Annotated in this window: 94 protein-coding genes and 6 pseudogenes (2 of these 100 only partly in view); 48 read left to right on the top strand and 52 right to left on the bottom strand. The window is 64.9% G+C overall.

The annotated features are described in order from the left end of the window. The 5 genes from ACSQ9I_RS34470 to ACSQ9I_RS34450 all read right to left on the bottom strand — a co-directional run. Positions 1-2,448, bottom strand: the 5' end (the start) of a protein-coding gene (locus tag ACSQ9I_RS34470) for a malectin domain-containing carbohydrate-binding protein (RefSeq protein WP_436316479.1). Its footprint begins 4,440 nt before the window's first position; 2,448 of the gene's 6,888 nt are visible here — the first part of the coding sequence; it begins with the start codon at positions 2,446-2,448; its stop codon lies beyond the left edge, outside the window. Between the two features lie 888 nt (positions 2,449-3,336). After that, positions 3,337-4,701: an IS1380 family transposase gene (locus ACSQ9I_RS34465; protein WP_436298218.1), complete on the bottom strand. Its 1,365-nt coding sequence runs from the start codon at positions 4,699-4,701 to the stop codon at positions 3,337-3,339. A gap of 188 nt (positions 4,702-4,889) precedes the next feature. Further along, positions 4,890-6,284 (bottom strand): FAD-containing oxidoreductase, encoded by a 1,395-nt coding sequence (locus tag ACSQ9I_RS34460; RefSeq protein ID WP_436316478.1) that lies wholly within the window; start codon positions 6,282-6,284, stop codon positions 4,890-4,892. A 34-nt stretch (positions 6,285-6,318) separates the two neighbouring features. Beyond that, positions 6,319-6,804 (bottom strand): DUF302 domain-containing protein, encoded by a 486-nt coding sequence (locus ACSQ9I_RS34455; RefSeq protein WP_436316477.1) that lies wholly within the window; start codon positions 6,802-6,804, stop codon positions 6,319-6,321. A gap of 15 nt (positions 6,805-6,819) precedes the next feature. Continuing rightward, positions 6,820-7,329 carry a cupin domain-containing protein gene (locus tag ACSQ9I_RS34450; RefSeq protein ID WP_436316476.1) on the bottom strand — a complete coding sequence of 170 codons (510 nt, stop codon included), beginning with the start codon at positions 7,327-7,329 and terminating at the stop codon, positions 6,820-6,822. 185 nt (positions 7,330-7,514) lie between these two features. Between ACSQ9I_RS34450 and ACSQ9I_RS34445 the strand changes: the two genes are divergently transcribed. Beyond that, entirely contained in the window at positions 7,515-12,605 is a 5,091-nt protein-coding gene (locus ACSQ9I_RS34445) for an AAA family ATPase (RefSeq protein ID WP_436316475.1), read from the top strand. Here ACSQ9I_RS34445 and ACSQ9I_RS34440 read toward each other — a convergent pair. The 12 genes from ACSQ9I_RS34440 to ACSQ9I_RS34385 are packed head-to-tail and all read right to left on the bottom strand — an operon-like array spanning position 12,548 to position 22,813. Beyond that, positions 12,548-13,654: a PAS domain-containing protein gene (locus ACSQ9I_RS34440; protein WP_436308129.1), complete on the bottom strand. Its 1,107-nt coding sequence runs from the start codon at positions 13,652-13,654 to the stop codon at positions 12,548-12,550. The genes ACSQ9I_RS34445 and ACSQ9I_RS34440 overlap by 58 nt on opposite strands. Then, entirely contained in the window at positions 13,651-14,640 is a 990-nt protein-coding gene (locus ACSQ9I_RS34435; RefSeq protein ID WP_436316474.1) for a sensor histidine kinase, read from the bottom strand. The genes ACSQ9I_RS34440 and ACSQ9I_RS34435 overlap by 4 nt, the downstream gene beginning before the upstream one ends. Positions 14,641-14,655: 15 nt before the next feature. After that, entirely contained in the window at positions 14,656-15,369 is a 714-nt protein-coding gene (locus ACSQ9I_RS34430) for a response regulator transcription factor (protein WP_436308127.1), read from the bottom strand. Continuing rightward, positions 15,366-16,142 (bottom strand): HvfC/BufC N-terminal domain-containing protein, encoded by a 777-nt coding sequence (locus ACSQ9I_RS34425; protein WP_436308126.1) that lies wholly within the window; start codon positions 16,140-16,142, stop codon positions 15,366-15,368. The genes ACSQ9I_RS34430 and ACSQ9I_RS34425 overlap by 4 nt, the downstream gene beginning before the upstream one ends. Continuing rightward, positions 16,126-17,064 carry an MNIO family bufferin maturase gene (gene bufB, locus ACSQ9I_RS34420; protein WP_436316473.1) on the bottom strand — a complete coding sequence of 313 codons (939 nt, stop codon included), beginning with the start codon at positions 17,062-17,064 and terminating at the stop codon, positions 16,126-16,128. The genes ACSQ9I_RS34425 and bufB overlap by 17 nt, the downstream gene beginning before the upstream one ends. Before the next feature lie 7 nt (positions 17,065-17,071). Further along, the gene (locus ACSQ9I_RS34415) at positions 17,072-18,034 is read right to left on the bottom strand and encodes a YeeE/YedE thiosulfate transporter family protein (RefSeq protein ID WP_436308124.1); all 963 of its coding nucleotides are present in this window, start codon (positions 18,032-18,034) and stop codon (positions 17,072-17,074) included. Beyond that, positions 18,034-18,681, bottom strand: a complete 648-nt coding sequence (locus ACSQ9I_RS34410) for a carbonic anhydrase (RefSeq protein ID WP_436308123.1) — start codon at positions 18,679-18,681, stop codon at positions 18,034-18,036. Before ACSQ9I_RS34410 ends, ACSQ9I_RS34415 begins: the two co-directional genes overlap by 1 nt. 23 nt (positions 18,682-18,704) lie before the next feature. Then, positions 18,705-19,841, bottom strand: a complete 1,137-nt coding sequence (locus ACSQ9I_RS34405; RefSeq protein ID WP_436316471.1) for a patatin-like phospholipase family protein — start codon at positions 19,839-19,841, stop codon at positions 18,705-18,707. Positions 19,842-19,857: 16 nt separating this feature from the next. Then, positions 19,858-20,640: a 3-hydroxybutyrate dehydrogenase gene (locus ACSQ9I_RS34400; RefSeq protein ID WP_436308121.1), complete on the bottom strand. Its 783-nt coding sequence runs from the start codon at positions 20,638-20,640 to the stop codon at positions 19,858-19,860. Between the two features lie 9 nt (positions 20,641-20,649). Then, on the bottom strand, positions 20,650-21,987 hold the full coding sequence (locus ACSQ9I_RS34395) for an NAD(P)/FAD-dependent oxidoreductase (RefSeq protein WP_436316470.1): 1,338 nt from the start codon (positions 21,985-21,987) through the stop codon (positions 20,650-20,652). Positions 21,988-22,002: 15 nt separating this feature from the next. Beyond that, complete coding sequence (locus tag ACSQ9I_RS34390; protein ID WP_436316469.1) at positions 22,003-22,479, bottom strand: DoxX family protein; 477 nt, start codon at positions 22,477-22,479, stop codon at positions 22,003-22,005. Between the two features lie 28 nt (positions 22,480-22,507). Next, a complete protein-coding gene (locus ACSQ9I_RS34385; RefSeq protein WP_436316467.1) occupies positions 22,508-22,813 on the bottom strand; it encodes a BufA1 family periplasmic bufferin-type metallophore in 306 nt (101 codons plus the stop codon). A 160-nt stretch (positions 22,814-22,973) separates the two neighbouring features. On the opposite strand from ACSQ9I_RS34385, the gene ACSQ9I_RS34380 reads away from it, so the two are divergent. From ACSQ9I_RS34380 to ACSQ9I_RS34370, 3 genes are all read left to right on the top strand, one after another. Continuing rightward, positions 22,974-23,354 (top strand): Sir2 family NAD-dependent protein deacetylase, encoded by a 381-nt coding sequence (locus tag ACSQ9I_RS34380; RefSeq protein ID WP_436316466.1) that lies wholly within the window; start codon positions 22,974-22,976, stop codon positions 23,352-23,354. Between the two features lie 205 nt (positions 23,355-23,559). Further along, positions 23,560-24,021, top strand: coding sequence for a helix-turn-helix domain-containing protein (locus ACSQ9I_RS34375; protein ID WP_436316465.1), 462 nt, complete (start codon positions 23,560-23,562; stop codon positions 24,019-24,021). A gap of 134 nt (positions 24,022-24,155) precedes the next feature. Beyond that, entirely contained in the window at positions 24,156-25,424 is a 1,269-nt protein-coding gene (locus tag ACSQ9I_RS34370; RefSeq protein ID WP_436316464.1) for a type II toxin-antitoxin system HipA family toxin, read from the top strand. A 445-nt stretch (positions 25,425-25,869) separates the two neighbouring features. Here ACSQ9I_RS34370 and ACSQ9I_RS34365 read toward each other — a convergent pair whose 3' ends face one another. Further along, positions 25,870-27,096 carry an MFS transporter gene (locus ACSQ9I_RS34365; protein ID WP_436316463.1) on the bottom strand — a complete coding sequence of 409 codons (1,227 nt, stop codon included), beginning with the start codon at positions 27,094-27,096 and terminating at the stop codon, positions 25,870-25,872. A gap of 402 nt (positions 27,097-27,498) precedes the next feature. Between ACSQ9I_RS34365 and ACSQ9I_RS34360 the strand changes: the two are divergent. After that, positions 27,499-28,215 (top strand): annotated as a pseudogene (locus ACSQ9I_RS34360) (tyrosine-type recombinase/integrase); the annotation flags it as partial. Positions 28,216-28,450: 235 nt separating this feature from the next. Beyond that, the gene (locus ACSQ9I_RS34355; protein WP_436316462.1) at positions 28,451-29,179 is read left to right on the top strand and encodes a site-specific integrase; all 729 of its coding nucleotides are present in this window, start codon (positions 28,451-28,453) and stop codon (positions 29,177-29,179) included. Positions 29,180-29,208: 29 nt separating this feature from the next. Here ACSQ9I_RS34355 and ACSQ9I_RS34350 read toward each other — a convergent pair. Continuing rightward, positions 29,209-29,325 (bottom strand): annotated as a pseudogene (locus ACSQ9I_RS34350) (DUF4372 domain-containing protein); the annotation flags it as partial. Between the two features lie 332 nt (positions 29,326-29,657). Continuing rightward, positions 29,658-30,146 carry a winged helix-turn-helix transcriptional regulator gene (locus ACSQ9I_RS34345; RefSeq protein WP_436316461.1) on the bottom strand — a complete coding sequence of 163 codons (489 nt, stop codon included), beginning with the start codon at positions 30,144-30,146 and terminating at the stop codon, positions 29,658-29,660. A 165-nt stretch (positions 30,147-30,311) separates the two neighbouring features. Between ACSQ9I_RS34345 and ACSQ9I_RS34340 the strand changes: the two genes are divergently transcribed. The 4 genes from ACSQ9I_RS34340 (at position 30,312) to ACSQ9I_RS34325 (ending at position 32,092) form a co-directional block, all read left to right on the top strand. Then, on the top strand, positions 30,312-30,710 hold the full coding sequence (locus ACSQ9I_RS34340) for a nuclear transport factor 2 family protein (RefSeq protein WP_436316459.1): 399 nt from the start codon (positions 30,312-30,314) through the stop codon (positions 30,708-30,710). A gap of 10 nt (positions 30,711-30,720) precedes the next feature. Further along, a complete protein-coding gene (locus tag ACSQ9I_RS34335) occupies positions 30,721-31,236 on the top strand; it encodes a DUF3237 domain-containing protein (RefSeq protein ID WP_436316458.1) in 516 nt (171 codons plus the stop codon). An 84-nt stretch (positions 31,237-31,320) separates the two neighbouring features. Continuing rightward, the gene (locus ACSQ9I_RS34330; RefSeq protein WP_436316457.1) at positions 31,321-31,449 is read left to right on the top strand and encodes a hypothetical protein; all 129 of its coding nucleotides are present in this window, start codon (positions 31,321-31,323) and stop codon (positions 31,447-31,449) included. Next, positions 31,442-32,092 carry a LysE family translocator gene (locus tag ACSQ9I_RS34325; RefSeq protein WP_436316456.1) on the top strand — a complete coding sequence of 217 codons (651 nt, stop codon included), beginning with the start codon at positions 31,442-31,444 and terminating at the stop codon, positions 32,090-32,092. Before ACSQ9I_RS34330 ends, ACSQ9I_RS34325 begins: the two co-directional genes overlap by 8 nt. Positions 32,093-32,556: 464 nt before the next feature. Here ACSQ9I_RS34325 and ACSQ9I_RS34320 read toward each other — a convergent pair whose 3' ends face one another. The 5 genes from ACSQ9I_RS34320 to dinG all read right to left on the bottom strand — a co-directional run bounded on the left by ACSQ9I_RS34320 (position 32,557) and on the right by dinG (position 38,576). Continuing rightward, positions 32,557-33,006 (bottom strand): hypothetical protein, encoded by a 450-nt coding sequence (locus ACSQ9I_RS34320; protein ID WP_436316455.1) that lies wholly within the window; start codon positions 33,004-33,006, stop codon positions 32,557-32,559. Positions 33,007-33,011: 5 nt separating this feature from the next. Then, a complete protein-coding gene (locus tag ACSQ9I_RS34315) occupies positions 33,012-33,233 on the bottom strand; it encodes a hypothetical protein (protein WP_436316454.1) in 222 nt (73 codons plus the stop codon). 161 nt (positions 33,234-33,394) lie between these two features. Then, positions 33,395-34,276, bottom strand: coding sequence for a hypothetical protein (locus ACSQ9I_RS34310; protein ID WP_436316453.1), 882 nt, complete (start codon positions 34,274-34,276; stop codon positions 33,395-33,397). Positions 34,277-35,028: 752 nt separating this feature from the next. Continuing rightward, positions 35,029-36,282, bottom strand: coding sequence for a hypothetical protein (locus tag ACSQ9I_RS34305; RefSeq protein WP_436316452.1), 1,254 nt, complete (start codon positions 36,280-36,282; stop codon positions 35,029-35,031). Beyond that, entirely contained in the window at positions 36,279-38,576 is a 2,298-nt protein-coding gene (gene dinG / locus ACSQ9I_RS34300; protein WP_436316450.1) for an ATP-dependent DNA helicase DinG, read from the bottom strand. Before dinG ends, ACSQ9I_RS34305 begins: the two co-directional genes overlap by 4 nt. Positions 38,577-39,164: 588 nt before the next feature. Here dinG and ACSQ9I_RS34295 point away from each other — a divergent pair. Continuing rightward, complete coding sequence (locus ACSQ9I_RS34295) at positions 39,165-39,893, top strand: PDDEXK nuclease domain-containing protein (RefSeq protein ID WP_436316449.1); 729 nt, start codon at positions 39,165-39,167, stop codon at positions 39,891-39,893. A gap of 858 nt (positions 39,894-40,751) precedes the next feature. On the opposite strand, the gene tnpC is transcribed toward ACSQ9I_RS34295, so the two are convergent. Continuing rightward, positions 40,752-42,383 (bottom strand): IS66 family transposase, encoded by a 1,632-nt coding sequence (gene tnpC / locus ACSQ9I_RS34290; RefSeq protein WP_436316448.1) that lies wholly within the window; start codon positions 42,381-42,383, stop codon positions 40,752-40,754. Positions 42,384-42,569: 186 nt separating this feature from the next. Between tnpC and ACSQ9I_RS34285 the strand changes: the two genes are divergently transcribed. Beyond that, the gene (locus ACSQ9I_RS34285; protein ID WP_436315953.1) at positions 42,570-42,857 is read left to right on the top strand and encodes a helix-turn-helix domain-containing protein; all 288 of its coding nucleotides are present in this window, start codon (positions 42,570-42,572) and stop codon (positions 42,855-42,857) included. Positions 42,858-42,868: 11 nt separating this feature from the next. On the opposite strand, the gene tnpB is transcribed toward ACSQ9I_RS34285, so the two are convergent. The 4 genes from tnpB to ACSQ9I_RS34265 form a co-directional block, all read right to left on the bottom strand. Continuing rightward, complete coding sequence (gene tnpB, locus ACSQ9I_RS34280) at positions 42,869-43,210, bottom strand: IS66 family insertion sequence element accessory protein TnpB (RefSeq protein WP_436316447.1); 342 nt, start codon at positions 43,208-43,210, stop codon at positions 42,869-42,871. Continuing rightward, positions 43,207-43,596, bottom strand: a complete 390-nt coding sequence (gene tnpA / locus ACSQ9I_RS34275; protein WP_436316446.1) for an IS66-like element accessory protein TnpA — start codon at positions 43,594-43,596, stop codon at positions 43,207-43,209. Before tnpA ends, tnpB begins: the two co-directional genes overlap by 4 nt. A 190-nt stretch (positions 43,597-43,786) precedes the next feature. Then, entirely contained in the window at positions 43,787-45,112 is a 1,326-nt protein-coding gene (locus ACSQ9I_RS34270) for a hypothetical protein (protein WP_436316445.1), read from the bottom strand. Further along, a complete protein-coding gene (locus tag ACSQ9I_RS34265) occupies positions 45,097-47,685 on the bottom strand; it encodes an nSTAND1 domain-containing NTPase (RefSeq protein WP_436316444.1) in 2,589 nt (862 codons plus the stop codon). Before ACSQ9I_RS34265 ends, ACSQ9I_RS34270 begins: the two co-directional genes overlap by 16 nt. A gap of 733 nt (positions 47,686-48,418) precedes the next feature. Here ACSQ9I_RS34265 and ACSQ9I_RS34260 point away from each other — a divergent pair. Next, positions 48,419-48,586: a hypothetical protein gene (locus tag ACSQ9I_RS34260; protein WP_436316443.1), complete on the top strand. Its 168-nt coding sequence runs from the start codon at positions 48,419-48,421 to the stop codon at positions 48,584-48,586. Here the strand turns inward: ACSQ9I_RS34260 and ACSQ9I_RS34255 are convergent. After that, on the bottom strand, positions 48,547-49,800 hold the full coding sequence (locus ACSQ9I_RS34255; RefSeq protein WP_436316442.1) for a hypothetical protein: 1,254 nt from the start codon (positions 49,798-49,800) through the stop codon (positions 48,547-48,549). The two genes, ACSQ9I_RS34260 and ACSQ9I_RS34255, sit on opposite strands and share 40 nt — an antisense overlap. Positions 49,801-50,262: 462 nt before the next feature. Here ACSQ9I_RS34255 and ACSQ9I_RS34250 point away from each other — a divergent pair, with 462 nt between their 5' ends. From ACSQ9I_RS34250 to ACSQ9I_RS34240, 3 genes are read left to right on the top strand one after another with little or no spacing between them, the layout of a single operon-like run. Continuing rightward, positions 50,263-50,802: a DUF5675 family protein gene (locus ACSQ9I_RS34250; RefSeq protein ID WP_436316441.1), complete on the top strand. Its 540-nt coding sequence runs from the start codon at positions 50,263-50,265 to the stop codon at positions 50,800-50,802. Beyond that, a complete protein-coding gene (locus ACSQ9I_RS34245; protein WP_436316440.1) occupies positions 50,799-54,515 on the top strand; it encodes a DUF7379 domain-containing protein in 3,717 nt (1,238 codons plus the stop codon). Before ACSQ9I_RS34250 ends, ACSQ9I_RS34245 begins: the two co-directional genes overlap by 4 nt. A 6-nt stretch (positions 54,516-54,521) precedes the next feature. Then, positions 54,522-57,422, top strand: a complete 2,901-nt coding sequence (locus ACSQ9I_RS34240) for a peptidoglycan-binding protein (RefSeq protein ID WP_436316439.1) — start codon at positions 54,522-54,524, stop codon at positions 57,420-57,422. A gap of 200 nt (positions 57,423-57,622) precedes the next feature. Here the strand turns inward: ACSQ9I_RS34240 and ACSQ9I_RS34235 are convergent. Further along, positions 57,623-57,940: pseudogene (locus tag ACSQ9I_RS34235) on the bottom strand (Tn3 family transposase); the annotation flags it as partial. 188 nt (positions 57,941-58,128) lie between these two features. Continuing rightward, positions 58,129-61,041 carry a Tn3 family transposase gene (locus ACSQ9I_RS34230; protein WP_436316438.1) on the bottom strand — a complete coding sequence of 971 codons (2,913 nt, stop codon included), beginning with the start codon at positions 61,039-61,041 and terminating at the stop codon, positions 58,129-58,131. 102 nt (positions 61,042-61,143) lie between these two features. Here ACSQ9I_RS34230 and relB (ACSQ9I_RS34225) point away from each other — a divergent pair, with 102 nt between their 5' ends. Then, positions 61,144-61,347, top strand: a complete 204-nt coding sequence (relB, locus tag ACSQ9I_RS34225) for a type II toxin-antitoxin system RelB family antitoxin (RefSeq protein WP_436316437.1) — start codon at positions 61,144-61,146, stop codon at positions 61,345-61,347. A 51-nt stretch (positions 61,348-61,398) separates the two neighbouring features. On the opposite strand, the gene ACSQ9I_RS34220 is transcribed toward relB (ACSQ9I_RS34225), so the two are convergent. Continuing rightward, positions 61,399-61,740, bottom strand: coding sequence for an ATP-binding protein (locus tag ACSQ9I_RS34220; RefSeq protein ID WP_436316436.1), 342 nt, complete (start codon positions 61,738-61,740; stop codon positions 61,399-61,401). A gap of 53 nt (positions 61,741-61,793) precedes the next feature. Continuing rightward, on the bottom strand, positions 61,794-62,294 hold the full coding sequence (locus ACSQ9I_RS34215; protein ID WP_436316435.1) for a hypothetical protein: 501 nt from the start codon (positions 62,292-62,294) through the stop codon (positions 61,794-61,796). 206 nt (positions 62,295-62,500) lie between these two features. Between ACSQ9I_RS34215 and ACSQ9I_RS34210 the strand changes: the two genes are divergently transcribed. The 5 genes from ACSQ9I_RS34210 (at position 62,501) to ACSQ9I_RS34190 (ending at position 77,201) form a co-directional block, all read left to right on the top strand. Beyond that, positions 62,501-62,962 (top strand): hypothetical protein, encoded by a 462-nt coding sequence (locus ACSQ9I_RS34210; protein ID WP_436316434.1) that lies wholly within the window; start codon positions 62,501-62,503, stop codon positions 62,960-62,962. A gap of 212 nt (positions 62,963-63,174) precedes the next feature. Further along, positions 63,175-64,875, top strand: a complete 1,701-nt coding sequence (locus ACSQ9I_RS34205) for a ShlB/FhaC/HecB family hemolysin secretion/activation protein (RefSeq protein WP_436312305.1) — start codon at positions 63,175-63,177, stop codon at positions 64,873-64,875. Positions 64,876-64,893: 18 nt separating this feature from the next. Beyond that, positions 64,894-75,141, top strand: coding sequence for a hemagglutinin repeat-containing protein (locus ACSQ9I_RS34200; protein ID WP_436316432.1), 10,248 nt, complete (start codon positions 64,894-64,896; stop codon positions 75,139-75,141). Between the two features lie 2 nt (positions 75,142-75,143). Continuing rightward, positions 75,144-75,488 (top strand): hypothetical protein, encoded by a 345-nt coding sequence (locus ACSQ9I_RS34195; RefSeq protein ID WP_436316430.1) that lies wholly within the window; start codon positions 75,144-75,146, stop codon positions 75,486-75,488. 312 nt (positions 75,489-75,800) lie between these two features. Continuing rightward, complete coding sequence (locus tag ACSQ9I_RS34190; RefSeq protein ID WP_436316429.1) at positions 75,801-77,201, top strand: ISKra4 family transposase; 1,401 nt, start codon at positions 75,801-75,803, stop codon at positions 77,199-77,201. Here ACSQ9I_RS34190 and ACSQ9I_RS34185 read toward each other — a convergent pair. The 6 genes and pseudogenes from ACSQ9I_RS34185 to ACSQ9I_RS34160 form a co-directional block, all read right to left on the bottom strand. Then, on the bottom strand, positions 77,188-77,895 hold the full coding sequence (locus ACSQ9I_RS34185; protein ID WP_436316428.1) for a DUF4158 domain-containing protein: 708 nt from the start codon (positions 77,893-77,895) through the stop codon (positions 77,188-77,190). The genes ACSQ9I_RS34190 and ACSQ9I_RS34185 overlap by 14 nt on opposite strands. A 407-nt stretch (positions 77,896-78,302) precedes the next feature. Then, on the bottom strand, positions 78,303-79,037 hold the full coding sequence (gene msrA, locus ACSQ9I_RS34180) for a peptide-methionine (S)-S-oxide reductase MsrA (protein WP_436316427.1): 735 nt from the start codon (positions 79,035-79,037) through the stop codon (positions 78,303-78,305). A 20-nt stretch (positions 79,038-79,057) separates the two neighbouring features. After that, positions 79,058-79,483: pseudogene (locus tag ACSQ9I_RS34175) on the bottom strand (thioredoxin family protein); the annotation flags it as partial. Positions 79,484-79,761: 278 nt separating this feature from the next. Then, positions 79,762-80,013, bottom strand: a complete 252-nt coding sequence (locus tag ACSQ9I_RS34170) for a pentapeptide MXKDX repeat protein (protein ID WP_436297118.1) — start codon at positions 80,011-80,013, stop codon at positions 79,762-79,764. Between the two features lie 87 nt (positions 80,014-80,100). Further along, positions 80,101-80,892 (bottom strand): molybdopterin-binding protein, encoded by a 792-nt coding sequence (locus ACSQ9I_RS34165; RefSeq protein WP_436316426.1) that lies wholly within the window; start codon positions 80,890-80,892, stop codon positions 80,101-80,103. Then, positions 80,889-81,515, bottom strand: coding sequence for a cytochrome b/b6 domain-containing protein (locus tag ACSQ9I_RS34160; protein ID WP_436317106.1), 627 nt, complete (start codon positions 81,513-81,515; stop codon positions 80,889-80,891). Before ACSQ9I_RS34160 ends, ACSQ9I_RS34165 begins: the two co-directional genes overlap by 4 nt. Positions 81,516-81,612: 97 nt before the next feature. Between ACSQ9I_RS34160 and ACSQ9I_RS34155 the strand changes: the two genes are divergently transcribed. Both ACSQ9I_RS34155 and ACSQ9I_RS34150 read left to right on the top strand, forming a co-directional pair. Next, positions 81,613-82,338: a response regulator transcription factor gene (locus ACSQ9I_RS34155; protein WP_436316425.1), complete on the top strand. Its 726-nt coding sequence runs from the start codon at positions 81,613-81,615 to the stop codon at positions 82,336-82,338. Beyond that, a complete protein-coding gene (locus ACSQ9I_RS34150; protein ID WP_436316424.1) occupies positions 82,335-83,798 on the top strand; it encodes a HAMP domain-containing sensor histidine kinase in 1,464 nt (487 codons plus the stop codon). Before ACSQ9I_RS34155 ends, ACSQ9I_RS34150 begins: the two co-directional genes overlap by 4 nt. Positions 83,799-83,905: 107 nt before the next feature. On the opposite strand, the gene ACSQ9I_RS34145 is transcribed toward ACSQ9I_RS34150, so the two are convergent. Together ACSQ9I_RS34145 and ACSQ9I_RS34140 are read right to left on the bottom strand one after the other, a co-directional pair. Beyond that, on the bottom strand, positions 83,906-85,291 hold the full coding sequence (locus tag ACSQ9I_RS34145; protein WP_436316423.1) for a chloride channel protein: 1,386 nt from the start codon (positions 85,289-85,291) through the stop codon (positions 83,906-83,908). A 129-nt stretch (positions 85,292-85,420) separates the two neighbouring features. Next, positions 85,421-86,077 (bottom strand): hypothetical protein, encoded by a 657-nt coding sequence (locus tag ACSQ9I_RS34140; RefSeq protein WP_436316422.1) that lies wholly within the window; start codon positions 86,075-86,077, stop codon positions 85,421-85,423. Between ACSQ9I_RS34140 and ACSQ9I_RS34135 the strand changes: the two genes are divergently transcribed. From ACSQ9I_RS34135 to ACSQ9I_RS34120, 4 genes are all read left to right on the top strand, one after another. Further along, entirely contained in the window at positions 86,076-86,762 is a 687-nt protein-coding gene (locus tag ACSQ9I_RS34135; protein ID WP_436316421.1) for a PoNe immunity protein domain-containing protein, read from the top strand. The two genes, ACSQ9I_RS34140 and ACSQ9I_RS34135, sit on opposite strands and share 2 nt — an antisense overlap. Then, positions 86,743-87,108, top strand: a complete 366-nt coding sequence (locus tag ACSQ9I_RS34130) for a hypothetical protein (RefSeq protein ID WP_436316420.1) — start codon at positions 86,743-86,745, stop codon at positions 87,106-87,108. Before ACSQ9I_RS34135 ends, ACSQ9I_RS34130 begins: the two co-directional genes overlap by 20 nt. 384 nt (positions 87,109-87,492) lie before the next feature. Continuing rightward, a complete protein-coding gene (locus tag ACSQ9I_RS34125; RefSeq protein WP_436316419.1) occupies positions 87,493-87,813 on the top strand; it encodes a type II toxin-antitoxin system RelE/ParE family toxin in 321 nt (106 codons plus the stop codon). After that, positions 87,785-88,078 carry an addiction module antidote protein gene (locus tag ACSQ9I_RS34120; RefSeq protein ID WP_436316418.1) on the top strand — a complete coding sequence of 98 codons (294 nt, stop codon included), beginning with the start codon at positions 87,785-87,787 and terminating at the stop codon, positions 88,076-88,078. Before ACSQ9I_RS34125 ends, ACSQ9I_RS34120 begins: the two co-directional genes overlap by 29 nt. Before the next feature lie 699 nt (positions 88,079-88,777). Here ACSQ9I_RS34120 and ACSQ9I_RS34115 read toward each other — a convergent pair. Next, the gene (locus ACSQ9I_RS34115) at positions 88,778-91,603 is read right to left on the bottom strand and encodes an AMP-binding protein (protein WP_436316417.1); all 2,826 of its coding nucleotides are present in this window, start codon (positions 91,601-91,603) and stop codon (positions 88,778-88,780) included. A 119-nt stretch (positions 91,604-91,722) separates the two neighbouring features. On the opposite strand from ACSQ9I_RS34115, the gene ACSQ9I_RS34110 reads away from it, so the two are divergent. Beyond that, positions 91,723-91,932 (top strand): hypothetical protein, encoded by a 210-nt coding sequence (locus ACSQ9I_RS34110; RefSeq protein ID WP_093103658.1) that lies wholly within the window; start codon positions 91,723-91,725, stop codon positions 91,930-91,932. 268 nt (positions 91,933-92,200) lie between these two features. Here the strand turns inward: ACSQ9I_RS34110 and ACSQ9I_RS34105 are convergent, their stop codons facing one another. Beyond that, positions 92,201-92,380 (bottom strand): hypothetical protein, encoded by a 180-nt coding sequence (locus ACSQ9I_RS34105; RefSeq protein ID WP_436316416.1) that lies wholly within the window; start codon positions 92,378-92,380, stop codon positions 92,201-92,203. 96 nt (positions 92,381-92,476) lie between these two features. Here ACSQ9I_RS34105 and ACSQ9I_RS34100 point away from each other — a divergent pair, with 96 nt between their 5' ends. The 5 genes from ACSQ9I_RS34100 to ACSQ9I_RS34080 all read left to right on the top strand — a co-directional run bounded on the left by ACSQ9I_RS34100 (position 92,477) and on the right by ACSQ9I_RS34080 (position 95,852). Beyond that, entirely contained in the window at positions 92,477-92,665 is a 189-nt protein-coding gene (locus ACSQ9I_RS34100) for a hypothetical protein (RefSeq protein ID WP_139191639.1), read from the top strand. A gap of 342 nt (positions 92,666-93,007) precedes the next feature. Then, positions 93,008-93,316, top strand: a complete 309-nt coding sequence (gene relB, locus ACSQ9I_RS34095) for a type II toxin-antitoxin system RelB family antitoxin (protein WP_436316415.1) — start codon at positions 93,008-93,010, stop codon at positions 93,314-93,316. Between the two features lie 311 nt (positions 93,317-93,627). Continuing rightward, positions 93,628-94,209 (top strand): MbcA/ParS/Xre antitoxin family protein, encoded by a 582-nt coding sequence (locus ACSQ9I_RS34090; RefSeq protein ID WP_244503771.1) that lies wholly within the window; start codon positions 93,628-93,630, stop codon positions 94,207-94,209. Then, complete coding sequence (locus tag ACSQ9I_RS34085; protein ID WP_436316414.1) at positions 94,206-94,673, top strand: RES family NAD+ phosphorylase; 468 nt, start codon at positions 94,206-94,208, stop codon at positions 94,671-94,673. The genes ACSQ9I_RS34090 and ACSQ9I_RS34085 overlap by 4 nt, the downstream gene beginning before the upstream one ends. Positions 94,674-94,715: 42 nt before the next feature. Further along, the gene (locus ACSQ9I_RS34080) at positions 94,716-95,852 is read left to right on the top strand and encodes a hemagglutinin repeat-containing protein (RefSeq protein ID WP_436316413.1); all 1,137 of its coding nucleotides are present in this window, start codon (positions 94,716-94,718) and stop codon (positions 95,850-95,852) included. Positions 95,853-96,163: 311 nt separating this feature from the next. Here the strand turns inward: ACSQ9I_RS34080 and ACSQ9I_RS34075 are convergent, their stop codons facing one another. After that, positions 96,164-97,180 (bottom strand): IS110 family transposase, encoded by a 1,017-nt coding sequence (locus ACSQ9I_RS34075; protein ID WP_436316412.1) that lies wholly within the window; start codon positions 97,178-97,180, stop codon positions 96,164-96,166. 114 nt (positions 97,181-97,294) lie between these two features. Next, positions 97,295-97,441, bottom strand: a complete 147-nt coding sequence (locus ACSQ9I_RS34070; RefSeq protein ID WP_436316411.1) for a hypothetical protein — start codon at positions 97,439-97,441, stop codon at positions 97,295-97,297. Positions 97,442-98,896: 1,455 nt separating this feature from the next. Between ACSQ9I_RS34070 and ACSQ9I_RS34065 the strand changes: the two genes are divergently transcribed. From ACSQ9I_RS34065 to ACSQ9I_RS34040, 6 genes and pseudogenes are all read left to right on the top strand, one after another. Beyond that, positions 98,897-99,316 (top strand): hypothetical protein, encoded by a 420-nt coding sequence (locus ACSQ9I_RS34065; RefSeq protein ID WP_436316410.1) that lies wholly within the window; start codon positions 98,897-98,899, stop codon positions 99,314-99,316. Between the two features lie 114 nt (positions 99,317-99,430). Further along, positions 99,431-100,579 (top strand): annotated as a pseudogene (locus tag ACSQ9I_RS34060) (IS3 family transposase). 334 nt (positions 100,580-100,913) lie between these two features. Continuing rightward, positions 100,914-101,192, top strand: coding sequence for a hypothetical protein (locus ACSQ9I_RS34055; RefSeq protein ID WP_436316409.1), 279 nt, complete (start codon positions 100,914-100,916; stop codon positions 101,190-101,192). A 23-nt stretch (positions 101,193-101,215) separates the two neighbouring features. Further along, positions 101,216-103,630 carry a proprotein convertase P-domain-containing protein gene (locus ACSQ9I_RS34050; RefSeq protein ID WP_436316408.1) on the top strand — a complete coding sequence of 805 codons (2,415 nt, stop codon included), beginning with the start codon at positions 101,216-101,218 and terminating at the stop codon, positions 103,628-103,630. Positions 103,631-103,878: 248 nt separating this feature from the next. Beyond that, positions 103,879-104,274, top strand: a complete 396-nt coding sequence (locus ACSQ9I_RS34045) for a hypothetical protein (RefSeq protein ID WP_436316407.1) — start codon at positions 103,879-103,881, stop codon at positions 104,272-104,274. A 31-nt stretch (positions 104,275-104,305) separates the two neighbouring features. After that, entirely contained in the window at positions 104,306-104,791 is a 486-nt protein-coding gene (locus ACSQ9I_RS34040; RefSeq protein ID WP_436316406.1) for a hypothetical protein, read from the top strand. Positions 104,792-104,967: 176 nt separating this feature from the next. On the opposite strand, the gene ACSQ9I_RS34035 is transcribed toward ACSQ9I_RS34040, so the two are convergent. Continuing rightward, entirely contained in the window at positions 104,968-106,062 is a 1,095-nt protein-coding gene (locus tag ACSQ9I_RS34035) for a DNA-binding protein (RefSeq protein ID WP_436316405.1), read from the bottom strand. Positions 106,063-106,189: 127 nt separating this feature from the next. Here ACSQ9I_RS34035 and ACSQ9I_RS34030 point away from each other — a divergent pair, with 127 nt between their 5' ends. Then, on the top strand, positions 106,190-107,326 hold the full coding sequence (locus ACSQ9I_RS34030; protein WP_436316404.1) for a site-specific integrase: 1,137 nt from the start codon (positions 106,190-106,192) through the stop codon (positions 107,324-107,326). Between the two features lie 135 nt (positions 107,327-107,461). Here the strand turns inward: ACSQ9I_RS34030 and ACSQ9I_RS34025 are convergent, their stop codons facing one another. Beyond that, positions 107,462-107,860, bottom strand: coding sequence for a PIN domain-containing protein (locus tag ACSQ9I_RS34025; protein WP_436316402.1), 399 nt, complete (start codon positions 107,858-107,860; stop codon positions 107,462-107,464). A gap of 409 nt (positions 107,861-108,269) precedes the next feature. Here ACSQ9I_RS34025 and ACSQ9I_RS34020 point away from each other — a divergent pair. The 5 genes and pseudogenes from ACSQ9I_RS34020 to ACSQ9I_RS34000 form a co-directional block, all read left to right on the top strand. Further along, positions 108,270-108,450, top strand: a pseudogene (locus ACSQ9I_RS34020) (sigma 54-interacting transcriptional regulator); the annotation flags it as partial. A gap of 153 nt (positions 108,451-108,603) precedes the next feature. Then, positions 108,604-108,765, top strand: coding sequence for a hypothetical protein (locus ACSQ9I_RS34015; protein WP_436317125.1), 162 nt, complete (start codon positions 108,604-108,606; stop codon positions 108,763-108,765). 291 nt (positions 108,766-109,056) lie between these two features. Beyond that, complete coding sequence (locus ACSQ9I_RS34010; protein WP_436316401.1) at positions 109,057-109,212, top strand: FAD-dependent oxidoreductase; 156 nt, start codon at positions 109,057-109,059, stop codon at positions 109,210-109,212. Positions 109,213-109,259: 47 nt separating this feature from the next. Next, positions 109,260-109,535, top strand: coding sequence for a hypothetical protein (locus tag ACSQ9I_RS34005; protein WP_436316400.1), 276 nt, complete (start codon positions 109,260-109,262; stop codon positions 109,533-109,535). After that, on the top strand, positions 109,532-109,927 hold the full coding sequence (locus tag ACSQ9I_RS34000) for an avidin/streptavidin family protein (RefSeq protein ID WP_436316399.1): 396 nt from the start codon (positions 109,532-109,534) through the stop codon (positions 109,925-109,927). Before ACSQ9I_RS34005 ends, ACSQ9I_RS34000 begins: the two co-directional genes overlap by 4 nt. 4 nt (positions 109,928-109,931) lie before the next feature. Here ACSQ9I_RS34000 and ACSQ9I_RS33995 read toward each other — a convergent pair whose 3' ends face one another. Together ACSQ9I_RS33995 and ACSQ9I_RS33990 are read right to left on the bottom strand one after the other, a co-directional pair. Further along, positions 109,932-110,735, bottom strand: coding sequence for a BPL-N domain-containing protein (locus ACSQ9I_RS33995; protein WP_436317105.1), 804 nt, complete (start codon positions 110,733-110,735; stop codon positions 109,932-109,934). A 97-nt stretch (positions 110,736-110,832) separates the two neighbouring features. Then, a complete protein-coding gene (locus ACSQ9I_RS33990) occupies positions 110,833-112,464 on the bottom strand; it encodes a long-chain fatty acid--CoA ligase (RefSeq protein ID WP_436316398.1) in 1,632 nt (543 codons plus the stop codon). 155 nt (positions 112,465-112,619) lie between these two features. On the opposite strand from ACSQ9I_RS33990, the gene ACSQ9I_RS33985 reads away from it, so the two are divergent. Next, positions 112,620-113,444, top strand: a complete 825-nt coding sequence (locus ACSQ9I_RS33985; protein WP_436316397.1) for an SDR family oxidoreductase — start codon at positions 112,620-112,622, stop codon at positions 113,442-113,444. After that, entirely contained in the window at positions 113,444-114,958 is a 1,515-nt protein-coding gene (locus ACSQ9I_RS33980) for an AMP-binding protein (RefSeq protein WP_436316396.1), read from the top strand. The genes ACSQ9I_RS33985 and ACSQ9I_RS33980 overlap by 1 nt, the downstream gene beginning before the upstream one ends. A gap of 44 nt (positions 114,959-115,002) precedes the next feature. Here the strand turns inward: ACSQ9I_RS33980 and ACSQ9I_RS33975 are convergent, their stop codons facing one another. Continuing rightward, positions 115,003-115,026, bottom strand: partial view of an enoyl-CoA hydratase/isomerase family protein gene (locus tag ACSQ9I_RS33975; protein ID WP_436316395.1) — the 3' portion only. Its footprint extends 756 nt past the window's final position; the window shows 24 of its 780 coding nt (coding positions 757-780); its start codon lies beyond the right edge, outside the window; the stop codon is at positions 115,003-115,005.

The following is a 115,026-nucleotide window of genomic DNA, read 5'->3' as shown; positions in this document are numbered from 1 at the left end:
ATCGTCGGTGGTGCCCGCGATGCCGGCGGCCGTGGAGAACACCTGGCTTGCACCGGTGGTCGGGCCAGCATCGGCCTGGAATACCACGCCGTCGCTCGCCGTCACCTGGCCGCCGCCGACATTCACCGCCTTGACGAGCTGGCTGGTCGGCCCTGTCGAGGTGATGAGGATGTCGTCGAACGATGCCTGGAAGGTGTTCTGGCTGCCCTCACCGGTGTTGCTCGACCACAGGCCGACGGCGAGGCCGCTGTCCTTGCCCTGCACCGCGTAATCGCCGTTGATCGCGGTCAGGATCGAGGTGCCGGCGAGGTTGATGGCGTTGCCGGTCACCTTCACCGGCCCGCTGCTGCCGGTATAGGTCACCGACGGCGTGGCCTGCGACGTCGCGCGATTGACCAGGAGCTCAAAGACCAGGTTGCTGCTGGCAGGCGCTGTCGCGACGCCCGGCGCGTTCAGGGTCTGCGAGGCGATGACGGCGCCGTTGCTCTCGAGTTGGAACAGCATGCCGTTGGGCCCAGCCACCACCTTGAGGAAATTGGACTGGTCGCCGGTGCCAATGAAACCGCCGATCTCGCGCACCGTGGGCGCTGTGGGCAGCCCGGGGAACGGATTGACCGCCGTCCACTTCACATTGAAGGTCTGTACGTCCGGCGCCAGCACCACGCCGGTCTGGAACACGAACTCGCCGGTGTTGCCGCTGCCACTCGCCGTCCCCGTCGATACTTCCTCGACCACGACGAGACCACCGCCGGCGGCGGTGCCGATCTTCACGTTGGTGAGATCGAGGCCCCCCTCGGCGACAGGCGCCACGAAATCGCGTGTGCCGTTGGCCATGTGGCCGGTGAGGCCGAGGAACAGCCCGTCGGGGCCGGGTGCGCTGTCGCCGGCGCCGAACTGGAAGTTCCAGTTCAGGCTGGCGTTGCTCGCCAGGAACGTGCCGAAGCCATTGGCGGCGTCGGCCTGGAACGGGTCGACGGTATTGAGCAGGCCGTCATCGTCCATGTCCGGATCGCTCCCAGACGCCTGGTCGCTCGGTGTCAGGGCCACGATCTGGTCGGCGCCGATCAGGGCGACCCAGATGGAGCCACCCGGCCCCTGGACCAGGTCGAGCGGCGTGCCGCCGAGTGTCGCGAGTGTTGTGACGCCCTGCACGGTGACGCCGTCCGGCGCGAGCTGGATCAGCTTCAGCGTGCCGTCGAACGAGGCGGTGATCAGGTCGCCCTTGATCTCGCCGTTGAAGCTGGTCGCGGTGTACTCCATCAGGCCATTGGTCGAGGCACCGAACTGCGCCAGCGATTGCTGCCCGGCGGTGAACTGGCCCTCCTGGGCAAGCCGCGCGGCGGAGGAGGTGAACTTGGAAGGGTCGATCACGAAGCCCGGCGCGATCTGCACCCCGGACGGCACAGCCGCTGCGGCATTGGGGATCGTGGCAATGACCTGCGGCTGGGATCCGTCGGCATAGGACAGGACGGAGCCGGTCTGGTTGCCACGCGTCGGATCCGGATGGCCGTAGTAGCTGCCGTCGGCCAGCAGGTAGAGAGAGTCGAGACTGCCGGGGCCGTCGTTGTTGAACTGGTTGGTCGGCTTGCCGTTGGCATCGAGGATGGGCACGCCGCCGAGACCCCCGTTGCTGCCGTTGTCGATGGTGAAGAGCTCGCCCGACTGGGTCAGAACCGCGTCGAAGGCGTTGCGCAGGCCGGTGGCAAAGATGCGCAGCGGCGCATCGGCCGGCAGGATCGCCTGATTGAGGCCGTCATTGCCGCCGAACGGTCCGCCCACATCCAGGCCGCCCGCAGTCTCGTTACCAGTCGTGCCATTGTTGGATACCGTCGGGTCGTCGAGTGTGGGCAGGTCATATTTGTAGGTGCTGGTAACGCCGGGAGCGTAGGTGAAGACCTTGTTGGGAATGGCCTCGAGTGCCACGAGGTCGATCTCGAGCACGGCAGCGCTCAGCGCATATTCCGGCGTGTTGGAGAAGAAACTCGAAGGCGCGCCGTTGTTGGTGTTGCCGCCCTGCACCAGGTAGAGCTTGGTGCCGTCGGCGCTCAGCGCCATGCCGTTGGGCGAGTGGTTCTCCTCCGAGCGCGGCAGGCCGCGAATCAGGTCGACTTTGGTCCAGCTGGCGCCGTTCCAGGTTAGCTTGGAAAGAATTCCGGAGTTGGTGTCAAGATTGAGATCGCCGAACTCGGCGATGCGCGGATCGCTCGAGGTGACGTAGATCACGGGATTGGCGGCGGTTCCCGCCACCAGGATGCCGGTGACCTGCCGATCGGTAATCGAGGTGTTGAGCGACCCGTCGTCGTTGTGATTGGGGATGCTCTGGATGAGGCCGAGCGTCTGCGCCTGGACCGCCGACCACTGGCCGGGCGCCGGCTGGGTGACATCGTAGATTCTGAGGAGGCCGTCCTGCTGGGCGATATAGAGCCGGCCGTCGGGGCCGAACTGCAAGCTGGTCGGATTGGAAAGTCCGTCGGTTATTCCGAATATTACAGCTTGAGTAGCGAAAGAGACTGCCATTTGGGCCTCCTTGACACGCAACAGACAAACAGGCGGGCCGGCGGGGAGGCTCGATTTGGACAAAGTGATAGCGTTGCTGGAAACACGCGGCCGGCAGCCGCCGCCTCCAGGGCACAGTTCACCAGTCAACGCTACGCCCCGTCAGCGGCGAGCGGCGAATCCTTCAAGTTGAGCCAAAAGTCCACACATCCCAAGTTGATCGTAGCAGAGCATCTATCGATTCTTGCTGTTTTTTACAGGCGACGAGTCGCGATCCATGACCATTCGCCGGTCCACAAATGTCTCGGAGGGAGCGGCTAAAAACGGAGGCGAAGCTTTGAGGTGACACGGTGCGACGATCGCCATCTTCGAAACTGTCACGCGGAGCTGCGCATGCGAATCACAATCCAGGCGGTGGTCGACCGTGAAGAACCAAACAACGATCCCTGCGCCGACTCGCCCGCGAACTCGGTCAGCAGCTCGTGCCAATGTCCACCCAAGCGCGAACCACGAACCCATCTGCAAACAACGCCAACTCATGAACTGTGACGTCGTCATTCAGGTTCATGGAAAGGACTACCCGAGTCACCCCCGTTTATTTAGTTACCTGAATCCGTGAGCTCAGTGACGAGCTGAGCGAGTCTGCTCGACTGTGATGCCCACTGCCACGAGATCGCGACCGATGATGCCCGCGCACACGGACGACGCCGGCAAGTTGGCTCCACGGGGCAAGTGGTTTGTGCCTTCGAACTTGGTTGGCGGCACATCACCGACGCCGCAACGTGCGTTGGACGCACGATTTTGGAATCCGTGGGGAGTAACAGGCGTCTTTGCGTCGCGCTATCCGCACGCGGCAAACAACTCGCCGTGTACGCGCGCGAAGGCCCTTGCTGCACGGTCATTGGCCCCCAGCCCGAGGATCAATTGCCGACCATGTTCGATGAGTCGCCCGGCGCGGTAAACGAGTTCCTGCATCACGGTCTTGATGCGCCGGCGCTTGGCCGCATGGCGCACCGGCGCATCCGGCCCATGCAGGCCGGCCTGGCCCATCAAGCGCAGGATGTTCATCGCCAACGCAGCCAGCTCGCACACGACGTAATTGGTGTCGAACTTGCCCGAGGGCAGCCGCTCCAGATCGAGGTCGGTCTTGAATTCGGAGTGGAACTGCTCATGCGTGCCGTGGTCGGCGTACAGCGCGATGACGGCTTTCGCATCGAACTGTTTGGCGCTCAGGCTCGTGCTCCAGCCCTCCAGCGTGAGCTTGGGCTCGATCAACAACTGGCCCTGCGCATCGATGGTGCGCTCGGTCAGGCGCAGCACGCGGCGCAGGGGCCGCTCGATGCCTTCGATCTCCAGCGCCTGTTCCCACAGCGTCACGCGTTTGCCCGCGCGGGGATGCTCCCAGAGCGTGGTGGCGTCGGCCTCAAGCCGCTCGGCCAGCGCCGCCACGTCGCTCGTGCGCGGGTTCCACTTGATCAGCCAGTTCAGCTGCGGCACGCCTGCGCGGTTGTACGACTCGATCTCGCGCATCAGCGCTGTGGAGTCGAAGCCCGCGTCCAGCCGCGCCAGGATCGGCGCCTTCGGACCGGCCGCACTCAGGCGCTGCGCCATCGGGATCACACGCTCGAAGTTGAATTGCGTCTCCGACGCCGAGTGCTGCACGCCCGGGCGCAGCGCCAGCTCCAGGCAGAACCCGTGCGAGCCGAGGTACGCCGCCAGCGGACAGTAGCCATCGACGCCTGCATAGGTACGGCCCACGCCGTCCTTGACAGTGCCGCCGTTGTCCATCGCGAAGGTGTCCACGTCCAGCGCCAGCCAGCCGCAAGGCAAGACGCCATAGTCGAGCCGCACGTCGGACAGCAGCGTCTCGATCAGCACTGGCAGGAAGTCAAACAGCTCGACAGCGCGGGCGTCCATGCGCTGGCGCAGCGTCGGGCTGGAGGGCAGCAGCTTGATGCCCAGCGCCTGCTTGAAGAAGGCATCGCCGCGGAAGTTCTCGATCGCATCGAAGTCCGACTTGCCTTGCACCAGCAGGCCCAGGTAGCTGCGCAGGATGTCGCTGTTGGCAACGCCACTTCTCACGGGCAATGCGGCATCGAGTTGCTTGAACACCGGTGCGAGTCGATTCAGATAATGACCCACCAGCGCCAGGCCGGCCACCGGCGTAAGGTCGTAGTCGAGTTGCTTGACGATGAAGGGGCGCATTCGAAAGATTCAGGGACTGCGTTTGCAACAGCAGCATGAACGCGCCGCACCTGTCTCGCGTTTACCAAACTACCTCGAATCACCCGCACCCGCAGGGTGAACCACTTTCGCTCGTGAGCTCACGGATCCAGGTAGTTAGAACGGGATTTCCAACCTCTGGGCACCACTTCCACAAGCCGCTTGACCTTTTAGTGCGCGCCGGCCAGTGGTGCCAAGTTGCCTAGCAGCGTGGGAATCAGCTCGCTAACTGTCGGATGGATGTGCACGCAGCGCCGGATGACGTGATAGGGCGCATCGGCCGCCATCACGTCCAGCAGGGAGTGCACGATCTCGTCGCCCTCGATGCACAGCAAGGCGGCGCCGAGGATGCGCTCGGTCTGCGCATCGACCAGCACCTTCATGAAGCCCTGCGTCTCGCCGCGCTCTTTGGCGCGGCCCACACGGCTCATCGGCATCACCCCGACCAGAGCTGGGCGGCCCGATGCACGCACCTGCGCCTCTGTCATGCCGATACGGCCGAGCGGCGGATCAGTGAAGAGCGCGTAGGCCGGGATGCGCTCGCTGATGCGGCGTTCCTCGCCGTCGAGCAGGTTGGTCGCGACGATCTCGTGGTCGTTGTACGAGGTGTGAGTGAAGGCGCCTTGCCCGTTGACGTCACCCAGCGCCCACACGCCGGGGACGTTGGTGCGCAGCTGGTCGTCGACGGTGATGAAGCCGCGCGCATCAGTAGCGATGCCGGCGCGGCCCAGATCGAGCCCGTCGCTGTTCGGCCGGCGCCCGACCGCGGCCAGCAGGTGGCTGCCCTGGATCTTGTGCGCCATGCCACCGGCATTCAATGCGATGCGAACGTCCTTGCCGTCCGCCCCTTTCGACACGCGCGCGTCGCGCACGCCGAGCACGAAGCGCACCCCTTCGCGCTCGAGGATCGCCCGTACCTCCTGCGAGACCTCCGCATCCTCGCGCGCGATGAGGCGATCGGCATATTCGAGCACCGTCACCTGCGCGCCGAAGCGGCGATAGACCTGGGCGAATTCGAGTCCGATGTAGCTGCCGCCGACCACGACCAGGTGATCCGGCAGCTCGTCGAGCGCCATCATCGAGGTGTTGGTCAGGACGGGCACTTGATCGACTCCCGGCCAGTCAGGCAGCACCGGCCGGCCGCCGACGTTGATGAAAATCCTCGGCGCTTCCAGCGTCTCGCCGTTGACCTCCACCGCATGCGGCGCGACGAAGCGCGCATGGCCGCGCAGCACACGCAGGCCCTGCATGCCGCCCAGCCACTGCGTGAGGCCCTTGATCGCGTCGTCGACGACCGCGTCCATACGCGCCTTCACCGCCTTCATGTCGACGCTGACCGCGCCGCCCAGGGTCACGCCATAGTCGCTCGCGCGGCGCGCCAGGTGGGCGACGCGCGCGCTGGCGACCAGCGTCTTGGTCGGCATGCAGCCGTCGTTGACGCAGGTACCGCCGAGGTGCTCGCGCTCGACCAATGCGACCTGCATGCCGGCGGCTACCAGGCGGGCCGCAAGAAAGGGCCCCGCCTGGCCGCTGCCGATGATCAGCGCGTCATAGTGCGTGCTCATGGGGCTGCCCTTTCCTGAGTCGTTGCGTGCCGTCCTAGTCCGCGCGCACGGTCGAGGTGATCGACGCCACCACGCCCGAGGCCGTCGCGAACTGCTGCTGCCGGTCGGTAATTCCGTGCCGGCGCGCGATCCAGGCGAAGTCGGTGTAGGCCGCCCAGACGGCACCCGTCTCGTCCTGCAGGACCAGCAGGCGCACCGGCCAGTCGAGCCCCGAGAAGGGATTCGAAGTGAGAAACTGCGCGCCCAGCGGCGGATTGCCGAACACCAGCAGCGTAGAGGGTCGCACGCGGATGCCGGCGTCGGCCGCGAGCTTCGACTGGTCGACTGCCATGAAGAACACGATGCCCTTGTCGGCGATGTCCTTCTTGATGCGCTCGACCGTCTCTTCCACCGAGTAGGCGCTCCTGACCTTTATCAGGCCGTCGGCACCCGGCGCCCCACTTTGCGCCGGCGACTGCGTCGCAACCAGCGCAAGGCCCAGGCAGGCAGCCGACAGGAGTTTGGAAACGCGAATGAACATGGTGTGCTCCTCATGTCACATCTCGTGCGGGTCCATCTTCATTTCGGTGGGGAACAGGTCGACCGAAATCAGGATGGCGGGCTTGCTACCCGTGTTCTTCCACCAGTGCGAGGTGCCGTTCTTCTCCGGCGCCACGTCGCCCGCCTTGTGCGTGATGGGCACCGCGCAGCTGCTCGCGTACTCGACCACCTCGCCCGAGACGATGTAGATCATGGCGGGACGCTCGTTGTGGCTGTGCCAAGGCACGATGCCGCCGGGCTTCATCTCGAGCTGGCGCAAGCGGAACAGGCGCCCCTGCAGTGCCAGCGGCTCCTTGGACAGATCGGTGCTGTAGCGCACGACGTCGGTCACGTCCTTCGGCATGGTGGGGCCCGGCTTCTGGCCCTGGCCGTCGGCCACGACCTTGTCGGCGGGGCATTCGCCCGCATGGACGGCCGGTGCGAGCGCGGCGAAGGCGCCGACGATGAGCGCGGCGGCCGCCGCATGGCGCCGGATCGAGCGGCGTTGGGGATTGGCATTGTGCATGGCGTGAAACTCCTGAAAGTGGGGTTGAGGTGGGACGGATCGCCCAGCGGCGCTCCGGAATCCACTTTGGTCCCCGCGTTTCACGGCCCGGTCAACGAATCTTCACGCTTTGATCACGCATTGCCATCGACCGCGAAACGGGCGCACAGTGCGGCCTGCACGCAGTCAATCTGGAGAGGAGGGCTATGACCCCCGACGTCGAATCCTTCGACCTGCCCGCGGCCGGCGGCGAGCCGCTGTCCGCGCCGGCGGCGGCGGGCCGCATGCCCTTGCCCCTGGTGCTGGCGTTCGGCATCGAACTCGCGTCGAAGCTGGCGGAGCTGCATCGCGACGGCATGGTCCACAACGGCGTGCGCCCCGACGCGGTGCGCTGCGACGCCGCCACCGGGCGCGCCTGGCTGGTCGACTTCGGCGACGTGAGCGGTGGCGTGTCGCTGCGCGCTGCGCCGCCGGGGGCCTCGATGTCTGCCGCGCGCCTGGTCTACGCCTCGCCCGAACAGACTGGCCGCATGGAGCGCGTGCCGGACCATCGCAGCGACTTGTACGCATTGGGCGTCGTTCTCTACGAGCTTCTCGCCGGCGCGCCGCCGTTCCGCTCCGGGGATGCGCTCGAGCTGATCCACGCGCACATCGCGCGCACGCCGGTCGCCCCGATCGACATCGATGCCGGCCTGCCACTGCCGGTGTCGCAGATCGTGATGAAGCTCCTGGCCAAAACGCCCAAGGAGCGCTACCAGAGCGCCGCCGGACTTGTCGACGATCTCGCCACCTGCCGGCGCGAATGGGCCGCGCACCGGCACATCGACGAGTTTCCGCTGGGCCGGCGCGACATCCGCGCGCGCTTGTCGATCCTGCCCCGGCTCTACGGCCGCGAGCGGGAGGTCGACGTGCTGCGGGCCGCCTTCGAGCGCACACGCAACGCCGGCGCCGGAGCGCCATCGATGCTGCTTGTTTCAGGCTATCCAGGCATCGGCAAGACCGCGCTCATCCACGAGCTCTACAGGCCCATCGTCCGCCAGCAGGCCTACTTCGTTTCCGGCAAGTTCGACCAGGTGGCGCGCAGCGTTCCCTTCAGCGCGCTGATCCAGGCCTTTCGGGGCCTGGTGCGGCAGATGCTCACCGAGAGCGAGGCCCGGCTGGGCGACTGGCGCAGCACCCTGGCTCGCGCGCTGGGCGTCAACGGCGGCGTGCTCGCCGAGGTGGTCCCGGAGATCGAGTTCATCATCGGCAAGCAGTCGCCACCGGTCCCGCTCGGTGCGGCAGAAGCGCTCAACCGCTTCCAGCGCGTGTTCCAGAGCTTCGTCGCCGCCGTCGCGCAGCCGGCCCATCCGCTGGTGATCTTTCTCGATGACCTGCAATGGGCCGACGCGGCCACGCTGAGCCTGCTCGAACCGCTGCTCACCAGCCTCGAAATCCGCGGCCTACTGCTCGTCGGCGCTTGCCGAGACAACGAGCTCGACGGTGCGCACCGCCTGACGCGGGCGCTCGACAAGCTCGAAGCGACTGGTGTCGAAGTGCAGCGCTTGGCGCTGGGGTCGCTCCGGCTCCCCGACCTGGGCGCGCTGATCCGCGACACGCTGCACGGCGAACTCGCCGATGCTCAGCCCCTCGCGCAACTCATGCACGAGAAGACCGGAGGCAATCCCTTCTTCGTGATCCAGTTCCTAAAGACGCTGGAGCGCGATGGCCATGTCCGTTTCGATGAAGCGCTCGGCCGCTGGACCTACCGGATCGAGGCGATCGCGCTGGCGCCGCTGGGCGACGACGTGGTCGACCTGATGACGCGCAACATCCAGCGCCTGTCGAGCAGGTCGCAGTACGCACTGACGTTGGCCGCCTGCATCGGCAACAGCTTCGATCAGCGCACCCTGGCGATCATCTGCGAACAGTCGCCGGTGGCCGTGGCCGAGGATCTTGCACAGGCGGCGGCCGAGGGCCTGATCGTTCCCGCGGCGCGCAGCGACCACGACGCGGAACCGGCCCACGCCTTCCTGCACGACCGCGTGCAGCAGGCGGCCTACGCGATGATTCCCGACGAGCGCAAGCCGATGCTGCACCTGCGCATCGGCCGTCTCCTGCGGTCGCGTGCGACGCCGCAGCAGATGGAGCAAGGGCTGTTCGACATCGTGCATCACCTCAACCGCGGCCGCAGCCTGATCGGCACCGTGCGCGAGCGGCTCGAGGTCGCTCAACTCGACCTGAACGCCGGGCGCAGGGCCAAATCGTCGACCGCGCACGATGCGGCACTGGACTTCTTCCTTGCCGGGCTCGGGCTGCTCGACGACAACCATTGGCAATCGGACTACGCGCTGTGCTTCGCACTGCACCTGGAAGCCGCAGAGAGCCAGTACCTGTGCGGCCACTTCGACGCGGCGCACCAGCTGTACGAGCTGCTTCTGCGACACGCCGCGACCAACATCGACCGTGCGCGGGTCCATCGCCTGCGCAGCGTGCAGTACGAGCACACCTCGCGCTATGCCGATGCGCTGGGGAACACGCGCGCCGGCCTCGCGTTGTTCGACGTCTCGCTGCCCGAGGCGGCCGCCGACAAGGAGCGCGCACTCGGCCGCGAGATGGACCTCATCGCGTCGCTGCTGGGCGATCGGGACATCGCCTCGCTGATCGACCTGCCGGTGATGGACGATCCGAAGATCCTCATCGTCATGAGCATGCTGACAGACATCTGGGCCTCGGCCTTCATCCTCGGCGATCCGACCCTGGCGCGGCTGATCTCGGCGACGATGGTGCGGCTGTCGCTGCTGCACGGCAACATCGAAGAGTCCGCCTACGGCTACGTGACCCACGCCATCACGGTCGGCCCGGTGCGCGGCGACTACCAGGGCGCCTACGCGTTCGGCACGCTGGCGCTCGCCGTGAACCACCGCTTCCAGGACTCGCGGCGGCGCGCCAAGATCTACCAGCAGTTCCATGCGCACGTAAACTTCTGGCGCCAGCCGTGGGCGACCTGCATCCCCTATGCGCGCGAGGCCTGCCGCAGCGGGCTCGAAAGCGGCGACTTCCTCTACGCGGCCTACGGCGCCGGCACCGAGCTCTGGTCGGCGATCCTGTCCACGGAGGACCTGGCCCAGTTCGTGCGCGAGTACACGCCGAGCGTGGCGCTGGTCCAGAAGCTCAAGAATCAAGGCTTTGCCGATTCGGTGAAGATCATTCTCAACTGGGCCCGCGCGCTGCAGGGCCTGACCCGGGGGGCGCTGTCGCTGTCGGACGATGCGATCGACGAGGAAGAGTACCTGCGCAACTACCGCGGCAATCCCTTCTTCGTTACCTTCCACGCCGTGGCGAAGCTGCACGTCAGCTGCTTGCTCGGCACGCCGGCGCAGGCCCTCGAGGCCGCTCGCGTGGCGGGTGCCACAGTGCACCACGTGGCCGGCACGGTCTGGCCGGTGACCTACGAATTCTGGAATGCGCTGGCGCTGACCGCGAGCCATGCCGATGCGGGCGAGGAAGAACGCCGGGCCTCGTTGACGAAGATCGCCGAAGCCCAGGCATCGTTCGAACTGCTGGCCGCGAATTGCGCCGAGAACTTCCGCTGCCCCGCGCTGCTGCTCGCCGCCGAGCTCGATCGCATCGAGGGCCGCGACCGCGAAGCGATCGAGCACTATGAGCGGGCGATCGAATATGCGGGCGGCCGGGCCGGGCTGCTTCAGCAGCATGCGTTGGCCAGCGAGCTCCATGCGCGCTTCCGCCTCGCGCGCGGCGACACGAAGCTCGCGGCCCTTTTCATGGCCGATGCGCGCGCCTGCTATGCGCGCTGGGGCGCGGCTGCCAAAGTAGAGCAGCTCGAGCGCAGGTACCCCGAGCTGCTGCACATCGAAACAGCGGCGCCGCGCGATCCGCCGGTACCGATCGAGCCCGCCGAGACCGCAGTACCGGAGCGTCCCGACGCCGGCGGCCTGGACCTGGACAGCGTGATGAAGGCAGCCCACGCGATCGCCGGCGAGGTCGAACTGGACCGGCTGCTCGCGCGCCTCATGCGCCTCGCGATCGAGAACGCCGGCGCCGAGCGCGGCTGCCTGGTCCTCGAGCGGGACGGCGAATCGCTGGTCTACGCCGCCGACGCGCTGCAGGCGCCCGGGCAGGCGATGGCTCCCGGCACGCCGCTGGCCGCGTCGCGCAGCCTGCCGGCGAGCATCGTCAACTTTGTGCGGCGCACCGCCGAGAGCGTTGTGCTGGCCGACGCGGCAGCGGACGACCGCTACGGCGGCGACCCCTACGTCGTGCGCCACAAGCTGCGGTCGGTGTTGTGCGTGGCCGTGCAGAAGCAGGGACGGTCGGTCGGCGTGCTGTACCTCGAGAACAGCGTGCTCGCCGGCGCCTTCACATCCGAGCGCATCCGGGTCGTGCGCATGCTGGCGACCCAGGCCGCCATCGCGCTGGAGAACGCACGGCTGTTCGAAGGCCTCCGGCGCGAAGTCCGCGAACACCGCGAGGCGCGCCAGCGGCTGAGCGACGCGCTGGCGCAGGTCGAGCGGCTCAAGGAGGACCTGGAGGCGGAGAACGTCTACCTGCGCAGCGAGCTGATCGCCAACGTTTCGCACGATCTGCGCACACCGCTCGTCTCGCTGCGCGGCTACCTGGAGCTCCTGGCGCTCAAAGGCGGCGAGCTGCCGGCCGCGACGCAGCAAAGCTACGTCGAGATCGCGCTGCGTCAGAGCGAGTACCTCGCGACGCTGATCGACGAGCTGTTCGAGCTCGCCAAGCTCGACTTCAAGGGCCTCCAACTCGCCCGCGAGACCTTTCAGCTACCGGAGCTTGCCGTCGACGTGCTGCAGAAGTTCCAGCTCGCGGCCGATCGCAAGGAGGTGGCGTTGCGGATCGAGGCCCCGGACGCGCTGCCACCGGTCGATGCCGACCTGGGCCTGGTCGAACGCGTGCTCGACAACCTGATCGGCAACGCCCTGCAGCACACGCCCGGCGGCGGTTCGGTGAGCGTGGGCCTGCGGGCCGAGGGCGAGCGTGTGATCGCATGCGTCGCCGACACCGGCAGCGGCATCCCGGAGGCCGAGCTGCCCTTCATCTTCGACCGCTTCTATCGCGTCGACGAAAGCCGCAACCGCGCCTCGGGCGGCGCCGGGCTGGGGCTGGCGATCGCCAGGCGCATCGTCGAGCTGCACGGCTGCCGGATCGCGGTGAAGAGTCGCGCGGGCGAGGGCTGCTGCTTTTCGTTCGGCCTGCCGGTGGCACGGCCCGCGGCGCGTCAGGAGGCCGGTACGCCGGGTGGCGACGCTTCTGCGCGAAGCCGGGCCAGCGCCTGAATCCGTTCGAGTTCGGCGGCCGCGCGCGCGAGGAAGATGCGGTAGACCGAATCGACCAGCATCTCGTCGCCGAGCGGCGTGCGATGGCGGAAAGCCAGGTGGCCGAGCGTGCGGCCATCGCTCGCGATGATCGGCATGCCGAGATAGGCCTCCCAGCCGGCTTCGCGGGGAAACAACTGCGCGAGGCCGCTGCGATGAAAACAGGCGCTTGCGCCCTGCACGACGGCTTCGCAAGGCGTGCCGGCCAGCGCGAACTCGAAGTTGTCGCGCAGGCTGCCTTCCGCCCAGTAGGCCAGCGTGCGCACCCGGGTCGCCGGCTGGTCGGCGCATTCGGCGACGAAGGCGCAATCGAGCCCCAGCGCGCGCGCGAAGTGCCGGACCATCGCCGGGAAGAAGGCTTCGCCCACGGCGCCCGCGGTACCGTCGGCCACCGCCTGGAGCACGTGAAGCACGTGCCGCATCGGCGTCACGTCGGTGTCCTGGCCCACCACGCGGTAAGGGGCCCCGCCGGCGCGCCGCAGCGCGATGCCGCGCGACAGCACCCAGCGCACGCTGCCATCCTTGTGCAGGAGGCGCATCTCGTGCTCGAAGCGCGCATCGTCGGGTGCCGTGGCGGGCACGAGCCGTTGCGCCAGCGCCTGCTCGAGCGCGGGCTGGTCGTCGGGGTGCACGCGCGATCGCCAGCCCGGCAGGTCGTCGGCGAGCTCGTGTGCCTCGAAGCCCAGCATGCTCTTCCAGCGCGGCGAGAGCTGGACCCGGCCGGAGGCGATGTCCCAGTCCCACATGCCGTCCTGGCTGCCGCGCAGCGCCGCGACGTAGCGCTCTTCGCTCGCGCGCAGCTCGGCCTCGGCAGCGGCACGCGACATCTCCGCCCGACCGGTGGCCGCACGTTGCTCGGCGAGGCGCCGTTCGACCTGCACCAGCCGCTCGCCCGATGCAGCGCGCTGCCTGCCGGCTCGCCGGGCGGTCGACCAGGCCAGCCATCCGACGAAGACCAGCGCCGCTGCCATGACGAACAGGAGCGTGAGCGCCATCGTGTGCGTGATCATGAAGACATCCTCTCGGTGCAGCGGTCCACCGGCGCAGCCGGCCTCGGCGCGGCCAGCGGCAGGTCGAAGGCGAAGCAGCTGCCGGCGCCCGCGATGCTGGCGACCGACAACTCGCCGCCGTGCAGGCGCACGATGCGCTGCGCGATCGCAAGTCCGAGGCCGCCCTGCGCACCGGGCACGGAACGGTCGGCGCGGTCGTAGCGGTCGAAGATGCCCGCCAGCTCGGCAGGCGGGATGCCGCAGCCGCTATCGCGCACGGCCATCCGGGCACGCTGCGCGTCGCCGCCGAACTCGATCGTCACGCTGCCGCCGGGCGGCGTATGCCGCAGGGCGTTGTCGAGCAGGTTTTCGAGCACCCGTTCGACCATGCCGATGTCGGCCTGCGCACGGATCGCGGCGCTGCCCTCGCCGCCGGCGGCGCGCAGGTCCACCTTGCGCGCCCGCGCGTCGAGCGCGAACTTCTGCGCCACGTCCTGCGCCAGCTCGGCCAGCGAGAACGCCTCCGGCTGCGGCAACGCTTCCGCGGCCTCCAGCCGGGTGAGCTCGAACAGGTCGCCCACCAGGCGTCCCAGGCGCTCGCCGTGGCGCACCGCCGTCTCCAGGTAGTTGCGTTCCTCCGCCGGCGGCAGGCTGCCGTGGCGCAGCAGCAGCAGCTCGAGATAGCCCTGCATCGAGGCCAGCGGCGTGCGCAGGTCGTGCGACACGTTGGCGAGCAGCTCGCGGCGCCGGTCCACGCCGCGCTCGATCTCGGCAAACTGTTTGCCGATGCGGGCGGACATCTGCTCCACGTGCGCGGCGAGCCGGTCGATCTCGTCGCCGCCGGCGTCGGCACCCGCCACGTGCAGGGGTTCGGTACAGCCGCCCCGGGCGAAGGCATCGACGGCGTCGGCCAGACGCTTCAGGCGTCGCGAGGCGCGCCATGAAACGTAAAGGGCGGCGATGGCGCCGGAGGCGAGGGCGACCATCGCCATGTCGAAGGGGTTCACGGCACGGTCCGATCCTCAGGGGCGCGGGTCGCCGAACTTGTAGCCCACGCCCCACACGGTCTGGATGTAGTCGGGGTTTCCGGGATCGCGCTCGATCTTGTTGCGCAGGCGGTTGATGTGCGAGTTGACAGTGTGCTCGTAGCCGCTGTGGCTGTAGCCCCAGACCTGGTCGAGCAGCTGCGTCCGGGTATGGACGCGCCCGGGGCTGCGCGCGAAGTAGACCAGCAGCTCGAACTCCTTGGCGGTCAGCTCGACCGGCTTGCCGTCCAGCAGCGCCTCGTGGCGTTGCAGGTCGATGCGCAGGCCTCCGGCCTCGATCAGCTGTTCCTGGCTGGCGGCCGTCTGTGCCGCGGCCTGCTGGTGATCGGCGCGCCGGAATACCGCCTTCACGCGGGCGGCGAGTTCGAGCATGCTGAAGGGCTTGGTCAGGTAGTCGTCGGCGCCCAGCTCCAGGCCCAGCACGCGGTCGAGCTCCGAGGACTTGGCGGTGAGCATCAGGATCGGCGTGTAGCGCGCATGAGTGCGAAGGCGCCGGCAGATCTGCAGGCCGTCCATGCGCGGCAGCATGAGGTCGAGGATCACGAGGTCGTAGTTGCCGGCCTCGCATTCGGCGAGCCCGGTCACGCCGTCGGCGATCAGCCGGCCTTCGCAGTCGAGCTCGCCGAGCTGCAGCATCACGAGGCGGCCGATGTCAGGGTCGTCTTCGACCACCAGGACGCGGCGGGTCATGCCGACACCTCCGTGAAAAGCCCGCGTCCCAGATGGCGCGCGAGCACCGCCATGAGGTCGAAGGCCGGGTCGGCATCGAGCGCGCGCCGGGTCGCGTCGGCCAGGCTGGCCTCGTCGGCCAATGCGCAGAGCCAGCGGCTTTCGGCAAGGCTCAGGAGCCTGAACTCGATCTCCAGCGCGTGCTGCACGACCAACAGGTTCACGCCGCCTTCGTCGAGCGAGATCGTCGATCCGTCATCGAGCGCCTCCGGCTGGTTCGCCTGCCAGATCCGCAGCACCGGATAGCGCGACGCGACGAAGCGCGCGCTGGGCTGCAGGCGAAGGCGCAGCCCGGCCTGCTCGGCCGCCGGCACCTGCGCCAGCCGTTCCAGCGCGAGGGCTGGCAGTTCGGCCTCGTGGTAGGCGCGGTGCAAGGCCCATTCGAGCGCTGCCACGTCCGGCAGGTAGGGCAGGTCCGCGGCCGGCGGATAGGCGCGCAGGAAGCCGGGAAACTCGCCGCCGAAGTCCTGCAGGTTGCTCGAGCGCGAGGGATGCGCGCTGATGCAGGCCTTGGTCGCGTGGCGGAAGAAACCGGTGCCGACGAGGCGCGCGACCACCGGGTAGACGGCGCCCAGCGCGGCGATCAGGCTCTCGAACATGTTGTTGCGGTAGACCTGCAGGCGCTGCCGTGCTGACAGCGGCTCCGTCGGCCGCACCAGCGCAGTCGCGGCCGCACCGCCGCGCAGCAGCAGCGCGTCCATCACGCGGGCCTGGATGTCAGGCAGCGCAAGCATGGCGCAACTCCATCATCGCTTCGGCCTTCGCGGCCTCGGCTACCAGCGCCGCCAGGGCAGGCATGTCGGCGTCCCACTCAACCAGCGTCGGCACCGGGCCGAAGCGCTCCAGCGCAGCCGCATAGAGCGCCCACACCGCATCGGCAACTGGCGCACTGTGCGTGTCGATCAGGATCTCGGCGCCGCCGCCGACGAGGTTGCGCGTGAAACCGGCCAGGTGGATTTCCTCCACCGCCTGGCGGGGAATGGCCTGCAGGTAGTGCCTCGCGTCGAAGCCGTGGTTGTGGGCGCTGACGAAGATGTTGTTGACGTCCAGCAGGATGCCGCAGCCGCTGCGCCGCGCGACCTCGGCGAGGAACTCCCACTCGGGAATCGCCGACGCGACGAACTCGAGGTAGCTCGACACGTTCTCGAGCAGGATGCGGCGCCGCAGGCGCTCCTGCACCTGCTGCACGCGTACGACGACGTGCGAGAGCGCCTCCTCGGTAAAGGGCAGCGGCAGCAGGTCGTTGGCATGGATGCCGCCCACGGAGCTCCAGCACAGGTGGTCGGACACCAGCGCGGGGTCCAGCATGTCGATGAGTTCGCGCAGGCGCGCGAGGTGCGGCTCGCTCAAGGGGTCGACGGAGCCGATCGACAGGCCCACGCCATGCAGGCTTAGTGGATGGCTCTGGCGCGCGAGCTTCAGGAAATGCAGCGGCTTGCCGCCCCGGCCGAAATAATTCTCGCTGTGCGCCTCGATGAAACCCACGGACGGACGCGATTCGATGAACTCGACATAGTGCTCGGGCCGCAGGCCGATGCCGGCGCACCCTGTCAGCGATCTCAAGGACTGGTTCATCATCACCTCCTCGGTCACGAGAATTCTAGGCAGCCGCCCGCGCGCTGCGGGACGCGTGATGAAAATGTGAACATTGGCCACCGCCGCTTCAGCGCGGCCGCGTCCACACCTTGCGCGCCAGCAGCGCCGCGACGATCGAGGCGCACATCGCGAGGAAGGCCACCCAGGCATAGGGCCACAACAACGGCATCCCGACCAGGATCAGGCCGTCGTTGCCGCCGGGGATCAGCAGGCTGCCCCAGCCCATGAGCACGCCGCCCGCCAGGCAGCGCAGCAGCTGCGCGGCCGTGACGCGCGTGCTGCGAAAGCGGCCGGCCGTCCAGCCGCCCCAGACCGCGCCGAGCAGCAGCGCCAGCAGCAGCAGGCAGCGCGCGCTGAGGCTGGCGGCCATGCCGCGCGCCAGTTCGGCCAGCACGTCGGTGTAGGCCCAGGCGCCTACCAGCAACAGCATGAGCACGAAGGCGATGCCGATCACCGTGGTGGCGGCATGCGGCGACCAGATGCGCGCAGCCAGCGCGTCGCGCACCCGCAGCCCGCCCCTGAGCGGCCGCACCAGGCGCCAGGCCACGAAAAGCAGGAACAGCAGTGCCACCCACGCGGGCGCCTGCAGCACCGGCGAGCCGTCGACGAGCTCGCGGTGCGTGCCCGCCGCGAAGAGGGGCCCGACGCTCAGGCAGCCCAGGTAGAAGCCGAGCGGCGTGGCCAGGTAGGCCCACTCGCCCGAGCCGAAACGCGCAATGGCGCCGAACACGCAGGCCTGGTTGACGAAGGCGCCGAAGCCCAGCAGCGCGCCGCCCAGCACTGTCCAGCGGTTCAGCGGGTAGCCCGGCGGCATGGCCGGCAGGAGATGCAGGGCCTGTGCGACGAGCAGGCCGCCGGCCACCCACAGCGAGGCCTCGCCAAGGCTCAGCAGGCGGCGCGAAGTGCGCTTGTTGACGATCTCCTCCATGGCGGCGACGGTGCAGGTGGCGCCGCGCTGGATCGCGAAGCCCATCACTGCAGCGCAGAAGGCAGCGACCGCGAACGCGAGGCTGGCGAGCGCGATGTCCATCAGCGCACCCCGACGGCGTTGTGGAACTTGCAGACCTCGTGCATCGCCTCGTCGTTGTCGATCGCGCCGGTCTGCGGAAGGATGTGACCGCTGTTCAGGTCGAACACCCATCCGTGGATACTCGGTCTGCGGGTGTTCTCCCAGGCTTGCTGGACGATGCTGGTCTTGCCCAGGTTGTAGACCTGCTCGATCACGTTGAGCTCGACCAGGCGCCGGAAGCGTGCCTCTTCGTCCAGCGGCGCCAGCTGTCGCGCGAAGTACTGCTGCGTGTCCTTCAGCGTGCGCAGCCAGTTGTCGATGAGCCCGTGCGAGGCATGGCCCATCGCGGCCTTCACGCCGCCGCAGCCGTAGTGGCCGCAGACGATGATGTGCCCGATCTGCAGCACATCGACGGCATATTGCAGCACCGACAGCAGGTTCATGTCAGTCTGCACCACCAGGTTGGCGATGTTGCGATGCACGAACATGTCGCCGGGCTGGGTCCCGGTGATGCGGTCGGGCGGCACGCGGCTGTCAGAGCATCCGATCCAGAGGAAGCCCGGATGCTGCCCTTCGGCCAGCTTGTCGAAGTAGGCGGGGTCGATGCGCAATTGCTCCTCAACGAAGCGCCCGTTGTTGCGCAGCAGCTGCCCGATGCGATCGATCATGCGGTCCCCCTTTTCTTCCAGGCTCAGCGGTGCTCGATCACGCCCTCGATGGGATCGGCCGCAGCCTGTTCCCAGGGCGTGCGTCCGATCATGCGCAGCGTGTCGGCGTAGCCCGCCTGCCGGCGCGTGCGGATGCCCGTCGGCGTGAAGTCGATGTCCTTGGTGTGGTCCTCGCCCTCCACGCGCGGCGCGACCAGGTGCACCACGTGCATCGTCGTCCCGCAGCCCCAGGAGGCCAGCTCGCGCACCTTCGGGTTGGCCTGCTTCGCGGCCGGGATTTGCTTGTGCAGCTCGCGGATCACGTGGCGCAGCCGGTGAATCTGCTTCTGGCGCGCGATATGGCTGTCGGCGCGGCTGGCGAACTGGATATCCTTGTGGCGCGCCATCACCTCCCAGATCGACCCGGGCTCCGGCGCGGTCTGGTGCCATACGTTGACGGCGAAGATCACCGCGTCCCGGCGCGGCTTGTCGTCGAGCACGGCCTCGATCGGCGTGTTGGAGTAGATGCCGCCGTCCCAGTAAGGTTGGCCGTCGATGCGCACCGCGGGAAAGGCCGGGGGCAGGGCGCCCGAGGCCATCACGTGGTCGACGCCGAGCGGCTCGCGACTGGTGTCGAAGTAGCGCATCTCGCCGCTGCAGGCGTTCACGGCACCGACGGTCATGCGCGTGTGGCACTGGCACAGGTACTCGAAATCCACCAGCGACTGCAGCGTCCCGCGCAGCGGCGCCGTGCTGTAGTAGGAGGCCGCCTCGACCCCGAGTGGCGCGGCCGAGCCGCGCAGCGCATGCAGGTTGGGCGTGAAGAAGTCCGGAATGCCGCGCATCACGGTCGCCATGTTCGACACCATGTTGCCCAGGCCCATCCAATCGGGGATGCGAGTGGTGGGCGTCGACGCCTGCATCAGGTCCCAGAAGGCGTTCAGGCGATCGAGGCGGTGCTCCGGGCTGTTGCCGGCGATCAGCGACGCGTTGATGGCGCCGATCGAGGTGCCGATGACCCAGTCGGGCTCGATGCCGGCTTCGTGCATCGCCTGGTAGACGCCGACCTGGTAGGCGCCGAGCGCGCCGCCGCCCTGCAGCACCAGAACGACCTGGCCGGGAAGTTCGCCGTTGCGGCCGCGGTTGCCGGCCGCGGCGCGCGGCTTGCGTGAGTTCGTCATGGTCTTCTTCCTCTGTTCAGTGCAGCGTCCAGCCGCCGTCCATGGCCAGCGCGGTGCCAGTCATCGAGGCGGCCGCGTCGGACGCCAGGAACACGGCCAGCGCCGCCAGCTCCTCGACCTGGATGAACTCCTTGCGCGCCTGGTGAGACAACATCACATTGCGCACCACCTCCTCGGGCGAGATGCCGTGGGCCTTGGCCTGGTCGGCGATCTGCTTCTCGACCAGCGGCGTCTTCACGTAGCCGGGGCAGATGGTGTTGGAGGTGACGCCGAACTCGGCGAGCTCGACCGCCACCGTCTTGGACAGGCCGATGAGCCCATGCTTGGCCGCGACATAGGCCGACTTGAAGGGCGACGCGGTCAGCCCGTGCGCCGAGGCGACGTTGATGATGCGGCCGAAGCGGCGCGCCTTCATGCCTGGCGCGACGGCCTTGATGACGTGGAAGGCCGAGGAGAGGTTGATCGCCATCACCGCATCCCACTTGTCGTCGGCGAACTCCTCGATCGGCGCGACATGCTGGATGCCGGCGTTGTTGACCACGATGTCGACCTTGCCGAACTCGGCCTGGGCGAACTCGACCATCGCACGCACCTGCTCGGGCCGGCTCATGTCGGCGCCCGAATAGCGCACCTTGATGCCGAACTGGCGCTGCAGCTCGGCGCGCGTGAACTCGATTTCCTGCGCGTCGCCGAAGCCGTTGAGCAGGATGTCGGCGCCGTTCTGGGCCAGCGCGCGGGCGATGCCCAGTCCGATGCCACTGGTGGAGCCGGTGACGATGGCGGATTTCTGCTTGAGCATGGAAGGCTCCTAGGGTTGGGGTTGGGGTTGGGACGGCTGAACGGTTTCGGCGACGGGCCGTGCCACGTCCACGTCGGCCTCGCTGGTTCGCGTAAAGCGCAGGTGCGTGATGTCGGCCGCGAAGAACATGCTCCACGTCCATTCGAGCCAGATGCGGACCTTGCGGCCCGCCGTAGGCATCAGGAGCAGGTAGTAGGCGCGCCATAGCAGCCAGGCCGGCAGTCCGCGCAGGCGCAGGCCGAACACGCTGGCCACGCCTTTCAGGTGGCCAGTGGCCGCCATCATTCCCTTCGATGCGTGGCTGAAGGGTTGCGTCGCACGGCCCTCGATGGCGGCGACGATGTTGCGCGCCAGCGCGCGCGCCTGCGCCACGGCGAACTGCGCGGTCGGCGGCGCGAACTGCTGCGTCACGCCATTGCGCACCAGTGCGCAGTCGCCAAGGGCCCACAGCCCCGCTGCCCCCGGGATCGACATGTCGGGCGCGGTCTCGATCCGCCCGCGCTGCTTGGGGACTGGCAGGCCCCCGACCAGCGGATTGGGCCGGGTGCCGATGGTGCAGATCACGGTCGCGCCGGCGATGGTCTCTCCGCTCGCCAGCCTCACGCCATCGGCACTCACTTCGGCGGCGCGCGCGTTGAGCCGGACGTCGATGTGCCGCGCGCGCATCGAGCGCGCAGCGGCCAGTCCCAGCGATTCGGGCAGCTCGAGCAGCAACCGATCGGCGTTCTCGATCACCGTCACCTTGAGTTCCTCCGCCTTGACCCGCGGGTAGTAGCGGCCGGTGCCGCGCAGGAAGTCGGCCAGCGCGCCGGCCACCTCGACGCCCGAAAAGCCGCCGCCGATGACGATGAAGTGGCCGAGCCGCCGCCGCAGCGCCGGGTCGGCTTCGAGCTCGATGCGCGCGATGCGCTGCAGCACGCGGTTGCGGATGAACATCGCGTCGCCGACCAGCTTGAGCGGCAGCGCATGCTCGGCCAGCCCGGGCACCAGGTCCAGATTGGCGCGCGTGCCGAAGGCGAGCACCAGGTGCTCGTAGGCGATGTCCTGGAACCCGGCGAGCGTGCCGGCACGCACGCAGCGGCGATCGGGGTCGATGCCGGTGACGCGTCCCATGACGAACTGGCTGCGCGTGCCTGCGCGCAGCATCTGACGGATCGGCGCCACCACGTGCTCGGGGAAGACCGAGGCGCCCACTACCTCGGCCAGCATCGGATTGAAGGTGGTGTAGCTCTCCTCGCTGACCAGCACGACGCGCCATCCCTGCGGCAGCCGCGGCTCCAGCGAGCGCGCCAGTGTCGTGCCGGCGAAGCCGCCGCCGACGATGACGATGTTCTTCTCAGTGGACATGGCGCGCTCCCGGGGTCATGACGCGCGCAAGCGCCGTGCGACCAGATAGTCGAGCGACAGCTTGCCCGGCCCGTGCAGCAGGGTGACCAGCAGCAGCAGGCCCCAGGTCTGGTGATCGCGCAGCCCCACATCGCCGAGGTCAGGATAGGAGACGACGGCAATGATGTTGAACACGAAGAGAACGAAGGCCGAGAAGCGCGTGCCCAGTCCGATCACCAGCAGCACCGGGAAGAGCAGCTCGACGCCGGTGCCCAGGAAAGCTGCGACCTCCGGCGGCAGCAAGGGCACCGCGTACTCGTTCTCGAACAGCGAGATCGTCGATGACCAGGTGGCGATCTTCGTCAGTCCCGACTTGAAGAACACGCTGGCAACGAAGAGCCGCACGGCGAGATCGACCGTCGGCGAGAGCGCCTGGAGGCCGCGGCTGGCGGCGCGGAGCCGCGCGATCGCGCGTGAGCGCAGGTCGGCACGGGCGGCGTGCCTGGAAGGCATGGGGCCTGCGTAGTGCACGGCGGACTCCTCAGCCCTTCTTCGCGGCGGCAGCGCCGCCGTGCACGTTCTCGGGCTTGTTGGTCACGGTGCCGCCGGCGATCCGCGCGCAGGTGCCCTTGGCGACGTAGATCCAGGCTTCCGTGTCGCGGTCCGCCGTCGAGGTGCCGGCGCACGAGCTCTTGCTCGTGCCGCAGTCATTGCTACCGGCCTTGACGATGCCGGCGCATTTCTCGGTTGCGACCTTCTGCGCGAAGGCCCCGGTGCTGGCCGCGCCGAGGCCCAGCGCGAGCAGGCTGGCGATGGCGCCGTGGACCAGTTGATGGTTTGCGTTCATTTGAAACTCCTGTGGACGGTTGAGGTGGAAGACTTGGCGGATCGGCTCGACGCTGAATCGCATCGGGTACCGCTCCGGAAGCAAGTCTGGCCACCGCGTCTCACGCGGCCATCAATGAAAGTTCACGATTCGGTCACATGCTGCCCGCGGCCGCTCCAGGATGCTGTGCGACAACTGCTTCCGCAAGTTCAGCATCGGGCCGGCGCCAATCGCCCCGACACTTGTCTGCCCGCGCTGCGGAGACGTTGAGCCGGTCAAGCTGGGAATCGTGTTCTTCGGGGAGACTAGCCCGGGCTATCACATCCTGGCAGAAGAGCTGGAGCGGCTGCGCGCCGAGGACATCCTCCTCATCATTGGGACGTCCCTGCGCGTCATTCCGGTCGACATGCTGGTGCCTTCCTGGCGCGCGGACGACGAACTTGTCTGGCAGGTGAATCCGGAGTTGGTGGACCAGCGCTATTACGGACGGAATGTGTGCGCGACGGCGGCAGCCGGCCTGGCGCAGCTCAAGCGGCTGCTCTTGCAGCTCATGGCAAGCTGATACACTGCTTCACACAAGAGGCGTATTTATGCCTCTTAGTAGAATAAAGTGCCATTAAACGCCCCAAACATGCCTCTTGTGAAACTTGACCAATCAGCGTGAGAGCTATACAATAGAGGCACAAAAAGGGCGCTTATATGTGTTTTCCCTTGTTTGGAGGCAACATAAGGGCGTTTGTGATGCTTGTGCATAGAGGAGTTTCAAGATGACCGCCAGTCAGACACTCGACGAGCTGGAACTCGACCTGGGCGAGAAGCTCAAGCGGCTCCGGCTCAACAAGAACTGGGACCAGAAGACGCTCGCGGCGCGCGCCGGCGTGAGCGTGCGTGCCTTGCGCAACATCGAGGCCGGCCAAGGCTCGACCGTCAAGACGCTGTTGAGCGTCGTGCGCGCGCTCGGCCGTGAGTCATGGCTGCAGACGGTAGCTCCAGTGGCGACCGTCAATCCGTTGACCCTGACAAGCCGAGCGTCAAAGCGCGTACGCGCGACAAGTCCCACGGTCAAGGTCAACGCGGCCAAACGGCTCCTCGCCACCGCCAAGCTCGCCGAAGGCGAGGGTCAACCGGCGCCTGGCTCACCGGTCGAACTCAATGCAGCCCGGCGCCTGCTCGCGACCGCAAATCAAGCGAATGAGCAGCCGCCCAAGTCCCGAAAAAAGCCTGAATAGCAATAGCGCATTCTTGAAGGAATCGTATGGTCACGAAGAGGACTACAACAAAAACGGCAGCGAAGAAGACTTCCGCGGCGAAGAAGGCCCCGGCCAAGAAAACAGCAGCGAAGAAGCCCTTCAAGCACGTCGGCGTGGTCGAAGTGCATCTGTGGCAGACACATATCGGCTCGGTGACGCTCGACCCGGCATACGGTTTCTACGTCTTCAACTACACGCCGGAGTTCGCCGGTAGCGGCATTGACCCGTCGCCGTTGCAGATGCCGCTGTCGGAAAATAGCTACATTTTCACGGACCTTCCGGAAGCTACGTACAAGCGACTGCCGGCCATGCTCAGCGACGCGCTGCCCGATGACTTCGGCAATGCGCTCATCAACCGCTATATGGCCGACCACGGTATCGCGGCCCCTAACGTCACGCCGCTCGACCGGCTGGCCTACATGAGCAATCGCGCGATGGGTGCGCTGGTATTCAAGCCCGCGCGCGGCCCGGCGACGCACAAGCCCACCTCCATCGAACTCAGTTCACTCGTCGAGCAGGCGCGTCAGGCTGTGACGGGCGTCATGGACGACGATGACCATGCAAACGCCGCCCTGCGCAGCATCATCGACGTCGGCACATCCGCCGGCGGCGCGCGGGCGAAAGCCGTCATTGCGTGGAACCCGAAGACCGACGAAATCCGCTCGGGCCAGCTGGAGGCTCCGGACGGCTTCGAACACTGGCTGCTCAAGTTCGATGGAATGGGCGACGACCACGAGCTTGGCGCCTCGCAGAACTATGGCCGCGTCGAGTACGCCTATCACCTGATGGCGCGCGCCGCCGGCATCGACATGACCGATTGCCGGCTCCTGAAGGAGAACGGCCGCGCACACTTCATGACCCGGCGTTTTGACCGGGAAGGCATGAGTGGCCGCAATCACATGCAGACGCTCTGCGCGATGTCTCATGTCGACTACAAGAAGAAGGGCACCAATGCCTATTCGCAGCTCTTCTCGGCGATGACGCAACTGAACCTTCCTTACGAGGACATGGAGGAAGCGTTCCGGCGGATGGTGTTCAACGTGATGGGCCGCAACTGCGACGACCACACGAAGAACTTCTCCTTCTTGCTTCGCGAAGGCAGCGCCACCTGGGAATTCGCGCCGGCCTACGACGTCACCTTCGCTCACAATCCCACGGGCGAATGGACCAGCCAGCACCTGATGTCGGTGAACGGAAAGTTCAAGGGTTTCGAAGTCGAAGACCTGCTGGCGGAGGCGGACCGGTTCAAAGTTGGCACCGCGAACGACGTCATCGAGCAGGTGCGCGAAGCCATCCGGCAGTGGCCGCAATTCGCCGAGTCCGCGGACCTTCCTGAGAACGAGATGGTCGACCGCCAGAAGCAGCTGTTGCTGCTCGATTGACACAAGAAGAGGTCCGCCTCACAGCCTGGCCGTTCCGTTAAGGAATCGCAGGCAAACGGGAGCACCGGCCCGGGCCGTCCGAATCAGCAGACATTGGAGGACCGGCGCGACGGTCGGCTTCTGGCCGACTGTAGCCGCCACTCGGATTGGTGACGCTCAGGGTGTTTCAGAGATGCTTAACGTTTGACATGATGGCTGGCCCAGGACCAGTCCGCTCTGAGCGCTTGCGGGCAAACTTTAGCCGACCCGCGAGCGGATGCTCTTGGCCGGATCACGCCGGAGCTCTGGGCTCGAAGTGGAGATTCAAGTTTTCAGATTTGGGCCCTGCAGGATACGTTCAAGAACAAGCCCAGTGGCGCGTTCCGGCGTCCGGTGGAGCGCATTGTTAGACGGCGCGTCGAGCGATCCGCCGCATCACAAGTTTCTCGTACACGTTGGCGGGCCACTAGCCGATCCCTCCGGCGAGGCGAGCCGATTCAGGCAAAGATTTAAGCCGGAGCATCGCCAGCACGCCGAGAGCGGGACCTGGGGCCAGGAACGCAAACACCCACCGCCATCCAAAGGCATCTGCGACTAAGGGGATCAGCCAGATCGTCACGATCGTGAGGATGAACCCAACGGCAAGCTGCAGTGTCAAAGCTGTTCCTACATAAGATTGGTCGGCAAGCTCGGTGACCATCGCCGAAAACTGCGCCGAGTCGGCCACGACGGTAAAGCCCCACACCAAGCCGACGATGAGCAGCAGCCATGGGGAAGAGCCGAACAGCAACCCGATCAGAATGCAGCAACTCCCGGATATAGCCATCATCAGCGCGGTAGTTCTGGTCCTGCCCCAGCGATCTCCAAGGATGCCGCCCACCCAACAGCCCAATGCCCCAACGGCAATGACCGCGAATGTCGCGAAGGCGGCAGCCGAGCCCACAGTCGTCCCTCGGGCTACCAGCGCCTCGGAGAAGAACAGCATGAACCACGCATACATCGCAAACAACTCCCACATGTGGCCGAAGTAGCCGAATGAAGCCAGCCGGACGCCGCGGTTGGCAAATACGCGCCATACCTGCGTGGGATCGAATGTCGCCGTCGGGAAAGGAGCGGGACCTTCCTTCACCGCGAACTCTGCAATCAAACCCCCAATCAACGTCAGAGCGGAGGTCATGTAGATCACCACGCGCCAATCCAGCCCGCCGAGCCCGTTGATGAGATGAGGCATCGCTTGTCCCAGGACAATCGCTCCGACGAGGATTCCGAGCGCGACTCCTCGGCCTCTCCGGAACCATGTGGCCATCAACTTGAGGGCTGGGGGATACACGCCCGCCAAGAAAAACCCTGTTGCGAAGCGCAGCGCGATTCCGATGTCGCCGGCGCCAGCGAGCTCCAGGAGCCCGTTCGCGGTGGCAGCACCGATCGTTCCGCCAAGGATCACATGCTTCGGCGAGACAATGTCGGAAACATTCAGGAAGCTCGAGACCAACGCGCCGCACACAAAGCCGAGTTGAACGGCGATCGTCAGCCATGCAGCGGCGTTGTTGGAAAGGTGCCACTCATGCCGCAGTTGGGGGATCACCGCCGAGGCCGAGAACCACGTTGTCATCGACAAAACGAGTGTGAGTGCGAGCAATACCAGCATCTGCCAGCGACCAGGACTCCCTTCTTCAAGGGCGTTGCAGTTCATCGTCGTGCTCCTTCGCAAAAGCGCACGATGGGGCCGATCTGCAGTGGAGTTGTCGTTGCATAGGTGCGCCGCCCAACGTTTGATATGAGCCGCAGGCGCCGGCTTGCTGGTGGCTGCCCGCTCGATGGACTCCAAGATGAATGCTACGACCGTTGCCGTCGTCGATTCAGTGAATTCGGGTTGAGAACATCCAACCCGCTCGCCACGACGCCTCGAATCGGTCATTGCCGAATGTCTTCTCCTGGGCCGACTGTAGCCGGTCGCTGCATCGGAGCTTTGGGCCCGAGGACTAAACCGCTCGCGCGGTAGTCGGCTGCGGCGGCCGGTCGTTTTTCAAGTATCGCGTCCCTGTCTATGTTGAGGCCGAGGCAATCGGCCTCGTTCTTGGACAGGAGCACGATCATGACCCCTACGACACCAGTAGTCTCTGCATTGCGCCAACGCATGCTCGACGACATGCGCATGCGCAAGCTCGGACCCAAGACGCAAGCTGCCTACGTTCGAGCGGTGCGGTATCTCGCCGGCTTCCTGCAGCGTTCCCCCGACACAGCCACCGCGGAGGATCTGCGGCGCTTCCAGTTGCACATGGTCGATCGAGGCGTCTCGCCGATCACGCTCAACGCCACCATCACCGGCTTGAAGTTCTTCTTCGACGTCACGCTCGACCGTGGCGAACTGATGGCGAGGATGAGCTACGTGCACGTGCCCCAGAAGTTGCCGGTGGTTCTGAGCCGCGACGAAGTCGCACGCCTTATTGCCGCGGCCGCCAACCTGAAGTACCAGACGGCACTGTCCATCGCCTACGGCACAGGACTGCGGGTCAGCGAGATCGTTGCACTGAAGGTCGGCGACATCGACAGCCAGCGCATGACCTTGCGCGTCGATCAAGGCAAGGGGCGCAAGGATCGCTACGCCATGCTCTCGCCCGTCCTGCTGGAACGGCTGCGCGCCTGGTGGCGATATGCGCACGCGCACGGCAAGATGCTGCCCAACGGTTGGCTGTTCCCCGGCATGAACCCCGTCGATCCCTTGACTGCCCGCCAACTCAACCGCGCCGTCCACGACGCCGCAGAGGCGGCCAAGATTGACAAGCGCGTCTCCATGCACACGCTGCGCCACTATCCCGGGTCCCTGGCAATGCCGAGTCGGACCCATCGACGCGGCGTGGTAAGGGCCAGTTGTCGAACTTCGCTCGGCATAGTTTCATCGCCAGCCACGCCCCGTGGCGCAACTGGAGATGATCGTGACTCAGACATTCGAGCATCCGCGCCCGCAGGCGCAGGAAGGGTCGCTGCTTGCGTATGCGCAGGTGTTTGCCGGGCAGATGTGCTCCCATGGATACGCGCCTGCGTCGATGAAGACGTCGATCCGGCTGGTAAAGGACTTCGTGGCTTGGCTCGATCAGCGCGGAATCGGCGGCTGCCGTGTCTCGGTCGAACATGTGGCCGAGTACCTTGGTGAGCGTTGGCTGCGTCGACGTCGAAGGCGCGGCGACACGTTTACCCTGTGCGGCTTCGTCACGTGCTGTGCGACCGATGGACGGACGGCGCAACGCGAACCGCTGTCTGAGCCGACGCCGGCTCGCCGAGCGCGACAGGAGTTCGAGCGGTATTTGCAGCGCGAGCGCGGGCTGGCCGCCGCCTCGATCCGCTTGTACGGCGATGCGGTCGGGCGTTTCCTCGAACACACCTTTGGGCAAGCGGAGGTTCGGCTGGGCGCACTCGGCGCCGCTGACATCGTTCGCTTTGTGCAGGCCGAGGCTGCCCGCTTGCAGCATCCCAAGCGTGCCAAGATCGTGACCTCGGCGCTGCGATCGTTTTTGCAGTACGGGCGCTATCGCGGCGACATCTGTGGCGACCTTCATGCCTGCGTTCCAACGGTAGCAAACTGGTCGATGACGGGGATCCCCAGGTCGATTTCGGCTGCGCAGGTGAGGCGTCTGCTTGCCAGCTGCGATCGGCACAGTGCTGTCGGTCGTCGTGACTACGCGCGACGCTGCCCCCTCAATGCAAATCTGGATGATGACCTTCATCTGCACACCTCTCGTGGAATGGCGCAGCCAAAGCGGCAAGCTTGCGATTGACGCCGCGCCGATCGAAACGGTCGGGGTGAGGCACAGGTCAGTGTGCGAACGCCCGAGTTGCCACCATAGCGATTCACGATTCGGGCGAAGCTGGTCCATGGAACGAACTCCATGAGTTGAGCGAACAAGGTCTTGCCGACGTACACGCGTGCTCCCCAGGGCTGTCAGACCCCGGAAAGTACGCGGTTCCTCGCGATCGACGTTCAAGTCGGCACCAAACAAAATCGGCCTGCGGCCCGCGCCAGTGCTTGATCTCAGGTTCGGCGCGGGTCATTTAACCGGACAGTAGTGATATCAGGGACGTGCTCACGCGCCTGCCGACACACCCGGCGCGCGACATTGATCTATTGTTGCCGCATCGATGAGCGCCGCTGGCCTGACGATCCCGACCCTCGACCACGTCAAGCACGTGTCGCTCGAGGGTCTCACCACCGGAAAGAGGGCACTTTGGGTGGCCGCCGGGGCTAAAGGAAGCGAGTCAGACTTGATTGCGTTTGAATGCTTCCTTGCGCTCGTGTCGCTCAGCGTCGAACGACTTGCTAAGCGTCGCGGAAAGTTCTTCCCTGCGCATCTCTTTCCCGCATTCCTGGCACATCGGACCCAATCCCGGATCCTTTCCGCACGGAACGTGCGTGTAGCGAATGGCCACCTCTTGCTTCCTGGACTTGCACCAAGTCTCACCCCACGCGCGAAATGCCAGAAATACGGGGTAAAACCCGATGCCCATCTCGGTGAGGTAGTACTCGTTCCGCAGCGGCCTTGTGTTGTACGGCCGGCGTTCGATCATTCCGTCTGATTCGAGTTTCTTCAGCCGACCCGCCAGCATCTGTGGCGTGGCCTGTATCTGCGCCTGAATCTCCTCGAAGCGATGGCTCCCGAGGAACAACTCGCGCAGCACCAGAACTGTCCAGCGGTCGCCGACGATCTTCTGAGCCAACGCGACCGGGCAGAGGGTGTCCTGTGCCACCGATGGCGACGCACTTCTAGCCATTTTCTTCCTCACATTTCACGTGGCTATGATAATCATAGGTATAGTTGTCGTGTTCGCGAGAGGGCCTACCAACCAGTCGCGAGCCGCGGAATCAGCTGATGCACCGCGAATAGAGGCTACTGATACAGAAAGGTTTTCAATATGTCTGAAGCTACAAAGCTAAATCTTGTCGCAATCGCCGACCGCTACGCTGCGGCATGGCTCTCGCACGATCCCCAAGCCATTGTCGCGCTACATGCGCCTGACTCGACCTTTCAGGCGCATGGTCGTAGCGGAGAGGTCAAGGGCAAGGCTGCGCTGCTCAAAGAGTTCGCCGGGGTGTTTGAGCTCTATCCCAATTTCGGCGTCGAGATACGCCGCCTTCTTCTTGGCGACAAGCACTGGACACTCGATTGGGATCTAACGTTCCAACCGCCCGGAAAAGAGCCCAGAAAGTTCCATGCGCTCGATGTCGTGGAAGTGGATGGCGCTGGACTTGTCACAAGGAAAGATACCTTCTTCGATTTTGCTCAAGTCAAAGCAGCACTCGAAGCGAATTGAGGGTAAAAACATGACGAGCGCAAAAACCTCCACCGCCGCTCCCGTGACACCGCTGTTCGATCGACCATTGATCAACGCGCTGCCGGTCGAGCATCTATGCGATCTCAGCATCGACCTGGAGCTCGGCCAGGTGATCAAGACCCATCTCGGCACCCGCTTGACCTTCGTGGTCAAGGGCGGACGCTTCGAAGGCCCCCGCTTCCGAGGCGAAATGCTGCCGGGCGGCGGCGATTGGGTCCACCTCGGTGCTGACGGGATCAGCCGCATGGATGTTCGCGCCACCTTGCGCACCCATGATGGCGTTCTCATTCACTATGACTCGCAAGGCCTCCTCAGGTACCCGGCGGATGGCCGTCAGCGTCTGGCCAAGGGCGAGCGGCTGTCCTTTGATGAAACATACATCCGTCCAACGCCTAGGTTTGAGACGTCCGACGAGCGCTACTCCTGGCTTTCCGGAATGGTCACCGTCGGCTACGGCGAATACGGCCCTGGCCGCATCGATCATCGGATGTATTGCATCCTGTGACATGACCTGCGCATAGCGCGAAGAGCAGTGCTGCGCAGGGCCCAGTCTCGAGCTTCGCTCCCGCATAGGGATAAGTCTTGGCCCATGTTAGCCGCGATGCGCGCGCTTGAGCAAGCAGCTGCAGCGTTCGCGGCCAATAAGCAGCAATACGGTCCGTATCTGATCCGGCTAATTGAGATCGAAACCGCGCTTCGGGAGAATTTTCATGCCTGACACCCAATACCTGTTGCTGTTCATCGCCACCGGCTGGCTGTTGAACCTCACGCCCGGGCCGGACGTGCTGTACATCGTCACGAATTCGCTAAGGTCCGGAACTAAGGCCGGTTTGGTGGCGGGGCTTGGCATCACAGCCGGTGGCTTTGTGCACATCTTCGCGGCCGCGCTGGGCGTGAGTGCGCTGCTGTCGACGTCCGCGACCGCCTTCGCCACGCTGAAGTGGATTGGCGCAGCGTACCTGCTGTGGGTCGGCGCCAAACTGCTGCTAGCCAGAGCACCGCGGGCTACTGCGGAGATGATCGCCCTGGCGCAGGCGCGGCCGGCCACTAGCCTGGCGGGTGTGTTCCTCGGGGGCTTCTGGACCAACGTGCTAAACCCTAAGGTGGCGATCTTTTTCCTGGCCTTTGTGCCGCAATTCATTGCACCGGATGCGCCCAACAAGGCATGGACCTTCGTGCTGTTGGGCACCCTGTTCAAACTCAACTCCCTCCCGTTCAACTGCGGCTGGGCGCTGGCTGCCGGCTGGATGGCCCACTGCGGCGCCGTGCAGCGCGGCCTGCATTGGCTGGACCGCCTGGCGGGCGTCATGTTCGCCGGATTCGGCATTAAGCTGGCCCTGACCGAAATTGCTCCTCGTTAACCGCCGTCCAAAAAAGCGTTCGAACCCAGACATCCATCTGACTCGCTTGTCCATGTGTGCACGTACCGGTTAAATGCACACATCCAAGTGTGAGCATGATCAGGCGATCCTGCTCACGCCCGCGTGATCCCGCTAGAGGGCCTTGAGGCCACGCTTACGCATCAGCAGACGTTATCGAAGGAAATGGCGCCTCGACATCGACTTAGAGTTGCATCGCGCCAAATTGAACGCCCGCTTCGGAGAAGGCTGTACAGCCGGTTAGGGCCCATTGCAGCCGCTCAGTGGACCTCAAAATCGCTTGAAAGCAACCATCGGCTGAGGCGCTCATGGGGAATGAAGATCGCCACGCCCCCCACGACGCCAACGCGATTCGCTTCCGCCACCAACCCACCTCTGGCCACTCCTACATCGCGACGTTGATGCATGCCAGGAGCCCTGGCTACCAGATGAGTTGCCTTCGGAACTCATCGAACGACCCGCACACGCGGGCACACCAGCTTTCCGAGCGCTGCCGCATGTAAACGGACCTGCAGACGTTCGTCGGGCTCCCAGGAGCCACCTTGAGCGATGAAACGCCTGGCTGCCTCGACCACCACGCCTGCCGACGGTGCCGGGCTCTGCGGCATCTGTGCCACAAAGTCCTCCACCCGCGCGAACTGCTGGAGGTTGAGCCGCTCCACATCGAGTAGACCTTCAGTGTCGAAATCGAGGATGCAAAATGTTTGGTGCACCACTTGGGCGGGCTTCCGGTCCACCACCTCGACGATCAGGTCCGCTTGGCGAACGCGCTGGCCGGCGAAGTCCGGGATCCGACAGTTGTCTTCCTTGCGCAGCATGCGCATGAAGGCGCTGCCGGCCAACGCGTGCAACGTGTCGTCATCCGAAAGCAGGAATATTCTGGAAGACAGGCCCATCTTCTTCAGCGACGCCTCGGTCGGTCGCGCAGATCCCAAAGGGTACCCTGCCAGTTCGAAGTTCGGCCTTCGACGCCGCAGTTCGGACAGATCCAGACAATGGCATTGTCACGGGCGACGATGGCTTCGACCTCGTCTTTCTTGCACTTGAAGCATTTCGGCGCGGCCGGGGCTTCTCCCGCCGCGCTCGACACATGGGCGACCAGGTCGGTGTGAAATTGCGCCATCGCGCGCGGCCCCCTTCGTTGGGCCGATAGCCCCGCGTGGATCGAGGAAGTGCCTGAGGTCGGCGATGTACATGCGTTTCGGTTGTCAGTCTGGGTGGAACGCCTTGGGGTCACTTATATAGCGCGTCCGAGGCGCAGACCACCGAGGGAGGGCCAAACGCTCACCGCGTCTTCATATAGGCCGCATACACCGACGGATGGGCGTCGCGCAGCGCCTTGCGGCGCGCAACCACGTCATGGTGCCGGCCCTGCCGCTCCAGACCGAGCATCTCCAGCAGCAGTCTCATCGCCTTTTCGGGCTCTGTGTGAAGCGATCGCTGCGCCTGACTCAACTGGCGTGACAACGCGGGCTTTTCCGTGAGGATCCAGGCGGGAAACCAGGCCAGGTCGCGCAGGTCACCATGTCCCTCGAACGTCGCATCGAAGCGCTTGCGAAGTCTCTCCAGCAACGGGTCGGCGAGCCGCTTGGTCAGCTGGTCAAATCGATCACATGACAGCCATGCGAGTTCGGCGAGCAGGCCCCACGCATCGTCGAGATCGTGCATGCGGTAGCGCGTCTCCGCCATCCATGCCACAGATGCCGGAATTCGGCGCCACGATTCGATTCGCGCCACGGCGTCGCTCGCCGCGGCCCAATCTCCGGCGCGCAGCCACAGCGCGGCGGCGTGGTCATCGCTGCGCTCAGGGCTAAATGGAAGGGGCGAGGCCCGCTGCGCCAACGCGCGCCACAGCGTGACCAACCATGCCGAACCTGAGCGCGCCCCAAAAATGCGCAGTGCTGCCGGTTCTACCACCTCGCCCAACGCACGACGCGCATGGTGCGCGGATTCGTGATCCTGGAATGGCGTCGCCGTGCGTTGCTCGAGCGCATCCACCAGCACGCAAAGCGGTGCCAGGGAGTCGTGGTCAGGAAATTCTTCGGCGAACTTGTCCCACGCTGATCTGGCGCTGACGGCTTCGCGACGCTCAAGGGCGGCCGCGACGTCGTTGCACAGCACGGTGTCGCGACTGTGATCGAAGATGTCGAGTTGCTGCGGGTGCATGGTCCCGTCCGATATGGCTGTTCCTCCCTGGAACTGTAAATCAGCCCGACGACGCCACGATCACGGCAAATTGAGAACTCCTGCCTTCAGGCACTCGACTCCCTCGCCGTGATCACCCTCCGCATCTGAGGTGACGCGGCTGCGTCTTGCGCCACCCGCGCCCAGATGAAGGCCTCGAACATTGCCGGGCGCCAGTGCTAGGCCGACTGCGAAGCTGCGAATCCTTGGGGACCAGTTCACGTGCCACCTCTAGAGCGAGGGACCGGCATCGCGCCAAAGAAAAAGCCCCATGCATTGCTGCGCGGGGCTTGAAGCGGATCCTTATGGGGATCCGAGGAGACAGGTCGATTATAGGGTAAACCCTAGAAACCTATGTGGGTGGCCTCGGAATACCCCACACGAGCCTTGTCCGCGCGCGGCGCGGCTGGACGGGAGGGGCCCTATGGCGAACCTTGAACATCGAAATGAACTTTGCCGTTGACACTGAAAACAACCCCACAACGGTGGTGTCCACGCGCATGCGCCGGCCCTGGACGATCTTGTGCTCCTGAGCGATGCCACCACGCGCCGATGGATCTGCTCGACCACGACCGGCCCCAGCGCCATGCCCAGCTTGCCCAAGGTCTTCGCCGCCGGCGCTCGCAGAAAGTTGCGCGAGTGCGGATGAGTGGATGCAAACCAAACGCGCCAAGCCGAGCTCATCTTCATTGCTCACGCTGTGGCCCAGCGAGATTCCTCTCGGGCCAAGCTCATCAGGATCGGCGCTGTCCGTTGCGCGGCGGCGTCCCGATGCCGAGCGTACTGCGCATCCATTGCGCCATCGGCCGCTCGGGTGCAAGCACTCGCCCGATGATGGCCTCGGCATCGGCAACCCGTTCTGAAAGCCGCGCCGCATCGGTCGCCAGACGACACGCCTCGATCACGTCCCCCCCGGTGACTTCGTACCCGTGGCCCGTCGAGATCCAGTGCAGCGCCGCCAGGGCCGCTTCCATGGCAAACGCCGGGCGACTGTCCACGTGATCACGCGCTGCACGCGTCAGCGTCTTCGGATCGCAGGGCGAGGCCCAGGCAAGCGACGTGGCTTGGTCGAAGAGCTTCAGGGTCTTGGCGGTCGCAAACCATTTGCCCGGCTCCCCGGGTGTGGAAGCGATGAGGTGGCCCAACAGCTTGTCCGGAGCCAGCTCCGGGTACCTCCTGGCGATCGCCCTGAACGTGGACAGGTTCGAGTTGGCCTGGTTTGCCAACAGTGCATAGCGATCGAACGCTTCGGCGCGACGGCCTGCCTTGAGCAATGCGTCTTGCGCAAACCGTGCGACCGTCTCCTCGCTGGTCGAACTCCCGGCGCGGTCCTGGACGAAGGCGATGGCTTCATCGACCTGGCCTCGTGCCACAAGCACGTGACCGCCCCAGACCAGGTACGGCCAGATCGGGTGCGGGTCCATGGCGACCAGTTCGAGCAACTCGTCGTGGCGGCCGGCCGTGAACAAGGCGCTGTAGCACACGCTGGTGCCAGAGAAGAAGGCGTAGGTGCCGGTCCTGCGACCGTCTTGGACGCGCCGCAGCGTCGGCAGCAACGTGTCGGCCCAACTCGATGCCAGCTCGGGCGTCGCGCAGAGATCGCCCCACCGATCGCCGAGGGATTCGATGTACGGCGGGTCGTCCTCCTGGATGGCGTCGAATAGCCGCTCGAGCCACTTCCCGCGAACGGAAATGCCCACCGGGGCGCCGGCAATGAGGGGCACCAGCGCCTGGACTGCCGAGTACGTCGCGCTGCCCAGCGAGCCGGACGAACTGTCCACGTAGGCCAAGGCCGGCGAGAGCTTTTCCAGCAGCACGACGGCGCCTTCGCCCGCAGCCGCCGGATCGTGCCGCGCGACCGCCCGAATCTCGGACAGCGCCTCGTTGATGCGGGAAATCGCGAGCTGGGAGCCGCGCCAACCGAAGACGCCACGGCGAAAGCGGGCGCGAAACGCCCAAGTCGTTGCTGGTGTCGCCTCGCGTTTCATCCAATGATGGCTCGACCGGGGTCGACAGCCCGCGCTGATTCCCCGGAGACGGGGGGCGCCTTTGACTTCGTGATGCGAAACGGTGGCAGTCCCGCCAGGATGTCCCGGCCGTAGCGCATCGTGACCAGCCGTGTGTCGCACACCGTGATCACCGCCCGGTCCGTCACGGTGCGTATCCCGCGGCCGGCCCACTGGGCCAGCTTCATCCCGGCGCGCGGAACGGCGATCTCGGCAAACGCGTCGCGTCCCTGGGCGCTCAGCCACTCCGCCAGCGCCTCCTCAACGGGCGAGTTCGGCGGGGTGAACGGCAGCTTGTCGATCACCACGTGCTCGCACAGCTTGCCCGGCAGGTCGATGCCTTCTCCGAAGGACTGGAGGCCGAAAATGATGCTGCGCTCGCCGCGCGCCACGCGGCGGCCGTGTTGCGCGAGCAGGTCCGTGCGCGAGCGCTCGCCCTGCACCAGGACCCGCTCGTGCAGGTCTGGCGGCAGGGCAGTATGACAGGCCAGCAACTGGCGCCTCGAGGTGAACAGCACCAGTTGCCCATGCCGGTGCTCGCGCAACAGCGTCGGCAACGTTCGGCAAAGTTCGTCCGAGAACTCCGGACCTTTGGGCGAACTGGCCATCGGCGCAATGTGCAGTTCGCCCTGCCTTGCGTAGTCGAAGGGCGAGGCCACCGCCAGGGCGCGTCGGTCGGCAAAGCGGTTCATTCCGCTCATGCGGTCGAAGAAGTCGAAGCTGCCGCAGGCGGTGAGGGTGGCCGACGTGCAGACTGCCGCGCTGACGTTTTTCCAGAGAGTGCGTGCGAGGTGCTGCGCCGCCGTCATCGGACTGGCGCACAGCATCACATCGGCGCCGGCCGCACCCGTCGCGCCCGTCATTCCTGTCACGCCTGCCGAGCCCGCTGCGGCAGGCATGTTGGTGATCGTGGTGTTGGCGCAATGCTGCAGCCACTTCGCCCAGGGCACCGTGTCGTGGGTAGCCCAGGCGCCGAAGAGTCGCTCCAATGCTTCCAGCCGGGCGAGGTACACACCCAGCTCCACCCCGGCGCGCGCCTGCTCTTCCCGTTCGGCCGACGACCGGGACTCGTCAGGCTCGGTCAGCGCGGCCGCGATGCCCGCCACCACGGCAGAGATCGAACGCAGGAGGGTGCCCAGTTGCTCGCATTCGGGGATCAAGGCCTCGGGCACCTGGCCCCGGACGAAGCGGTGGACGGGCTTGTCGGCGCTGACCAGTCGGCCCTCGGTCCACCAGTCTTCCAGGATTGCCAGCTTGTTCGTGCATTCGGTGATCGCCTCCCCCAGAGTCACGAGGTCTGGGCGGCTGGAGGCAGGCAGGTCGCGGCTGTGGCGATGGGCGACCGTGCGCAGGCCGGTGAGGAGGTTGGCGCTGGTGCCCAAGCGTGCCCGATATGAGAACTGCTCCGCGGCGATGCCCGGAAGATGGTGCGCCTCGTCGAACACGAACAGAGTGTTGCCCGGCTCGATCAGGGCGCTGTCGCTCTGCAGCGTGGCCAGGATCAGCGCGTGGTTGGCGACCTGGATCGTGGCGCTGGCGGCGCGGCGGCGGGCCCTGAAGAAGCCGCAACTCTTGAAATGCTCGCACTGGCCGCCGTTGCAGGCGCTGGCGTTGGCCTGCACCCTGCGCCAGTCCTCGGGGTCAGGGGGTTTGTCGAGGCTGTCGATGTCGCCGTCCCATTGGCCGCCGCGCAGTTTCTTGGCGACGCTCTTGTACCAGCGCATGGCCTTGCCAGTGTCACGTTCCGCGCCCTTGGCTTGCCAGCTCGTGCCAGCGAAGCCGTCCTGGAAGCCATCGCCCGGCAGGCTCTCCTGGGCCTCGTCCTTGAGGGCGCCTTCCAGACGGCTTTCGCAAAGGTAGCGCCCGCGGCCCTTCAGAAGGTCGAAGCACAGATCCGGAACGACTTGCGCCAGGCGAGGCAGGTCCTTGTGAAAAAGCTGTTCCTGCAGCGCGACCGTGGCCGTGGAGACGATGACGGTCTTCTTCAACAGTTCCGACGCCACGATGGCCGCAAGGCAGTAGGCCACCGTCTTGCCCGTGCCGGTGCCGGCCTCCAGCTGCGCCAGGTTGTTGCCTGGGCGTCGCTCGTCGTCGGGCGATCTGGCGCTGAGGAAAGTCAGCAGCGCCGCGTGCATCATCTGGTGCTGGCCGGGGCGGGCGATGAAGCCGGGCCAGGTGCGAGCGACCTCGCTGTAGAGGAACTCCAGGCGCTTGCGAGCCTTCTTGAGCAGTTCGGGCGTGATGCCCTCGGTGCTGGCGTGGGCGGGCGTATTCACGAAGGCATCCCGCTCCTGGGCAATCATACGGGTGCGCTGCGGCGCGGAAGAGGCCATGGGATCGATTATCGACATGCCGGCGACTGATTCTCGCGCCGACCGAGGGCGGCCGGTTCACTATGCGCCGGGCATAGCGCCGCACCAGGACGTCGTTGAGATCGCCCAGGTGTAGATCGATGCCCAGGTCGGTCGGGAATGCGACGCGCGTAGCCCCAAATGTAGGTTCTCTTGGCCTTGCCCGCACCGGAATCGAGCAGCGCCATCGGGCTGATCAGCACACCGTTTCACGACCCTCGCGCAAGGACAAGCCAACAGCAGATCAGGCCGTGGTCACCGTCGTTCTCCGGCATCCCACAGATGCGCACGCGCACGGAGAGGGCTCCTGCGCATGCGACGCGTCGAAGGACAACGCGTAATCGCGCGTATGGCCGTCTCGCCTCGGCAACGAGGATTGCCGGAGAGGAGGCGTCGCTCGGATAAACTTCCTCAATCCACTTTGATAGTCGCGGGACGTGTACCGCTTGGCGTTGCGCGGGTTTCGGCGTACAGCCCAGATCACCCCTTAGACTACCCTTAGACTCGCTCGGAATGAGCCAAGGCAGCAGTAACAGGTCAAGCAAGGCCCGCGTGAAAGTCCGCGGCCAGGCGCAAGTGCCAGCCGATCCGGGCTTCGCCGAGATCGTTACCTTGATCCAGGCCGCCAGGGATCGGGCGTACCACGCGGTCAACACGGCGCTGATCGACCTCTATTGGCAAGTTGGGGAATACATCAGCCGCAAGCTATCAGCTGCGGAGTGGGGCGACGGAGTTGTCACGCAGCTGGCGGCCCACCTGGCCAATACGCAGCCGGGACTGCGAGGCTTCACGCGCGCCAACCTCTTTCGCATGCGGCAGTTCTACGAAGCCTATCGCGATGACGAGAAAGTCGCACCGCTGGTGAGACAACTGCCGTGGACCCACAACCTCATCATCCTGAGCCAGAGCAAGCGACCTGAGGAGCGCGAGTTCTATCTGCGCGCCGCCGCCCGTGAGCAATGGAGCAAGCGCGAGCTGGAGCGGCAGTTCGCGATCGCGCTTTTCGAGCGTGCGGTGTTGACCCCGGCAAAAGTCTCACCGGTGGTGAGACAAAGTCACCCCCAGGCTCTCAGCGTCTTCAAGGATGCCTACCTGCTCGAGTTTCTCGGCCTGCCGGAAGGGCATAGCGAGGCCGACCTGCATCAAGGGCTGCTCGCCCGCCTCAAGACCTTCCTGATCGAACTCGGGCGCGACTTCTGGGCCGTGCTGTCTCGCGGAGAAAAATTCGTGCTGCCCGCATGAACCAGTATGCAAGTGCGCATCTGAACCGACATGATTTATCCGCCGCTTGACGGCCTGCAGTGATGAAGCAAGGTTGGACCTGCGCAGGGTGTGCCTGTCGATTTAACGGAGGCGGCGACAGCCGACCTCGAGTTATGAATGAGGCCCCTGCGTGCGTCTTTCATCAGGGTCCGCAGCAAACCGCTGCAGCATGACCGTTTGTAGTTTAGCCAGTCCGCACCTTTGCTTTCCTACCTGCCGCCCACCCGATCGGCGCTTCGCTACCGATAGTCATGACGGCTCCCCGCAAGAGCCGGGAACAATTAGCGCTTGCCTCGTAGAGGAAGCCCTTGTAGTTAAATGGAATGCGTCGCGCTCACGAAGCCGTGTCAAGAAGGACGCGCGCCGTCTCGTGTCTCCATCAAACTGTCCCAAACGGTCGCGACCACCGTTGGTTGGAAGCAGGCCGCTAACATCCACGTGAAGGTAGCCGACTCTCGCCATCGGCCGTTTTGTTTGAGCATGTCACGCAGCCTCCAGCAGCAAACGTCGTCATGTCATGTCGACCAAACAAGGCCAACGAGCCCACGCAAGGCCGCGCTAGCCTTGGCGGCGGCCGCTCCCGAGGGCGGCGTCGAAACCACCCCTATTAGACCGCCGGGCGGGGCGGGTCCCGAGCGGTAAGCGGCTGGCCGTGGCATCTTGAGGTGACGTGGCTGGTGGCTGAGCATCGCGTCCATGACGAACATGGTGGATGCGGCTTGGGCGAAGGCAATGGTGTTTGCCTCGCGCTGGCTCGGCGTCGTCGTGCTGACCGTGTTCGTTGTCGGTCGAGCCGCGGCCGTCTCGGCGCGGCGCCTGTGGTCGACCTGGTCGAGCTCAGCCGGCAGGCTGCCACCGGTGGGGCAGCGACTCCTCGATCCGGCTGTTCAACTGCGTCGGCATGCGGGTGAGGACGTCCTTCAGGTAGGCCCAAGGCTCGTGCCCGTTGAGCTTGGCCGACTGAAGCAAGCTCATCACGACAGCAGCGCGCTCGCCGGCCAGCTGACTTCCAATGAAGAGCCAATTGCGGCGACCAAGGGCCCAAGGCCGCATCCGATTCTCACAGTGATTGTTGTCCAGCGGCACGTCGCCATCGAGCAGGAAGCGACCGAACCCTTCCCAGCGGTTCAAGCTGTAGTCAATCGCCTTGGCGATCGCGCCACCGTCGGGCACGCGCGTGCGCTCGAGTTTGAGCCACAGATGCAGCTGATCCCACAATGGCTTGGATCGCTCCCGCCGCATCTGCAGCCGCTCCTCGCAGGTCAATTCCCTGGCGTCGGCCTCGATTCTGTACAGCCATGCGATGCGCTGGATCGCCTCAGCGGCGACCGGGCTCGCTTTGGGTGCGGTCTTGATGAGTTCGTCGAATTTCCGTCTCGCATGCGCATAGCAAAAAGCGGTGCTGCGCCCTTCGAGCGACAGGACAGCGTCATAGCCCGCATAGGCATCGACGACGAGCGTGCCGGACCAGCCCTTGAGGAACTCGCTCGGGTACTTGCCGCCTCGCCCGAGGCAGAAGTCGAACACCACCCCGGGCTCGGGGTCGAAGGCGCCGCGCACGTAGGCCCACATGTAGGCCTTCCTGGTCTTGCCCGCACCGGGGTCCAGCATGGAGATCGGCGTCTCGTCGGCTTGAACGATGCGCGAACTGAGCACGAACGCCCGGTGCGCGTCGTAAAGCGGCATCAATTGCGCACCGGTCTGTCCGCCCCAGGCCGCCAGCGTCGAGCGCGGGGTGTGCACACCCGAGCGGGCATTGATCTGCTCCAGCCGGTAGTACGGAATGTGGTCGACGAAGCGGCTGATCGCCGTATGGGCCTGCAGGCCCGGCGTTGGCAGCGCATTGTCGAAGACCTGCGGGGCAGCCGGCTCCTGCACCAGCAGCTGGCAGCACTTGCACGCCCACTTGCCGCGGATCTGCCGCTGCACAAAGAACTGCGCCGGCACAATGTCCAGCCGTTCGCTGATGTCCTCGCCCACGCGCACCATCGGTTGGCCGCATTCGGGCGTCGGGCAGCGGGTGTCTTCTGGTTCGATGCGCTGGTCCACGCGCGGCAGGTGCGCCGGCAGTGCCTCGCGCTTGGGCTGGCGGCGCTTCTCGTCCTCTGGTGCTCTGCCGCCTGGGGAGCCGTCGGGGGTGCTGCTCTGCAGGGCAGCGAGCTGAGCTTCCAGGCTCGCCTGGTCGGCGGCGAAGGTCTCCTCGAAGATCTCGCGCTGCTCGGCGTTCATGCGCTCGGTCTTGGCACCGAACCGCCAGGCCTTGAGCTTGGCGAGCTGGAACGTGATGCTCTCGATCTTGGCGTCACGCCACTTGATTCCTTGGGCCTGCGAGTTGACCCGCTTGTCCAGCGCGTCGATGTGCTTGGTCTGCTCCCCGATGTGGGCCAGCATTTGCACGGCCAGAGCCGTCAACTCGGCTGGACTCAGACCCTTCAGGTCTTCGGCTTTGAGCTGCTGCGTATCGAGCATGTGCGTATTGTGCGGGCCCACATCGACGCGGTTATCGGTGCATGTTTGGATTGCCGCGGGGCCGTCTTTGCGCTAGGCTTTTGCATAAATATAATAACGTATTAAATTGGCCGTGCAAGGTCCAGTTCAACAGAGCACTGGAAGCCTCTGCGTTGAAGGTCGTCGAAGATCGTTGAAGGTATTGAGATGCCGAGAAGAAGCCCATTCCACATTGAGTTGTCGACCGCAGAGGCTGCCGAGTTGAACCGGCGGGCAGTTCGATATACGTTGCCCTATTTTGAGGTGATTCGCGCCAAGATGATCTTGATGGCCGCCCAGGGCATCGACAACGACGAGATCGCCGCTCGCCTGGATACGCGCCGTGAAGTGGTCAGCCAATGGCGCAAGCGCTTCTTCAAGGATCGATTGGCAGGCCTGGACGAGCGGGTCCGCCCGGGACGCCCCCGGGTGCATCCCGAGCCAGCTCAGCGTTGATCTGCACTCGATCACATCCGCGTGATCACTCTCATTTGCTCCAGGCGCTGCCAGGGCAGTCCGAGCACCAGAGCGTCGAATTGATCTTTGGTCAGCGCCAGCGGTGCGGCGTCGGCTGCGACGTTGCGCGGCCACTCGAAGCTGCCTTTGTTCAGTCGTCGGGCGGCGCACCACACCCCGAAGCCATCGTGCACCAAGAGCCTGATGCGCGATGAACGGGCGTTGGCGAACAGGTACCCGTGATGAGCCTGCGCGGCGCCGAAGACCTGTACCACGCTCGCCAGCAGTCGCTCCGTGCCGGCGCGCATGTCGATGGGCTCGACCGCCAGCCAGACGGCGTCGATCCGAATCACCGCAGCAGCTCCCGCATCCAGGCCGCACACTGCGACGCGGCGGCGCACGGCCAACTCACGGTGATGGCGGTCGTGCCTTGACGTAGTTCGATGCGGATCGCTGCGGGCTCAGCCTCGGCGGGCGGCAACTGCACTGGCAACTGCACTGGCACGAAGGCGGCGAGCACAGCGCTGTTTGCAGCCCTCGCCAACGCGGCGCCCCCACGCCGCTCGGCCTGAAGAACCCAGCGGCGGGCCAGGTTCGCGTTGACGCCATGGGCCATCGACACCGCAGCGATCGATACGCCAGGCGAGCTGCATGCCGCGACGACTTGCGCCTTGAACTCGGCGCTATGTGTGCGTCGGCGTCCACGGCCAGCGCTGGCCTCGTTGGAAATAGTGTGCACGTGTCCGCCAAAAACTTAGTGGACACGAGCATCCTAAAACGATCCGTCGCAATCAAGGTGCCGCGGCTGGACGCTTACCCCGAGCGCGCGCTGAAGCCAAAGCTGAGTGTGCGTCTCAACGCGGCAAACTGGTGGTCAAGTTCGACCTTTGATCGGGAATGCCTCAGAGGGATCGGTCGTCCCCAATCCGTCACAGGCGCCTGCGATCAACCGCGGGCGTGGGGCGTAGAGACTCAGCCTTGATTCCATACTCTTTTTCAGCCCAACGAAGGGCGTTCGCCAGATCGTCGCCAAAATCTTGACGGGCCGTCGCCTTGATGTGGAGCAGTAGCGGCTTGACGTCGTCCATGAATGGATGCCCGATCATTGTCAGCAGTTCCTGAACCAAGGCTTTGTGCTGCGGCGGGTCAGCACGTCGGAGGGCGCGCTCGGCGACGACCCAGTAGGAGCTAAAGTGCGCATTGGCGAGATCGACCTCGTTCGCATCAATGAGCCTCTCGCGCAGGGCAGCCGCCCCGGCCGTGAGTTCGCTGTGGTCGGTCAGCTTCGAGGCCACAACGCCATAGGCCTCGCCAAGCTTGCCGGCGAGACTCTTGTTGGTCGTCGTAGCGAGGCGTTCCCGCAGCACGGTGGCCCCGGCCTTGAGTTCGCTCTGATCAGCCAACCTCGAGGCCACGGCGCCATAGGCCTCGCCAAGCTTGCCGGCGAGACTGTTGTCGGGCGTCTTCGTGAGCAGTTCGCGCAGCTCCACGGCTCCGGCCTTGAGTTCACCTTGGTCGTTCAGCTTCGAAGCCACGGCGCCATAGGTCTCGATAAGCTCCCCAGCGAGGATGAAATCCGTCGTCTTCATGAGCCGTTCGCGCAGCGGGGTGGCGCCGGATTTGAGCGCGCTCGGGTCATTGAGCGTCGAGGCCACGGCGCGATAGGCCCTGTAAAGTGCTGAGGCGAGTTTGATGTCCGTCGTAGTGAGGAGCCGTTCGTGCAGAGCGAAGGCGCCAGCTTTTAGCTCACTTTGGTCGTTCAGCTTAGAGGCCACGACACCGAAAGCATCACTAAGGCTGCTGAGCTCTTCGTCGTCCGTCGTCCTAATGAGCCGTTCGCGTAGCACAGTGGCCCCAGCCTTGAGTTCGTTCTGGTCCATCAGCTTCGAGACCACGGTGCGATAGACGTTGCCAAGGCGGCCGGCGATAGCGCTTTCCGTTGACTTGATGAGCAGTTCGCGCAAGGCGGTGGCTTGGGCCTTGAGCGCATTCTGGTCGTTCAGCTTCGACACCACATCGATATAGACTGCATCAAGCATTAAGAGGACATCTTCGTCCGCCCTAGCGACGAGCTGTTCGCGCAGCAGGTTCGCATGGGCGTTCAATTCGCCCTGGTCGTTCAGCTTAGAAACCACGGCGCTATAGGCCTTGGCAAGGTCGAAGGTTGAACGAAGGTCCGTAGTCTTGACTAGCCGTTCGCGCAGCGCGATGGCCGCGACCCGGAGTTCGCCTTGGTCGGTTAGATTCGAAGCCACTGCACCATAGGCTGCGCCAAGGACGCTGGTGCGATCGCTGTCCGCCGTCTTCCACGTATCACGGAGGCGTGGGCTTTGAGTTCGCTCTGGTCGGTCAGCTTCGAGGCCACGGCGCCATAGGCTTCGATAAGCCCGCGAGCCATCAAGACGCTCGACACCTTCAGTAGCAGTTCGCGCAGCACGGTGGCCCCGGCCTTGAGCTCGCTCTGGTCGTTCAGGTTCGAGGTCACGGCACCATATGCCGTGCCGAGCTTGTCCGCGAGATCGTAGGCCGTCGTCCCGATGAGCCTTTCGCGCAGCGCAGAGGCTTGGGCCTTGAGCTCGATCTGGTCGGATAGCTTCGATGCCACGGTACCGTAGGCCTCCCCAATTTTGCTGAGGAGATCGCCGTCCGCATCGGCGATCTTTTCGCGCAGTGCTGTGGCGCCCACTTTGAGTTCCGCCTGGTCGTTCAGCTTCGACGCCACGGTGCCATAGGCCTCGCCAAGCTCGATGGCAAGATTGTTGTCCGTCGTCTTGACGAGCCGTTCGCGCAGTGCGATGGCGCCGACCTTGAGTTCACTCTGGTCGTTCACCTTCACGATCAAGGCCGCATAGGCGTGGGCAGCATTCCCGGGATTCCCCACCGACCTCGTATTTGAAAGCAAAGTCCGAAAAGCTTCGGCGGCTTCGCGCGCACGGATGGATTCGACGCCGGCATGGGCCAATGCCCACCTGGTCCCGCCGGCAGTTTCGAGCTTTGAAGGGCTTTCTATGATGTACGCCCGTAACCGTTGGCGCACGTCCATGGGCGCGCGCCACACCTCCAATGCAGCAGAGTCCTTTTCGCTTTGATTCGCGAGGCGATTAAAGATGGCGGCCGCTTCCCTGTCGATTCGCAAGTCGCGCTCCAGCAGAACCGCGCTGAAACCGACACCCATCGCGAGGACGCACGCGGCCACTGGCTTGATGAAACTCATTCGCGCATAGTGAAGTGCTTCGCCCATGTTCAGCCGCCCCCGCAGCGACTCCCAGGCCACGCGTAACGACGTGCCGATAGGGAGGAGCGCTGCCCACCTCTGGCGCCAGTCGTCGCCAGCCTCGTCGAACCGCGCCTTGCCTTCGCGAAGCGCCACCGCCCAGCGGTCCGCCATCCGCCTTTCCGCCAACACAGCACGGGCTAGGTAGTCGTGATCCAAACGCCATGCAGACTCCGCGCCAGTACCCTCCGCAGGGCGAATCACTTCGTCGCTCTGCAGGCTGGCCAGCATGCGCTCGGCTCTAGATCGGTCGCCGACTATATTGATGAGTTCCTGCGACTGGGCTCGTTTTGCCTTCGGAGGTTGGTCAGGCCCACCCGGAAGGGTCAACGCGCCCAACACTTCACGCACCAACCGCCGCGCCGCATTGCCACCACCTATAGCATCAGCGGACTTCGACACGGCCCGGGAGACGACCAGGGCCTCGACCCCTCGCAAGCCCCCGGCCTCTCGATAGCGCCGCGGCGTGAGAAGGGGCAGCTGGCGCAGGCCCAGAAGGATTGTGCGCACCTGCTGCATCAGGATCGCGCCCTCAATCTTGATGTCACGCTCCAGGCGTTCGCGCAGTTCGACCCAGCCACCCTCCGGACTACTGATCACTAGGGGCTGCGCGTCGGACGGGGCAATGCCAACAAGTAACGGCCGCAGGACATCTTTGTCCACGCGATACAGAGTACGCTCTATCCATTCGCCTTGTCCCACAACAAAGCGTAGCGTGGAAAGACCTGCTGCGGTGTCGTCGCGCGTGATTGCGAGCAGGTGCAGACGGCCAGCGCGCAAGCCGTCGCACACCAGCTTCCAGAACGGATTGGCATCGGCCAGCGCATTGGGCGAAATCCAGTTTGCATGCGCGTCGAAGAAATTGGGACGATGGCGCGCCTGATAGTCGTCAAACTGATCCGCGATCAGAAGCGGAAGGCGCTCAAGCGTATCGACCACCGCTCTCAGGCGGACGTCGAGGCTATGGACCAGCGACGGCAACGGCGCCGCCATGTCTGGAGGCTTGAGCCATCCCAGTCGTACGCGGTCTGATTCGGCTAGTGACTGAAAAAGTGCATCCAGTGCAGCGGCCAGTGGGCCGCGCACCCAGTCATCGCCCCAGTCGCGAATAAGAACAGGTAACAGGCTTTCCGCCGTCCGTAGCTGAGGCGCAACCCCCGCACTGACCAACGCGGACTTGCCGCATCCAGACTCGCCGTCAAGGAGGACAAGCCGATAGCTTCGGATAGTCCTGAGCAGGTCAGAAAGGTCATCCTCTCGCCCGATCAAAGACTCAGGATTTCGCGGATGAAGCGTAAAAGCGTCGGGCCGTTCAAGACGGCTGGACTCCGCAAACTTCCGATAACTGCGCCAAAGCACGAATGCCAGCATAACAACGATGATTGCAACGAAGAGCGGCTCAACCCAAATCGGCAGCCCTAACGCTTTCGACAGCGGGCTAAAGAGGCCTTGCATCTTGGCTACAAGGGTCCCAGCAGCCGTCAACGCCGCCACGACCGCCAGTGGCAGCGCCTCCGCGGTACGAAGCCATTCCATCGAGCGAGCCAAAGACATACAGCCTCCAGGACCTGCGCGCTGATCGCAGCCGTGAATCCCCCTGATGCCGTCAAACCCAGGTCACACTCCGCAGCAATGGAGCGGGTTTGGCGTAGAGCGAATTCTGGCATCGTGCCGCCACTCGGCCGAAAACAAATGCAAATGCCGCGCAGAGGGTCCCCAAGAGTGAGTACGTCTACCCCGATGCACCCATTGACGTGCAACGGCAGATTTAACAGCCAAGAGGGCCGCAGGGAGTTGCGGGGATGCTGCGCGCTGCCGCACGGGAGTCGCCGCGGCAACTATGCGCCGGACGGAGCGCCGCCGACGCCGGCTAGAAGTTAGTGATGATGAGCTCGCCTGACGCCGATCGATTGCCGGATTGCCCCGACGGCGTAGGTGATGGACAAAGAACGCATGCGTAGCTGGTGCATTGCACCTCTGTCTCTAGCCGCTAAGGAAGCGCGCGGTAAGGTCGAGCGCTATCGACATCCCAACGGTTCGAGAGCCTGGAGCAGCCGCGTGAGTGCCAACGCGACCAAGTGGTTCCCAGAGGTCGCCCGCGCGCCGGCCAGCGTGGAGGGTGGCCCCTACGTCACGGATGGCGAAGCCCGCGTGCTCGACGACATGGGGCGCAGCGACTTCGATCGATCCCAGGATCGAGCGCGCCGCGGCGCTGGTATGAGGGCCGGACCCGGTCACCTACTGCGTCTTCGATCTGCTGGTCGACCAGGGCAAGGACATTGTGCAGTTGCCGCTCATCGAACGCAAGACGCGCCTGGCCAAGCTGTTCAAGGTGCCGCCGCCCAGCGTGCTCTATGTGAACCACTTCGACAACGAGGCGCACGTTCGCGATTTAGACGGGCGGAGTTTGCTCTTTCAGGTCGCCAACGAACGCGGCGGCGGCGCGGGCGAGTAGTTCGAAGCGGGAGACGCAGCAGCGCCGATGGTCCGATTCAAGCGATCGAGCAGTGTGAAGAGAACATCGATCCCGTAACCTGTCAAGAAGGCCAGAACGAAAGGAAGCGTCAGGGTATTCGTACCTTGGAGATTGAGTGCGTCGGCAGACCAGAACCACCCGATCACGATGCCGGCGACTCCGCCCAGGCAAATGCGCATCACGACGGGAAACCACCCTATGGCCGGCGTTCTGACACTCGAAACATTGCGCATCATGAATACCGCCGAACCCAACAATCCATAGAGGAACGGCAAGAACCAGTTGACCCTGACCGAGATCTTGTGGCGGATTGGGGAGATATAGGTGAGCCGGCTGGCGGACGGACCCGTAATCTCGCCGCCGCCTGGCGAAAGCACCTTGACCTGAAAGCAGAAGTCCATCAGGGTTTCGCGAAGTGCCGACTGCATCCATGGGGAGAAGCTTGCGGATGATTCCGGAAGCTTCAGCTCACCGCTGCCGTCGACCGCGCATATTTCGCGAAAAGGAGCGGCAGTCTGAGCCGAGGTGCCGGACTGGTTGGCCTCGTTACCCGGAACTGACACTTCGTCCTTCAAGGACAGTCTGATGCGTGCCAGAGCCGTAGAGACGTGGTCGTCGAATGGAAACAAGGGAAGCTTGAGCGCTTCGAGCGCGGTGTTGTAAGTGCTGACAACTTTGGCGTTGATCTGAAGAAGCTCCGACTTTCGCTGGTTGTATTGCTCATCGATTGCATTTGGTCCTGCGGACGGCTTCACGAGCTGAGCCAGCTTTCGCAGCGCAGTCAGTTTCTGCTGCGGCTCCAGGCTCTGGCTTTGTTCGATCATGGCGATCGCCTCCTGCTCCTGCTTCAGCGCCTGCATGAAGTGCCCCATAAAAAACAGAACCAACAACGCAAAGACCGTGAGTCCGAACTGCAATGATCGTGCTTTGCGTTGATTCGCCTCCAAAAAGGGGTCGCGACCGAACTTGAGATCGGCGAGCGTCATCGGCCAGATGGCTCGAACCGTGTTGTTCAACGCTTCGACTACCGGTTTCACATCTCGCTTCTCAGGGTCTGCAAGCGCCTCCTCAGCCGCGTCGATCGACATGAACAGACTGGGTTCGTTGAGGATGCCTGCCTTTGCGGCGTACGCAACCACCAGACGAAGATCCGCAACGAGCGACTCGACATCGACGATTTCGCAAGACGGCATGCTTGTCACCTCAGAGCGCATCAGCCCAGGCGGCCTTGCACGAGGCCGTACGGGGAGGGGCATCCGCAGAATCCGCCGGGGGTCCGGGAGGGTTCGCCCAGCACCAGAACTGAGGTGTGAAGCAGATCGAGCCGAGGGCGTGAGGTGGGACCTGGGCCAACGTCGCCTTCGAGGTGCAGAGCAGACCGACGAAAAGAAGTACCGCGCAAAGACGCTCACTTGTTTTCTTCATGAAGGCTTCTCCTTATCGCAGCAGGCGCAATAGGGGTCCGAACAGCGCCTCAATCTATAGAACTCGCCAGAGTGCAGCAATGAGACCTTCGCCATAGGTCATTGAGCGTCCACACAAAATAGGAGAACCTATTTCGTAAGACATAGAGACATGAGGACGGACTCGGAACACATTCGCCCGACTCGCGGTTCCGGTTCTATGCGACCGCATGAGAACCAGGAGGGCGTCAGATGGAACTCCAGCTTGTCCGCACAGACCTCACCTCGAAGAGCTCGGTCGGCACTCTATCGATCGACGGCCGGTTCGAATGCTTCACGCTCGAAGACGCCGTCCGTCCGGTCAAGATCAAGGGATTGACAGCCATCCCCTACGGGGCCTATGAGATCGTCGTGAGCTGGTCGCAGCGCTTCAGGAGAAGACTGCCGCTCCTTCTCGCTGTTCCGAACTTCGACGGCATTCGCATCCACGCGGGCAACACCGATGCGGACACAGACGGATGCATTCTGGTCGGCTTGACAAAGAGCGTCGACGCGATCGGGAAGAGCCGCCTCGCCTTCGACGCATTGTTCGCGAAGCTGGAGGCGGCCTCGGCGCGCGAAAAGATCTTCATCGCCGTCGAGCCCGCGGGAGGCAACGACCCCGCTCGACCTCCTGCGCTTGCGCGCAGCACTAGCTCTCTCCGGCGCGCGCTCACGTCGGCAACCAGAAATCCGGCATCCAAAGCCTTGTCGGCAGCGGGGCGGACTTCCATCAGGAGACAGGCAAGATGACCGAGATGCAGCTATCCGGCCGGCCCGAGACGATCAACCTCGGCCGCGGTTTCGAATTGCGCACCGGCGCCCTGACCGGCACCGTGCGGATCGAGCACATGGAGGGCGCGCGGGCCTTCGGCTCGGATCCCCTCGACGCGGCGTTGGCCAAAGCCGGCTTGCGGCCCGGTCCCGTCATCCAGTTGCCGGCGGCTGCGGCGCCGGGGGCGGCACGCGCGATCGGGACGCAGTCCGCTGACTCATCCAGCGTCGCGCTCGATGTCGAGGTGGCAGGCGACGAGTCCTGTGCGTTGCTCGTCGAAGACCGCGCAACGGGTGCGCTCAGCTGGGTCGTGCCGGATGGAACAACCGCGCGCGGTACCGAGGGCAGCCGCGCGCTGAGCACTTCGCTACGTTTCACGATCCCGCTCGCCAGCGCGGCTCAACCCGAAGGTGCGCGCGCATTCTTTCCCCTCCCTGACCTTGGCAAGAAGGTCGAGCCGTTCTTCTTCAAGATGACCGATGTCTTGCTCGGCCCCATCATCCACGGCTTCGCCAAGAAATGGGAAACGAAGAACCGCCCGTGCTTCACGCGGCGTTTCGGGCCGGACGACTACCGCAACGACAGCCCTTCGTTCCCGTCTGCCACCCGCGCCGATTGGCAGGCGCTGTCCCAAGGTCCCGCGCTGCTCTTCGTTCACGGCACATTCAGCACGAGCGGCGCTTTTCAGGCGATCGAGCCCGCCACCATGAACGAGGTGTCACGCCGCTACGGGGGCCGAACGTTCGCGTTCAACCACCCGACCATGACGGCGGACCCACGCGAGAACGCGATTGCCTTTCTCGCGGACATCCCGGAAGGCATATTGCTGGAAATCGATATCGTCTGCCACAGCAGGGGAGGGCTGGTGGCGAGGCAGATCGCGGCCCTCGGCCAGGCGGCCGGCAAGGTACGCGTCCGGCGCATCGTCTTCGTCGGCGCCACGAATGCCGGCACGTTGCTGGCGGATGAGGATCACATGATCGACATGGTCAGCCGGTTCACGACCATCGCCAAGCTTATCCCGACCGGGCCGGTGAGAACCTCGGTGGACGCACTGGTGCTGGTCGTCAAGGTGTTGGGCCATGGGCTGCTGCACGACCTCGAAGGCCTGGCGGCCATGAACCCGAAAGGGAATTTTCTCGAGGCCATGAATGTCCCTGGAGCGCAGGGTGCGGATTACTTCGCAATAGCCTCCGACTTCGAACCCAAGGCCGGGACGCCGTTCTTCAGCCTGAGGCGGGCCGAAGACTTGACCGCGGACAGCATTTTCGGTCATGCGGCGAACGATCTTGTGGTCCCTCAGGAGGGCGTGTTCGCGAAGAATGGCGCAGGCGGCTTTCCGATCACCGAGGCACGCTGTCTGCGATTCGGTCCATCCGACGGTGTGATCCACACCGAGTTCTTCGGCGAGCCACGCGTGCAGGCCAAGCTGCTCGAATGGCTGGAGCCGGCCGCGGCCAACGACGGCGCACGCGCCCTTGGGATGGCGACGACCGATATCGCGCGTGTGCTCGATACGGTGCGCGATCGCCTACTGCTCGAACTGGCGCCCAGTGGTGGCAGTCGAGCGCTCGGCTCGCGGGAGGCCGATCTGACGCCCGCCGAACTGGACGCGTTGCGGCCGCACATCCTGAACCTCAGCGAGGGTGTGTTCAAGCAAAGCGGCATCTATTCGACGACGGCCGCCGACGTCGATGCCATGGTCCGCGAGCACATCCCACGCTGGACGGCAGCGCTTCCACAGGGCCAACCACTGCGCGTGGTGGTATGGGCGCACGGCGGCTTGATCGGCGAGCGCGACGGATTGCGCATCGCCCACAAGCACATCGAATGGTGGAAGCAGAACGGCGTCTACCCGATCTACTTCGTCTGGGAGACAGGACTCTTCGACGCGTTGCGGAGCATCCTCGAATCGGTGCGTCGAAAGCTCCCCGGCGTGGAGTCGCGCGACCTGTTCGACTTCACGAGCGACCCGATCGTGCAGGCAGGCGTGCGTGCGATGGGAGGCGTCCACATCTGGGGCGCGATGAAACGCAACGCTGAACTGGCGTGCAACGCCGGCGGTGGCGCGCGCTATGTGGCCGAGCGGCTCGCGGAACTCTCGACGCAAGGCGATCTGCGCGCCGGGCGCGATCTTCATCTCCATGCAGTGGGCCACAGCGCAGGTGCGATCTTCCACTCGCATTTCCTGCCGGTGGCGCGGCAGTCGAATGTGCCGTCTTTCAGGACGCTGCAGCTGCTGGCACCGGCCGTGACGATCGCCGAATTCCAATCACGCCTCGGTGCGGAGATCGGCGGTCCGGGCGCGGCCGAACGGGCGATCATCTACACGATGAAGCGGCACTTCGAGGAAGATGACGATTGCATATCGGTCTACCGCAAGTCGCTGCTGTACCTGATCCATCACGCACTCGAGCCGGATCAGCGGACGCCGCTCCTCGGGCTCGAGATCTCGCTGCGGGCCGACAGTTCGATCGCGTCCCTGTTCGGACTGAACGGAGCACCCAACGCAGCGGGCCGTGTCGTCTGGTCCAGGAGCGACGAGACCGACGGCAGGTTCGCGAGCCGCGCGACCACGCACGGCGGCTTCGACGACGACCCCGCAACGATGAACAGCGTGGCTGCCAACGTGCTCGACGAAGCCGTTGCGCGCGTGCAGTACACGGGCGACGGGCATTCGCGCGCACAGGCATCCGACGGCTGGCCGATTTCCGACCAATGGCTCGCTGGGGTGGATGTCACCGGCGGGTTCGCCGGCACGGTGAGCGCTGCCGCCGCCGCGGCGGCATCGAAGCCGAGCATGGCGATGCCTCTGGCTGCAGCAACGCGGCCGACGGTCGCCGCGAAAGACGAGCCGTCTCGGCAGGGGTCGCGGCGGGCATTGTGCGTCGGCATCGATGACTATCCCGGTCAGAACGCCTTGAGGGGCTGCGTGAACGACACACGGACCTGGAGCGCCGCTCTCTCCAGCCTGGGCTTCGAGGCCGCCACGCTGACCGATTCGCAGGCCACGAGGCAGGGCATCCTGGATGCGCTGCGCACCATGCTGCGCGGTGCCGGCAGGGGCGACGTCCTGGTGTTCCACTATTCGGGCCACGGCTGTCAGGTCCCCGACTACGACGGCGACGAGGACGACGGGAACGACGAGGCCTTGGTGCCGATCGACTTCGAGGGCGGCGCCTTCCTGATCGACGACGATCTGCGGGCGGTGTTCGCCGAGCTTCCGGCCGGCGTCAATCTCACCTGCTTCACCGATTGCTGCCATTCCGGGACCATCACACGCATGCTCGGCCGCAAACCGGAACCCGGTGAAACGGATGCCCGCACCCGCACGCGGTACCTGAAACGCTCGGCGTCCTGGCAGGACTGGATGCGCGCGCATGAACGATTCAGGCAGCGCGACCGGGCGGTCCGCAGCGCCGGTGGCGCAAGCCGCGCGCTCGACGGCAACGCGCTGCGATGGGTCAACTTCTCGGCCTGCCACGCGACCGAGGTCGCCTACGAGAACGAGGGCAGCGGCGACTTCACACGCAAGGTGACGGCCCTCCTGAACGGCGACCTCCTGAAGCGCAGCAACCGCGAAGTCCAGGACGCCATCATCGCGGCCTTCGGCGAGCGCCGGCGGCAGACGCCGCAGCTCGATTGCGCCGACGCCGCGCGGGCGCTGAACCTCTTCAGTTCCACCGCCTGAGGAGGGATGCAGATGCGCCCGCCAAGCACGCCTGCGGCAAGCGCCGCGGCGGCGCAGAGCCGCACAGGGAGTGCCGAGCTCCGAGCCGCCGACCTGCCCAGAGGCCGGGCGAATCCAGGCACCGACTTCGTCATCGGCCCGCGTGCCTCGGGCGGCGCCGTGAACCACACCTACGACCGGCGGCCGGGCGATCCGGTCTATCGGCCGCTGCGCATCTATGCGCTCGACCCCTCGGCCTCCGTGAGGGACGGCGCCCACGCGATCGTGAACGTGCCGTACGAGCCCGTGAAAACCACCGCGCGGGGGCTGCGCGGCGCGATCCTCGAGATCGTCGATGACGCGTCGACTGAACAGGACGAGTCATCGGAGCCGTTCGATCTGGAAGACCCCTTCGTACTCATGCAGCAAGGCAGGCGTCCATCACCGGAAGATCCGCAGTTCCGCCGGCAGATGGCCTACGCCGTGGCGAGCACGACCTACGCGACGTTCCAGCAGGCGCTGGGGCGGGAGGTGGCGTGGGGATTTCGGCGCCTGGTGGACGGCGACGCGCGGTTGCACATCCGTCCCAGCATCGACGATCTCCAGAACGCGTTCTACGATCCCGGGCGCGGGGAGCTCCGGTTCGGCAGCTTCATGGCAAGCTCGACCGTCACGGGTCGCAATGTGCCGCGCGGAAAGATCTCGCTGTGTCTTTCGCACGACGTGCTCGTGCACGAGATGTCGCATGCGTTGCTGGACGGCCTGCGGTCGCATTTCCTGCATCCATCCAACATCGACGTCCTCGCGTTCCACGAGGGTTTTGCGGACCTGATCGCCATCTTCCAGCGCTTCTCATACCGGGATGTCGTCGGCCGTGCGATCCGTGGTTCCCGCGGCGAGCTCTCCATCGCGAAGCTGTTGACGGACATCGCCGCCCAGTTCGCGCAGGCGATGAATGCGACCGGTGCCCTGCGCAGTGCGGTCAATGCCGAGGAGCACCGCTACGAAGACACCGTCGAGCCCCATCAACGCGGCGAGATTCTCGTCGCGGCGGTGTTCGACGCCTTCAACTGCGTCTACCAGCGCAAGACCGCGTCGCTGCTCCGGCTGTCGACCGACGGCACCGGCGTCCTGCCTCCAGGGGAGATCTCCGAACTGCTCGCGACGCAGCTCACGGAGCGCGCCTGCAGCCTGGCGTCGCAGTTCCTCGCGATCTGCATACGGGCCATCGACTACTGCCCGCCGGTGGACATCACCTTCGGCGAGTTCCTGCGCGCTGTCATCTCTGCCGATCTCGACCTGGTGCCCGATGACCCCTGGGGCTACCGCGAGGCATGGATAGATGCGTTCGCGAAGCGCCGCATCTATCCGGCCAACGTGCAGAGCCTGTCGGAAGATGCGTTGCGCTGGCGTGGGCCGCAAAGCCAGGTGCCGCCGGAACCCGAGCTGAGTTTTGCCCAGCTGCGCTTCGACGGAGACCCCGGCCGTGCAGCGGATCTGCAGGAGACGTTGCGCCAAGCCAGCGCATTCGGTCAACTCGCCGCCGACCGGGACTACCGCGCCGAGTTCGGTCTGGCCGCCAACGGCGACCCCCTTCTCAGCGGCGACGAAGTCGCCCTGCCGGTCGTCGAGTCGGTCCGATCGTCGCGTCGCGTCGGGCCCAGCGGGCAGGTGGTGTTCGACCTCATCGCCGAGATCACGCAGCGACGCTTCGTCGGAAGCACCGGGAAGGACACCCCCGGCTTTGACTTTTTCGGTGGCGCCACCGTCGTTCTCGACCCGCAGGGCAAGGTCAGATACATCATCCGCAAGTCGGTGCTCGACAGCGCACGCCTCCAACGCCAGCGGGACTTCCTTCGACAGCAGGGATCGGTCTTCTTCGGGCTCGGGCCCGACAATACGCGACTGCCGGAGGCCGGACTGCTGCTGCGGCTCCATGACATCACCCGACCGCAATTCCGCTCTGGCGCGGGAGCACGCGCGCTGATGCGCGGAATGACGGGCGGCGCCGAAGTGGCGGCCGCACGCCGCTATCTCGCGCGGCTCGGTGACAGCGGGTCGTGGATGGCGCTGTTGAAGACATGCTTGAACCGGTGCATGAAACTCACGCCGCTGCTGGACGACAAGCTCGAGTTCGACCTGGCGACCGAGCGCGCGGTGAACAGACTGCAGACCGAACATGGCGCCACCGTCGACGGCATCGTCGGTCCTGCGACCTGGAGCATCATCGGCAAGCGCCTGGGCTACAGCACAGCCGGCCTTCCGCTGGATGCAAGCACCCCGGCCTGGATCCGTGGCCTGATCTCGAACAATCCGGCCACGGTGCGGCTGAAAGGAATCGACGTCGATTCCGCAATCGACATGTATGAGTTCAGCTTCGGATTGCTCTCACCCCCGCAGCGATCGGGCCTGGCGTCCCTGCTGTCTTCATTGGCCGGGGACGGCGCCATCACGGACCTGCGCTGGGCCGCCTACATGCTCGCCACCACGAAGCACGAGTGCGCCGACACGTGGCTGCCCATCGAAGAATTCGGCAAGGGCAAGGGTCGTCCCTACGGCATACCGGTGAGCGTTGCCGACGAACACGGCAATCCCGTCGACAACACGTACTATGGCCGCGGCTATGTTCAGCTGACCTGGCGCGAGAACTATCTGGAGGTCGGGCAGGCGATCGGGCTCGGGCGGCGACTGGAGATCCATCCTGAACTCGCACTCGATCCGGAGAACGCCTATGCAATCATGTCGCACGGCATGCGGCATGGCATCTTCACCGGCCGATCGCTCTCCAAGTACATCAACGCGACCGAGCTCGACTACGTGAATGCGCGGCGCATCATCAATGGAATCGACCGCGCAGCAGAGATCGCAGTTTACGCAACGCGGCTGGAGACAATGCTTCAAGCTAGCGTGCCGTTGCCAACGTCGTAGGCTGCTCAGGTTGGGTTCAGCGCGATCTGGTGGTGGAATGGATGCGCAACCGAACTGCGCGATGTTCTTCTTCTGAGCGACCCACAGCTGCCGCCTGGTCGGCGCGGTCTTCAAGGCACTGGGCGTGATATCGCCTGGCGGGGCCGCTGATTCGAAGCGCAACCAAACCTGGGGCGTAAAACAAGGGCGGGTGGAAAACCAAACAGCTGTTGGCTGCGTCGGCTCGATTGCAGTAGCGCGACGTCGGTAAGTTCGAGCAGGGTGACCCGCAGGAAGCACACCAGCTCGATCCACTGGCGCGTTGGCTTGATCTCACGCGTCTTGGCTGGGCGTCGCGACTGCACCTGGCGGGCGTAGGCCTGCTGTTTGGTCAGCGCTACGCCGCTCAGGTTCCAGGTATGTGCTCCGAGCGCTTTGAGGTAGCGCACCTTCTCGAGAGTCTCGGCAATCGTGCTCGGTCCGGGGCGGCTGGATGGAGTCTTCAGCCACTCCAGTTGCGTGGCCGTTGTCCCAGGCCGGAAGCTGTAGGCGAGGGCGCTGAGTCGCTCCACCAGGGGTCCATTTGATTTCAGTGCAAAAAGTGACGCTTCGACCGATGAGCATCGGCGCGGGTTTCGCGCTGGTGGCGCTCGCAAGTCCTTGTCGCTACACGAGTTTCTGTTACCCCTCGCTTGGCTCTCCAGGGCGCCTCATCCAGAGGTCGATTTCAGCCGCTGGCCCTTGTTTTGCCTGCAGTTTGTGACGGCAGCAGCTGCGCCGCATAGCGCTCGACGCGGAAGCGAAACACGCCCCGCAGGTTGATGCCCTCCAGCCTTGTCGGCGCGATGCGCCCCGTCAACTCCGGCGGCACGATCTGGCGCCGGTTGGCCCACCGGTCCAGCACCGCCTGCATTTGCGCCGTGTTCCACGCCATCACGATGTTGGCCAACAGGCTCAGCGCGTCCGCCACGGCCTGCATCTCGTCCGCACGCCGAGCCTGGGTCGGTGCGACGCGGCCGGTATAGATTGCGCGCTTGAGCGCGTTCACCGCCTCGCCGCGGTTGAGCACCCGTCGCAGCTCGCGCCGGAAACCGACGTTGACGAGGTAGTCGGCCAGGAACGCCGTCCTCAGCAGCTTGCCCAGTTGTACACCGGCGTCATAGATCGGGTCTCCCCGGGCTGCCGAGCCGAACCTGGCCAGCGCGGTCACTGCGCTGGCATGGCCCAACATCACCGAGGCGGCCAGGTGCACCAGGCTGTCCCAATGGGCTTCGATGAGCGTGGTGTCCACGCTGGCCTGGCAGACAGCAGCGATCTCCTGGGGGATCTTCATGCCCCGTGGCACGAAGAGGTGCCGCTCCTTGAGTTCCTTGAGCCGTGGACACAGGTCGAAGCCCAGTAGTCGGGACAGGGCCATCGCGAAGTCGGTGAAGCCGTGCGTGTCCACAGCGAGTTGGGACGTCTCGATCCGTTCCTGTCGAATGACACCTTCGATGGCGGCACCCGCCTGGCGCTCATTGAGCACGATTGGCTGCGCGTGGAAGATTCCCCAACGGTCTTGCACGTGGCTGTATACGCCGATGGAAGCTGTCTGGCGCCGCGGGTCCTGGCGTGCTTGCCACACGCGCCGGCTCGTCTCCAGGCTCATCATGTCCGAGGAGGCCAGATCGGTTCGGCCCCAGGTTGCCGCGATCGGGTGGCGCTGCATGAACTCCAACACCGCCTGGCAAGCCTGGGCCAGTCGACGCTCGTCGCCGGCCCAGCGCATGGCCTGGCGGATGCTGGTGGCCGACAATTGCGGGATCATGCGCGCGCACTCGGCGGCCGTGAGGCTGGTGCCGTGCGCGAGGACACCGGCATAGGCCATCAGCAGTTCCTGGCCCGTCCTCGGCTCGCGCCCGAGCATGATCCAGCTGAACCGCACCTGGGCATCCACGGCCAGGATGACCTCGGGCAGTTGCACCTCGCCGATGCGCTGATCGAGCTGGCTGCGCAGCCTTGTGGCTTGAGGATCCTCTTCATCCGCGGCCAATGACGCCAGATGCAGCTCGTCGTCGACGCGCAGATCGCCAGAGCGCGCGGCGGCCGCCACCGCGTCGACACCGATGAGCACGCGTGCGAGTAGCGGGACGAGGAACTCGCTGGCCTTGGCTGGCAGCTGCAGCCTGGCGTAGTGACGCCGAGCTTCTGCCTGCCAACGCTCCTCGGGGAGGAACAGTCGCTGCCGGCCGCGAAAGCTCAGCGAATGTTCTATCCAGACCGAGCCGTTGCGCACCGCCCGGCGCAGCGCGAGGAGGGTGGCGACCTCCAGCGCCCTGAAGGCACGCTCGCGATCAGGGTCGGCGATGGCTGCGCGCCAGGCTGCGCCAAGGCGTGGCGCCGTGGCCCCGGCTGGAAGGCGCCTGGCGCCGGCGGCGTACCCGGCTCGCAGCTTGTTCAACGCATCGAGCGCGGGATGCTCGCCGGTGGCCTGCCAGGGCAGCCGGCTCACGCCGACCAGCAGCGAGCGCACGGGCGCGATGGCGTCGATCAGACGTTGCCGGATGACTGATGCTCGACTCGGCGGACGCTGGGCGCGCTTGGCCGCGACGATCTCACGCAGGCGTGAGCGAAGTTCGGCATCGGGAACAGTGTCATGGGACGCGAGCTCGGAGAGCTGCAGCAGCAGCTCCTGGTATTGCTTTGCCCAATCCACGGAGGCGGCAACACCGTCGGCGCAGTGGCGCCACAGGTCGGCCACTCGGCGCTGGAACATGAAGATGAGCTGATCGGTGGCCGTGAGCAGGCAGTAACGCAGGAAGCAGCTCACCTCGAGCGTGCGTGCCGGCTCCTTGATCCTGGCGCTGACGGACGGGGGTCGCCCGGCCATGCGCCGGGCGTAACGGCGCACCAGCACGTCATTGAGATCGCCCAGATGCCGATCGACGCCAAGATCGACCAGGAACGCGATGCGCTCCAGGACCTCGGTGATCTGGCGCGTGGAATGCCTGGCCGGCGCACTCCACAGCCAGCTCTGGCAGTGCTCGCCGTCCGGACGCGGTGTATTGAGCGCCGATGTCCAGCGCTTGCCGATCGCGGCAGGCACGCTGGTCAGGATGAGCTCTGCGGTGGCCGCCTCGAGTTCAACAAGAGCAGCCGCGACCATGGCGCGGATGACGCGGTCGTGAACGATGAGCAGCCGGTGGTTGTACAGCCACTGCCGGGCGAGGACGAGCAGCCGCTCGCGGTCGACGCAGTGCGCCACCTCGTCGCGCAGCACACGGACCAGGGCGCGGCGCTGGTGCTCAGTCATCCATTGGAAGCCCAGGCACTCGCAGGCTTGCTGCTGGTGATCGAACAGGGTGCGCCCGCGGGCGTACAGCGCGCGCAGCGAAACCAGGTCGGGCGCGGCGATGTCGAGCTCGCGGCCAAGGTGGCGCAGCAACGCGGGCGGCACGGCTCGAACGCTGTTCATCGGCCGCCCGCTCATGCGCGCGAAACCGATGTGCAGCGCCAAGCCCAACTTGAGGCTATCGCTGCGGCGCCGCGCGATCAACTCTCGCTCGGCGGGGCTGAAGCTGAAGAACGCCTGTAGCTCGAACTCGCTGAGCTCGCCCGGTAGGTCACGCAGGCCGAGGTAGGACGTCTGCCAGCCTTGCATTGCCGCGCTCCTTCGCAGTTCGAGGGCCGGACACGATACGCTGCAGCGAAGTGAACAGCAATGCTCGCGAAATCAACGACTTAGCGAACCGACCCCGCGCCGTTGCTCGAGATCCGAACCGTCAGTTTTGACACCGAAAACAAATCGACCCCTGCTGCTGCTGCGGCCCATGACGCCTGGTTCCGAGCCAAGGTGCAGGAGGCCTTGGATGATCCGAGCCCCGCCGTCCCGCATGAGAAAGTCAAAGCGCATTTCGCCAAGCGCCGCGCAGCTGCGCTGCTCAAAGCGGGTGAAGGTAAGGCGTGAGGCTGGAGTGGTCGCCGTTGGCGATGGATGACCGGGAGCGGATCTTCGACTTCATCGAACAAGACGATCCTCGCGCGGCGCGCGGATAACCGCCAGGCGTCGGTCCTCCTCCGCGTCGGTGCCGCGCTGGTATTCAAAGGCTATCGCGCTGGCGTCCGTGGGGACCACAAAGCGGATCATGGGCTCCTGGCCGTGGCCACTGGCGACGATCTGGCTGGGCAGATGGCCGAAGAACAGCGGAAGGATGCGCAGCGTTGTTGTTTTGCCTACGCCGCTCTCGCCCAGCACCGCAGCGCCGCCGCGCGGGTCCACGGAAGTGATCCGCCCGCTGGGAACGTGCTGGTTGGAACCGGCATTGATCAGCACCATACGGTGGAGTTGGTAGTTGGACATGTTCCGTGACCCGCAACGTGGGCCGGTTGGCACCCTTCTGTAGATATGCAGCCTCACTGGGTTGATTTCGGCGCTGTCTCCGCGATGCACTCAACCAAGTTCAGCGCCGCCAGCATAAGCATCTTTTCCGTCTCGGATTCGATGCCCAGAAGGCCGTGCTCCCCGAACTTGCCGAAGACGTATGCGAGCAACTGCTGCTCGGGATGGTCCGCGATAGCGTCCGAAATGGCTTGCGCTTGATGCTGCGGCGTCAGGTCCTCGATGAAGCGCACGCGTGCGGAGATGCGCTTCAGGCAACGTTCTTGAACGACTTCGGAGATGACCGGCCAGGCTCTTCCGCTGATCTTCATCGCCTCATAAAAGGTGAGTAGCAGGTTCAGAACCACCTCGATTTGCACAAGGGTGGCGCCATACCGCTGAAGGACGAGCACCGAGAAGAATAGGTTGGGCTGTCGGGCGTGGACTTCGTCGGCAAGTTGCTCGCGTTCCTTGAAGGTCATGCGCTCGACGCACAGCACGGCGTCGACGAGAAGCCGATTGGAGATCGATGTCATGGGGCGATTGTCCAACGCCGCTTCTCTGTTACGTGGTGGTGGCCTCTTACCCACGAAATGAGCTCTGCAGACCGACCGAAGTCGCTCGGCAGAGAAGTGCCCGACGGTGCCGCCCGCCAGCTCAAGACGAAGCGAGAGCCATTTTGTCAATCAAACAGAACTCAATCTGAGGTTGCTGCAACTCAGTGTCAGACAAGGAGAACGACATGGAAGACGATCGTCGCCCCGTCACCGTCATTCGTGCTGATCTGGTTCGCGCCAAAGATCAGCTTGCCGCCTTGGGCCCCAACCTCGAGGGCACCGTCCATAGCTTTGCCCGCCACCGCGTCATGAGCCTGGCCGAGGAGCTCCGCGCTGCGGAGGACGCAGCCGAGAGCCTCGCAGAGACGGTCGCATTGAAGTGGATCTATCGCTATGCCGTCGGCAAGCGCCTGCTGATCAACGAGGGCCACAGTCTCGGGGAGCGCGAGGACGCGTCACGACGGGCCTCTGGTTCAGGCAATCGCCTCCTTGGAGAGCGTCCAGAAGTTGGGGATGTGCACTGCAGCAAATCTTCAGTGACGGAACTTTCTACCCAGACGCGCACCGATTTCCACCCAAAAGGTCGATTTCTGCTGCACCGCACATCCCCAACTTCTGGATGCTTTCCAATAACACGAACGACTTAAGCGAGTTTCCACGCGGGATCGCATCGCTGCGCATTCGGTCACGAAAGCGCGGAGATTCTTGCCGCGCAGCTTGAAGCCTCGAGCATGGCCGCCAGAATGCGCGCCTCAACAAGAAGAAGGTGCCGGGGTCAGCGATGGTATTCAGGGGAGGTCGAGGGCCACAGGCCCATGAGAAAACGCGCGCCGTTTTTTTGCGGCGCAATGCTTGGACGATGACCGTGCTGGGCGCCGCGGCGGCAGTGGCCCAGGCGCAGACGGCGCCGCTGCCTTCGGCGCCCAATCCCTTCGTCGAGGAACAGCGCCAGCAGGAACGCGAACGCGCGCTGCGCCAGCAGCAGGAACGCGCGGTCGACAGCCGCCTGCAGCCCGCAGCGCAGCCCGAAACCCGGCGCCTGGCCAAGGACGAAAGCCCGTGCTTTCGCATCGAGCGCATCGTGCTCGACGGCGAGCTCGCCGAAGACTTCCAGGGCCTCCTCGCCGTCGCTGCCGGTGAAGACGGCAGCGACGACCCGCTGGGCCGCTGCCTCGGCACCGAGGGCGTCAACATCGTCCTGACCCGGCTGCAGCAGGCCGCCGTCGCGCGCGGTTACGTCACCACCCGCGTGCTCGCGGCGCCGCAGGACCTGAGCCAGGGCACGCTGACGCTCACGCTGATCCCCGGGCGCATCGCCGCCATCCGCTTTGCTGAAGGCAGCGATGCGCGCACCAGCCTCGCGAGCGCCATCCCGGCCCAAGCAGGTGCAGCCGGCGAACTGCTCAACCTGCGCGACATCGAGCAGGGCCTGGAGAACCTCAAGCGCGCACCCACCGCCGAAGCCGACATCCAGATCGAGCCCTCCAAGGCCGCCGGTGCCCGCCCCGGCGACAGCGACCTGGTCGTGAAGTACAGCCAGCGCTTCCCGCTGCGCACCACCTTGAGCCTGGACGACGGCGGCACCAAGGCCACCGGCAAAACGCAGGCGGGCGCCACCGTCGCCTGGGACAACCCGCTCGGACTCAACGACCTCTTCTACGTCAGCGCGAACCACGACGCCTTCAACCACAGCGGCCAGGGCACCAGCGGGCAGACCGTGCACTACTCGGTGCCCTATGGCTACTGGCTCTTCGGCGCCACCGCTTCGCAGAACCGCTACCACCAGACCGTGCAGGGTGCCGACCAGGACTACGTCTATGCCGGCGAGTCGGGCAATGCAGAGCTCAAGCTTTCGCGCCTGGTCTATCGCGACCAGCGCCGCAAGACCACGCTCGGCCTGCGCGGCTTCAGGCGCAACGCGCGCAACTTCATCAACGACACCGAGATCGAGGTGCAGCGGCGCGTGACCGCAGGCTGGGAGCTGGGCCTCGCACACCGCGAGTTCATCGGCCCGGCCACGCTCGACGCCAATCTCGCATACCGGCGCGGCACCGGTGCCTTCGGCGCGCTGCGCGCGCCCGAAGAGCAGTTCGGCGAAGGCACCTCGCGCTTCAGGCTCCTCAGCGCCGAGCTGGGCCTCAACGCGCCCTTCGAGCTCGGCGCGCAGAAGCTGCGCTACGCGGGCCTGTGGCGCGGCCAGTGGAACCGCACGCCGCTGACGCCGCAGGACCGCTTCTCGATCGGCGGGCGCTACACCGTGCGCGGCTTCGACGGCGAATCGAGCCTGATGGGCGAGCGCGGCTGGCTGCTGCGCAACGACATCGGCTGGGCGCTGGGCGCGAGCGGCGCCGAGCTCTACCTGGGCATCGACTACGGGCGCGTGGGCGGCCTGTCCACCGAGCAGTTGGCCGGGCGGCACCTGAGCGGCGGCGTGATCGGGCTGCGCGGCGCGTGGAAGGGCCTGAACTACGACCTCTTCGTCGGCGCGCCGATCAGCAAGCCCGAGGGCTACCGCACCGCCAGGACGACCGCGGGATTCAACCTGAACTTCAGTTTCTGAGCTGGCAAGGAAAGAAGAATGAACAAGCACCTTCACCGCATCGTCTTCAACGCAGCGCGTGGCATGCGCATGGTCGTGCAAGAAACGGCCATGAGCGCGGGCAAGGCAACGGGGGCGACCTCGGGTGTGGTGGCGACAGCGCTCGCTGGCTTGCTCGCCGTTTCACCGGCGCCGGCGCAGATCGTCGGCGCGCCGGGCGTGGCGCCCAACCTGCGGCCCACGGTGCTGCTGGCACCCAACGGCGTGCCCCTGGTCAACATCCAGACGCCCAGCGCAGCGGGCGTCTCGCGCAACCTCTTCAACCAGTTCGACGTTCAGCGCAACGGCGCCATCCTCAACAACAGCCGCACCGATGTGCAGACGCAGTTGGGCGGCTTCGTTCAAGGCAATCCCTACCTGGCGACAGGCCCGGCGCGCATCATCCTCAACGAGATCACGAGCGGCAACCCGACGCAGCTGCGCGGCTACGTGGAGGTCGGCGGCCAGCGGGCCGAGGTGATCATCGCCAACCCGGCGGGCATCGCGGTCGATGGTGGTGGCTTCATCAATGCTTCGAGAGCCACGCTGACCACGGGCACGCCGCAGTTCAATGCGCAGGGCGGGCTCGACAGCTTCGTGGTGCGCGGCGGCACCATCAGCATCGACGGTGCAGGGCTCGACCTGAGCCGCACCGACTACGCGGCCATCCTCGCGCGCGCCGTGCAGGTCAATGCCGGGATCTGGGCCAACGAGCTCAAGGTGGTGACCGGGGCCAACCAGGTCTCTGCCGATCAGAGCCAGATCAGCCCGACCACAGGCACCGGCCCCACACCCACCTTCGCGCTCGACGTCGCCCAGCTCGGCGGCATGTACGCCGGCAAGATCACGCTTGTCGGCACCGAGGCCGGGCTGGGCGCGCGCAATGCCGGCACCATCCAGGCCGCGGACGGTGCGGGCACCCTGGCGGGTGCCGGTCAGCTCATCGTCACCGCGGCCGGGCGGCTGGAGAACATCGGCACCCTGCAGGCCAGCGCCGGTGCCAACCTGTACGCCGACAGCCTGGCCAACAGCGGCCGCATCGCCAGCGGCGGCGAACTCAAGATCGCCACGCAGGGCACGCTCGGCAATGCAGGCGGCACCCTCGAAGGCCCGAGAGTCGAACTCGCCAGCGCAGGCGGCGACATCGACAACCGCGGCGGCACCATCCGCCAGACCAGCAGCGTCGGCCTGACGGTGGCGGGGCCGAGCCTGAGCAACACCGCGGGCGGTGTGATCGGTGCGGAGCCGGTTTCTGAAACGCCTTCGCAACCCAGCCCCGGCACAGGCACCGGTGGAACTGGCACCGGCGGCACCACCGACCCCGGCACACCGAGCACGGGCGGCGGTGGCGGCACAGCCACCGGTAGCGGCGGCGGCACAGCCCCTTCGCAGCCCTATGTCCCTCCCGCACCCGGCAGCATGACCGCCGCGGGTTCCATCCTCAACGACGGCGGGCGCATCTATGCAGGCGGCCCGATCACGCTGCAGACGCCGCAGGTCAACAACAACGGCGGCTCGCTCAGCACGACGAGCCTGGCCGCGAGCGGCCCGAGCTTCAGCAATGTGGGCGGCACGGTCAACGTTGCGAACAACTTCAGCGCCCACGTCGACCACTTCGACAACACCGGCGGGAGCTTGCGCGCCGGAAGCCTGAACATCGTCGCCACCGGCGACCTGGTCAACCAGGACGGCAAGCTCGAGAGCAATGGCGATGCGAGCTTGAGCGCCGGCGGCTCGCTCGACAACACGCGCGGCACTGTCTCCGCCGCAGGCAGCCTGACGGCCCACGCCAGCGGCGCCCTCGACAACAGCGCCGGCACCTTGCTGGCCAACCAGGGCGTCGCCCTCGGCGCGCAGTCGCTCAACAACAGCAAGGGCAGCATCCAGTCGGCCACCGCCGGCACCCGGCTCACGGTGGCGAATCAACTGCTCAATGCCGAGGGCACGATCGGCGCGGCCACGGACCTGTCGGTCCAGGCGGGGAGCCTGAGCAACAGCGGCAGTCTGCGCGGCAGCAACGACACCACGATCGACATCACCGGCGCGCTCGTCAACGACGGCAGCATCACGGCCGGGCGCCACACGACCGTCACCGCCGGCAGCCTGCAAAGCCCTTCGACCCTTCGACAAGCTCAGGACAGGCCAAGCTCAGGACAGGCGGTATTGGGCGCCGGCATCCAGGCCGATGGCAAGCTCGGCAGCACCGGCGATCTGCGCGTGGCGACCACCGGCGCGCTGGTGGCCACAGGCACCCAGCTTGCGGCGGGCGATGCCGTGCTGCAGGGCGCGAGCATGGACCTGTCCTCCAGCACCACCAGTGCCGCCAACGTTGCGCTGACCGCCACCCAGGGCAATGTCACGACGAGCAGTGCAACGGTCGTCACGCCGGGCACGCTGAGCGTGGCGGCGAATGCACAACCTGGCCAGACGCTGGTCAACGACGCAGGCATCCTCAATGCGGGCCAGCTCGACCTGAACGCCTCGAACATCGCCAACACTCACGGCGGCGAGATCGTGCAGACCGGCACCAGCGCGACGACCATCGCCACCTCGGGCGCGATCGACAACACCCAAGGCCGCATTGCCACCAACGGCCAGGACCTGAGCCTCTCGGCCGCGAGCTTCGCCAACACCGGCGGCAAGATCGAGCACGCGGGCAGCGGCACCCTGAGCATTGCCGGCGGCAGCTACCGCGGCGCCAACGGCCAGATCACCGGCAACGGGGCGCTGGTCGTCAACGTTGCTGGCGCCTTCAACCAGGACGGCGGCAGCACCTACGCCAGGCAGATCACCATCGATGCCGGCGCCTTGAGCAACCAGGGCGGCAAGATCGTCCAGGGCGAAGCGGGCGCCACACGCATCACGGTGGTGGGTGCCTTGAACAACAACGCCGGCACCATCGCCAGCAACGGCAACACCACCGTCGCGGCGGGCAGTCTGAGCAACCAGGCCGGAACCATCCGCGCGGCCGAGACTTCGAACCTCGGCCTGACGGTCGGCGGCATGCTGGACAACAGCAGCAAGGGCGAGATCGGCGCCGGCGGCAACACAACCATCAACGCCGGCAGCCTGAACAACAACGCCGAAGGGCGTATCACCGCGGTCGGCGATCTCAGCGCGACCGTCGCCGGTACCCTGACCAACGTCGACGGCACCCTGGCCGCCAACGGCAACACCACCCTCGACGCCGCCAGCCTGGACAACACGCGCGGCACCACCGCGGCTGTCAACGGCGACCTGCGCATCACCACCGCAGGCATCACCGACAACAGCACCGGCAAGCTGCAAGCCGGCGGCAACGTCGCGCTGGCCAACGGCGGGCTCGTGAACATCGGCGGCAAGGTGGGCGGCAACAGCCTCTCGGTCGACACCCGCGGCAATGCGCTGGACAACACGCAGGGCACGCTGGCGGCAACGCAGAGCGTCGACCTGAAATCGGGCGTGCTCACCAACACCGCCGGCCTGATTCAGTCCGGCGCAGCGATGCGCATCGACACGAACGGCCTGGCACTCATCAACACCGCAGCCGCAAGCTACGACAACAAGCAGGGCGGCATCACCAGCGGCGACACGCTGACGCTGGTCACCGGCAACGTCAACAACACGGCCGGCTTCATCGGCGCGAAGAATGCATTGAGTGCCAGCACCCAGGCCTTCACCAACGCTGTAGGCGGCGTGGTGCTCGGCCAGGGCGCGGTGGCCATCAACACCAACGGCGCCGGCTACGACAACCGTGGGGGCCAGACGCAGGCGATGGGCGATCTGCGCATCGATGCCGGCGCCATCGACAACACGGCCAGCCTGATCCGCTCGCTCGCGACGACGACGCTAAATGCGGGCACGCTGGCGAACGCCAGCACGCAGGGCACCGAGCAGGGCATCGAGGGCAAGAATGTTGTCGTCGGGGCGGGCTATCTCGACAACACGTCCGGCGCGATTCGCGCCGATGTCAATGTCACCATCGCCAGCGGCGGCACTGTCAACAACACAGCCGGCCTCATCTCGGCGGTCGGTGCGCTCCAGATCAAGGATACGAACGCGGCCAATCCGGCAGCGAAGACGCTCGCCATCACAAACACCAACGGCACGCTGGTGGCCGACAAGAGCCTGCAGCTCGATGCGGCGACATTCAGTGGAGATGGCAAAGCCGTCTCGGGCCAAGACCTGAGCATCAGGCTCACGCAGGACCTCGTGAACAACGCGGAAGTCAGCGCCAACGGCAATCTAACCTACGCGACCACCGGCACCCTCACCAACAACGGCAAGCTGCTGGCAGGTGGCACGCTCACGGTGGGCGGCAGCAACGTCGACAACACCTCCGCTGCGGAGATGACCGGCACGAACACCGTCGTCAATGCCGCCGGCACGCTCACCAACCGTGGCCTGATCGATAGCAGCGGGGAGACGCAGATCAATGCCGGCACGCTGAACAACGTAGGCACCGGGCGTATCTACGGCGACCGCATCTCCATCTCGGCCGGCACGCTCAACAACGACGTCGAAACTGTCAACGGTCAGACCAGGAGCGGCTCGATCGCCGCACGCGGCGATCTGGATATCGGCGCAGGCACCCTCAACAACCGCGAGCACGCACTGATCTTCAGCGTAGGCGACATGTACATCGGCGGCGCGCTGGACGCCAACCGCTTCGCCACCGGCAAGGCAGGCGCGATCAACAACGCCAGTGCCACCATCGAGTCGCTCGGCGCCATGAGCCTCGCGGCCGGCGCCATCAACAACACCGATGCGCACATGCAAGTGGTGCGCCGGGACTATGCGGCCATGCCGAGCGACCCCGCGCATCCCGTGACCATCATTCCTACCGGGCTGGGCGTGGAGATGCCGTGGGAGCCGGCGTACATCACGACGGACAACGCCAGGAACTGGGCCACGATCCAGAACGGTCAACTCGTCACTGGTAAGGGCTGGACCGTGATGACGCGAACGGACACCGTGCACCGCGACGAAGCGGTCGATCCGCCCGATCCCGGCCGCATCGTGTCGGGTGGGGACATGACCATCGACGGCATGCTGCACAACCGCGACAGCCATGTGTTGTCGGGCGGCCGATTGACCATTGATCCCGCCAATGTCGACAACACCCCGACGACGGGACAGGAGGTGATCGACCATGGCGGAACCGGAATCCTCGTGCCCGGCGTCACGGGCAACAACATGGTCCCGTTCGTCATTCCGGTACAGCAGGAAGTGCGCACCATCGCGGTGGGCACCAACCGGATCGAGCAATTTGCCAGCCAAACCTCGGGCCAAGGACCCGGTGCGGCGCGCGCCGTCAGTGTCGCGGCCCAGGCGGCGGCAGCCGGCGGCGTCGGCGGCGATGGCCGGGCCGGCGCGGTCCTGGAAGTCACCTCTGCCGTCGGCGGGGTCGTCAGGACCAGCGGCAGCACAGCCGACGCGGCCGGTGCGGCCAATGGCGCATCGGGCACCGCCGGCAGCGGCAGCATCGCGCTGGTCGTTCGCACCAGCACGCCGAACACCACCATCCCGAGCGCCAGCCTGTTCGGTCTCCGCGCAGGCCCCGGCAGCAGCTACCTCATCGAGACCGACCCGCGCTTCGCCAACTACCGCAATTGGCTGTCGAGCGACTACCTGCTCAATGCACTGGGCATGGACCCCAATCTCCTGCAGAAGCGCCTGGGTGACGGCTTCTACGAACAGAAACTCATCCGCGAGCAGATCGCCCAGCTCACGGGCTACCGCTATCTCGATGGCTACTACAACGACGAGGACCAGTACGCTGCATTGATGAATGCGGGCCTCACCTTCGCCCAGCAATATGGCCTGCGCCCGGGCGTCGCACTCAGTGCCGAGCAGATGGCCCAGCTCACCAGCGACATCGTGTGGCTGGTCGAGCAGACCGTGACGCTCCCCGACGGCAGCACCCAGCGCGTGCTCGTGCCCCAGGTGTATGTGCGGGTGCAGCCCGGCGACATCGACGGCAGCGGCTCGCTGCTGTCGGCCGACCGGATGGTCATCAAGGGTGCGCCGGGATCGGGCGACCTCATCAACCGCGGCACCATTGCCGGGCGCACGCTGGTCTCCATCAATGCCGACAACATCAACAACCTGGGCGGCCGCATCACCGGAGGCAGCGTCGCGCTCGATGCCAGGAACGACCTCAACAATATCGGCGGCAGCATCACCGCGCACGACGCCGCCGTCTTGACGGCCGGCCGCAACATCAACATCGAAACGACGACCAACACGCAGAAGGGTTTGCTGGCCGGCATGACCAACGTCGACCGTGTGGCGGGGGTGTACGTCAGCAACCCCGGCGGCACGCTGGTCGCCAGCGCGGGCAATGACATCAACGTCATCGGCGCCATCGTTGCCAACACGGGCAAGGACAGCCGCACGCTGATCAACGCGGGCCACGACATCAACCTCGGCACCGTGACCGAAGCACGGAACAGCACGATGCTCTTCAACGCGCGCAACTTCCGCGCGGAAGCCAGCAGCCAGGAAGTCGGCAGCCATATCGTGGGAGGTGGAAGCGTCACGCTCAGGGCCGCCAACGACATCAATGCCAGGGCCGCCGGCGTTGCCGCAGAGGGAACCCTGGCGGTCATTGCCGATCACGACGTCAACATCACCGAAGGGCGTGCGACCCGTTCGACGGTGTTCGCATCCCATGAGGAGAAGAAGTCCACCCTCTCCAAGAGCACCTCGACGCTCATCGGCTCCGAGGCCGACAACACGTCGATCGGCAGCAGCTTCAGCGGCGGCAACATGGTCATCTCGGCGGGCAACAACCTCGCCATCAGGGGCAGCAGCGTCGTCGCGCAGGATCTGTTGAGCTTGAGTGCCGGGCGCGACGTGCGCATCGAAAGCTCGCAAGACCAGGGCGCCGGCAGCAGCTACTCGGCCAGCAGCAAGAAGGGGTACTCGGCGAGCTGGGGCAGCGGCATCAGCTACGGCAGCGGCTCCAACAACCGGGCCGAGGCCGGCACCAGCACCATGCAGGTCGGCAGCACGGTCAGCGGCGGCAATGTCAGCATCGACGGCGGGCGGGATGTGCAGGTCATTGCCAGCAACGTGCTGGCCGACAAGAACATCGCCATCACGGCCGGCCGGAACATCGACATCCTCTCCGCGCAGGACCTTCAAAGCTCCGGCTCCGCCGGCACCAACAACAACAAGACGTTCGGATTCCAGCCCGGCCTGGCACCGCGGCACACGGCGTATGCGAATGTCAGAGGGACGGAGAACGGCACCGGCGACTCCAGCACGGCCGTCACCAGCCTGCTCAGCGCCAACGGCGGCAACCTCACGATGGTGGCCGGGCTGGATTCCAAATACAGCGGAACGGGCCAGGGCAACATCACGACCGAAGGCGCGGATCTGCTCGCGAAAGACAAGGTCACGCTCTCCGGCAATGCGGTGAACCTGAACGCCGCCACCTCCAGCGGCCGCAGCACGCACAGCGCGGAAGTCAAGAACCACACCATCGGCGCGCAGCTGACCGGCACGGTCGGCGGCGCCATCACGCGCGCCTACGACATGGCGCAGGAGTCGAAGAACACCGACGACAGCCGCTTGCAGGGCGCGCTGGCCCTGAAAGCCGGCTACGACGCCTACAAGCTCGCGACCGACGGTGCACTGGGCCAAGGCGTTCAGGGCCTGAGCGCGGCAGGCACCAGCGGCGACCCCGCCGGCGCGGCCTTCGGCGTGAGCGTGAGCGAGCAGCGCAGCAAGCAACGCTCGACGAGCGCGGAGAGCTACACCACCCAGCGCGGCACCAACATCCAGGCCGGCAGCATAGAGATCACGGCCCGCGAGACCGACATCAACATGACCGGCGCCAAGCTGCAGGCGCGCGACATCAGCCTGGACGCGAAGCGCGACATCAACCTGCTCGCCGCCCAGAACACCGCCGCCACCGCGGGCAACAGCTCGGGCCGCTCCTTGGGCGGCGGCGTCACCTTCGGCTTCGGCTCGCAGAACGGCTTCAGCATCCAGGTCAACGCCGGCAGCAACCAGGGCAAGTCGATCGGCAACGAGGTTCGCTATGACAACACCCTCGTCACCGCGACCGACACGCTGAAGATCAAGAGCGGCGGCGACCTCAACATGCGAGGCGCGCAGCTGGCCGGCGACACGGTCAAGGCCGACATCGGCGGCAACCTCAACATCGAGAGCCTGCAGGACATCACCAACTACGCGAGCCAGCAAAGCAGCGCTGGCGTCAACGTCAGCCTGTGCATTCCGCCCATCTGCTACGGCGAGTTCGTCACTGCGACGGTCGACTACTCCAAGCAGAAGGTCAACCACAACTACCAGAGCGCCACCGGCCAAAGCGGCATCGTCGCGGGCAATGGCGGCTACGACATCACCGTCAAGGGCAACACCGACCTGAAGGGCGGCGCCATCACCAGCACCGCGCCGGTCGACAGGAACAGCTTCACGACAGGCAGCCTGACCACCAGCGACCTGGAGAACAAGCAGAAAACGAATTCAAGCAGCACGAGTGTCAGCGTGAGCGTCAGTTCGGGTTCGAATGCCTACAGCGCTGGAACCAGCGCCACCACCAATGCCGCCCGCAGCGTAACCAACACCGCGTTGGCCAACCTCAACGGCGGCAAGGGCCTGCCCGGCAACAACAACGAGACCAGCCAGACCCTGAGCGTCATCAGCCCGGGCACCATCAAGATCGTGGGCACGGGCGTCAAGGAGGTCGATGACAAGAGCAACGCCAACGTCGCCACGCTGACGTCAAGAGACCCGGCCACGGCCAACGGCGCGCTGATCAACACGCTGACCCTGCAGCAGGCCAAGGAGATCCCGCGGCTGCAGCAGGAAGCCCAGGACCAGCAGCGCGCATCGCAGCTGGTAGGCAGCGTGATCGACAACGTCATCGGGGACGTAGCGCAAAGGCAGGGATGGGCCGAGGGCAGCGCACCGAAGATTGCGTTGCATGCGCTGTCGGGAGCCATCCAGGCCAGGGTCGGGGACGGAAGTGCGTTGACGGGCGCCGTTGCCGGTGCGCTGAATGAAGCCTTGATGCCGCAGCTGGAACAAATCCTCAAAGACGCGGGCATTCCACGCTACAACACGGATGGAACACCCAACCAGGAGTCCAATCAACTGCTGACGGCTGCCTCCACCATGTTGGGAGCCGCAGTTGGCGCGGCCACGGGGAATGCAGGCCTGGGCGCGATGGTGACCAACAATGCCATCGTCAACAACCGTCTTCTGCACGAAAACGAGAAGGCCAAGATCAAGCAGTTGGCGAACGGTGATCCCGTGCTGGAGCAGCAACTCACGGACGCCGCTTGCTTTCTCGTGCACTGTGCTGCGGGCAAGCGCGAGAACGATCCCGCGAGGGCGTCCCTGCAAGCCACGGAACAGGCAGTGGCGAACAATGCCAATGGCGAGTACACGCGCGCGCTCGAGCTGCTTCGCAACTCTCAGACGGCAACCTTGTTCAACTACACCGAAGCCGACCAACGCCTGGATCGCTTGAACGCGATCGATCCACGGAATCTCGGTGGATTGAACCCGCAAGAGCAGGAGGCCAAGGATCGCAACGTCGAGGTGTGTCGAAAGGTGAAGAGTTGCGTTGACGATGTCAACAATCGCTACGACCGGCTGGTGAGCGATCGCGCGGAAACGACGATCACTGCGATTAACACCATGAAGGCCTTCGATCAGTGCGCGGCGGGCGATACGACGTGCGCAGTGGGTTCGTTGGTGCAACTGCAGGCAGTGCGGTCAGATATGAAGGCCAGAGGGGTCACCACGGACCAAGCTGATCTGATTGGTCTCAATTCGTATATTGCGCGGGCCTCTGCAGCGGCAGGTGATGTACCCAGCCTGATGAACGCCATCGGCAGTGCGGCTATCGGAGCAACTGCGAGCAATGCCGGGAACGCAGGAGGGGCCATCAAGGTTGAGGTGTCTCCCGGTAAGTTTGACTATTTGTTCGGCAGAGTCACCAGCAATGAACACAACCAAGCAAGATCTAACCAACTTGCGCTTGAGATGAAGAGACTAGGTGTGCCAGACACCCCTGAGGGGTACAGTCTGTTGATTCAGCATTTCAATCAAGTTGTGAAAACCGAGGGTAACGTCGTACGCACATTTTCGAATCAATTCGGTACTTTTGAGGTTCGTGATTCATTGTTCATGGGGCCGTCAGGAAAGGCAGCGAACTTTCAGACGACATTTCAAGTGGGCAGTGACGGGTCGCGGACCCTTAGTACAGTAATTCCCCGTCGAGGAGGTTAAAAATGGATTTTCCAAGTTCTGAAGAATTTTTGGAAGAGTTCGGGTTGGAGCCGACGAGCGTCGATCCAACGATGGCGCACTGCCGCTATGTGAAAAAAAACGATGAGGATGCGCGATCAATAGATTTTTCATTCAGTGCAGTTCTTGAGTCATTCCAAATCGCTATAAAGGATGGCGATGAGGAGATTGCAAATTTTTCCTCTGAAGGAGTAAAAAAAATAGAGATCGTCCGAATCTCCGGGGAGAGTGGCTTGAGGGTCCTTATGGGATTTAATGGGGCAGAATCGGAGGCGTTTGTGAGCCTCGAGCCAAAAGTGCATTGCCGCTGGTGGTTAATTAAAAACTGAAAACCGCATCGACGGCAAGCAGCGAACGAGTTGCGAGGTCATATGGGGCAAGGATGGCGTATCTCCAGACGGAGTTAGCGCAGCGCTGCTGGAGTGCGGCTACGACAATCCTTATGCTGGGTTTCAGCCCCATAAAAAGGTCGAATTTTTGGATCTCGTAGAAGCCGAGTTCGTCTTCGGCGATGCGAGCTATGGTCCGGTCGAGCCCACATGGGAACTGCCGGACGGCGTGCTCGAGAGCGGGCCAAAGCGGGAGCACACATACTGGGGCAGTGGCGGCAGAATCAAAGCCACATTCGCCTGGAGGCTGCCATGCAAATGATTATCGAAGCCCGTTTGATCGACGATCTCGGGGAAACCGCTCCTGTTCGCCTCGCAGTGATCGAACGTAAATCCACCACGAGCCCACTTGGGTTATCGCTGGCCGAGGGTAAGGAGCTGCTCGCCAGCGCCCAGAAGTACTTCGTTGCAGAGCAGTCTCTTTCCATTGCCGGTGCCCATTCCTATTGCTCGCGGTGCGGTGTCAGACTGGGAGTCAAGGGATGGCATCAACGCCAGATCCGCACGGTCTTCGGGTTGGTTGATGTTAGAAGTCCGCGCTTGCGCTGCTGCGCGTGCGCAGGGCGGCGACCTGGGGCGTCTGTCAGTCCGATGGTCGAAGTGCTGTCAACGAGGGTCACGCCCGAACTTGAATACCTGCAAGTCAAGTGGGCCGCCCACTTGCCCTATGCGCAGGCCACGGCGTTGCTGGCTGAGGTCTTGCCTATTGCCGATGTCATCTCCGTCAGTGGCATGAAGCGCCGGGTTCGCGCCGTCGGCGCGGCATTGGAAACCGAGCAGGCTCCATCAGCCATGGCCGCAGCAGGGAACCAGCTTGCTGCGCGAATTTGCGCGGCTCCGACGTCAGTCGCAGTGGATTCGGCATGGCTCAAGCACTGCGATCCGCTACCCCGCCAAGCTCGCCACGTCAATCTCGTGGCGGGCCGGGTGTGCTTTGAAGATGGTCGATCCCGGCTCTACGCCTACGTGCACAACCAGGTCCCCTCGGCGGCAGCGCGCCTGGATAGGTTCCTGTCCTCGAGCGGTATCGGCGCGCACGAGCGCGTCACGATCCTCTGCGATGCTGCCGGCGAATTCGAGAAGGCTGTCCAGCGCACGGGGCGGCCGTTGTGCCGCATCGTGGACTGGTTCCATATCGCCATGAAGTTTCGTGCCATCGAGCAGACAGCGCTCAAATATCCTGGCCTGCTTGCGCCGAATGGCGAGACCATAATGCAGGAAATCAAGTCAGCCAAGTGGTTGGTTTGGCACGGCAAGGCGCCAAAGGCGGTGACGCGCCTCAAGCGCCTTCACGATGCATTCGGCTTGGTGGCCGAGGAACGGTACTTGGCTCTTCAGTGGAACCTACGCAAGGTCTGGTGGTACCTCAGGTCCAATAAGAGCTACCTGGTGAACTACGGACGACGCTATCGCAAGGGGCTGCCGATCAGCAGTGCAACCGCAGAGTCCGCCGTGAATCAGGTCGTCAGCAGCCGCATGGCCAAGCAGCGGCAAATGCGCTGGTCTGATGAAGGAGCTCACCTGCTGGCGCAGGTCAGGGTGCATGTACTCAACGACGAACTGCAACCGCGGGCAATGCCGACTCCGCTGCGCCCGCCAAAGCCGCGTCTAAATTCTCGATACGGCGGCGCGGAACTGCTCAAGATGGCATGAAGCACACGAGCTCGATCCACTGGCGCGTGGGCTTGATCTCACGCGTCTTGGCCGGGCGGCGCGACTGCACCTGCCGGGCGTAGGCCTGCTGTTTGGCCAGCGCGACGCCGCTCAAGTCCCAGGTGTGAGCTCCAAGCGCCTTGAGGAAGCGCACCTTCTCGAGGGTTTCGGCCAGGGTCGTCGGACCATGTCGTTTAGACGGGGTCCTAAGCCACTCAAGTTGAGTGGCATCCGTCCCGGGCCGAACGCTGTAGGCGAGGGCGCTGAGTTCCTGCACCGTCGCGGCCGGAACCGCGGCGCTCACGTGGGCGAGGATTTGCGCCTCGACGGCTGCGAACGCGTCACGGGCCAAGTCCAGCAGGCGGCGTGGTCCAGGAATCAGGATTCGTCGGGTGAACAGCCAGTGGCACGCCGTTTGGACCAGGTCGTCCGCATGCGACGCTTCCTGGGCGTAAGCATGCAGTGCGTCGGTCAGCCGGTCCTCCTCGCCTTGCTCGAGGTCGCGCAGGCCGAGGTAAGTCTTGGCCCAGAGTTGGTGCTTGAACAGCGTCTGGGTGCGTTTGTAGATCGAGCGCAGCGCCGCGATCGACGGCGGCGAGACGCCCACCATCGCCGCCGTGTACCTCAGCAGATTTCGCGGAAGTACGTTGAAGCCGTCCAGTGGGCGCCCTGCAACGCGCATGAACATGACCAATAGCGCGACGGCAGGCGGTGGTCGCTGCGGGACTGCTCCCGGATCGCCGCAATGTCCGCCGGCGTGAGTTCGAAAAATTGCTCGCGGTCGAATTCGCTCAGCCTGGAAGGCAGGGCTTCCTGGCCGACGAATCGCAGAGCGAAGGACGGCATGGCTGGGGTCGGCAGTTCGGAGCGTCAATGTAGCGGTTTGGCGTCCGGCAGGGGAGGGCGATCATGGCTTGGCGAAGCGGCGTGAGCGGGGAGCCCGCATGAACGCTGGGTTTCCAGGAAAAGCGCACCGATTTACACAAAAGGTACGCCTACCCCAAGGATGGGCAAGGCATAGATGCCCGCGCCGAAGCCCAGGGCCGCCACGACCGCGTGCGAAACGATGAGGAGGAGAATCTTCTTCACGCGTTGATTGCGCTACTGCAAGGTGCCGGTGGTGCCCACTAGCACAGGCTCGGCGCGATAGCGGTCGGGGAACACGCGTTTCAGGTTGCCGACCTTGGGCAGGTCGTTAATCACGATGTAGGGCTGCCGCGGGTTGCGCGTCATGTAGTCTTGGTGATACGCCTCCGCCGGGTAGAAGGTCCTCGACGGCTCAACGGTGGTGGCGATCGACTTGCCGAACACCTTGGCCTTGTCGAGCTGCGCAATGTAGGTCTTGGCCACTCGCGCCTGCTCGGCATTCGCCGGAAAAATCGCCGAGCGGTACTGCGTCCCGCTGTCCGGCCCCTGGCGGTTCAGCTCGGTCGGGTTGTGCGCCACCGAAAAGTAGATCTGCAGCAGTTGTCCATAGCTGATCTGTCGCGGATCGTAGGTGATGCGAACGGCCTCGGCGTGGCCGGTCCGTCCCGAGCCGATCGCCTCGTACTTGGCCATGGCTGCGTCGCCGCCGGCATAGCCCGACACGGCGCTGGTCACGCCCTTCACGTGCTGGAAGACACCCTGCACTCCCCAGAAGCAGCCGCCCGCAATCACGGCCGTCTCCGATGCCGCGCCTGGCGCGGCAGCCAGATCCTCCGCCGGCGCCGGAATGACTACGGCCGCCTCCGCTGCGAGCGAGGGCATGGCATGCCACACCGCCATGCCGCCGAGGAGCGCGAGCGCGGCAAGTGCGAGACGCCGTGGCGAACTGGGGTTCGATGGATTCTTCATATCGGCTTTGCTTCCTTGCGTGCTTCTTCCAGGAGTTGCTGGATCACCTGCTCCGATTTTTCATATTCGCCTTCGCCGAAGTGATGAAAGCGGATGCGACCCTTGGCGTCGACGAAGTAGTGCGCCGGCCAGTAGCTGTTGCCGAAGGCGCGCCAGATGGTGAAGTTGTTGTCGATCGCCACCGGAAACGCGACCTCGAGCCTGTCCACCGCGCGCTTCACATTGTTGATGTTTTTCTCGAAGGCGAACTCGGGTGAATGCACGCCGACCACGACCAGGCCCTGGTCTTTGTACTTGCGATGCCAGTCGCGCACGTGAGGCAGCGCATTCAGGCAGTTGATGCACGAGTAGGTCCAGAAGTCGACCAACACCACCTTGCCGCGCAGCGCTTCGGCGGTGAGCGGTGGCGAGTTGAGCCATTCGACGGCGCCGGTGAGCGGGGGCATCGCCCCCTTGATCGGAAGCGATGGGAGCCGCGCGCCGGACGCGTTGGCCTGGACGGTCATGAATCCGCCTCGCACGAGCGCCGACCGGCGCAGCGCTGTAGCCGGCGCGCGTTCGGGCGGGCGAAGTCGCTGCAACAGGCTCTTCCCGACCGACGCTCCGACGCTGCCCGACGACCGCTGCGCGAGCAGGCCGGTGTCGGCGCCGAGCGCAACCGCCGTGACGCCGGCCAGAAGGATGAACAGGATCACGATGGATCTCCGTCGGAGCGCTGTGGCGGCTACTTCTTCATCTCGTCCTTCTTCATGGCGTCCTTGGCCATCGAGTCCTTCGCCATCCCGTCCTTCTTCATGCCGTCCTTCTTCATGCCATCTTTCGCCATGCTGTCTTTCTTCATGCCGTCCTTGGCCATTGAATCCTTGGCCATGCCGTCCTTGGCCATGCCATCCTTCTTCATCTCGTCCGCGGCGAAGGCCGAGACGGAGCCGGCGGCCATGCAGGCGGCCAACAGTGTTGCGGTGAGCTTGTTCATTCCAGTGTCCTCTAGGGTCAGGTTTTAAATGGCACGGTTCAAGAGAACACGGCCGCGCGTTTCAACAACGCCGAGTCCGCCATGGACTCAGCTGCCGCCGAACCAGTTGTAGCCCTGGTCTTCCCAGTAGCCGCCAGGGTAGGTGTTGGTGACGAAGATCGCCTTGATGTGCTTCGGATTCTTGTAGCCCAGCTTGGTAGGCATGCGCAGCTTCATCGGGAAGCCGTACTTGGGCGGAAGCGGCTGGCCGTCGTAGCTCAGCGTGAGGAGGGTCTGCGCATGCAGCGCCGTGGGCATGTCGATGCTGGTGAAGTAGTCGTCGGCACACTTGAAGCCGACGTACTTCGCGCTCGTGTCGGCGCCGACCCTGCGCAGGAACTCGGCAAAGGGCACGCCGCCCCACTTGCCGATGGCGCTCCAGCCTTCCACGCAGATGTGCCGCGTGACCTGGTCCTGCTGCGGCATGGCGCGCAGGTCGGCCAGGGCCCAGTTGCGCTTGTCGGCGACTAGGCCGGTGACTTCGAGCCTGTAGCTCGCCTCGTCGACCTCGCGAACCTCGTCCTCGCCGTAGTACGCATTGAACGGAAACGGCCGCGTGATCATCGAGTCGGGATAGATCGGCGCGAGCTGGTTCGGGTCGAAGATCCAGGCTTGCGCGGCGTCGTTGAAGCGCGAGATGCGCATGAGGGCCGCTTCGACCGTGCTGTTGTCGCTGATGCTGCACCCGCTGAGCAGCGAGAGTCCACCCAGAGTCAGCGAGCGCTGCAGGAAGGCGCGGCGCTCGGGCGCTTCGATGCGGCGGCCGATCAGCTTTCTCGCTTCGGCAAGCGCTGCCTCGCCGTCGACACCGACCAGGGCCGGACGCTTGAAGACCTTCATTGCTTCTCTCCCCCGTGGGCGCTCAGCATCGTCAGCAAGGTGCGCGGAACCAGCGCGACCATCACCAGGTGCACGGCTACGAAGGCGACCAGCGCAGCCATCGCGAAGAAGTGGATCCGGCGGGCGAATTCGTAGCCGCCCAGCAGCTCGCGCAAGAATGAGAACTGGACCGATTTCCACAGCACGAGGCCCGACAGGACCAGCAGCGCGATGTCGAGCATCACGAACAGGTAGGCGAAGCGCTGGACGCTGTTGTACAGGCGGGGATCGGCGTGCGAGAGCCTGCCCTTCAGCGCGGCGATCGCATCGCGCCAGATGCCGGCCGGCGAAAGGGGGAAAAACTTGCGGAACAACCGCCCGCTCGCAACGTTCAGCGCCAGGTAGACGAGGCCGTTCGCCGCCAGCAGCCACATCGCGGCAAAGTGCCACTGCAGCGCGCCGGCGAGCCAGCCGCCGAGAGTGATCGATGATGGGAACGAAAAGGGAAACAACGGCGAGGCGTTGTAGATTTGCCAACCGCTGGTGACCAGCACCAGCACGGCCACGGCATTGAGCCAATGCGTGACCCGCATCCATACCGGATGGATCGGAGCGTTGGCGCGGTGCATGGCGTCGCGGTTCATGGACGCATTGTTGGGCGCGCCGGGTGGCCGATTCATCACGAAGAGTTCAATTAATCGTGATAACCGCACCGGCGATATCGCGGGACAATCCGCCGGGATGGAATCCTCTAAACGCGTCCTGATCGTCGAAGACGACGCCCACATCGCAGAACTGCTGCGCATGCACCTGCTCGACGAGGGCTATGCGGTGGAACACGCCGCCGACGGGCATGCGGGCCTGCGCGAGCTCGAGCGCGGGAGCTGGGACGCACTGATCCTTGACCTCATGCTGCCGGGCGTCGACGGTCTCGAGATCTGCCGCAGGGCGCGCGCGATGACACGCTACACGCCGATCATCATCACCAGCGCGCGCTCCAGCGAGGTCCACCGCATCCTGGGCCTGGAGCTCGGTGCGGACGACTATCTCGCCAAGCCCTTTTCGGTGCTGGAGCTGGTGGCACGGGTGCGGGCGCTGCTGCGGCGCACCGACGCGCTGGCGCGCAATGCCCGCCTGGACTCGGGCCGGCTCGATCTCGGCAACCTGCGCATCGACCCGGTCGCACGCGAGGTGGAGGTCGACGGCAAGCCGGTCGAGCTGACGCCGCGCGAGTTCGACTTGCTGTACTTCTTTGCGCGTCACCCGGGAAAGGTGTTCTCGCGCCTGGACCTGCTCAACCAGGTGTGGGGCTACCAGCACGACGGCTATGAGCACACCGTCAACACGCACATCAACCGGCTGCGCATGAAGGTCGAGACCGACCCGGCGGCGCCGCGGCGCATCCTCACCGTGTGGGGACGCGGCTACAAGTTGTCCGCTTCCGAGGCGGAAGAGAGAGACGCATGAGTGTTCGGGCCAACCTGTCGCAGCGGCTGTCCGTGGTGTTCGCGGTGCTGCTGCTCGCCTGCTGTGGCGCCTCGGCATGGCTGCAGATGGAAGCGAACGTGCGCCACGAGCAGGAGGTGACGCAGCGCCTTTCCAGCGGCCTTGCCGCGCACATCGCGAGCAATTCGGCATTGATGGAGCGCGGCGGACTCAACGAGGCCGCGGTGCGCGACCTCTTCGACAAGCTGATGGCGGTCAATCCGAGCGTCGAGGTCTACCTGCTCGCACCGGACGGCCGCATCGAGGCACAGGCAGCTCCGCCGGGACACCTGAAGCGCAACCAGGTGGACATCGCGCCGATCCGGCGCCTGCTGGCCGGCGAGCCGCTGCCCATCCTGGGCGACGACCCGCGCAGCGACGCCGTCCGAAAGGTGTTCAGCGCTGCACCATTGCGCGTCGACGGCCGTGACGCCGGCTATGTCTACGTGGTGCTGTTTGGTGAGGAACGCGAGGCGCTGGCCGCCAACGTCGCCGCCAGCAGCGTGCTGCGCACCACGCTGTGGTCGATGGGACTCATGGCGCTGCTGGGCCTGCTCGCCGGGTTGGCCGCCTTCCACTTGATCACCCGCCCGCTGCGCGAGCTGACGGCCGCGGTGCGCAGGTTCGAAACGGATGGCGTCGACGCGTTGAAGAGCTCCGTGCCAGCGCCCGGACTGGCGCGCCAAGGCAGCGACGAGATCGCGACGCTCGGCCAGGCTTTCGCACAGATGACGCAGCGCATCGCCGAGCAGTGGCGCGAGCTGACCCTGCAGGACCAGCAGCGGCGCGAGCTCTTCGCCAACATCTCGCACGACCTGCGCACGCCGCTCACCTCGCTGCACGGCTACCTGGAGACCCTGCTGGTCAAGGCCGATTCGCTGGACACCGCCGACAGCCGCCGCTACCTCGAGATCGCTCTGGCACAGAGCCGCAAGGTCGCGCGGCTGGCTCAGGAGCTGTTCGAACTGGCACGCCTCGAGTACGGCGTCGTCAAGCCCGAGAAGGAAAGCTTCGCACTGGCCGACCTCGTGCAGGACGTGTTCCAGAAATTCGAGCTGGCGGCGGAGGCGCGGCGCCAGCGGCTTGTGCCGGACATCGCGCCGGGTTTGCCGGTGGTGACCGCCGATCTGGGAATGATCGAGCGTGTGCTGACCAACCTGCTGGACAACGCGATCCGGCACACGCCGGAAGGAGGCGAAATCGTGGTCCAGTTGCGGCAGCAGAAAGAGGGTGTGCAGGTCGAGATCAGCGACACGGGCCCGGGCATTCCCAGCGAGCTGAGCAAGGTGCTCTTCACGCGCCCCGCATTCTCTTCGGGCGGAGGCCGCGCCGGTGGCCTCGGGCTCGTGATCGTGCAACGCATCCTGCAGTTGCATGGCAGTGACATCCGGCTGCTTCCGCGTCCCGACAAGGGCGCGGTGTTTTCCTTCCGTCTAACCTAGGAGAAGGCGGCGGCGAAGCGCACGAAAGCCTGCGGCCCAATTCCATTGGTGCAACTGGCAATCACGCCGCACAGGGTCTGTAGGGCCGCGCGCCAAGCAAGGCAGCACTACGCGAGCGGGCGCTCCGGAGCGGACGTCTCTTCGCTGGCCTCTGGCTGCGACGCCGTCACAACCGGCGCCGGCGAGCCTATCGCGCCACCCACCATGTGCTCGGCCAGCGATTCATAGAGGGGCCGGCTGATCATCCGCGAGACCAGGCTGGCCAGCATGGCTGAAGCCATCAGGCTCAAAACCATCGAATGGCCATCGACCATCTCCATCACGATGATGAAAGCGGTGAGCGGCGCCTGCGTCACGGCGGCGAGAAATCCGGCCATGCCCATGGCGATCAACGCAGGTCCGAGCCCGGGGCCGGCAAGCTGGGAGATCCCGTTGCCGATCCCGGCTCCGATCGACAACGCGGGCGCGAAGATGCCGCCCGGCACGCCACACCAGGCGGTGAGCCAGGTTGCGATGAACTTGAGCAGCGTATAGAGCGGCGAGAGTTCGTCGTGCCCGGCCAGCATCCGTTTCACGGCTTCGGACCCGGCGCCGAAAGTCACACCACCGGTCACCAGGCCGATCACCGCCACCGTGAGGCCGCCAACCGCAGCGAAGCGCAACGGCCAGCGCGCGCGGACGCGATTCAGCCGCTCGGGCGCGCCGGTGAGCGAAGCGATCAGCAGCCGCGCGAACAAGCCGCCTGCCACTCCCGTCGCCATCGCCACCAGCAGGCCTGGCGCCAGTGCGTCCCAGCTGATGTGGGGAACCCTGATGACGCCGAAGTAACTGAGGTTGCCGAAGGCCGACACCGCAACCAGGCCGGCCAGCACAATCGCCGTGATGATGAGGCCGCTCGCGCGCGCCTCGAGCCGGCCCGACAACTCCTCGATCGCGAACACGATGCCCGCGAGCGGTGCATTGAAAGCGGCGGCGATGCCCGCCGCACCGCCTGCGACCAGCAGGGCGCGTGCGTCGATCAACGTACCGGGCGAGAGCCAGCGTCTTGCATGTTGCATCACGCCGGCCGCGACCTGCACTGAAGGGCCTTCGCGGCCGATCGACAGGCCCGCGGAGAGCCCTGCCACCGCGAGCCCGATCTTCGCGACCGTCAGTCGCAGCGACACCAGCAGGTTGCGTCGTTCAGGCGGCAGCGCCGGATGCAGCGCGGCCTTGACCTGGGGGATGCCCGAGCCGGCAGCGCCCGGGAACCAGCGTCTCGTTGTCCAGACGATCGCCGCCGTGGCGAGCGGCGTCCAGAGCAGGATTGCCCAGGGTTGGGAGCGGTGCAGGCTGTGGAATAGCCCGAAGACCCAGTCGCTCGCGATCGTGAACGCCACCACGAACAGGCCCGCGGCCACCGCGTAGCCAAGAACGATAGCGCGGTCGAGCCAGACGCGGCCGCTGGAGAGCTCGGCGCGCAGGTTCTGCAGGAAATCGGGTTCGCGGTTCATCGACGTTCTTCTACACGATCGCTTGGAGTCGGACTGCACCGCGGCCGGGCCTCGTTGGTCCATGCACGACAATTCCGTTGGCGTTTCATAGGGGCTCGTGACTGTGACTCGGAAACAGGATTAGCTAAGCTAGCAAACTCCAGGCCGCATCAGGTCTGCGTCTGGCATGTTCGTGAAATCAAGCTTGATGATCGTCCCGCTGGGATTGGCCGTCGTTGCGCTCGCGCGACCGATCGGGCAGATAGGCGAATCCGATTCGCAAGGTCGAAGAGGCCGCTCTCGAGCGGAACATCGATCTCTCGCGCTCCAAAGGTCGGGCGACGGCAACTTGCCGAAGTGTTGAGCGCGCTGCAGGCCCGCTGCCAGACCCCGCGCGGCCCGCGTTGCGTCGGTGCCGGTTCCGTGCGCCAGCAGCGCGCCGTAGACGCCCAGCAACTCATGGCCTGAAGCGGGCCGGCGGGCCAGCAGCGCCTCGCTGAAGTGCGTCGCCGCATCGACGTCCATCAGCAGGTCGGGCAGTTGCACATGTCCGATGTGCTTGAAGACGGCCTCCCTGGTCTTGCGAGGTTCGACCTCTTCGTCCAAAGCGCTCACCGTCGGCAGATGCACCAGCCCGTCGGCGCCGATGTTCACCTTCCCACGTTCGACCGCCTCCGCGAGCGCGGACACGCCTACCGACATCGTGGCCAGGATCGGCGCCAGGAAGTCGCTGGCCTGTGACGGCAGCCCGAGGATCTGGTGGTGCTGGTCCTTGGAACTGGCCCAGTCCTCGTCGGCGAGGAGCATGGATTGGCAGGCTAGCGACGACTTGGGATCGAGAGTCTGGTCGAGCGATCAATGGCAGGCCCGCCACGCTTGGACACTCAACCTTGACCACTACATCGACTGCTTCTGGCTCGTAGGCCTTGCGCTGGCGCTGAACATTTCCGAGATGCAGTGGCAACGGCTGCTCGTTCTCGTCGGCAACGAGGGCGAAGACTTGTTGCTCGACCGCCTCATCGCGACGCGCACGCCCAATCGCAAGATCGGCGCATCGTTGTGCTATCCGAAACCCTACGCTCGGCTGTTGGAAGCGATTGATGCGCCGCAAGACCGACAGGCATTGCTGTTGAGCCAATTCGTTGAGCACTGGTACAAGGAAGTTGGCAACGCTGCAAAGTCCGGCCAGCAGAAGCAGGCCAGCGCTTTCAAGGCTCCAAATTGGCACAACTACCACCGCCTGGAAGGAGGCTACTTCGGCTACTGGTGCGTGGAGGCCGTGGCGGCTGTCAAGGCTTTCAGCCTGGACGACAGGTTGTGCGTCGGCCACCCTCATTACCCTGGCGATCTTCTTCGTCCCGAAGTGGTCACTGCGCCCAACATGTCGCGCCTCTTGCCCGAGTTGGCTGCTGCGATTGGTGCTCCTCCTCAACCGCACCGCCGTTCACAGGTGAGCCGCGCCAGCTCACCAAGTGGGAGGCTCTCAAGATGATGGTCAAGAACAAGCTGAACTCTTAGCGACGGTATCCAGTTGCGAGCAGCGAAGGCGGCACCGTGAACATGGTGGGCGCGAGGTCGATGCCGCCAAGGACATCGTCATCAACGGCGGCCAGGTCACCATCCAGGCTGCCACCAACCAGTTCGGCCACCGGCACCAGCAGCACCAGGGCGAGGGCCTGACAGCCAACCAGTTCATCTGGCACGACCCGACCACCGGCATCAACGCCAAGCGGACCATCAGCGCCGCCGACACGCTCGCCCTGTTCGGCACCACGGTGAATGCGTCGGGCACCCTCACGCTCAACACCGACACGCTGGATGGCGCAAACCCTGCTTGAACGTGGGGTGCAGGTACAGAATTGGCTTCCGTCGTCCGTTACGGTAATCAGGCCAACGCCCTGGCCATCGCCGAGCGCCAGAGGCAATTGGAACAGCTGACAGGGCATTTCTTCGCGCACCCGTCGGACCGGCTCGCGGCGGCGCTGCCCGCACGGAAGCGGCCGACCCCGCTCCCGGAGTTGCGATTTGTTTTGAGTGCAAAAAGTGACACATCAACCCATGAGCATCGGCGCGTGCTCGGGCCGCGTCGTTGCTGGGGATTCGATCCGTCACTTTTGACACCGAAGACAAATCGCCCCCTTGACCACCAGGGCCTAGTCGACGTCTAAAGCAAGCCATGGGCTATGCTTGCCTTGTTGTAGCCACTAGGCTACAATTGAGGCATGTACACAGTCGTCGAATCCGAGGAGTTCGAGGAATGGCTCTCGGGGCTGAAGGACGGCCCGACGCGGATTCGGCTCGCGCGCAGGCTTGACAAAGCGCGCCGCGGGAATCTGGGGGACGTCAAGTCTGTCGGCGGCGGCGTCTTCGAAATGCGCGAGTTCTTCGGCCCTGGCTGGCGCATGTACTACGTGGAACGGTCAGGGACCATCATCTTTATGCTGGGTGGCGGCGACAAGTCCAGCCAGGAGAGCGACATTGAACGAGCCAAAAGAATGGCTCAGGAGTTGCGAAATGAGCAAGATCAAGACCCGTCAGTTTGACATCGCCAACTACCTCACCAGCGATGAGGACATGGCTGAATACCTTCGGCAGGTGATCGAAGACAACGATCCCGCCGAGCTCGCCGGCGCGCTCGGGGCGATCGCGCGAGCCCGTGGGATGGCCCAACTCGCACAAGACACCGGCCTTTCGCGCGAGAGCCTCTACAAGGGCCTCTCAGGCGATCGAGCGCCCAGCAGCGAAACGCTGTTCAAGGTCATGCGGGCCTTGGGCTTTAAGCTGACGGTGGAAGTCGCACACAACTAAGTATTCCTCGCTGCCGATCAGGCGAAAAATCAACGACTTGTTGACGCCGCGGAGGAGGAAATGATTGTCGATCACTGACGCGTCGAGCGGGGCCACCGCCGTTCTCAGCGCGAGAGCATCGCCAGTCCGCACCTTGATTCCACGACGGGCCGCACCCCGCGAAAGCAGCGGACCGGTTGACCACAAGTATTTCGACCTTGACCGGCCTTATTGGACAGAGGGGAAGGCGCGCTTGACTGACGGGGGAGCCCTTGTAGCGACATTACTAAATCGCTCCAACATGGAGGAGGAGGCCAAGCGCTTGTTATGTTGAACGCGCGCCGATGTCGGAGGCCGACGTCGAAAAGCTGCTCCTGCAGACAGTCGACCCGGGCTCCCTTTGGGGTGCACCTCGATTCAGGGGACAAGTCGCGCATCTCCTTGACCGGCGCACAAGAAGAGACGACTCTGCTGTGGGCACGGCGAGCAGTGGCTGCGCCCGCACGGTTCCACGCGCGGATGAATGCCGCTGGTCTGCTCGTCGGCTTGGTGAGCCAAGCTGCCCGCTGAGCGCCAAGCTCCCCCCACTACTTCACTTCAAGACGGAATATTGAGTCGGCGACGACGCGCCGTGCGACACAGCCCATCAAGGCCCGTCCCAACAAGCCATAGCAGCGCGGCCTGGGTGATCGTGCTTTCCATGTAGATTGATACGCGACTTTACGAATGCAGGCAGCCTTTATCATCGGCATCCGGCTCTGCGCACCGGTTCAGGATCTCCGTGCGCACGGCGTCGCGCAGCCGGATTGACGCTGACCAGTCGTCACCATCCGCACGGATCGGGGCACTGACCCTCACGCTGATCGGCACGCGGCGTGGGAACCACTGGCCCTCGCGCAGCACGGAGCGCGTGCCGCGGATCGTCACCGGCACCACGGGCACTCCGGCCTGCGCTGCCGTAGAGAACGCGCCCGCACGGAACGGCAGCAAGCCTGGCACGCGCCGGAACGTGCCTTCCGGAAAGAACAACATGGCTGTGCCGGCGCAAACGCTGCGCGTCACCCGCGCGACGTCCTCCGCCCCGCGCTGCGCGTCGTCGCGGTCTACAAAAATGGCGCCGAGACCTCGCAAGTACACCCGTGGGATGAACTGTTCCTGGAGCGCTCGCTTGGCGACAAAGCGGAAATGGCGCGGCAGTGCGGCGACCAGAGTGATTCCATCCAGATAGCTCGCGTGATTCGCCACGACCACACAGGTCGCTTCACGCGGCAAATTCTCGAGTCCCTCGACCACAAACGGGAGCCCGGACAACCGTAAGAAGAGCCGGGCCGCATGGTGACTCAGCGCCCAACTCCAGGACGACTTGGGCAGCAATGCGGCCAGCGCCCACGTGATGGGCGCGAGCATCCAGAACACCAGCCAGACATATCCAGCGTAGGCCACCGTCGCACCGACGCGCCAAGCGCGCCGTAGTTGCGGCAGTATCGCCTGCCATGCAAACCGCGCGATCTGCCGCCACGGCGCCGGCTGCGCGGCCGAAGCGCCACCGTTCTCGTACAGTTCGCGGCTGGCCGCGCGACGAATCTTGCCGCTCGATGTCTTCAAGACCGTGTGCGGCGGCACCAGGACCACGTCGTCCGGCGGCGCACCGAGGACGCTGACCGCGGCGGTGTTGATCTGGCGGCGCAGTTGCGCCTGCGCCTCGGGGGGCATACCGCGGGTTTCCGCCATGACAATGACCCGTTCGCTGCGGGTCCCGGGGTCCGGGCTGCCGAACACGGCGACGCAGCCCTTGCGGATAGAGGGAATCGCGCCGACGACCTCCTCCAGGTCATACGGGTACACCTGACGGCCGCCCCGAATGATTACGTCCTTCGCCCGCCCGGTGATGTAGACGTCGCCTTGTGCCATGTAGGCGTAGTCGCCCGAGTCCAGCCACTCGCCATCGAACAGTCGGCGCGTCTCTTTCGAGTTGCGGAAGTAGCCACTGGTGGCCGATGGTCCCTTGAACAGCAGACGCCCTTCCTGGCGTTCCGCCACCTCACGTCCCGTCGAGTCGACTAGGCGGACCTCATGGCCCGGCAGCGGCTGGCCGCATGCCACGACCAGTTGCACGTCAGACGCGCCGGTCGCCGCGGACAGCGCGCGGCCCGAGCGCGAGAACGCTTGTCGGTCGATGCGGTCGACTATCAGACCCCGCCCTGGCGGCGGGAAGGTCAGGCCCAGCGAAGTCTCCGCCAGTCCGTACACTGGTGCCAGGGCTTGCGGCCGCAGCCCGTAGCGGGCGAAGCGTTGCTGAAATTCCAGCATGGTCGTCGCGCTGACCGGTTCGGCGCCGTTGAACGCAAATCGCCAACTGGAAAGGTCGAGCCCGTCCAGCGCGGCCTCGTCCAGCTTGCGCAGGCACAGCTCGTAGCCGAAGTTGGGCCCGCCCGAAAGCGTGCCGGAGTGCCGGTGCACTGCCCACAGCCAGCGTTCCGGTCGCGCGAGAAACCTCAGCGGCGACATCACCACCAGCGGATACGCGTAGTACAGGCTGCCCAGCCACGCCCCGATCAGCCCCATGTCGTGGTACAGCGGCAGCCACGAGACGAAGACGTCTTCGGAGCTGACTTGCAGGACCTGCCCCATGGCCCGCAAGTTGGCGAGCAGGTTGGCGTGCGTCAGGACCACTCCCTTGGGACTGCTGGTACTGCCGGAGGTGTACTGCAGCAAGGCGATATTGCTTGCATGGGCAGTGAAGTGTTCCAAGGAGGCAGTACACGAGGACAGCTCTTCAACGGTGCAGACAACGCGCAGCGACGGCACCTGCGACTTGAGCAGCGTCGCCAGCGCCTTGGCCTGCAGTACGGTGATCAACACCGTGGCCAGCGCGTTGGTGAGGATGCCGACGTGACGCCGCAGGTGCTCCTCGATCTGCGCCGCCCGCGCCGGCGGGTAGATCGGTACCGGGATGCCTCCGGCGAGCAGAATGCCGGCGAAGCTGAAGAAGTACTCACGGCCGGTCGGCAGCATGAGCGCCACCGGCTGACCCGGCAGAAAGCCGCGATCCAGCAGCCCCGCGGCGACGCAGGTGGCGCCCTGCTGCAAGTCGGCATAGCGCAGGCGCGTCAGTCCGTCGTCGCCGTTGTCGATCACAACGTGCTCGCGCTGCGGATGAGCCCGCACGTGCCAGTCGAGCACCTCCTGCAGGGTCGCCGCCGCGTACGGCGCTTGCGAGACGCGTTCGGGCACCGGCAGCCGCTGTGTCTGAAGCACTTTCGTCTGGTGTGGACCACGTGCGGCCAGCAGCGCGCGCAGCAGGTCCCGTGGCGCTTCGGCCATGCTCAGCATATGCTCCGGCGGGCGTACGCCGAACGCGCGCTCGAGGCGCATCAACAGCTCCACGCGCGCCAGGCTGTCCAAGCCAAGGTCTTCCTCGAGCGCGCTGTCCAGCGTCACCGGGCCCATATCCGCGCGACCTGGGTGGAGTTCGGTCAAGACCTCCCGCACGATCCGCAGTACAGCCTCGTCCGACACTGCGCGAGGAGGCGAGTCTACGTTCATTGGCTGATTACCGTTGCTGCATTTGGGGCCCCTCTGGTGGAGGTGCCATCAAGGTTCTTTCCATCGGCGAGACCATCCTGCGCCGTTCTCGACGGCCCCGGCAAGAAAGCCATCGGGGCGTGAAGTCGCGCATCAACCCCATGCTCGACTTCAAGGTCTTCAACCACGCGGCGGTGACGATCGCTGGCGTGGAGTTGTTGCATCGCATCCGCAAGGGCCAGTTCGATCTCGCCCGGCTGCCGTTCGAGGCCAAGGTGCGCCCACGATCTGGAACGCCGTGCTTCGGCCCGACCTGCGCGGCGCTTTGGCAAGTTACTCGGCCACGCTAAAGGTTTGCACCGCCCCACTTGGAATGATCGTACTTTTCACGGAAATTGGGGCGCTTGGGGCAAAAACACTTTGCGCGGCAACGACTTGCGAGCTCGGGTCATGTCGTGACCACCGGTCGCCGTAAAGCCTTGATCTCCAACGGAATATCGCCGCTGGCCGTATCAGTTTGCGCAAAAAGTACGTTCACTCCGATTCCCTGTCCGTTGGCCCTCATCACGCGAGCAACCCGTTTATTGGTTCACCGGGCGCCCGCGTGCAGTTCACGCGTCACGCGCGTCGATAGCCGTACCCAGGCAGCTCGTCCTGGATGTCACCGATGAGTTCGACCAGACGTCCATCGGTAATCTGCTCAGGCTGCACGGTAGTAGTAGGTGCTGCGCGATGATTGGCAGCGATAACGGCGCCCGCATTGGATATGTGAACTTGCGCCGAACCAAATTCCAGCATGATCAGGACGTCTTGGTGAAGGGGCGGCGCATTGCACGCTCGCACGCTGCACGACGGTTTTGATGGTCGCGTCGACATGCGATGGATGAGGCGAGCTTGGCGCGCGACATCCAGGAACTGCTTGACGAACTCGGTGCGCGGGGTATTGCGGTCATCGTGTCTTGGGGCATGCGCTTCATGAAGGGGAACGGCAAGCTGGCGCACATGGACAAGTTTCCCCTGCATCAAGGGACCATCTACCTCGAGCGGGTGACGCACCTCCGCAAGCCGGAATCCGCGGTCTGACGCCAGTGAAAAGGGGTACCAGGCAGCCGGGGGGTTGCACCGTATCCGTCATCTGCTTGCGCTGCGGAATCCCTTGTTCGGGGCGCGCCCATAGGAGCGCGGGAAGTGGACGCGACAAGGTCGAGGCCAGGGCGGAGCGGCTTCCCCGGCTTTGTCAACGAGTCGGTTCGTGAGCCTGAAGCGCCCGCGTCGGGGCTTGTGGGCCAGCAGGAAGAGGCCAAGCAGCGAGCTGAGCCCACCTGCTGCTGCGTCCAGCCCAACCAGGCGCTGCACCGTTGCACGTTGCGATGTCATTCAATTGAACAACAATAAATCCGTTGTTCCCTGACTTGGAGGCCCGCCATGGTCGCAAACGCATTGGTACAGACCCGCATCGACGCTGACGTGAAGGAGCGCGCCACCGCAGTGCTCGACAACATCGGCCTCACCGTCTCGGACGTGATGAGGATAGTTCTGACACGTGTGGCCAAGGAGGGCGCATTGCCGGCGGGTTTTACCGTTGACGCTGCGGCCCATGACGCCTGGTTCCGAGCCAAGGTGCAGGAGGCCTTGGATGATCCGCGCCCCGCCGTCCCGCACGAGAAAGTTGAAGTGCATTTCGCCAAGCGCCGCGCAGCTGCGCTGCTCAAAGCGGGTGAAGGTGAGGCGTGAGGCTGGAGTGGTCGCCGTTGGCGATGGATGACCGGGAGCGGATTTTCGACTTCATCGAACAAGACGATCCGCGCGCGGCGATTGCAGTGGGCGGCGACGCGGTGGCGCTGTCGGGGCGCCCATCGGCCGGTGGGCGCGGTGGTTCGCCCAGGTATCCGCAACGGTGGCCGGAATCCTCGGCAGCCGTGCGTGCAATTGCAATGTGCTAGCGTTGCGTTTGCAATTCATGGTAATGTTCCCCCATGACACGACAAACCCCCCAGCATCAACCCAGCCCGGTCGCCAAGCGGCTGATCCCCGCGCCGCAGGGCGTGCCGGCCGCAGGCGTCATCACGGGGTTCATCGAGGAAGCAGCTCAGGACGCCGTCGAGCAGTCGAAGGCGGTGCATGAGCTGACCGCGCGACTTGAGAGCGTCTTCACTTCGCTCAGCGATCTGCGCGCCGCCAAGCGCAAGGGCGCTGCCGCGCTGACCCGAGCGAAGGTCTTCGTTGAGATGCACGAGGCCGGCCACCATCGCATGAACTTCAATATCGACCTTGCGGCGACGCTCGCCGCGAAGCCAGTCACCGCAGCAGCGGTCCGGCAATGGTTCGAAGCGACCGGCATGGAGCGGCGCAAGGACCTGTTCCTCGCCCTGCACGTGCATCCATCGACGCTCTCTCGCGCCGGGCCGGAGACCGAGATGGACGCCTCGGTGACCGAGCGGATGTTGCGCCACAGCGACCTGCTGGTGCGCGCCGCCGAGGTGTTCGGCGAGGATGGTAAGACTTGGCTCACCAAACCACACGATCTGCTCGGGGGAAAAACGCCGATGGAGTTCGCTGGCAACGAATTCGGCGGTGCCAAGGTGCGCGCGATGCTCAACGCCATCGAGTACGGCGGTGTCGTTTGAGCATCGCCGTCTGGCGCATCGGCAGCACCAAGGGCCTGACGCTCTCGACGCTGTGGCTCGGCTCGACCTTCGAGTCCGGGCGCTGGCACCGCACGCCGCCCGAGGGCCAGCCGGTGGTCTACGCGGGCGGTACCCGCGCGCTGTGCCAGCTTGAAAAGCGTGTGCATTGCAACGGCGTGCAGCCGCTCAATCAGGCGCTCCTGCGGCTCGACCTGCCTGACGATGCGGTGCTGATGGACATCCGCGAGGCGGGACTGCCGGACAACTGGCGCGCCGATGAGCTGTGGACACAGAGCGCCGGGATCACGTGGCGCGCCTCGGGCGCCTCGCTGGGCCTGTGGGTGCCGTCAGCCGTCGAGCCGGACGAGTCCAACATCTTGCTGAACCCGGACCATCCGCAGTACGCGGCGGTCACGATCACGGTCGAGCGCAACCCGTTCCGGTTCGACAAGCGGATGTTCTGAAGGCCGACGCCTGCGCTGATTGGGGGCGCGGTCAACCTCGCCATGAGCGGCAAGCAGGCGTATGACAGCGCTCAGGCCTTGGCCAGCGGCGGCCAATTGAGCTACGGCGTCAGCGTCAACCTGAGCCGCAACGAGAGCCAGAGCACCAGCGTCACCACCAGCAAACAGGCGGTGGGCTCCAGCGTTGTGGGCAGCAACAAAGTCAACATCGTCGCCACCGGCGGGGGCAAGGATTCCAACATCCTCGCGAGCGGCTCCACCATCGCCGCCGGCAACACCGTCAACCTCGCCGCGGACAATGACATCACGCTGCAGGCCAGCAAAGACACCAGCGTGATGGTAGGCCAGAACAGCAGCAGCGGCGCCAACGTCGGCGTGACCTTCGGCGCCGGGGCGCAGAACGGCTTCAGCATCCAACTGGGTGTGAGCCAAGGCAAGGGCAGCAACAACCAGGACGACACCCGCTACAACGCCACGCAGGTGAGCGGCGGCAAGGCCGTCAACATCGCCAGCGGCGGCGATCTCACCCTCAACGGTGCGGTGGTCGAGGCCAACCGTGTCACGGCCGACGTCGGCGGCGATCTGAGCATCGCCTCGCTGCAGGACGTGAGCGTGGGCCAGAGCCGGCAATCGAGCAGCGGCTTGAACGTGAGCCTGTGCATCCCGCCCATCTGCTACGGGGCAGTTGCCACCGTGAGCGGCAGCGCCGCCGGCGCCAAGAGCAATGGTGTGTTCGTGAGCCCGAACACCCAGGCCGGCATCAAGGCCGGCGACGGCGGCTTCGACGTGAACGTTCGGGGCAACACGACGCTGACGGGCGCGGTCATCGAGAGCACCCAGGCGGCCATCGACGCAGGCAAGAACAGCTTCGCGACTGGAGGCAGCCTGACGATGAGCGATCTTCAGAACGTCAGCAGCTCCAGCGGCAGCAGCTACGCGGTCAGCGGTGGGGTCAGCCTGGGCTACACCACGCAGGCGGACGGGAATCCATCATGGGATCCCAAGGAGGGGCAGCGGGCCGTGCCGCCCAGCGGCAGCGCCGGCGTAGGCAGCGACTCGGGCAACAACCAAAACAGCACGACGCGAAGCGGCATAAGCGGCATCGCCGGAGACCAATCGGTCAGGACCGCCGACAACGCCAGCGCCGGGACGCTGGTCAAGGACTGGAACACGGGGTGATCGTACTTTCGGTGAGGAATGACACGGTGAGGGCGGAAATTCCCTTTGAAATCCACGACTTACGAAGCCCGGTCGTACGCAGAAAGTCCGAACTCGCAAGTCCTTGTCGCATAGCGACTTTTCGACCCAAAGCGCACCGATTTGCACGATAAGTACGACCACCCCATTAACGAGAACGGCGATTGTCATCTCCGTATTTTTTTCAGGCACACCCCGCGCAGGTCCAACCTTGCTTCATCACTGCGAGCCGTCAAGCGGCGGTGGAAATCGGTTCGTTTCAGTTCCTCGGTTCGGATTTTCTAGTGACTGGGTCATGCCGGCATCGTGAACTGTTCCCCTCGGGACAGTATTGCCCACGCCATGCGTGCATTCTTGGCAGCTATCGCCACGATCGCACGCCAGTAGCCGCGGCGCTCGGCCAGCGCCGCGGCCCATTGGCTGATCGCATCAGTTTTATTCTTGGCTGAGTTGAGAACAGCCCGGGCGCCCAAGACCAGTAAGGATCGCATGTACGGGTCCCCAGCCTTCGTGATGTGCCCTAGCCGTGCCTTTCCGCCCGAGCTGTACTGGCTGGGCACCAACCCGAGCCAAGCGGCAAACTGACGACCACATCTGAACTCATGCCCGTTACCGATCATCGCCAGCAGCGCGGTGGCGGTGGTTGGTCCGACCCCGCGCAAGCGCATGAGTTGCTGGGCCCGGGCATCTTCGCGCGCCATCTGCGCGACGTGCTGGTCGTAGAGCGCGATCCGCTCGTCCAGCCGCGTCAACTCGCTGAGCAAGTCGCCGATGACGGTGTTGCTCCATCCTGGTAGATCCTCCAGGCACGCCATGGCCTGGCTGCGCACGGTCGATGCCCTCAACGGCAACACGACACCGAATTCGCTGAGCAACCCGCGGATCCGGTTGATGGTTGCCGTGCGCTGGTCGACGAATCCTTGGCGCACGCGATGCACACTCAGTTGCGATTGCTGCTCCAGGCTTTTGATCGGGACGAAGCGCATGTTCGGCCGTTGCATTGCTTCGCAGATCGCCGCCGCGTCGGCTGCGTCATTCTTGCCGCGCTTGCCAGAAAGTCGATACGGGCTGACGAATTTAGGCGCCATGAGCCGCACCGTGTGTCCATGGCTTTTGAACTGGCGCGCCCAGTGGTGTGCGCCTGAGCACGCTTCCATGCCGATCATGCAGGGCGGCAGCGACGCGATCAGTTCGAGCAACTTGGCACGCGCGACGTTCGGGCGTACGAGCTCAGGCTTGCCGGCTTCGTTCACCGCGTGGACTGCGAATACGTTCTTGGCGAGATCGACGCCAACGTACAAAATCGTCATGGGGCTTCCCCTTCAGAGTGAGTTGATGGAGCTTCGCAACCCCATCGTGGCACTCAGTTGCCGGCAGCCGCAATACCAGCGGCTTAATCCGAGGGGGAGGCCCCTTTCATTCGATTACCCCAGCTTGAGGCTGTCGCTGCGCCGCCGCGCGATGAGTTCGAGTTCGGCGCGGCTGAAACTGAAAAAGGCCTGCAGCTCGAACTCGCTGATCTCGCCCGGCATGTCGCGCAGGCCCAGATAGGACGTCTGCCAGCCTTGCATCGCCGCGCTCCTTCGCCATTCAGGGGCCGGTCACGATACGCCGCAGCGACGTGAACAGCAATGCTCGCGAAATCAACGACTTAGCGAACTGACCCCGCGCCGTTGCTGGGGATGCGAACCGTCAGTTTTGACACCGAAAACAAGTCGACCCCAGCGAGCGCGACCACGCCCGATGGCTTGATACATCGCATGTGCGACCTCGGTGTACTTGACGGTGCGCAGCTTCTTCAGGTCCGGTCGTTCCAGAACGCCGAATTGAGCGGCCATCGCGGCGGCAAAGTAGTCGTCGGGCAGGTGCAGGACACCAGCGAGGACAACGTGCCCACAGTGCGCGAAGTCGTTCAGCGAGTCGTGACGGCCCCAAGTCGTGAAGCAAACCAGCGGCTTGCCTTTCGAGGTCTTGGCGGTCGCCAGCTTGCCCGAGCGCCCGCTTCAGCGTCGCGACGTAGTTCCGCTCGCTGTCGTCCTTGAATGTCACGATCAGGACGGACTCGTCGTCCGCTTTCGCTTGCGCGACAGCTTGCTTCACCATGAGTTGGTTGAAGCCCTTGGCGCGGCCAATGTCACGTTGCGTCGAGTCCTTGCCGGAGCCGAAGCGGCCACAGTTGACCGTGACGTTCTCGTACGTCTTGATCGGGCCGGCCAGACCTACGTGACCCGGTGCTCAAAAAGGTGCAGTTACTGGCGATGAACGACCAGGGCGTCGTGTAGGACGGCAGCGGATACGGGGCCCGAGGTCGTGCGGCAAGCGTACCTGGCCGCAAAGCGACGCTATATCAGATGAGATATTGCTAATGAATTTCCGCAGCGCTAGGCTAATTGCCCTTTCAACCTCAAAGGCGAGTTCCCTCCTGGGACAAGTGAGATAGATGGACACGAGCTTTACATTCTCTAGGTCAAGAATAAAGGTATGTTACAGGAGACGAGACGTCATGCTTCAGACACGAACATGTTGGCAAGGATGATCGCGTCTTTTATTCGATCAAACTGGGAAAGAAAAAGGGTGAATCAATCCAGTTGCGCGGGCCATTTGTCAAGAACGGCTTTAGGCCGATCGGAGATAACGGTATTGACGTGGATGCTGTGAAGGTGTTGGCGGCGGCCGCCGGGCTCCCAGGCTCGTGGATGGCATATGCTATTGCCATTACAGAACTGGACGGGCAAGGCTTTCTCGACGGTAATTGGGTACCAAGCAGCTGCGAGGGTCGCCGATTTGATTGGGAAACGAATGGCACAAGACATTTGACCATTCTCAATGTCCTCTGGTCCGGCCGTGGCTGCCCTCATGTAGTCCGGATGGGGAGGTCGATGGTCTCAGCTTATCTTATAGCGCATAACCGAATCCTACAAAGGAAGATGGGCGCCTAGGGTTTGGGTTAGGCGCCACTTTGCTCACCATAGGGCGGCTTGAATTCAAGCACTTCAGATTGCAAATTGCGTAGCGAGGTAAAAACTATGGATGCAGTCATTATCGCAGCTATCATTACCGCGGCATTCAAAGCCGCTCCCCCAATTTTCGAGCGTGTCTTTGGTGGGACCCCCAGTAGCGACGCAAAAATTCAAAATTTCGTCTCAAGGAAGTACTCCGATCTCCAAAAACTTGTGACTCCGCCGTGTGTAAAGCTCCTCAAGTTTGCGGAGGGCGGTACCTATCACTCTGTCAAGCAATTCCGAACGCACCTTTACCCAAATGTGACCTTCAAAGACCACACGGAAGAAGACGCGTTCGATGAAGAGTTTGAGTATCGGCTGCGCTATCTCGTTGCAACTGGCTTTTTCATGTTCGCAACGGGCGAGTACTACATCACACACCTCGGTGCAGCATTCCTCGCGGACGCAAGGAGAAAAAGGGACTTTAAGGATGTTCTTCCATGACCACTGCTAGCGGGGGCATCCGATAGTTCCTCCGCTGTGTCCACTGTAGGGTGTGGGCTGCTGCCGGTTTCAAAGACACCTTGTTAAGGTGGAAGATGAAACCGGAGGTGGTTCATGGGAACGAGAAGGCAATTCAGCCGAGAGTTCAAGCTTGAAGCAGTCAAGCTGGTGAAGGAACGGGGTGTGGCGGTGGGGCAAGCTGCGCGCGACCTCGATGTGCACGAGAACGTGCTGCGCAAGTGGATACGCGATGCGGCGGCCGACCCGCAGCATGCGTTCCCCGGGCAAGGGGTGATGAAGCCCGAGCAGGCCGAGCTGGAGCGTTTGAGGAAAGAGAACGCCAAGCTGCGGATGGAGCGTGACCTGTTGAAAAAAGCCGCGGCCTACTTTGCCAAGGAGTCGATGTGAAGTTCGGCTTCATGGCAAAGCATCGAGGAAGCTGGCCGCTGTCATTGATGTGCGAGGCGCTCGGTGTCTCGCGAAGCGGTTTCTACGCGTGACTGGGCAGGCCACCCCAAGCCAACGCAGTCTGGACGACGAGGTGCTCGGCAGCCAGGCGCGTCAGAGCTTCCTGGGCAGCGACCGCACGTATGGTGCTCGACGGGTCTGGCACGACGTGCTGGCGTTGGGTCAGCGTTGCGGATTGCAACGCATCGAACGACTCATGCGAGAACAGGCGCTGCGCGCGCGGCCACGACGCGAGGCTTGCCGCAGGACCGTGGGGCACGCAGCGCGATCGCCGGCAACGTGCTCGACCGTCAATTCCAGGCCGATGCGCCCAACCAGAAGTGGGTGGCCGACTTCACCTACATCTGGACGGCCGAGGGCTGGCTCTATGCAGCCGCAGTGCTGGACCTGTACTCGCGTCGCATCGTCGGCTGGTCGATGCAGGAGAGCATGACCTCGCAGCTGGTGGCCGACGCGTTGATGATGGCCGTGTGGCGCCGCGGTAAGCCGGTTGCGCTGCTGCATCACTCCGACCAGGACAGCCAGTACACCAGCGAGCACTTCCAGGAGCTGCTCAAGGGGCAAGGCATCGCCTGCAGCATGAGTCGCGCGGGCGAGGTCTGGGACAACTCGGCGATGGAGAGCTTCTTCAGCTCATTGAAGACCGAGCGCACGGCCAGGAAGGTGTACAGGTCCAGGGAGCAGGCACGCGCTGACGTGTTCGACTACATCGAGCGTTTCTACAATCCGACGCGTCGTCATTCGACGCTCGGCTACGTCAGCCCGATAGAGTTCGAGAAAGCTCTAAAAGCTTAGGTCGGTGTCCACGAAACCGGCAGCAGCCCACAAAATGCTGTGCAGCGGCGCGGTAAAGGAAAAGCCTGGAAAGGACCTACTCAGGCGTTGACCCGAAGTTGTCAAGTTGGTGCGCCCGCGGATACGCCGTCAGTCATATTGCGCTTCGGCGCCAGCCTAGTAGATTCCGCGATCGCCACGCAGCGCATTCAATCAACTGCAACCCCATGCCTTCGCCAGCCTCCCCTGCAGTGAAATGCGCACCGGAAAGTTGCAAGCGGCCTCACCGGCGGCAACATCCAGAGCGTGGCGCTGAGGCCGATTCCCGCATGGTGGAAGCCGTAGGAGGCCGGGCATGAACATCCAGGTGCACATCGCACGGCTGATCATCGACGGGCTGGATCTCGGCACACACCAGGCTGCCCACCTGCAGGCCGCGCTGCAAGTCCACCTGACGCGGCGCCTGGAAGAACAGGGCCTGCCGGACTTGGCGAGCGCTTCGATCGCACTGCGGTCACTGCGCGGCGCGGCCGTCGAATTCCCACAACCCTCCGGTGTCGGCGTCCTTGGCGAGCGTATCGCCGCGTCAGTCCACGCCGGTCTCGCCAACTTCCACTCGCCGACGCGCGAGTGACACCTGCACCGAAGGAGACGCTGATGCCCGCCCCCCAAGATACTCCCAAGCTCGACGACCATCTCTGGCGCGGCGGCGAGCGGATGAACATCGTCCAGGTGCCGGACCGCTTCACCGTCCGACTCAAGCGCGGCGTGACCTCGGAAGTGGTGGAGCGCAGCTACGGTGCAGCGCACCGCCACCGCTTGCGGCGGCAGAACATGGATGAGTTCTCCGTCGATGCCGACGAGCGCGATGCGGTGATGAGCCGAGTGCGTAGCGGCGCGGACGTGGAGTTCGCGTCGCATGTCTACGCGCCGGCCAACGAACCCGAGGCCAGGCTCTACCTGACAGACCAGATCACCGTGCAGTTCCGGCCCGAGGTGTCGGATGGCGAAATCGAACGCCTGATGACGGAGCACGGGCTGCTGCCGTTGAAGGACCTGGCCGGCGTGCCGCGCGCCTTTGTGTTCCGCGTGGGTCCCGATGCCAAGGAGAATCCGATCAAGATCGCGAATCGCCTTGCCGCGAGTGACAAGGTCATCACCAGCGAGCCGAACATCGCCGTCGCATCGAAGAGCCTGTACACGCCGACCGACACGCTCTACCCGGAGCAATGGCACCTGTTCAACAACGGCGGGCCGATGCTCTCGACCGCGGCGCACATCGATGCGCCGCGCGCCTGGGACATCACCCGTGGCAGCCGCGCCGTCATCGTCGCGGTGGCAGACGACTCCTGCGACACCGGGCACAGCGACTTCCAGGGCGCGGGCAAGATCTTGTCGCCGCGAGATTTCGCCGGGCAGGACTTCGCCCCGCTGCCCGAACTCGTCGATGACAACCACGGCACCGCCTGCTGCGGTGTGGCGGTGGCTGAAGAAACCGGCACGGGTGTGGTGGGTGTTGCGCCGGGTTGCGCGCTGATGCCGATCCGCACCACTGGCACGATCGACGATGCTTCGATTGAAGACATCTGCGACTGGGTGATAGACCACGGCGCGGCCGTGATGTCATGCAGTTGGTCGGCGGCGGCGCGTGCTTTCTCCCTCACGTTGCGCATGCGTGCCGCCCTCGGCCGCGCCGCCACCATGGGACGCGGCGGCAAGGGCTGCGTGCTGGTGTTCGCGGCCGGCAACGAGAACCGCCCGGTCGACGGTACTGTCAACGAAACCGGCTGGCCCAACGGCCAGCCCATCGGCCCGACCCGCTGGCTGAACGGCTTTGCGGTGCACCCCGACGTCATTGCCGTTGCGGCCTCCAGCAGCGTGGCGACCAAGTCGCTGTACAGCAGCTGGGGAGCCGAGATTTCGGTCTGTGCGCCCAGCAACAACGTGCGAGCGGCCACCTACCCCCGGGTCGCCACGACCGCGCCCGGCCGCGGCGTGGTCACGACCGACCGGGTCGGACCCAGCGGCTACTCGACAACGGACTACACCCGCGACTTCGGCGGCACGTCCAGCGCCTGCCCCACGGTGGCCGGCGCGGCGGCGCTGGTGATCTCGGCCAACCCCCAGCTCACTGCGAAAGAAGTGCGCGAAATCCTGCAATCGACCGCCGACAAGATTCTCGACCCGGGCACCGACCCGCAGCTCGGCAACCAGTTCGGCAACTACGATGCCAACGGTCACTCGCCATGGTTCGGGCACGGCCGCATCAATGCGTTCAAGGCCGTGACGGAGGCAGTGCGCCGGGGGCAGGGACCCGCCGGGACGGCGCTGTCAAAGCGGGCGACGCCCGCGCTGGCGATCCCCGACAACGTCGTCGCCGGCATCCACAGCGTGATCGCGTTCACCGAGGCGGCCACGATCGCGTCGATCAGCGTGAGCGTGGACATCACGCACACCTACATCGGCGATCTGCGCCTGGCCCTCGGGACGCCGAGCGGCACCCAGGTGCTTTTGCACGACCGCAACGGCGGCAGTGCCGACAACCTGCAGCGCAGCTACGGCGCGGCTGACACGCCCGGCCTCGCCGCCCTGGCGGGCCAACTCGTGACCGGGGCGTGGGCACTGACGGTGCAAGACGTCGCCGCAGCCGACGTCGGCACGCTGAATGCATGGCAGATCGACATGACGACCCGCGCCGGAAGCACCGTGGTCGTCGAGGAGGCTCCGGGCATGCGCATCCCCGACAACGCCTCGGCAGGGATCGAGCGCACGCTGGTCGTCGGCCAAGCCGGGCAGGTCACCGCGATTCAGATCGATGCCGACATCACGCACACGTACATCGGTGACCTCGTCGTCACCTTGATGGCGCCGGGCGGACAGCAAGCCGTGCTCCACGATCGACAGGGCGGATCGACTGACAACCTGGTGCGGCCGTACACGTCGGCGACGGTGCCGGCGCTGCAGGCGCTGCTTGGCAGCGCGCAGGGGACATGGCGGTTGCGCGTGGCGGACCTCGAGGCGCAGGACGAGGGCAAGCTGAATCGTTGGGCGCTGCGACTGGCGCTGCAGTAGAGGCACGCTCCATGAACGAACATCCACGGTACAGCTCCCGCCATGGCGGCAAGGTCCGCAGGTTCTGTCGCACTACGGCCACGCGGTTAGATCCGTCGCAATAGCGCGATGAAGCTCAGCGCAGCCGCACATCCCAACGAAGAAGGGCCGAAAGCCTGAATCGTCTCGCCCTACAAGCTGAAGGAATCGTGCATTGGGGGTTACGGGGATTCGTGACCGTCGCAGTTTCTTTTAAATAGGAGGTTGAGATGGAAAAATCCGAATATGCTGAGCGGATGAAATTCGAGCATGAGTTAATAAATCGACGCCTTTCGTGGCTGCTCTCCTCGCAGACGATTTTATTTGCCGCCTACGGCATTGCTTTGGATGAGCGAGGGGAACGAATGTTTCTAACAATCGTGGCTACCACAGGAGAAGGGATTGCTGTCCTTAGCGCTATCGGAATAGCTGCAGCGTTCGCAGCTAAGTACTGCACGTGGCAGGACTTTAAGAACTCAGGAAATCCTACCGAAGAGTTTTGGGTGAGGACTTGGATAACTTACACAGCCTTTGCCCCAGAAATTGCGCTCCCAGTGATATTTGCGATTGTTTGGGGGGTTCTTCTATTATGCAACGCAACCTTAACTTGGGACAAAAAGCGTTGAGAAATATCGATCGTGACACATTCTAGGAGAGATGATGTCATCCATTGAGATCATCATGACCTTAATCACTGCAGCCGGAGGCAGCGCCGTAATCGTTGCTGGCCTGGCCGCTTTGCTAGGTAAAGTGTGGATCGACCGGATCGTGCAGACTCAGAAGTTGCTCCAAGAAATCGACATAGACCTTAGGACAAAACGAATTGGCGTCTACGAAGAACTATGGAAGTCAACGGCCATCCTGCCCAAATGGCCCAAGGCAACGGATGTAACATATGAGCAATTGCTTCTGTTCAGCGAGGGACTGCGCAAGTGGTACTTCGAGAAGGGCGGAATGTATTTATCCCGGTCGACTCACAAGCGCGCATACGGTCCCCTGCAAGACGCTCTCGCGGAAGTGCTTCGGATTCACAAGACCGGTCCTGTCTCGGTCGAAGACTACGAGACCATACGAAGCCGCTGCAGCGCGCTACGCACTGCGCTCGCCAGCGATATCGAATCCCGAAGAGAGGGGCCGGAATGAACTGTGCGGGTTCTGTCGCGACGAGCGCAACGAGAAGCAACTCGCGCGTCAATGCCTGCGATAGAGTGGGCGACGTGAAGTCTGTGCGCGGCGGCCAGGCGTTGTACCCCGTGCCGGCGGAGAACTTCACCACGCACTCATCGCTTGGTCGCGGTAGCGCCATGCCACGCGGCACCCTACGACGCATCGCGACGCGCCTTGGATTTTCCCGAGGTCATCTTGCGTTCGCCGTCGGCCCTTTTCATGGCCGCGACGGCGCCGGCCAGCAGCGCCCGGGTGGCATCGTGCGAGCTCCTCTCCTCGGCGAGCCGCTGCTGCAGGTCCTCCAGGTGGCGCTGCAGCGCGTCCAGGCGCTGCGCGAGTGCCGCACCTTGCGCCTCGGACCGCGCGAGGGCGATACGCTCGGCGGCGAGCTGATCGCGGAGCGACCGTTCAGCCTCCTGTCCTGCCTGCTGCGCCGTGCGCAGCGCCTGACGCTCGGCTTGAAGGGCCTGTGCCGCAGCTTCCTCGCTCCGGACCCGATGCTGCTGCTCGCGCGCAAGCTCCGCCTCCATCGACTTCGTCGCCTGGCGCGCGCGGTCGACTTCGGCGAGCATGCGTCGGTCCTGCGCGGCGTGGCGCGCCTCGGCGTCGCGCAGATCCTGCTCACGCGCGGCCAATACTGCGGCGTGCTCCTGCCGCAGTAGTTCCTTGCTTGCGCTGGTTTGCAGCAGCAGGGTGTTGAGCCTGGCGATTTCGTGGTCGGTCGAGACGCGAAGGCGCTGTACCTCGGCCGCCTGCTCCGCCAGCTGACGCTCCAACGCCTCGCGCGCCTGTTGCGACGAGGCCAGGGCGGTGTCAAGGCTGGCGCGTGCCTGCTCGAAAGCGGCCTCTCTTTGCGCGAGCTCGGCCTGGCCACTGCGCAGCGACTCTTCGCTCTCACGCAGTTCAGCACGGGCCCCGTCCATTTCTTGCCGCTGCACCTGTTCAGCTTCGCGCCGCGCCGTCTCCCACAAGAGCCGCGTCGCGTTGCGCACGCTCACCGGCACCCCGTCCGCGTCGTTGCCCGCTGAGAGGTTCGCCGAAGGGGCGGCGCCGCCGGCGATGCGCTGCCCCAAGGAGACGAACCATCGCTCGAGCATCGGGCTCACGGTGTTGGGCGAGCCGCGCCCGATTTTCTGGCGCACACGCTCGATCGTGGGCCGCAGGCCCTCATGCAGCAGCGCATCTGCCGCCCCCCAGACGTCGTCTTCCTGGATGCCTCTGGAGAATGTTTGTCGAATTTCAGCCATTTGACCCTCGTACTTTTGCAAAACGACCGCCCTGCCCCGTCCAATATTTACCATCGATAAGAGAATGTTATCGGGACTTATTGATGTATGATGTAGCGAATCATATGTCGTATGTAAGATAATCACCATGAAAACAGCCGCAACGCACCCGCTGGCCAACTTGGCCGAGCGCAGCTTGGCGCTGGATCCGGCGCGCCTCGCGCAGACGACCGAGGACGCGGCGCGCGCGCTGCTGCGCGAAGGTGAATCGGCCAATACCCGTGCGTCTTACGCCTCGGCGATGCGCTACTGGTGCGCCTGGTACGCCGCGCGCTACGGTCATGCGCTGCGCCTGGCGGTTCCAGTCCCCGTGGTCATCCAGTTCATCGTCGACCACGCCGCACGCTCGGCCGCAGCCGAAGGCGCGGCGTCCCAAGCCAGCCTGGTCACCGAGTTGCCCGCCGACATCGACCAGGCCCTGGTCGCCAACCGCTACAAGGCGCGCCTTGGTGCGCCCGCGCTCAACACGCTGGTGCACCGCATCGCGGTGCTGTCCAAGGCGCACCAGCTGGCCAAGGCGCCAAACCCCTGCGCCGACCCGCTGGTGCGCGAGCTGCTCGGCCGCACGCGCCGTGCCTACGCCAAGCGCGGCGCGCGGCCGCGCAAGCAGCGCGCGCTCACCAAGGATCCATTGCAGGCCGTGCTCGCGACCTGCGACGACTCATTGCGTGGCAAACGCGATCGCGCCCTGCTGCTCTTTGCATGGGCAAGCGGTGGGCGGCGCCGCTCGGAGGTCGCCGCGGCCACCCTCGAAAACCTCCAGCGCGTCGACGCAAAGTCATATCTCTATACGCTCGCGCATTCCAAGACCAACCAGGCCGGCGCTGAGCGACCCGAGGACGTCAAGCCGCTGGTGGGCAGTGCGGCTCTCGCCATGCAGGAGTGGCTCGCCGTGCTGACGGGAAAAGGGATCAAGGAAGGCGCCCTCTTCCGGCGCATCCGCAAGGGCGGACATCTGGGCGAGGCGCTGGCGCCAGCCGCGGTGCGCGACATCGTGAAGGAGCGGTGTGCGATGGCGGGGGTCGAGGGGGGTTTTAGCGCGCACTCGCTCAGGGCTGGGTTCGTGACGGAGGCCGGTCGGCAGAACATGTCGCTGCCCGAGACCATGGCGATGACGGGGCACCAGAGCGTCGCCACGGTGATGGGATATTTCCGCAGCGAGAGCGCGCTTGGCAGCAAGGTCAGCCGGATGCTCGACGGAGATGAACTGCCAGCGAAACCATAAGATCGCCGGCTGTGCTACGACTCTGTGGACTCGGCACCGGCGCGGGCGGTAATCAAGTCGATCGGCTTGCGGCCATCCGAGCCAATCACCGTTGCCAGAAACCAAGCCTGCAATCCAGAAGCAGGCAAGAAATCGTCACACGAGGTTTGAGGCCCCATCGACCTTCGATGCGCCTTTATCGAAGGTCCACAACGGCGATTCGCCCGCCAACGCAGCCAGCGCCACATGAAGGCAATCGGCGAAATCCGCTGCGCCCTTTGAATACGCGGAAAGCGCGTGCTCCAAGGCTCCCTCCGAAGCGAAGCAAAGCTCGGTCGTCGAGAGAAGCTGCGAAAAGATCTCCATCATCTCGGCCTTGCCGAAACCGAAGGCCGAACGAAGGACCCATTCGAGCTCGATGGACACCGTCACAGGGACGTAGAGCGTTTGCCCCTCATCGATGCACTTCTGGAACAGGCGCCGTGCGGCCAACAATTGCTTGGCATCGTCCCTGACGATATAGCGGGCGAGGACATTGGTGTCGAGCGCCGCCATCAGCGCCAGGGATTCATTTCTGCGATCGAGACGTGCTTTCCTCTGGGCGGCTTGAAGGCTCCAGCCAGGTCGAGGATCGACCTGGTTTTGGCCCGAACGACGACGCGGAGAGTTTCAAAATCCCGACGGGTTCGACGAAAGGAACTGTGGCCATCCGCGGATCGAGGTCGGCGGCGAATTCGCCCTCTGTCTGGCCTTGGCGGCGGTCGACCCCACCGCGGCGAGCGCGTCGCCGACAAGGTAGCGCTGGAAGCCATCGGCAGCCATCGAGCAGGCCAGGCCGCTGTCGTCGCCGGTGCTCGTTCAGGGCGGGGCGGGCAGCGGAAAGGAGCTGGCGGCGAATGCTGTACACGCCATGTCGCCGCGCGCGCGAAGGCCGTTCGTATCCCCATTCCGGAGTCGCTGATTGATGCGGAGCTCTTCGGCTACGACGGCGGCGTTCACCGGCGCCCGGACGCGCGGCAAGCCAGGCAAGTTCGAGATGGCGAGCGGTGGCACGCTGTTCCTCGACGAGATCGGCGACATGCCGCTCAACCTGCAGGGCAGCCTCCTGCGCCGTACAGAACCAGGAGATCGTGCGGGTGGGCGGCGTCTCGCCGATCCCGATCGACACGCGCGTCGTCTGCGCCACCCACCGCGACCTGCAGACGCGTGGAGGCCGGCCAGTTCAGGGGCGACCTGTCCTACCGGCTCAATGTGGTCGGCGTGCGCATGCCGGCGCTGCGCGAGCGCGACGACCGGGCGTGGCTGGCCGAGCGGCTGCACGAGCGCACAGCGCGGCGCCGGAGAACTTCGCGGCCTACCTGCGTCAGTACGTGCAGCTCACCACCCATGCCGCGTACCTGGATGCGCTGGGCGGCAGCAGGATCGCTGGCATCGCCGCCTCGGAAACGAACCTGACATAGGCTGCTACGCAAAAGGGGCTGGTCCGCTTCCGCCAGTGTGAATGTCCCCTTTGCAGGGACAGACAGCCCACGTCTTTGAAGTGACCATTCCTGGCTAGGAGGTACGTTGATGGAATGGCTGCTCCCGTACAAGTTGGAAACTGACGAAGCCCAGATCAGTGGGCATCAGAAGGCGTGTCCCCAGACCGTTGAATCAGAACCTGAGGGACATGCGCTGCATCGGACAGGACAAGGCGCCGGCCCGTGGGCGCGCGTTTACGCGGCAATGGCCCCCTTCTGGAGGAGCTCGCAATGCAGCAGGTCGTGATCATCGGCGCCGGCCACGCCGGCTTCCAATGCGCCGCGTCCCTGCGGCAGGAAGGCTTCGGAGGAAACATCGTGCTGATCGGCGACGAGGATTGCCTGCCCTATCAGCGTCCTCCGCTCTCCAAGGCCGCCTTTTGGTAGCTACGTCGCAAATGAAGAGGTGCAGAGAGGTCTGCGCAGCGCGGCCGTTGCGCAAGCCCGGCGCTATGGCTACGCGACCGAATTCATGGCAAAGTGACCGTCCAGCATTGCGAAGGTCTGACGCACATGGTCTGGGTGAAAGCATCACGATACGAGCCTCGCTCGACCTGGGCGAGTCCATCAGCGGCGTGTTCGAAGGCATCGATGAGGACGGCGCCCTGTTGCTGCGCCTTGGTGACGGGAGCGTCAGACATCTGGTCGTCGGTGACGTGTTCTTCAGTGCATCGACTTCCGATCCACGCAACGCAAAGGAGACACCATGACAATCCGTATTGGGCGATGGCTCGGCCGCAACGGGGGCGGACTCGAGATTCTTTCCATCGGTCCAGGTGCCCACTTCACCGGCCGCTACCAGACCAAGGTGGGGAAGCCTAGCCCCGAAGCGTGGTTCGACGCGCACGGAATGACAGACGGCGCTCTCATCGGATTCACGGTGCTCTGGAAGAATCAATCGGAGCAGCATGCCTCGCTAGCAAGCTTTGCCGGTCGCTACCTGGCCCAGGGTGAGCAGGATGGCTTCGGCGACTCATCGAGAGAGCGGATCGAGGCCCAATGGCATCTTGCCCGCCTCTACGGCGACGATGATCCCAGCAAGCCGCACGCGATGTGGGAGACCTTTCTCACCAACTCTGCGGTCTGGTACTGGACGCCTTGAACGGTCAGCGCAGTGTGAGTCCGGCGTGAACAAGCAACTGGCGGAAAACCTCCAATCGCGCCTTTCCGGTCTCTGCAAGCTTGTGGCACACGTGCATGTGTGCAGCCATGTCGCTGTGTCCGCACAGTGCGTCCTTGCACTCCCGCTCCGACATCTCCAAGTGGACACCCGTTAGGATCGCGCTCCCGTTGCCCACACGTGAGCTCACGATGGCGGGCGGAGCGCCCTCGATGCCCGTGTATACGGCCAGGATCTGCGCTACATCGCTCGTCGCGTCGCCGAGATCGAAGCGACAGCCGCCGTGGTAGTGCGCGTAAAGCGTCACTGGGGCGGCAGTCAGTCGATCTGTCGTCCGAATTTCAGCCGCTGCAGCGCTCCTCGGCGTTGCGTCGTAGGAGACACCCCCGGTGAGTTGGGGCAGCGAGCCCACTGCGACGGCATCCACGAACCTCAGTTCGCGTGCGCCGCAGATCGCGCCATCGGTTCCGGCATGGAACGCGAGTTCCCTGCAGGCGTAGTACGCGCCTGCGCAAATGCCCAGATAGCGGCCACCTTCCTCGACGAACCGCCGAATGCGCTGGTTGGGGGCACCGTTCAACGCTTCGCAAAAAGGAAGGTCAGCACCGCCCGGCATGACAAACAGAACGGTGTCATCGAAGAGCGCCGCGTCATCCTTGATGTCGCCGGCCATGACCGCTCGGATCTCGTAGGCAGCGGGAAGAAGCTGCTGTGCGATCGCTCTCATCACGCGTGACGTCCCGTCGAAAGTTCCGGCGTCGATATAGGTCAGGATCTTCGGTTTCGGCATGCTGGTTCTCCAGATCGTTTCGATTGCGTGCTGGCAGATCGAGTTCACCTTTGGGCTCACGACCAGAGATCCTGGGTGCCGCACAAGCCCCGAAGCGTCAGCCCGGCGACACCGACACGCGGTCGCGGTACATCTCGCGCATGCGTGTTTTCAGGAATTTACCGGTCGCGGTCTTGGGAATCGCATCGACCCACTCAAAGTCATCCGGCAGCTGGAAGCGCGCGAGTTTGGGCCTCAGAAATTCGCGCAGCACCGCCGCATCGACCTCCGCTCCCGGGCGCTTCACGACCACCACCAGCGGACGCTCGCCCCACTTCGGATGCTGAATCGCCACCACCGCAGCTTCGGCCACGGCGGGATGGCCCATCACAAGATTTTCGAGGTCGACCGAACTGATCCATTCGCCGCCCGACTTTATGAGGTCCTTGCTGCGATCAACCAGGTGCATGTAGCCATGAGCATCGATGGTGCCCACGTCGCCGGTGCGCAGCCAGCCGTCGGCGGTGAACTTGCCAGGGTCATTGGGCGTCGCGTGGTAGCTGCCCGTGATCCAGGGCCCGCGCACTTGCACCTCGCCGGCGGCCTTGCCGTCCCATGGCTGCTCGCCATCGACCTCATCGACGATGCGCATCTCGACCATGGGCGCAGCCACACCCTGCATCGCGCGGATGGCGTGTTGCTTCTCCTCCGGCAGCAAGGCATGCTCCGGCTTCATGATCGGGAAGCTGCCCATCGGCGAGGTCTCGGTCATGCCCCAACCTTGCACGATGTGCATGTCGTATCGCTCAAAGTTGGCGATCATCGACTGCGGCACCGCCGCGCCGCCGATCAGCATGCGCATGCCCTTGACCAGGTTGCGCTGACGGGTTGGCTGATCGAGCGCCTGGTAAATCATCATCCAGATGGTCGGCACGCCAAGGGCCATGGTGGCCTGCCCTTCTTCCATCAGGTCGAGCAGGTCTTCACCGCCAAGGTGTGGGCCGGGCAGGATCTGGTTCGCACCGACCATCATGGCCGAGAAGGGCACGGCCCATGCGTTGGCGTGGAACATAGGCGTGACCATCATCACCCGGTCGCGCGCCGACAGCGAGAACAGGTCGGGAATGCAGCCGGTGATGGCGTGGAGCACCATCGAGCGGTGCGAATACACCACGCCTTTGGGCCGCCCGGTGGTGCCGGAGGTGTAGCACATGCCGACGGCTTCGTTCTCGTCCTGCTCCGGATACTGGTAGCCGGCGGCGTCGCCAGCGATGAAGTCGTCGTAGCTCTCCGCGCCCTCGGCCAGCGGCGTGCCGCCAAAGGGCACGACGATGACGCGCGGCGGATCCTTCAGCAAAGGCCGGACACGCTCCCAAATCGGCAACAACACGTCGTCGATGACGAGCACGCGATCGCCGGCGTCTTCCATGATGTAGGCGATGTCCTCGGGGGACAGCCGCAGGTTGAGCGTGTGTAGCACGGCGCCGGCTGCCGGGATGCCAAAGTAGCACTCCAGGTGCCAGGCATGGTTCCAGCTCATCGTGGCGACAGCCTCGCCCCTCGCGATCCCGGCCTTGTCCCGCAAGGCCTGTGCGAGCTGACGGGCACGCCGGTAGATCTCCGCATAGCTGCGTCGGTAGGTGGACTTGTCGGGCAAGCGGCCGAGCACACTCTGGTCGCCGAAATAAGTGCCCGCGCGCTCGAGGATCAGATTGGTGCTGAGCTGCACCGGCATCATGGTCGATTTCATACTGCTCTTGCCCCTTCTTGACTCGATCTCTGATCTACTTTGAGCTACTCTCAATTATGAATTTCCAAATGCACGAGCAATCATAGGGAAAACGACATTGGCGTGAAATTGAGCTTCACTCAAAATATCAAGCTCGATCCAAACATGGGGTGTCGATGCGTATCGATCTGCAGTTCAAAGGACGTCATGTCATTGTCTTCGGGGGTACCACCGGGATCAACTTCGGCATTGCCGACGCCTTTGCCCGGCAGGGCGCGGATGTGAGCGTGGTGAGCCGCCGGCGCGAGAACGTCGACAATGCCGTCGCCGCATTGACCGGGCACGGGCATCGCGTGGCGGGCTTTTGCGCTGATGTGCGCGATTTCGAGGCGGTCGGACAAGCCATGGCCGAAGCGGTCGCGAAGTTCGGCGCTGTCGATGTGATGGTGTCGGGTGCCGCAGGCAATTTCTTCGCCCAGGCGCGACATATGTCAGCCAACGGATTCAAGGCCGTCGTCGACATCGATCTGCTCGGCACCTTTCACGTCATGCGCCAGGCTTACGAGCACCTGCGCAAGCCCGGCGCCTCGGTCATCAACATCACGGCGCCCCAGTCGACGATCCCGATGCGCTATCAGTCCCACGCTTGTGCCGCGAAGGCCGGGGTCGATCAGCTGACCCGCGTGCTCGCGCTCGAGTGGGGCCTAGACGGCATTCGGATCAACGCCATCTCGCCGGGCCCGATCGATGGCACCGAAGGCGTCAGGCGCCTCATGGCGCAAAGCGACGAGGAACTCGCGCAGGCCACGAGCATGGTTCCGCTGAAGCGGCTCGGAACGCTGGACGACATCGCCAACCTGACGCTGTTCCTCGCTTCACCCTACGCCAGCTACATCTCGGGCGCCGTGATCCCCTGCGATGGCGGCGGCGCATTGGAAAGCGTCAAGCCCGTTCTCGAGGCCACGGGCCGGCTGGCCGAGGCCCAGGCAAGGAAGGTGTGATGGAGCGCGCGAGCGACTACACGCTGGCCGACGTATTGCGCCGCAACGCCACGGTCCATGGCGAAGGCATCGCGTTTCGCGGGCAGGACGGCGCGGTCACACACCAGGCGCATTGGCGGCGCGTTCAGCATTTGGCCACCGGTTTGCAGCGGCTCGGGATCGCGCAAGGCGATCGCGTCGCCATCCTGTCGAAGAATCGCATCGAGTACGTGGAGTTGCTCGGCGCAGCCGCGCAACTGGGCGCCATCATGTCCGCGATCAACTGGCGCCTGTCCGCCGCCGAAGTGCTGGCCGTGCTGGAGAACGACACGCCGAAGGCGGTTCTGGTCGAGGATGAATTCTGGCCCTTGCTCGATCTCGCCCTTGCGCGTACCGGCCCGGATCTGGAACCGATCACCGTCGGAATTCGCCGCGAGGGCTTCCAATGCCTCGACGATCTGTACATCGACGACGGCCCTCCCCCATCGACGCCCCTATCTGCCGACGCCCCGCTGCTGCTGATCCATACCGCCTGGACCGACGGCCGCCCCAAAGCGGCCACGCTCTCGCACGCCAACCTGATTTCTAACGCCATCCAACTGCAAGGCGCATGGAAGCTCGGAGCTGACGACGTTCATCTGTGCTGCCTGCCCTTGTTCCATTCGACGTCCATCTCTCTGACGCTCGCCGTCCAGTTGGCCGGCGGCGCCTGCGTGCTGACGCGCCAGTACGAACCGCAGGAAGCGGCTTCGCTCGTGGAGCTCCACCGGGCCACCGTGCTCGGCGAGTTCGCGCCCATGCTCGACGGCCTGCTCTCCGCGTGCGATGACGCGCCTTCGCGGCTGCGCAGCCTCCGGCATGTGTGCGGCCTCGACTCGCCCGAGACGATTCGCCGCTTCGAAGCCGCCTGCCCTGACGCCACCTTCTGGGCCGGCTACGGGCAAACCGAGGTGTCGGGGCTGGCGACACTCGGGCGTTTCCGCGATGCGCCCGGTGCCGCCGGATTTCCGTTGGCACTGTGCGCGATTGGCATCGAAGGCGACGACGGCCGGCTTGTGCCGGACGGCGAGGCTGGCGAAATCGTCGTGCGCGGGCCGTCGGCCTGCCTGGGCTACTGGCAGCGTCCGGAGGACAACGCGCGTCTGCTGCGCGGCGGCTGGCTGCACACGGGCGACAGCGGTCGCATCGACGCGAACGGCCGCCTCTGGTATACGGGCCGGCTGGCCGCCAAGGAACTGATCAAGACGGGGGGCGAGAACGTCTACCCCTCCGAAGTCGAGGCCGTGATCCGCCAGCACGCCGGCATTGCAGAGGTCGCTGTGATCGGCGTGCCGGATGCCCAGTGGGGCGAGTCGATCAAGGCGATCTGCGTGCCGGCGCGCACACCGCCACCCGCGCAAGAAGAAGTCGCCGATTTCGTCGCCAGCCGCATCGCGCGCTACAAGCGGCCCCGCTTCGTGGTGTTCGCGGATTCGCTGCCGAAAAGGCCGGACGGATCGGCGGATCGCGAACAGATTCGCAAGCTTCACGGGTAGCACCCCCGGCCCGCGCAGACCCCTCACGCGGACCGGTGATCGGCTCAACGCCCGTTGAACCGCGGCCG

It is taken from the genome of Variovorax sp. LjRoot84 (assembly GCF_964254305.1).
Lineage (GTDB): Bacteria > Pseudomonadota > Gammaproteobacteria > Burkholderiales > Burkholderiaceae_C > Variovorax.
Note: the sequence above shows the minus strand (reverse complement) of the source record. Positions and strands in the feature narration are given on the sequence as shown.

Excerpts from the sequence above, each read along its gene's own strand:
- ACSQ9I_RS34330 (WP_436316457.1), top strand. The coding sequence starts at position 31,321 with ATGTTAGCCGCGATGCGCGCGCTTGAGCAAGCAGCTGCAGCGTTCGCG.
- ACSQ9I_RS34025 (WP_436316402.1), bottom strand. The coding sequence starts at position 107,860 with ATGGCGGCGCTCGACACCAATGTCCTCGCCCGCTATATCGTCAGGGAC.
- ACSQ9I_RS34125 (WP_436316419.1), top strand. The coding sequence starts at position 87,493 with ATGTACACAGTCGTCGAATCCGAGGAGTTCGAGGAATGGCTCTCGGGG.
- ACSQ9I_RS34425 (WP_436308126.1), bottom strand. The coding sequence starts at position 16,142 with ATGCTTGCGCTGCCTGACATCCAGGCCCGCGTGATGGACGCGCTGCTG.
- ACSQ9I_RS34325 (WP_436316456.1), top strand. The coding sequence starts at position 31,442 with ATGCCTGACACCCAATACCTGTTGCTGTTCATCGCCACCGGCTGGCTG.
- ACSQ9I_RS34205 (WP_436312305.1), top strand. The coding sequence starts at position 63,175 with ATGACCGTGCTGGGCGCCGCGGCGGCAGTGGCCCAGGCGCAGACGGCG.
- ACSQ9I_RS34375 (WP_436316465.1), top strand. The coding sequence starts at position 23,560 with ATGACCGCCAGTCAGACACTCGACGAGCTGGAACTCGACCTGGGCGAG.
- ACSQ9I_RS34430 (WP_436308127.1), bottom strand. The coding sequence starts at position 15,369 with ATGACCCGCCGCGTCCTGGTGGTCGAAGACGACCCTGACATCGGCCGC.
- ACSQ9I_RS33980 (WP_436316396.1), top strand. The coding sequence starts at position 113,444 with ATGGAGCGCGCGAGCGACTACACGCTGGCCGACGTATTGCGCCGCAAC.
- ACSQ9I_RS34075 (WP_436316412.1), bottom strand. The coding sequence starts at position 97,180 with ATGACGATTTTGTACGTTGGCGTCGATCTCGCCAAGAACGTATTCGCA.
- ACSQ9I_RS34440 (WP_436308129.1), bottom strand. The coding sequence starts at position 13,654 with ATGATCACGCACACGATGGCGCTCACGCTCCTGTTCGTCATGGCAGCG.
- ACSQ9I_RS34105 (WP_436316416.1), bottom strand. The coding sequence starts at position 92,380 with ATGCTGGAATTTGGTTCGGCGCAAGTTCACATATCCAATGCGGGCGCC.
- relB (WP_436316415.1), top strand. The coding sequence starts at position 93,008 with ATGGTCGCAAACGCATTGGTACAGACCCGCATCGACGCTGACGTGAAG.
- ACSQ9I_RS34195 (WP_436316430.1), top strand. The coding sequence starts at position 75,144 with ATGGATTTTCCAAGTTCTGAAGAATTTTTGGAAGAGTTCGGGTTGGAG.
- ACSQ9I_RS34230 (WP_436316438.1), bottom strand. The coding sequence starts at position 61,041 with ATGCAAGGCTGGCAGACGTCCTACCTCGGCCTGCGTGACCTACCGGGC.
- ACSQ9I_RS34305 (WP_436316452.1), bottom strand. The coding sequence starts at position 36,282 with ATGAAACGCGAGGCGACACCAGCAACGACTTGGGCGTTTCGCGCCCGC.
- ACSQ9I_RS34190 (WP_436316429.1), top strand. The coding sequence starts at position 75,801 with ATGCAAATGATTATCGAAGCCCGTTTGATCGACGATCTCGGGGAAACC.
- ACSQ9I_RS34465 (WP_436298218.1), bottom strand. The coding sequence starts at position 4,701 with ATGCGCCCCTTCATCGTCAAGCAACTCGACTACGACCTTACGCCGGTG.
- ACSQ9I_RS34340 (WP_436316459.1), top strand. The coding sequence starts at position 30,312 with ATGTCTGAAGCTACAAAGCTAAATCTTGTCGCAATCGCCGACCGCTAC.
- ACSQ9I_RS34200 (WP_436316432.1), top strand. The coding sequence starts at position 64,894 with ATGAACAAGCACCTTCACCGCATCGTCTTCAACGCAGCGCGTGGCATG.
- ACSQ9I_RS34295 (WP_436316449.1), top strand. The coding sequence starts at position 39,165 with ATGAGCCAAGGCAGCAGTAACAGGTCAAGCAAGGCCCGCGTGAAAGTC.
- ACSQ9I_RS34310 (WP_436316453.1), bottom strand. The coding sequence starts at position 34,276 with ATGCACCCGCAGCAACTCGACATCTTCGATCACAGTCGCGACACCGTG.
- ACSQ9I_RS34460 (WP_436316478.1), bottom strand. The coding sequence starts at position 6,284 with ATGAGCACGCACTATGACGCGCTGATCATCGGCAGCGGCCAGGCGGGG.
- ACSQ9I_RS34120 (WP_436316418.1), top strand. The coding sequence starts at position 87,785 with ATGAGCAAGATCAAGACCCGTCAGTTTGACATCGCCAACTACCTCACC.
- ACSQ9I_RS34170 (WP_436297118.1), bottom strand. The coding sequence starts at position 80,013 with ATGAACAAGCTCACCGCAACACTGTTGGCCGCCTGCATGGCCGCCGGC.
- ACSQ9I_RS34410 (WP_436308123.1), bottom strand. The coding sequence starts at position 18,681 with ATGATCGATCGCATCGGGCAGCTGCTGCGCAACAACGGGCGCTTCGTT.
- ACSQ9I_RS34255 (WP_436316442.1), bottom strand. The coding sequence starts at position 49,800 with ATGCCGTCTTGCGAAATCGTCGATGTCGAGTCGCTCGTTGCGGATCTT.
- ACSQ9I_RS34145 (WP_436316423.1), bottom strand. The coding sequence starts at position 85,291 with ATGAACCGCGAACCCGATTTCCTGCAGAACCTGCGCGCCGAGCTCTCC.
- ACSQ9I_RS34140 (WP_436316422.1), bottom strand. The coding sequence starts at position 86,077 with ATGCTCCTCGCCGACGAGGACTGGGCCAGTTCCAAGGACCAGCACCAC.
- ACSQ9I_RS34450 (WP_436316476.1), bottom strand. The coding sequence starts at position 7,329 with ATGCACAATGCCAATCCCCAACGCCGCTCGATCCGGCGCCATGCGGCG.
- ACSQ9I_RS34065 (WP_436316410.1), top strand. The coding sequence starts at position 98,897 with ATGGATGCAGTCATTATCGCAGCTATCATTACCGCGGCATTCAAAGCC.
- ACSQ9I_RS33985 (WP_436316397.1), top strand. The coding sequence starts at position 112,620 with ATGCGTATCGATCTGCAGTTCAAAGGACGTCATGTCATTGTCTTCGGG.
- ACSQ9I_RS34210 (WP_436316434.1), top strand. The coding sequence starts at position 62,501 with ATGGAAGACGATCGTCGCCCCGTCACCGTCATTCGTGCTGATCTGGTT.
- ACSQ9I_RS34385 (WP_436316467.1), bottom strand. The coding sequence starts at position 22,813 with ATGAACGCAAACCATCAACTGGTCCACGGCGCCATCGCCAGCCTGCTC.
- ACSQ9I_RS34080 (WP_436316413.1), top strand. The coding sequence starts at position 94,716 with ATGAGCGGCAAGCAGGCGTATGACAGCGCTCAGGCCTTGGCCAGCGGC.
- ACSQ9I_RS34400 (WP_436308121.1), bottom strand. The coding sequence starts at position 20,640 with ATGCTCAAGCAGAAATCCGCCATCGTCACCGGCTCCACCAGTGGCATC.
- ACSQ9I_RS34395 (WP_436316470.1), bottom strand. The coding sequence starts at position 21,987 with ATGTCCACTGAGAAGAACATCGTCATCGTCGGCGGCGGCTTCGCCGGC.
- ACSQ9I_RS34115 (WP_436316417.1), bottom strand. The coding sequence starts at position 91,603 with ATGAACGTAGACTCGCCTCCTCGCGCAGTGTCGGACGAGGCTGTACTG.
- ACSQ9I_RS33990 (WP_436316398.1), bottom strand. The coding sequence starts at position 112,464 with ATGAAATCGACCATGATGCCGGTGCAGCTCAGCACCAATCTGATCCTC.
- ACSQ9I_RS34250 (WP_436316441.1), top strand. The coding sequence starts at position 50,263 with ATGGAACTCCAGCTTGTCCGCACAGACCTCACCTCGAAGAGCTCGGTC.
- ACSQ9I_RS34040 (WP_436316406.1), top strand. The coding sequence starts at position 104,306 with ATGATGTCATCCATTGAGATCATCATGACCTTAATCACTGCAGCCGGA.
- ACSQ9I_RS34335 (WP_436316458.1), top strand. The coding sequence starts at position 30,721 with ATGACGAGCGCAAAAACCTCCACCGCCGCTCCCGTGACACCGCTGTTC.
- ACSQ9I_RS34355 (WP_436316462.1), top strand. The coding sequence starts at position 28,451 with ATGAAGACGTCGATCCGGCTGGTAAAGGACTTCGTGGCTTGGCTCGAT.
- ACSQ9I_RS34445 (WP_436316475.1), top strand. The coding sequence starts at position 7,515 with ATGACCCCCGACGTCGAATCCTTCGACCTGCCCGCGGCCGGCGGCGAG.
- ACSQ9I_RS34045 (WP_436316407.1), top strand. The coding sequence starts at position 103,879 with ATGGAAAAATCCGAATATGCTGAGCGGATGAAATTCGAGCATGAGTTA.
- ACSQ9I_RS33995 (WP_436317105.1), bottom strand. The coding sequence starts at position 110,735 with ATGCCGAAACCGAAGATCCTGACCTATATCGACGCCGGAACTTTCGAC.
- ACSQ9I_RS34455 (WP_436316477.1), bottom strand. The coding sequence starts at position 6,804 with ATGTTCATTCGCGTTTCCAAACTCCTGTCGGCTGCCTGCCTGGGCCTT.
- ACSQ9I_RS34150 (WP_436316424.1), top strand. The coding sequence starts at position 82,335 with ATGAGTGTTCGGGCCAACCTGTCGCAGCGGCTGTCCGTGGTGTTCGCG.
- msrA (WP_436316427.1), bottom strand. The coding sequence starts at position 79,037 with ATGAAGAATCCATCGAACCCCAGTTCGCCACGGCGTCTCGCACTTGCC.
- ACSQ9I_RS34285 (WP_436315953.1), top strand. The coding sequence starts at position 42,570 with ATGCCGAGAAGAAGCCCATTCCACATTGAGTTGTCGACCGCAGAGGCT.
- ACSQ9I_RS34215 (WP_436316435.1), bottom strand. The coding sequence starts at position 62,294 with ATGACATCGATCTCCAATCGGCTTCTCGTCGACGCCGTGCTGTGCGTC.
- ACSQ9I_RS34155 (WP_436316425.1), top strand. The coding sequence starts at position 81,613 with ATGGAATCCTCTAAACGCGTCCTGATCGTCGAAGACGACGCCCACATC.
- ACSQ9I_RS34070 (WP_436316411.1), bottom strand. The coding sequence starts at position 97,441 with ATGCAAGGCTGGCAGACGTCCTATCTGGGCCTGCGCGACATGCCGGGC.
- ACSQ9I_RS34265 (WP_436316444.1), bottom strand. The coding sequence starts at position 47,685 with ATGTCTTTGGCTCGCTCGATGGAATGGCTTCGTACCGCGGAGGCGCTG.
- ACSQ9I_RS34380 (WP_436316466.1), top strand. The coding sequence starts at position 22,974 with ATGCTGTGCGACAACTGCTTCCGCAAGTTCAGCATCGGGCCGGCGCCA.
- ACSQ9I_RS34315 (WP_436316454.1), bottom strand. The coding sequence starts at position 33,233 with ATGGCGCAATTTCACACCGACCTGGTCGCCCATGTGTCGAGCGCGGCG.
- ACSQ9I_RS34160 (WP_436317106.1), bottom strand. The coding sequence starts at position 81,515 with ATGAACCGCGACGCCATGCACCGCGCCAACGCTCCGATCCATCCGGTA.
- ACSQ9I_RS34390 (WP_436316469.1), bottom strand. The coding sequence starts at position 22,479 with ATGCCTTCCAGGCACGCCGCCCGTGCCGACCTGCGCTCACGCGCGATC.
- ACSQ9I_RS34365 (WP_436316463.1), bottom strand. The coding sequence starts at position 27,096 with ATGAACTGCAACGCCCTTGAAGAAGGGAGTCCTGGTCGCTGGCAGATG.
- ACSQ9I_RS34030 (WP_436316404.1), top strand. The coding sequence starts at position 106,190 with ATGAAAACAGCCGCAACGCACCCGCTGGCCAACTTGGCCGAGCGCAGC.
- ACSQ9I_RS34405 (WP_436316471.1), bottom strand. The coding sequence starts at position 19,841 with ATGACGAACTCACGCAAGCCGCGCGCCGCGGCCGGCAACCGCGGCCGC.
- ACSQ9I_RS34320 (WP_436316455.1), bottom strand. The coding sequence starts at position 33,006 with ATGGGCCTGTCTTCCAGAATATTCCTGCTTTCGGATGACGACACGTTG.
- ACSQ9I_RS34010 (WP_436316401.1), top strand. The coding sequence starts at position 109,057 with ATGCAGCAGGTCGTGATCATCGGCGCCGGCCACGCCGGCTTCCAATGC.
- ACSQ9I_RS34050 (WP_436316408.1), top strand. The coding sequence starts at position 101,216 with ATGCCCGCCCCCCAAGATACTCCCAAGCTCGACGACCATCTCTGGCGC.
- tnpC (WP_436316448.1), bottom strand. The coding sequence starts at position 42,383 with ATGCTCGATACGCAGCAGCTCAAAGCCGAAGACCTGAAGGGTCTGAGT.
- ACSQ9I_RS34245 (WP_436316440.1), top strand. The coding sequence starts at position 50,799 with ATGACCGAGATGCAGCTATCCGGCCGGCCCGAGACGATCAACCTCGGC.
- ACSQ9I_RS34055 (WP_436316409.1), top strand. The coding sequence starts at position 100,914 with ATGAACATCCAGGTGCACATCGCACGGCTGATCATCGACGGGCTGGAT.
- ACSQ9I_RS34240 (WP_436316439.1), top strand. The coding sequence starts at position 54,522 with ATGCAGATGCGCCCGCCAAGCACGCCTGCGGCAAGCGCCGCGGCGGCG.
- ACSQ9I_RS34220 (WP_436316436.1), bottom strand. The coding sequence starts at position 61,740 with ATGTCCAACTACCAACTCCACCGTATGGTGCTGATCAATGCCGGTTCC.
- ACSQ9I_RS34035 (WP_436316405.1), bottom strand. The coding sequence starts at position 106,062 with ATGGCTGAAATTCGACAAACATTCTCCAGAGGCATCCAGGAAGACGAC.
- ACSQ9I_RS34135 (WP_436316421.1), top strand. The coding sequence starts at position 86,076 with ATGGATTGGCAGGCTAGCGACGACTTGGGATCGAGAGTCTGGTCGAGC.
- ACSQ9I_RS34165 (WP_436316426.1), bottom strand. The coding sequence starts at position 80,892 with ATGAAGGTCTTCAAGCGTCCGGCCCTGGTCGGTGTCGACGGCGAGGCA.
- ACSQ9I_RS34000 (WP_436316399.1), top strand. The coding sequence starts at position 109,532 with ATGACAATCCGTATTGGGCGATGGCTCGGCCGCAACGGGGGCGGACTC.
- ACSQ9I_RS34415 (WP_436308124.1), bottom strand. The coding sequence starts at position 18,034 with ATGGACATCGCGCTCGCCAGCCTCGCGTTCGCGGTCGCTGCCTTCTGC.